The organism is Actinotalea fermentans (assembly GCF_007991475.1).
Taxonomy (GTDB): domain Bacteria; phylum Actinomycetota; class Actinomycetes; order Actinomycetales; family Cellulomonadaceae; genus Actinotalea; species Actinotalea fermentans.
The window spans coordinates 452,649-561,755 of sequence record NZ_BJYK01000009.1; the positions used below are offsets into that span (position 1 = coordinate 452,649).

The window sequence follows — 109,107 nt, forward strand, 5'->3', positions numbered from 1 at the left end:
CCTGTCCCGGGCGGCGACCGAGCTCGGCGCCCAGGCAGCGTCGATCACGGCGAACGCCTTCCGCCTCGCCGCGGACCAGGTGACCTCCGCGGCCGCCGACTACGTCCGCGTCGACCTGGAGGAGCACGAGGCGATGTCCACGCTGGGGCGTCGGCTCGGGGTCGCCACCCAGCCGTGGCGGGACCCACGGGCGTCGGTACCGCCCCTCGGCGGACCGGTCGAGCAGGCGCCCGGCGACTACGGCGACGTCGACTCGTGGCTCTGGGACAAGGCGTCCGGAACGGGCGCGGCCGTCGGCGACCTCATCACCGGCGGGAAGGACACGATCGGCCGGGTGTCCGGCTGGTCGGGCGACGCGACGGTCGTCGAGGCCGTGGACCCGCGGTCGTACCTCGTGCCACCGGCGGCGACCGAGAACTGGGTCCAGGACGTGCGCTGGAACGCCGGCGTGCTCCTCGGGTCCATCGACTGGGTCGCCGAGCAGTTCATCGGCTTCTCGATCCTCGAACGCTGCGTGTTCTCCCCGCTCGGCGGCGACTGGCGCGCGATCAGCCGGGCGTCCGAGGCCTGGCACCACGGCGCGAGCGCGGCGATCGGCATCGGCCGCAACTGCGCGGCCCTGAGCGCGGGCACCGTCGACGGGTGGCAGGGCGCGGGAGGCGACGCGTTCCGCGCACTGGTCGCTGCGATGAGCGGTGGCCTCGTGGCGCTCGCCGCCGGCTACGACAAGGTCTCGGGCCTCGTCTCGACCGTGGCGACCGTCTCGAAGCTCGCGTGCGCCGGGATCGGGATGGCCATCAAGCAGATCGCCAACATCCTCATCAAGATCGCCGCCGAGGCGGCCGTGCCCGTCGTCGGCTGGGCCGTCGGCGCGGCCACCATCTGGTGGGACGTCGAGAAGGTCGTCGGCCTGGTGCGGCTGGTCTACAACCTCATCGAGACGGTGATGAGCGCCATCGAGCAGTTCGCGGAGAGCCAGGTGGCGCTGCTGGACTCCGTCCGCCTGCTCGAGGACCTCGTCGAGTCCGTCGCACGCAGGACCGGGGCCGTCCGGTGATGGGCGTCCCGGGCGACGACGCCCTCCCGCCCGGCGCCCTCACCAGGCTCAGCGCGCGCATCGCAGCGCTGACGAGCGAGGTCGAACGCATCGGCCGCGAGGTGGAGGAGAAGCACGCCGACGGCGACCGGGCGCGCGCCGAGGCCGCCCGCCGTGGTGAGCTGGGGCCGCACTGGCGTGCGGTGCAGCACCGGATCGACCGCGGTGAGACGTCGCTCGACGCGGTGTTCGAGGGCACCGACGACTCCGCGGAGGCCCAGGCGCTGCGCGAGGCGTCGCGGCACCGGCTGGCGCAGCTGGCCGAGGTCCCCGGCGACGAGGCGGAGGCCGCCCTGGCCGAGCTGGCCGCGCTGCGGGCCGAGACGTCCGGTCCGGAAGGAGAGCAGGAACGATGAGCGAGCACGTCCCGGCACCATGGCCGGTCTCCGTCCCCCGGCCGACCGTCGCGCTTGCGGTCGCCGGACCCGCGGAGGCTGCGCTCGGCGCCCTGCGCCACGCGGTCGAGGCCGAGGGCTACCGCATCACGTCGTCGGCCGGACCGGCGGGGTTCGAGGCGAGCCGGACGAGCTGGAAGGACCTGCTGGGCGGTTCGCTCCCCCAGCGCGGGCTCGTCGTTGCCGGAGTGACGCCCGGACCCGACAGGACGGTGCTGCGGGTGGGTTTCCCCACCGGCGGCAACGACTGGGGCGCACGGCAGCGGGCCGTGCGGGTGCTGAGCGCGACCGTGGGCGCGCTGCGGTCCGCCGGCATCGCGGTCGACGTCGGGGAGTGGGAGTCCGGCCTGCCGGCTCGGTAGCCGCGCCCGGTCCGCGCAGGCGTCGTTCCCGCGCCCGCGCGGATCACCCGCCGACACGCCCGCACGACGCCCGCCCGGTGCGGCAGGATGCGGCGGTGACCTTCCCGCCGCCGCCGCCCGGTCCCCCGAACCAGCCGCCCCAGCCCGGCCAGTGGCAGCCCGCAGCCCAGCCGCCGATGCCGCCGCAGCCGCCGTACGGCCAGCCGCCGATGCCGCCGCAGCCGCCGTATCCGCAGCAGCAGGCGTACGGCCAGCCGCCGATGCCGCCGATGCCGCCCGCCGCACCCGCCCCGGGTTGGCAGCCGGCCGTGCCCTTCGAGCCGACGCCCGCGCCGGGCCGCGGCTGGGTGGTGCCCGCCGTCGTCGTGGGCTCGCTCGTGGTGATCGGTGGCGTGTTCGCCCTGTCGGCGGCCGGGGACGTCGGCGCCGGCAGCGGCGCGGCCGACCGGGCGCGGGACGCCGTCGTGCGCCTGACGACGGCCATGCACGAGGGCGACTGCGAGGGCGTGCAGGAGTCGACCACGGGCGGCTACTTCCGCGCCATGAACCTCACCTGCGCCGACATCGCCGACAACGGCGCCTGGATGGACGAGGTAGGCATGTCGTTCGTCGTCGGCGACGCGGAGCTGGACGGTGCCAGCGCGAAGGTGCCCGTCGAGCTCGTCGCGCCCGGCGACCCCAGCCAGGGTGGCACCGGCACCTTCACCGTGGTGCGGACCGGCGACACCTGGCGCGTGAGCAACGACCAGATGGACTGACTCAGTCCGCGCGCACCACCGTCTCCCGCAGCACCGACCGCAGCAGCGGGCGGCTCGACTCCGTCGCGGCGAGCATCAGCGCCACCCCGCCGGCGAGGAACCCGAGCACGAGCGCCAGCCCGGACACGTTCGTCACCCCGGACGTGCCGATGACGAGCACCACGAGCAGCAACGCCACCCCGCTGGAGGTCCCGGTCACCAGGAGCAGCGGCGCGAGCACCTCGCGCCTGCGCGCGGCGTCGAACAGCTCGACCGGCGCACCCGCGAGCCGCTGGAGCGCGTACTCCCGCTTGCGGTCCAGCACGCTGGACGCCTGCATGATGCCCGCGGACACGGCCGCCACGGCGAACGCGATCGCCAGGGTGAGCACGCCGCCGGTGACGATGTCGCGCGTGATGACGTCAGCCGCCGGGTCCTCCCCCGTCGTCTCGAACATCGGCAGCACCGACAGGCACCCGGCCACGAACGCCGCCATCCCCAGGCCGCCGACGACGCGCCAGGCCGCCCGCGGGTCGTCGGTGAGGCGGCGCGCGGCCAGCAGCGTGGCCGGCGTGCGGGCAGCGGCCGCCATGACCCGCCCGACCACGCCCACGATCCACGGCCCGACCAGGTTGAGCGTCGCGAACACCGTGCCGAGCAGGCCGACGAGCAGCGCGACCGCGATCATCTGCGGCATGCCGCCGGCGGCCCCGACCACCAGGCCGAACGCGCCGACGGCAGCGAGCAGCCCGAGCGTCCGCAGCCAGCTGAGCGCGGGCGGGGTCTGCCGCCGCGCGACGCCGAGCGGCGAGACGACCACGCGGCGCAGCGAGACCAGCGCGCTGGCGGCCGCCACGAGCGGCACGACGACGAGCGCGCCCCCGATCCCGGCGAACCCGACCCAGAGCTCGCCCGCGTCGAACGGGCGACCCTGGAACGAGATGCGCGTCCACACCGGCATGAGCAGGCCGTAGCCCGCGATCCCCAGCACCGCGCCGGCCAGGCCCTGCGCGGCCGTCTCGACGGCCGTCACCACGCGCACCTCGCGCGCGGTGACGCCGAGCAGCCGCAACGTGGCCAGCCGCGCGTCGCGCCGCGCGACGCCCATCCGCGCCGCCGCCCCCGCCAACGACACCAGCGGCACCACGAGGAGCACGACGGCGATCGTCGCGAGGATGACGTAGAGCTCCGCGTTCTCGTGCGCGGACACCCCGTGGCTGTCCAGGCCCTCCGGGACGCGGTCCGCGCGGTCGATGAACCCGAGCAGGCCGCCGAGCACGGACAGGCCCATCGCCGTGGTGACCGCGAAGGCGACCACGGCGAGCGCCGTCGTCAGGCTGCCGCCCGAGCGCTGCAGGCGCGGGGCGAGCGCGAGGACGGCCTTCATCGCGCACCCGCCAGCGGCCCGCGGACCTCCCGGCCGTCGACGATGACGAGGCGCCGCGAGCACCACGCCGCGACGGACTCGTCGTGGGTCACCACCACCAGCGAGGCGCCCGCGGCACGGGTGGCCTCCGTGAGCACGCGCATGACGTCCGCGCCGGTCGCCTGGTCGAGGGCACCGGTGGGCTCGTCCGCGAAGACGACGTCGGGCCCGGTGATGAGCGCGCGCGCGACGGCGACCCGCTGCGCCTGCCCGCCCGAGAGCTCGCCGGGCCGCCGGCCTTCCATACCGGCCAGGCCGAGGGACGCCAGCCACTGCCGGGCCCGCTCGGTCGCCTCGCGGCGCGACGTGCCGAGCAGCATCGCCGGCAGGGCGACGTTCTCGACGGCGGGCAGCTCGCTGAGCAGCTGGCCGAACTGGAACACGAAGCCGTAGTGGCGCCGCCGCAGCAGGGACCGCTCGCGGTCGCTGCCCGAGGAGACGTCCCGGCCCCGCAGCGCGACGCCGCCCTGGTCCGGCGCGAGGATGCCCGCGAGGCAGTGCAGCAGCGTGGACTTGCCGGACCCGGACGGGCCCATGACGGCCAACGACTCGCCGTCGGCCAGGTCGAGGTCGACGCCGTCGAGCGCGACCGTCGCGCCGAAGCGCTTCACCAGGCCGCGGGCGGCCAGCCGCACCTGCGGCGCCGGGTGGGCGACGGTCGTCGGGACGGGCGGGCGGAACGGGTCGGCGGTCGCGAGGCTCATGCGTCGAGCCTCCTGGGCGACCGGGAGCCCCGGCGTCCACGCACGGGACCGTCGTCGGGCGGCGACCGTCCCCCCAGGGCACGACGCGCGGTCCGACCGGGAGGGGACCCGGGCGAGCAGCGCACCGGCCCACCGCACACGGCATGCAGCGACCCCCCGCACACCCGTCAGAGCCCGCCTGCCCTTGCTGCCTTCCGGCCCTGGGGGGGTTCAGCGAGATGACGCCGTACGAGGGGTCACCCCAAGCCTAACGCAGGCCGGGGGTGGCCGGTCGTGTCGCTGCCCGCCATCGCCCGCGCGGTCAGCGGCGCAGCGCCTTGCGCGCGAGGACGTTGCCCGCGAGCTGCACCACCTGCACGAGCACGACGATGAGGCCCACCGTCACCCAGGCGACCTCCCAGTTGAAGCGCTGGTAGCCGTGCCGGATGGCGAAGTCACCGAGCCCGCCCGCCCCGACGATGCCCACGACGGCCGACATGTCGATGACCGCGACCACGAGGAACGTGAACGCGAGGATCAGCGGCCCGAGCGCCTCGGGGATGAGCACCGACCACACGATGCGCCACCGGGAGGCGCCCATCGCGCGCGCGGCCTCGACGACGCCCGGGTCGAGCGCGACGAGCGTCTGCTCCACCAGGCGCGCGAACGCGACCGACGCCATGACGCCCATCGGCAGGATCGCGGCCTCGCGGCCGATCCGGGAGCCGCCCAGGGCGATCGTCACGGGCGCGATCGCCGTCACGAAGATGACGAATGGGATCGGCCGGACCAGGTTGATCAGCGCGTTCTCGGTGGTGAAGACCACCCGGTTGCCGCGCAGGCCGCCGCGCCGGGTCACGTAGAGGCCCACGCCGAGCGCGAGCCCGACGACGGCCGCCACGGCCAGCGCCGTGCCGACCATGACGGCGGTGTCGGTCAGCGCCTCCCACAGCAGCGGGAGGAGGTAGTCCCAGTCGGTGCCCTCGCTCATCGGGCGCCTCCCGTCGCGCGCGGCCCGACGGCGTCGGGGTCGGTGAGCGGGGCGGCTGCCGTGCCCAGGTCGAGCACCGTGGTGCTGCGGGCGAGGTCGGCGAGGAACGCCTCGATCGCGTCGTCGGCGCCCGCGAGCTCGAGGGTGAGCGAGCCGTAGGGGCGCTCGGCGATCTCGGTGATGCCGCCGTAGACGATCGTGCCGTCCACGGGGTGCTCGCGGAGCGCGCGCGTCAGGTCGGTCGACGACGCGCCGTCCTCGCGGACCGCGACCGTGACGATCCGTCCGGGGTGCCGGTGCCGCAGCCGCTCGAGCGCGGACGGGCTGGGGCGGTCGCGCAGCGACGTGCCGACGAACCGCCGGGTGGCCGGGTGCTGCGGCCGGGCGAACACCGAGTACACGTCCCCGTGCTCGACGACCTTGCCGTGCTCCATCACCGCGACCCGGTCGCACAGGTACTTCACGACCTCCATCTCGTGCGTGATCACGACCACGGTCACGCCCAGCTCGCGGTTGACCCGGCGGAGCAGGTCCAGCACGTCCTGCGTGGTCTCCGGGTCGAGCGCGGACGTCGCCTCGTCGGCGAGCAGGATGCGCGGGCGGGCCGCGAGCGCGCGGGCGATGCCGACGCGCTGCTTCTGCCCGCCGGACAGCTGCGACGGGTAGGCGCGCGCCTTGTCGGCGAGCCCGACGAAGTCGAGCAGCTCGGCCACCCGCGCGCGCCGGTCGTCGCGCGACCACTTCGCGACGGCGAGCGGGTAGGCGACGTTCCCCGCCACCGTGCGCGAGGACAGCAGGTTGAACTGCTGGAAGATCATGCCGATGCCGGCCCGCACGCGCCGCAGCTCGGTCTCGCGCAGCCCCGTGATCTCGCGGCCGTGCACGCGGACGCTGCCGCTGGTGGCGGGCTCGAGCGCGTTGACCAGCCGCACCAGCGTGGACTTCCCCGCGCCCGAGTAGCCGATGACGCCGAACACCTCCCCCGGCGCGATGTCGAGGGTGACGTCGTCGACGGCGCGCACCGCGCCGCCCGGCGTCGGGAAGTCCTTGGTGACGCCCGCGAAGCTGATGGCGGGGGCGTCCGGCGCGGCGTCGTCGCGCGCGGTGGGCGTGGTGGTCGCGGTGCTCATGGGGGTCCTTGTCCGGGCGACCGGCCCGGGGTCCGCGCGTCGGGAGCACGACGCGCGGACCGCCGGGGCGGCGTCGCTGGTCAGCGGTTGCGGGCGTCCTCTTCGACCTCGGCGAGGATCTCCTGGAGCTCGGCGGGCGTCTGGTTCGCGAGGACGGCCGTACCGCCGGAGGCCTGCTGCAGCGCCGCCTGGACCTCCTCGTCCTCGTAGATCTCGACGAGCTGGGCGAACAGCGGGTTGTCGGCGTCCTCGGCCCGGGCCGCCCAGATGTTGATGTACGGACGGGCCGCGTCGGAGCCGGCATCGTCGGAGTAGAGCGCGGACTCGGGGTCGATGCCGGCGTCGGCGAGGAAGTCGTTGTTGATGATCGACGCCGCGACCGAGTCGAGCGCGAGCGCCGTCTGCTGCGCGTCCACCGGGGTCACGGTCACGCGCGACTCGTCGGCCAGGACGTCCGCCTCGGTGGAGAACGCCGAGCCGCCGTCGCGGAGGGCGACCAGACCGGCGTCCTGCAGCACGAGCAGGGCGCGGGCGAGGTTGGTCGGGTCGTTCGGGATGGCGATCTCGGCACCCTCGGGGATGTCGTCCACCGACTCGTACTGGCGGGAGTACAGGCCGAGCGGGTAGACGGCCGTCGCGCCGACCGGCACGAGGTCCTCCCCCGCCTCCACGTTGTACTGGGCCAGGTAGAGGATGTGCTGGAACTGGTTGAGGTCCAGCTCGCCCTCCGTGAGCGCGGGGTTGGGCAGCGAGTACTCGGTGAAGTCGACGATCTCGACCGGGATGCCGGCCTCGGTGGCCTTCTCCTCGAAGATCCGCCAGTGGTCCTCGCTGGCGCCGACGACGCCGATGACGACCGGCTCGGTCTGCTCGGTCGCGTCGTCGGTGGCGCCGGGGGTCTCACCGGAGTCGTCGGCGTCTGCCGAGCAGGCGGTCAGGGCCAGCGCGAGGCCGGCGACGACGGCGCCGGCGCGCAGGGTGCGGGTGATGCGGGTGGTGCGGGTGGTGCGGGTCGTGCGGGTGGTGCGGGTCGTGCTGCTCATGGCTCGGTCCTTCGGTCGTCGCCGGCCCGGTGTCGGGCGCGGCGCGGCGGGATGGGAGGAGCGCGGGTCAGCGGCGCGCGGCACGCTCTGGGTGAGCGCCGACGTCGTCCGTGGGGAGGCGACGGCGCGGAAGCACCAGCGTGCAACGGAAGTGGCGGGTCTGCCCGGCGGCTGACGGCCGGGCGGCCGAGGTCGGAGCGGCGGTGCTCAGATGCTCTCGGCGGCCCGCCACAGCATTCGGCAGCACATCATCGCGTCGGCGCAGGCGGCCGTGGCGACGGTGTGGCGGATGCTCGGGCGGGTCATGGCGCCCATGGTGGGCCCGGGGAGGGGCGCGCGCCGAATCGTTCCGCGCGTCGTCTCACGATGCGGACGCCTGCGGAGGGCTCCCAAACCGGTCGTCGGAACCGGCACGTGGCGCGCCGCGAGTCTCTACGGTGGACCCCGTGCTCATCGCCGAGGACCTGCTGCTCCTGCTCACCGACGACGCGACCGGCAAGCCGGTCGTCGCGCCCCAGTCCCTGACGTACGCCCTCGCGGGCGCCGTCCTCGTGGAGCTGGCCCTCGCGGGCCGCGTCGCCGTCACCGACGACGGCCGCTGGGGCAGCGGGACGCGCGTCGCGGTCACCGACCCGACGCCGCTCGGCGAGCCGGTGCTCGACGAGGCGCTCGGCCGGGTCGTGGAGAAGGGCCAGCCGCACGGCGCGCAGGCCCTGCTCGCGACGCTCGGCAAGGGCCTCGCGGACACGCTGCGCCACCGCCTCGCGCAGCGCGGCATCCTGCACGCGGAGGAGGGCCGGGTCTTCGGCATCTTCCCGACGCGCGTGTGGCCCGCCGCCGACGCGCGGCACGAGGCCCAGGTGCGGTCGGCGCTGTGGGACGTCGTCGTGGTCGGGCGCCGGCCCACGGACCGCGAGGTGACCCTCGTCTCACTGCTGCACGCCGTCGACCAGGTGCCCAAGCAGTTCGCCGCCGACGGGATGAGCGCGCGCCAGCTGCGCGAGCGGGCGAAGGCGCTGTCGGCCGGCAACCTCGGCGGCGACACGGTCCGTCGCGCCATCGACGCGACGAACGCCGCGGTCATGGCAGCCGTGACGGCGTCGATGGTCGCGACGAGCGCGTCGATCAGCTGACGGCCGCCCCCGGTCCAGCAGCCGCCCCGGGACGCCGGCCGCCCCCCGCCGGCGTCGCACCGCCCGGGACGTCGGACGCCCCCGCCGGCAACCGTGCCGACGGGGGCGTCCGTGCGCGTCAGCGCGTCAGCGCGTCAGCGCGTCAGCGCGTCACATCGTGCGCGAGTCGCCGTACTCCACGCCGCCGGCGATCTCCCAGCCACCGTCGATGACGAAGCACTGACCGGAGACGAACGAGCCCTCGCGGATGAGGAACGCGATGCCCGCGGCGAGCTCCGGCGGCTGGCCCCAGCGGCCGATGGTCGTCGTCGCGCGGCTGGCGGCACCGGCCACGGGGTCCGCGAGCGTCGCCGCGTTGATCGTGGTCTCGATGGTGCCCGGCGCGACCGAGTTCACCAGGATGCCCTTGCGCCCGTACTCGACGGCCGCCTGGCGGGTGAGCGCCTCGACGGCGCCCTTGGCCGCGGTGTACGAGGCGAGGCCCTGCAGGCCGCGGTGCGCCGCGAGCGAGGAGACGTTGACGATGCGGCCGCCACCGCGGGCGATCATGCTCGGGATCACGGCCTGCATGCCCAGCCAGACGCCCTTGGCGTCCACGCCGAGGACCTTGTCCCAGGCCTCCTCGGTCAGGTCGACGACCGTGTCGGCGCTCCACCGGTTCACGACGCCGGCCACCGAGGCGAGCGCGTCCACGCCGCCGAACCGCTCGGTCACGCGGGCCATGAGGGCGGCCCACTCGGCCGGCTTGCTCACGTCGAGACGCTCGCTGACGGCGGTGCCGCCGTCGGCCGTGATCGTCGCGACGGTGTCGTCCGCGCCCTGGATGTCCGCAGCGACGACGGCGTAGCCGTCAGCCGCGAGCCGGATGGCGGTGGCCTGACCGATGCCGCCGTAGGCGCCGGTGACGATGGCGACCTTCTTCTCCGTGGTCACGAGGTACCTCCTCCTGGCACGGCGGTGCGGCGAGCTGCCCCTGCTCACGGCCCGATCCGCGCCGGGTCGATGTACCGGCCGGATCTCGGCCGGTCATCCACGGTAGGCAGGATGATCATGGCGCTGACCAGGACCTTCGTATGCCGGGGCGGCGGTACGATGTGACGCCCTCGCCCGGGGGGACCTCTCGGGAGGAACCCGGCGAACGCCCGTCAGCCGTCCGCGCGGGCGGCGGCCTCGGCGGCGTACACCTTCGCGCGCGTCACGTAGCGGGCGGAGTTGCCGTGCAGGGCGGCGACCTCGTCGTCGGTCAGCTCGCGGCGCACCTTGCCGGGCACACCCGCGACCAGCGAGCGCGGCGGGATGACCGCGCCCTCGAGCACGACGGCGCCCCCCGCGACCAGCGAGTCCCGGCCAACGACGGCGCCCGTGAGCACCGTGGCGTTCATGCCGATGAGGCAGCCGTCCTCGATGGTGCAGCCGTGCACGATCGCGCCGTGCCCGACACTGACGTTCGCGCCGACGATCGCGGGCGAGCCGAGCTCGGTGTGCACCACGACGTTGTCCTGCAGGTTCGAGCCCGGGCCCAGCACGATCTCGTCGATGTCGCCGCGCAGGACCGCGCCGAACCAGACGCTCGCGTCGGCCTGGACGCGGACCTTGCCGATGAGCGCGGCGTTGGGCGCGAGCCAGGCGGTCTCGTGGACCTCGGGGGCGCGGCCCTCGAAGGGCAGGATCGTCGTCACGGGCGTCAGGCTACCGACGACCGCCGGGGACCTCCCCTCGACGCCCGGAGCAGCACGACCCCGCCGAGCGCCAGGATCAGCGCGGTCAGCGCGAGCGGGCCCGCCGCTCCGGCACCGGTGTCCGCGACCGCCGTCGCGGCGGCGGGGAGCGTCACGGGCAGGCGCATCGCGTACGGCGCACCCGAGGGGTCCGTCCCGAGCGCGACGAAGGTGTGCTCGCCGGGCGCGAGGTCGGTCGGCACCGTGACGGTCAGCGAGAACGCGCCGTCCTCGTCGGTGAGCGCCGTGCCGAGCACCCGCGGCTCCGAGTAGACGACCACGACGGCCGTCGAGAAGGGCACGAACCCGGTGCCGAGCACCGTGATCGTCTGCCCTGAGACCACCGAGGAGAGGGGCCCATCCGTCGTCGTGAGCGTCGCGGGCGCCGCGGTGGGCGGGGCCGGCGGAACGGGGGGTGCGCTCGGCACCACGGGCACCGACGACGCCGACGGCGCCGAGTCGCCCCAGCGGCTGTGGGTGACCACCTGGAACGTCACCGCCTCGCCCGCGACCGCGCCCACCAGGCAGGTGGTGGTGCCCGCGGGGACCTCGCAGACGACCCGACCGTCCGACGTCACCGTGTACCCGGAGACGTCGCGCTCGGTCGACGCGTCCCAGGTGAGGGTCACCGAGGAGACGCCGGCGATGCCCGTCGGCGCCGCGACGGGCATCGGCGGGGGCGCGACGGGCGTCACGGTGGCCGTCCCGCTGGCCGGGCTCGGACCGGCGGCGTTCACCGCCCGCACCGCGACGTCGACCGTGTCGCCGTTGACCAGCCCGAACACCGTGCCGGTCGCGGTCGCGCCGTCCCTCGTCGTCGTCAGCGCCTGCCAGGGGCCGTCGCCGACCCGCACCTGGTAGCCGGTGACGGGCGCACCGCCGTCGCTCGCGGGCACCTGGAAGGTGAGGGCTGCCTCGCCATCGCCCGACGTCGCGAGGAGGCCAGTCGGGGCGGTGGGCCGGATCGGCGCGACGGCGCCCGTGAGGGTCGTCGACCGCGCGCCGTGGGCGTTGCTCGCGGTGATCGTCACCGAGTAGGCGTCCGCCGACGTCGGGGTCCCGGTGATCGCACCGGTCACGGGGTCGAGGTCGAGCCCCGCGGGCAGTGCGCCGGCGGTCACGGCGAACGTCGGGGCCGGGTAGCCGGTCGCGCTGACGAGCGCGGTCACGGGGGTGCCCCAGACCAGGCCGGACAGGGCGCCCGAGACGGCCGACGGCGGGTCGCCGACGTGGCCGCCGATGGTGCGGTCCACCGAGCCGCGGTCGTTCGTCGCGGTGATGGTCGCTGACCACGGGCCGACGGCGGAGGGCGTCCCGCTGAGCACCCCGGCGGACGAGAGGGTCATGCCCGAGGGCAGGGCGCCCGCCGTGACGGCGAACGTGGGCGGGGGGTAGCCGTCGACCGTGTAGGTGACGGACGCCGGGACGCCGGCGAGGAGCTGCGGCGTCGTGCCGGCGATCAGCTCGGGCGGCGAGGAGACCCAGCCGGTGAGGGTGGTGGCGATCGCGCCGTACGCGTTGGTCGCCCGCACCGTGACCGAGTAGGGGCCCACCGCCGTCGGGGTGCCCGTGATCGCGCCGTCGGCGGCGGCGAGGGCGAGGCCCTCCGGGAGCGCGCCGGCCGTGACCGACCAGGTGGGCACGGGGTAGCCGTCGGCGTCGAGCTCGAGCGAGGCGGCTGTGCCCAGCGGCAGGGTGCCGATCGAGCCGGTGATCGCCGTCGGCGCCTGGCCGACGTGACCCGACACGGGCGAGGCCGTCGAACCCTCCGTGTTGGTCGCGGTGATCTGCGCGGACCAGGGCCCCGGCGTCGTCGGGGTGCCCGAGATGGTGCCGTCCGCGGCCAGGACGAGGCCCGCCGGCAGGGCACCGGCCGTCACGGCGAACGTCGGGGCGGGGAAGCCCGTCGCGGTCACCTGCTCGGTGAACGGCTGCCCCACCATCGGCTGGCCCCACGGGCCGTAGGGGTAGCTCGGCGGGTACGGGATCGGCTCCACCGTCACGGCGGCGCTCGGCGCGGAGGCCGCTCCGGCGCCGACGGCGTTGGTCGCCGTCACGGTGAACGTGTAGGACGTCCAGGCGGTCAGACCGGTGACGGCGCAGGGGCTGGACGCGCACGTGGTCGACGCGCCGCCAGGCGACGCGGTGACGGTGTAGGAGGTGACGGCGGCGCCGCCGTCGGACGCGGGCGCGGTGAACGAGACCGTGGCCTGCTCGGGGCCCGTGGTGGCGGAGACGCCCGTCGGGCTGCCCGGGAGGCCGGCGATCGCGATCGTCGACGACGCGGTGGCGATGCCGACGAACGGCTCGGCGTCGCCGTACTCCACGACGTAGCCGGTGATGTCAGTGGTGTTCGACGCGGCCAGGTCGTTCCAGAGGCCGTCGAAGCTGTTCCAGTTCGTCACGGCGACCCACTCGCCCCCGCTCGCGTCGTCCTGGTTGTTCGGCTCGCCCGACGCCCAGTTCCCGTAGGACCCGCCGGGCGCGAAGTCGCACACGCCGAGCAGCTGGGTGCACCGCGCGATCACGGTCCCGGCCTCTGGACCCGTGTCCCAGCGCCACTCGCGCGCGTAGCCGCCGACCGGACCGGTCGCCTTGGCGCCGATCCACACGTTCTTGGCCTGCGGGATGCGGCTGGTGACGATGGCGTTCTCGGCGCTGCTCGTGATCGTCACGAGGTAGCCCGGCCTCTCGAGGAAGTCCCGGCCCGCCGCGGCGGTCCTCGCGGTGTCCCAGCCGATCTTCGCGGCAGGGACGAACTCGTAGAAGTGGCCCGTGGCGGGACCGAACACGATGCCGGCCTGCTGCTGGTAGGCGGTCACCGTGACCGTCGCGGACTGGCCCTGCGAACCGGCGGGCGCGGTCAGCGTCGTCGTGGCGAGCGCGGCGTTGACCTGCGCGGGCTTGCCCGTGAAGCTCACGGAGGCGCCCGAGGCCAGGTTGTTGTAGGCGAGCGCGACGCCGGTCGAGACGGTGTCGACCTGCACGGTCCCGCGGCTCGTCGCGACCGTGACCGCGAGCGTGTCCTCGGCGGCCGCGCCGGTCACGCCCATCCCCGTCAGCGCGGTCGTCGTGCCCTGCACGACGAGCGCGGTGGTCGGCGCGGTGGCCACGAGGCCGGCGCCGGCCGTGGCCGGCAGCACGCCCGCGAGGGCCAGGACCGTGGCGGCTGCGACTAACCCGGTCACCTTGCGGGTCACCTTGCGTACTGCCGTCGGTCGCACCACTGCTCGCCGCATCGTCGCGCCTCCTCGTCCCGGGCGCGCGTGGGGGTGAGCGCGCCCCCGCCGATCATGGAATCGGAAGCGATCTGGGCGCTGTGAGGAAAACCGGGCGCAGATGTCCGGCGGATTCGGGCGAGGGGAGGCAACCCTCCCCGGCGGGCCCCCGACGCTCGGACCGGGCCGCTCGGGTCGCCCTACCGGGCCGCTCGGGTCGCTCTGCGGAGGATCGTTCGCGAAAACCGCGACGGATCCTCCGCAGAGCTCGCAGACCGTCGGCCCGAGAGCCCGACCCGCACCCGGTGCTGCCGAGCAGCTCGAGTCGGCTACCATCGTGCGGCCGGGAGGATTCGCCTAGTGGCCTATGGCGCACGCTTGGAAAGCGTGTTGGGGTAACACCCTCGGGGGTTCGAATCCCCCATCCTCCGCCGGAAGAAGGGCCCGTGACCTGCGGTGACGTGGGTGGCGGGCCCTTCGTCGTCGGCCGGGTTCTAGGAGACCTGCTCCACCCAGGCGTCGAGCTCCGCCCGGTGGGCGTCGACGTACTCCTGCTGGAGCCGGTCGCGCGCGGCGCCCCAGGCGGCGTCGTAGTCGGTGTCGGCGCGGCAGTCCCAGTCCGCGGTCGCCAGCGACGCCTCGCGGGTCGCCAGGTCGCCCTCGCCGGCGATCCCGCCGTCGGGGCCCACCTCGCCGAGCGTCGGGTCCGCGGCGATGCCGTCGTTGAAGGCGAGCCACGCGGCCCAGGCCGCCTGCTCGGCGTCGGGCGGCGAGGCGTAGCCGGGGTGTCCGGCGTCGGCCATGCACTCCGACCACTCCGCGGCCGCCGCCATCACGGCTGGGTCCGTCGGCGCGACCTCGGCGTCGATCCGCGCGATCTCGTCCTCGAGGCCGGCGCGCACGTGATCGGTCTCGCGGTCGCCGAAGACCTCGTTCCGCGCGGCGCGGAAGCAGCCCCCGAGCTCCGCGTCCCCGTCGGACGCCCCCTCACCGGCGTCGTCGCCCCACAGCGCCCGGACGTAGGAGTCGAGCGCCTCGGGGCTCATGGCGGCCATGATCGCGTCGTTGGGACTGCGGCCCGGCGACTCGGAGCGCATGCCCTCGGGGGCGGCGGCGAACCCGTAGCCGAACTGCTCGGCGAACGCCCTGCTGCCGGGCGGCGGGTCGATCGCCGCCTCGTCGATCATGACGTAGCCCTCGACGTACGGGACGTAGTCGAAGCCCTGCTCCGACATGCAGGCGGCGACGAGCTCCTCCATCTGCATGGTCAGCTCGGGCGCGTCGTCCGACGAGTACCCCGTCCCGGCCTCGAGGTACACCTCGGCCGGCCCCGGCTCGACGGCCGTCGGCGGCGGCTCCGGCTCCTGGCCGCCACACCCCGTCACCAGCGCGAGGAGCGCAACACCGACCGCGCCGCCGGCCCCACCAGCCCTGCGCGCCACGTGGCCCCCTCCGCTGCCGCCGTCCTGAGTCCCCCCATCGTGCACGAGGTCCGTGGCGCGCGCGGGCCCTTTCCTTGTGCGGATGCTGTGAGCCGCTCAGGCTTTCCGGGACGCCGGCGTTCCCCTGAACCCCATATCTGCATACTCGCGCAGACATGCAAGAATTACCTGGTGCTGAGCGCCCTCGCCGACCGGACGTACCGTCGGCTGTTCACCGCCCAGGCGATCTCGCTGGCCGGCACGGGCCTCGCGACCGTCGCGCTCGGCCTGCTGGCCTACGACCTCGCCGGCGACGACGCCGCCCTCGTCCTCGGCACGGTCTTCGCGATCAAGATGGTCGCCTACGTCGCGGTCGCGCCGGTGGCGGCCGCCGTCGTGCACGCCGCGCCGCCCCGGGTGGTGCTGGTGACCGCGGACCTCGTGCGCGTCGTCGTCATGCTCGGGCTGCCCTTCGTGACGGCCACCTGGCAGATCTACGTGCTGGTCCTGGTGCTGCAGGCAGCCTCCGCCGTCCACACGCCCACCTACCAGGGCGTGCTGCCGCGCGTCCTGCCCGACGAGCGCCCCTACACCCAGGCACTCTCGCTCTCGCGACTGGCCGAGGACCTGGAGATGCTCCTGTCGCCGCTGCTCGCGGCGCTGCTGCTGCTCGCGGTCCCGAGCTCCGGCCTGTTCGTGGGCACCGCGGCGGGCTTCGCGATCTCCGCCGCCCTGGTCGTGCGCACGACGCTCGGCCGGGCACCCGTGGAGGTCGACGGCGAGGCCCAACCGTTCCGGGTCCGCGTCCGGCGCGGCGTCGACCTCATGGTGCACACCCCCGCGCTGCGGCCCGTCCTCGCGCTCAACCTCGCCCTCGCGGCCGGCGGCGCCTACGTGCTGGTCCAGTACGTCGTCGTCGCGCGCACGGTGTTCGACGGCGGCGACGGCACCGCCGCGCTCCTGCTGGCCGCGCTCGGCGCCGGGTCGATCACCGTGGCCGTCCTGCTCCCGCGCGCGCTCGAGGCGCTCCCTGAGCGGCCGCTGATGCTCGGCGGTGCCGCGCTCCTGACCCTGGCCACGGGCGCGGTCGCGGCCGCCCTGGCCGTGCCCGGCGTCGGCGGGCTGGTGCTGGTGGGGGCGCTGTTCGCGCTGGTCGGCGCCGGGTGGGCCGCGGCCGAGACGCCCGTCGGGCGGATCATCACCCGCTCCACCGCGGAGGCCGACCGGCCCGCCGTCTTCGCCGCGCAGTTCTCGCTGTCGCACGCGTGCTGGCTCGTCACGTACCCGCTGGCCGGGTGGCTGGGGTGGCTGGGGCTACCCGGAGCAGCCCTGGCGCTCGCGGTCCTCGCCGCGCTCGCCGTCGCCGCGACCGCGGCCTTGTGGCCCCGCACCGCCACGCCTCCCCGGACACCCAGCGGCGTGACAGGGTGAGGCCCGTGGCCCTCGAGACGCCCGACCGCGCGCCCGACCCGGGCACCGACCTGGACACGGCGGTCGAGATCCTGCGCCTGCTCGCCGACCCGACGCGGCTCTCGATCCTCCGCCTCCTCCACGACCGGGAGCTGTCCGTCGGCATGATCGCCGACGAGCTCGGCCGGCCCGGCCCCGCGGTGTCGCAGCACCTGGCGAAGCTCCGGACGGGCCGCCTGGTCCAGACGCGGCGCGACGGCGTCACCGTCTACTACCGGCACGCGAACGGCCACGTCTCGGCCATGGTCCGCAACGTCCTCGAGCAGGCCGAGCACGTCACCTACGAGCACCCGCCGCACCACGCCTGACGCGCGCCCGGGCAGCCCGCCGCGCCCGCGCCGCGTCATCGTGAAGCGTTGCTTCCGCGGGACGGAAGAAACGCTTCACGATCCGGGCGACCCGCGGGGCGCCGCGCTACATCTCCTCGTGGGTGTTCGGGTCGCCGCCGAAGAGACGCCCGTCGGGCCGGCCGAGCGCGGTGATCGCCGCGACCTCCTCGGCCGTCAGCGCGAACCCCGCCAGGTCGAGGTTCTCGCGCTGGCGCCCCGGGTCGGCGGACTTCGGGATGGGCACCGCACCGAGCTGCAGGTGCCAGCGCAGCACCACCTGCGCGGGCGTCACGCCGTGCGCCCGGGCCGCCGCGACGACGGGCGCCGTCTCGCGCACCGGCGCGCGCTTGCCGAGCGGGCTCCACGACTCGGTGACGATCCCGTGCTCGGCGTGGAACGCGCGCAGCTCGACCTGCGGGAAGAACGGGTGCAGCTCCACCTGGTTCACGGCGGGTACGACGCCGGTCGCGTCGGCCACGCGCGTCAGGTGCTCGGCGGTGAAGTTGGAGACCCCGACGGACCGCACCCGGCCCTCGGTCTGCAGCCGCACCATCGCGCGGTAGGCGTCGACGTACTTCCCGACGCTCGGGTTCGGCCAGTGGATGAGGTAGAGGTCGACGACGTCGAGGCCGAGCGCCGCGACCGACCGGTCGAACGACGCCAGCGTCTCGTCGAAGCCGTGGTCACGGCCCGGCAGCTTCGTCGTCACGACGACGTCCTCGCGCGGCACCGGCGACTGGGCGATCGCCCGGCCGACGGTGTCCTCGTTGCCGTAGTTCACGGCCGTGTCGATGAGCCGGTAGCCGAGGTCGAGGGCGCTCAGCACGGCCGCGGTCCCCTCCGCCCCGCGCAGCGGGTAGGTGCCGAAGCCGACGTCGGGCAGGGTCGTTCCGTCGTTCAGGGTGGGCATGGCCCGACGGTAACCCGTCGGTCGTGGCGGCGCCGTCGGGCATAGGGTCCCCCCGAGGAGCGAGCGGAACGGGGAGCGAGATGTCGGCGCAGATCATCCACGTGGTGCTGGTGCGCTGGGCGGCCACCGCGGCGCCCGACGTCGTGGCGCGGTTCGACGCCGCCGCCCGCGTGGTGCGCGAGACCATCCCCGGCGTGCTGGAGGTGGCGCACGGGCCCAGCGTCAGCGTCGAGAACCTCGAGCAGGGCTACGACTACGCGCTCCACGTGCGCTTCGCCGACGCGGCGGCCCGCGACGCGTACCTGCCGCACCCCTCCCACGTCCCGCTCGCCGAGCTCATCGTGGCCAACGCGGAGACGTTCGTCGTCTTCGACCTCGCCGTCGGCGACGCCTCGTAGGCGGTCGAACTCACCCTGCGTCGCCCGGTCCTCGATCACTAGGCTGGTGGTCGGGGCAGCCTCTCGTGGAGGGACCGACATGGCGACGAAGCCGCGCATCCTGATCATGGCCGCGCTGGTCCTCCTCGGCGGGCTCACCGGCTGCTCCAAGGAGCAGCAGACGGAGCCGAGCGCCCCCGCGACCCCCGAGCCGACCTCCACCAAGGACGCTCCCCCGACGCCGGACGCGACGCCCACCGAGACCCCCGAGGTCGAACCCACCGTCGACGCCCTCCCGCCCGGCTTCCCGGACCCGGCGACGCTCATCGGCCAGGTGGTGCACGACGAGCAGGCCGCCGACGGCAGCTGGCACACCGTCGTGGGCGGCGCCCCGCTCGAGCTGACGACCACGCTGGGCGCGTGCTTCGACGGCGGGTCGGGGGACGTCTGCGGCTACTCCGTCTCGGCCTCGGTGCCGCCGGGGCCCACGCCCCAGCCCGCCACCGCCGCCCTGGTGCTCCTGCTGCGCACCGCGGGTCCGCTCGCCGACGGCACCCCCACCTGGACCGTGCTCGACGCCGTCGCGACCACCGCACCGGGCGGCGCACCCGCCTACGTCGAGTCGTGCGACGGGACGGACGGCGTCGTCGTCTGGGCCGATCCCGCCGGCTCCACCGGGGACACGGTCCCGGTCCTCGCGGCCGTCGGGCCGGACGCGTCGGTGAGCTCGCTGGTCGAGGTCGACCCGGCGTCGCTCAGCTGCCCCTGGATGGGTGGCTGAGCGGACCGCGCGACTGAGCCGCGCCGTCAGCCGACCGACGCGCGGTCCAGCGCCGCGCGCAGGGCGGCACGCTCGCGGGGCTCGAGGCGCTCGACGAGCCCCGCGAGCGCCGCGGCGCGGTCCTCGGCCGCGAGCAGCGACTGGACCATGCAGCCCGCGACGTACTCGGTCCGCGACATCGTCGGCCGGTAGGACCACGAGCGAGCCCCCGGGACCCGGTCGACCATGCCCTTGCGGGCGAGGTTCGTCAGCACCGTGGCGACGGTGGTGTAGGCGAGCTCGCGCTCGGCGAGCCGCTCGAGGACCCGGCGGGCGCACAGCTCGTCGGGGCAGTCCCACAGGGCGTCCATGACCTGGTGCTCGAGGGTGCCGAGCCGGGGGAAGGCGTCAGGCACGGCGCGCTACCGGCGTCGGGCAGAACACCTGGCCGCGGAGCCGGAAGACCAGCGCGCCCGCCGTCATGAGCAGCGCGACCGCGGCGAGGTAGGGCTGCATCGGCGCGAACCAGGTCAGGGCGCCGGAGTAGCCGAGCGCCAGGAGCGCGATCTTGTTGCAGACCGGGCAGCCGACCGCGAACCACGCGAGCACGCCGCCCGCGACGGCCAGGCGGCTCGGCGCGTCGACGGGCGCCTCGGCGTCGGCGTCGGCCGGCTCGGCCGGCGCCGCCTGGCGCGCACGCACGTAGGTCGCCGCGAGCATGCCCGCGAGCACGGACGTCGCGATCCAGACCGGGTAGTTCCACGCGACGACCGGGATCTCGCGCCCGAAGACCGGGTTCGGGATGAGCACCGTGGGCACGCCGATGAGCACGGCGAACGCGACGGAGAAGAGGGCTGCCGCGACCACCTGCCGGCGGGTCCACGAGCGCAGCGCGGTGCGGACCGCGTCGAGCGTCCGCCGCGGCTCGGTGACCGCGGGCACGAGCGGGGTCATCAGCTCCACGCCAGCTCCTCTCGCCAGGCCGGTTTCGGCCGACTACTACGGTGCATAGTAGCCGCGGGTCGTAGGCTCGACCGACGTGGCGACCTTCTCCTCAGTGACCCGGCAGCACGTCCTCGCGGCCCTCGCGGAGCACGACGCCCGCGGCGCCGAGGAATTCCTCGACCTGTACGGCTTCGAGCCCGGGGTCGGCACGCTCACGCACGAGGGCCGCACCTACGACGCGCGGGCGGTCCTCGGCGTCGCACACAAGTTCGCGACCGGCCGGCTCGCCCGGCAGGACGAGTTCCACGGCGACCTGCAGGCCACGGGCCTGCTCAGCAAGCGCGGCTTCGAGGTGACCGAGCCGGCGTCGGCCCGACGCGCGGTCGCGGCCCCTTCCGCGACGCGCGCCCCCCGCGCACCCCGGGCGCCCCGCGCGTCGGCCGCCAAGACGACGACGCGCACCCCCTCCCGCGAAGAACGCCCGCCGGCCATCTGCCCGACGTGCTTCACCGTCCTCCCGGCGACGGGCGTCTGCGACGCCTGCGGCTGACCCGCGCGGCCTGCGCCACGCTCGCGAGCGCGGCGCGGGCGGCCGTCCGACCCACGGGTGCCACCAGGTGGCGGCGGTACCGTGCACCGTCGGGCCGAGCGAGAGGGGAACCATGGCCGGGGCGAACGAGCTGCCCGCGCGGGGCACCCGCCGGCCGCGCGAGCGCGCGACGACCACGAGCGGCCAGCGCAAGCGCGAGCGGATCCTCGACGCGGCGGTGCGGGTCTTCGGCACGGGCGGCGCCGACGGCGTCACGCACCGCGCGGTCGCGCGCGCGGCCGACGTGCCCCTGGGCTCGACGACGTACTACTTCACCGACCGGGACGACCTGCTGCTGCAGACGATGGCGCACGCGCGGGCGGCGGAGTCGGACCGGCTCGCGGCCATCGTGGACGCCGTCGAGGGGCCGATCGACCTCGACCGGTCGGTCGCGCTGCTCACGGAGATGTTCTTCGACAAGACGACCGCAGACCCGCTGTACGACCTGGCGCTCTTCGAGATGTTCATGGAGGCGACGCGCAACGACGCGCTGCGCCCGGTGACCCGCGCGTGGTCGGAGATGATCGGCTCGCTGGTGGACCGGGTGCTGCCGCCGAGCGACGGCGCCCTGCCGCGGGACCAGGTGGTGCAGATCGTGGCGTGCCTGGTGGACGGGCTCATGCTCGAGGCGGTGTCGAACGGCGAGCTCGAGGTGCGGGACCTCACGTCGCGGCTGCGCGTCGTCGTCGAGCGGCTGTGCCCGCCGGGGGCCGCGCCGGCCTGAGGGGCGCCGGCGCCGGGGTGACGGAGGTCACCCGCCCCGCGAGGGCGCCGGGGACGTAGGTCCCTTGGACACCTGAGGCCCACTTGTACGTTTGTACATACGAAGTTGTACGTTCGTACAAACGAGATGCGGGCGGCATCCCGACGGGCGCAACGCTTCGCGCACGATCCCCCACCAGCGGCTCACGCAAAGGAGCACCGATGGCCGCTCAGACCGATACCCCTGCGGTCGAACCCGCCCCCGGCGGCACGACCGCCCGCCCCGCCTTCCGCATGTTCGACATGGTGCTGTTCTCCGTGGCGGCCATGCTGCTGCTGTCCCAGCTCACGGTCACCGCATCCGTCGGGCCGACGGCGATCTTCTGGACCCTGCTGATCATCGTCGCGTTCTTCGTGCCCTACGGCCTGGTCACCGCCGAGCTCGGCTCCGCCTACCCGGACGCCGGCGGCATCTACGCCTGGGTGGTCCGTGCGTTCGGCAACCGCTGGGGCACGCGCGTGTCGTGGTGGTACTGGATCAACGTCGGCCTCTGGGTGCCGAGCGTGTACCTGATGTTCTCGGGCGCGATCTCGTCGATGTTCTTCGACGGCGAGCTCAACTTCTGGGTGCAGATCGCCATCACCGTGGTGCTCATCTGGGTGAACTACTGGGTCAACGTGCGCAGCCTCGAGACCGGCACGTGGGTGTCGAACCTCGGCGCCGGCATCACGCTCGCCGTCATCGCGGCCCTCGCCGTCGCGGGCGGCATGTACGCCGCGGGCAACGGCTCCGCGACCGACTGGAGCATCGGCGAGCTCATCCCGACCGACACCATGCCGGCCCTGGCCGCCGCGCTGCCGATCATCATCTACAACTTCCTCGGCTTCGAGCTCATGTCCTCGGCCTCCACGCAGATGGAGAACCCGAAGCGCGACGTCCCGCGCACCATCCTCATCGCGGGCGCGCTCATCGGTGGCTTCTACCTCATCGCCACCGTCGGCATGCAGCTCATCTTCCCGGCCGACGAGATCTCCGAGACGACCGGCCTCATCGACGCCCTCCAGCTCGGCTTCGGCGACTCCACGGCCGCGAACGTCCTGGTCACGGTCCTCGGCGTCGGCGCGCTGTTCTGCTTCTTCGCCTGCCTGGTCCCGTGGACGATCGGCGCCAACCTGGCCGCCGCGGAGTCCGCGCAGCAGGGCGACCTGCCCAAGGTGTTCGCCCGCCGGCACCCCCGCCGTGGCACCCCGACCGGCGCCGCGATGCTCACCTCGGTCGTCGGCACCGTCTTCACCGTCGGCTACGCGGCCCTGTTCTCCCTGACCGACGGTGCGATCGACGACGTCTTCTGGAACCTGTTCGCGTTCTCGTCGGTGATCTTCCTGCTGCCGTACATCGTGATGATGCTGGCGTTCCGCAAGCTCCGCGGCATCGACCCCGACCGCGCACGCCCCTACCGCGTGCCCGGCGGCAAGGCCTGGACCGTTGTCATCACCTGGGTCCCGACCATCCTGCTCGCGGCCGCCGCGGTCTTCTTCGTGGTCAACCCCTACGACTTCTCGTGGTCGGTCACGGGCTCGATCCTGATCGGCCTCGCGATCGCCGTGGTCATCCAGGAGTGGTTCTGCTTCAAAGCCCCGCAGTGGACGCGCGAGCGCGCCCTCGAGCGCGGCGAGGACCCGGAGACCGCCCAGCAGTTCGCCGACTGACGGCACCACGCCCCTGCCCGACGCGCGGACCCGGCACCTGCGGCCCGACGCGTACCCCACACGAAAGGTGGTCTCACCATGGTCCACACGATCGACTCGACCCCCGCGGCCGACGGCTACCGCATGCCGGCCGAGTGGGCGCACCACACCGGCTGCTGGCTGGTCTGGCCCGAGCGCCCCGACAACTGGCGGCTCGGCGCCAAGCCGGCGCAGGCCGCGTTCACCGACGTCGCGACGGCGATCGCCGAGACCGAGCAGGTCACGGTCGCCGTCTCGGCGCGGCAGTTCGACAACGCCCGGTCCCAGCTCCCCGACCACGTCCGCGTGGTCGAGATGTCCAACGACGACTCGTGGATGCGCGACATCGGCCCCACGTTCGTCGTGAACGACGCCGGCGACGTGCGCGGCGTGGACTGGGACTTCAACGCCTGGGGCGGCCTGGTCGACGGCCTCTACTTCCCGTGGGCGGCCGACGACGCCGTCGCGCGGAAGGTGTGCGAGATCGAGGGCGTGGCGCGCTACAAGGCGCCGCTCGTCCTCGAGGGCGGCTCGATCGACGTCGACGGCGAGGGCACGGTGCTCGTCACCGAGGAGTGCCTGCTCTCGGAGGGCCGCAACCCGGACCTCAGCAAGGACGAGATCACCCAGCACCTGCGCGACTACCTCGGGGCCGAGGTCGTCGTCTGGCTGCCGTACGGCGTGTACCTCGACGAGACCAACGGGCACGTCGACAACTTCTGCCGGTTCGTGCGCCCCGGCGTCGTCATGCTCACCTGGACCGACGACGCGGCCGACCCGCAGTACGAGCGGTCGCTCGCCGCCCTGAAGGTGCTCGAGGCGACGCGCGACGCCAAGGGCCGCGCGTTCGAGGTCGTGAAGATCCACCAGCCCGGGCCGATCTTCATCACCGCCGAGGAGGCGGCCGGCGTCGACAGCATCGAGGGGACCCTGCCCCGCGAGGAGGGCGACCGGCTCGCCGGCTCGTACGTGAACTCCTACATCGGCAACGACGTCGTGGTGCTGCCGGTGTTCGACGACGCGCACGACGACGCCGCGGTCGCCGCCTACACCGAGCTGTTCGCGCCGCGCCGCATCGTCACGCTGCCCGGCCGGGAGATCCTCCTGGGCGGCGGCAACATCCACTGCATCACCCAGCAGCAGCCCTCCGGCCGCTGAACCGCGTCAGCGCCCGGCTGAGCCGGCCCTGAGCCGGGGCCCCCGCCCGCCAGTCACCCCCTGAGCGGCGGGCGGGGGTCCCTCCCACACCAGCACACCCCCATCCACGAAGCAGTCGCACCGCGATCCGCGGTCCGGCGACTGCGTCATGCCCATCGACTGCACTGCCCATCCGGCTGCGCGCAGCCCCGACACCCAGGAGCCCACCATGGCCGTCCGCCACTTCATCGACACCCAGGACTTCACCAAGGCCGAGCTGCTCGACATCGTCCACCTCGGCATCACGCTCAAGAAGTGCGTGCAGGTCGGCTACGTCCCGCCGCTGCTCGCCGGCCGGACGCTCGGCATGATCTTCGAGCAGTCCTCCACTCGTACCCGCGTCTCCTTCGAGACGGCGATGACGCAGCTCGGCGGGCACGCGCAGTACCTCGCCCCGGGCCAGATCCAGCTCGGCGGCCACGAGACGATGGAGGACACCGCCCGGGTGCTCTCGAAGCTCGTCGACATCGTCATGGCCCGCGTCGCCCGGCACCACACGGTGGCCGGCTTCGCCGAGCACGCCACGATCCCCGTCATCAACGGCATGTCGGACTACAACCACCCGACGCAGGAGATCGGCGACCTCATCACGATGGTCGAGAACCTGCCCGCCGGGAAGCGCCTGGAGGACTGCAAGGTCGTCTTCGTCGGCGACGCCACGCAGGTGTGCGCCTCGCTCATGATGATCACCACCAAGATGGGCATGGACTTCGTCCAGTACGGCCCCGCCGGCTTCCAGCTCAAGCCCGAGATGCAGGAGATCGGCCGGGCGAACTGCGCCGTCTCCGGCGGCAGCATCACCGTCACCGACGACCGCTCCGCGATCGAGGGCGCCGACTTCGTCTACACCGACGTCTGGTACGGCGACTACGAGGCCGAGCTGGGCGAGGCCGAGCGGCTCGCCGTCTTCATGCCCACCTACCAGGTGAACGCCGAGCTGATGGCCGCCGCCGGCCCGGGCGCGCAGTTCCTGCACTGCCTGCCCGCGACGCGCGGCGAGGAGGTCACCGACGAGGTGCTCGACTCCGACTCCTCGCTGGCGTTCGAGGAGGCCGGCAACCGCCTGACCGCCCAGCGCGCGCTGCTCGTCTACTTCCTGCGGCCCGAGCCGGCGAACCCGCACAAGGTCGCGGCGGCGAAGGCCGAGCTCGACGCGCTGCTCGCCGGGATCCTCTGAGCGATGTCGCGCATCGTCATCGCCCTCGGGGGCAACGCCCTCGGGGACACCGCCGCCGAGCAGCGGGCGCGCATCGACGCGGCCGCGCCCGCGCTCGTCGGCCTCATCGCCCAGGGGCACGAGATCATCGTGTCCCACGGGAACGGTCCGCAGGTCGGGGCCATCAGCCTCGCCTTCGCCACCGCCGCCGAGCACACCGACCGGGTCCGGCCCATGGACCTGCCCGAGTGCACGGCCATGAGCCAGGGCTACATCGGCTACCACCTGCAGCAGGGCATCGCCCGCGAGCTGCGCCGGGTGGGCATGCCGTGGCACGTCGCGTCCGTGGTCACGCAGGTGGAGGTCGACCCGGACGACCCGGCGTTCGCGCACCCGACCAAGCCGATCGGCGGCTTCTACGACGAGGCCACCGCTCGGTCGATGATGGCCGCGGACCCCGAGCTGCGGATGGTCGAGGACTCCGGTCGCGGGTGGCGGCAGGTCGTCGCCTCACCGCGACCGGTGCGGATCGTCGAGAAGGACTCGATCCTCAACCTGCTGGACCACGAGTTCATCGTGGTCGCGTGCGGCGGCGGCGGGATCCCGGTGGTGCGCACCGAGGGCGGCGACCACCGCGGGGTCGCGGCGGTCATCGACAAGGACTTCGCGTCCGCGGCGCTGGCCGAGGCGGTGGGGGCGGACTACCTGTTCATCCTCACCGCGGTGGACCGGGTGGCCGTCGACTTCGGCACCCCCGCCCAGCGGGACCTCGAGCACCTCGACCTGGCCGAGGCGCAGCGGCTCGTCGACGAGGGGCAGCTGGGCGCCGGCTCGATGCTGCCGAAGGTCCAGGCGGCGATGGCCTTCGCGGCGAGCGGGCCCGGGCGTCGGGCCGTCATCTGCTCCCTGGAGAAGGCGCCGCTCGCGATGCGCGGCGAGAGCGGCACGACCATCCACGCGTAACCCACTCCCACCCGGCCCCCCGTCAAGTGGAGCACGGTGGCGGCCGATCGCCCCACGTGGAGCACGGTGGCGCCGCCGTGCTCCACGTGGGGGTGGCGGGACGGGGGCGCGCTGCCTCGCCCGGGCGGCCCGGCGACGTCGGACGCCTCAGTCAGGCGGTGCCCCAGCGGATCCCCCGGGCCCGGAAGAACGTCGCGAGCGCCGCCGCCCCTTCCGCCCCGACCCCGGGGATCCGTGCGGCCTCCGCGGCACTCATGCGCCGCGCCATCTGCATGTTCGGGATGCCGGCCGCGCGCAGACCGTCGACGGCGGAGGGCGGCAGGTGCCCCTCGAAGACGTCGAGCGGGGTGAGGGTCGCGGGCTCCTTGGGCGGGAACTCGGCGAGGTCGAACGCCTCTGCGTCGGCGGCGTCCACACTGAACACCGGATCCTCGTGGACCTCGCCGCGGACGCCGTCGAGCCCGCCGGGGACGAGCGCGAGCGCCATCAGCCCGTCGAACGTCGCGCCCCCCGGCGCGGTGATGCCCACGTCGGCGGCACGCACGAAGCCGAAGCGCGGGTAGTAGTCCGGGTGCCCGTAGACGACGACGGCGCGGTGCCCGAGCCGGGCCGCCTCGGCGAGCGTGTGCCGCATGAGCGCCGAGCCGACGCCGGACGCCTGGCAGGCGGGCAGCACGCTGAGCGGCCCGAACGTCAGCACGTCGCGGGTGACCTCGCCGTCGGGCGTCTGCTCGACCACGCTCGCGCGCGACCACATGACGTTCCCGACGACCTCGCCGTCCACCTCCGCGACGTAGTCCAGCTCGGGGATGAACGACGCCGCCCCGCGCAGCCGTCGCACCAGCAGGTGCTCCATGCACCGGGGCATCTCCGTGCCCCAGAAGGCCTCCCGGGTGAGGAGCTCGACGGCGCGGTGGTCGGACGGCCGCTCAGGGCGCAGGGTGATGGTCACGAGTCCCCAGCATGATCACCCCTGCCGCCCCGGGGCCATGCATTTGCGGGAATCGCGGCGGCGCCCACGGTCGTTCCCCAGGAGCACACCATGGTCGAAGGAGTCCCGATGACCGCACGCACCCTCGGCCGCCTCGCCCTGGGCACGTTCCTCGCCGGCGCGGGCGCCGGCCACCTGACCTTCGCGCGCGCGGAGTTCCAGGCGCAGGTCCCGGACTGGGTCCCGGTGGACAAGGACCTCGTGGTCATCGGCTCCGGCGTCGTCGAGGTGCTGCTCGGGCTCGCCCTGCTGCTCACGCCGCGCCGGCACCGGCCGCTGGTGGGGTGGGTGGCCGCGGCGTTCTTCGTCGCGATCTTCCCCGGGAACATCTCCCAGTACGTCACCGGGACGGACGCGTTCGGCCTGACCTCCGACACCGCCCGCGCTGTGCGCCTGCTCTTTCAGCCGGTCCTGGTGGTCTGGGCGCTCTGGTCGACGGGCGCCTGGCGCGCCGTCCGCGCGTCGGGCCGCGACGGTCGCGCCTGACACGGCTCTGCGGAGGATTCCTCGCACTTTCCGCGACGGCTCCTCCGCGGAACGCCCTGGTCAGGCAGCAGCCCGGCCGGGCTTGGCGAGCTGGGCGCCGCGCGTCGTCGCACGGTTGACGAGATCCTTGATGCGGCGCTGGTTCTCGGGCTTCTCCAGCTGACGCTTGACGATCTGGAACGCCTTCGCCACGACCGCCGACTTCACCATGCCTCGGATGAGCCTCGCCATGCTCGCCTCCATTCCACGCAGGGGCCTTCGACGCTACGTGCGCCCCCGCGCGTCGGCCACCGGAGCCCGGCCGCAACGCCCGCTGTGCGGAAGGTTCGCCGCGCATTCCGCGGGAACCTTCCGCACAGCGTCAGCGTCAGGCCGCGGCCGACTCGCGGGGCGCCGCGGCGGTCGTGGCCAGCCAGCCCGCCAGGCGGTCCGGGCGGTTGGTGATGACCGCGTCGACGGTCGCCTCCCGGGCTGCCGCCCAGTCCGCCTCCTCGTCGAGCGTCCACACCATGACCTGCAGGCCCGCGGCGTGCAGCGCCGGGACCAGGTCCGGCTGCCGGGCCAGGAGCGGCCCGTACGGGTTGCACGTCACGACGCCGAGCTCGCGGCACAGGTCCACGAGCGCGGCCGTGGTCGGCGCCTCCGGCAGCAGGGCACGCAGGTCCGCGGGGACGTCCGCGAGCGCCGCAGCCGTCTCCAGGACCAGGAGCCCTCGCCGGAGCTCGGGCGCCACCTCCCCCAGCGCCGCCACCGTCCCGGGCCAGAAGCTCTGCCCGATGACGCGGTCCGTCAGGCCCGCGGCGGCGAGCGGCTCGGTGACCAGGCGGACGTCGTCGGCGGACCAGGAGCCCTTCAGCTCGAGCAGCAGCTCGATGCCGGCCCGCTCGCCGAGGAAGGCGAGCACCTCCGCGAAGGTGGGCACCCGCTGACCGGCGAACCCGGTCCCGAACCACGCGCCGGCGTCCAGGGCCCGGACGTCGGCGAGCGCGAGCTCGCCGACGGCGCCGGACCCGTCGGTGGTGGCGTCCACGGTGTCGTCGTGGATCACGACGACCTCACGGTCGGCGGTCAGGTGCACATCCAGCTCGATGCTGTCCGCGCCCGCCCGCCACGCCGCCTCGAACGCCGCGAGGGTGTTCTCCGGGGCGACCCAGGAGTTCCCGCGATGGGCGATCACCTTCACAGGTAGGGCTCCACGTTCTCGCGGTAGGCGACCTCGATGGCGGACGTCGCCTGCTCGAACGCGGTCGCCGGGTCCATGTCCTCGAGCGCGATCTGCTCGATCGCGGTCGTGAGGATCTGGTCGGCGCCCGGCACGAACACGCGCACGTAGTCCTGCGAGCGCGCCTTCTCGCCGAGCTGGTCGACGGCGGTGCGGAACTGCGGCGTCGCGGCGTACACGGCCTTCATCGCGTCCGACTCGACGGCCGAGGTGCGCACCGGCATGTAGCCGGTGTTCTGCGAGAAGTACGCCGTGTTCTCGGTGTCGGTGATGAAGGCGAGGAACATCGCCGCCGCGAGCTGCTGCTCGGGGCTGCGCGACGACGGGATCGCCAGGCCGGTGCCGCCGGTCGGCACGCCGCCACCCGCCGGGCCGTCGGGCAGGTACGCGGTGCCGACCTCGAACGTCGCGGCGTCGAGGATGCCCTTGAGCGAGCCCGTCGAGCCGATCGTCGAGCCGATGACGCCGGCCGCGAAGTCCGCCGCGCTGTCCGTGGACACCGTCGCGAGGCCCGAGGTGTGGAACAGGTCGGAGACGAACTCGCCCGCGGCGAGCGCCTCGTCCGTGCCGAGCGTCATGTCGAAGCCGTCGGAGTACTGACCGCCCTGGCCCCAGATCATGTTCTCGAACCACCAGGCCGACCACGACGTGCCGAGGCTCAGGCCGAACGGGGCGCCGTCGGCGGGCAGCTGCGTGCGCAGCGCGTCCGTCCACTGCGCGAACTCGGCCCACGTCTCCGGGCCGCGGTCGGGCAGGCCGGCGGCCGCCCACATGTCCTTGTTGTAGTAGAAGAGCGGCGTCGACCGGGCGTAGGGGGCGGCCCAGTGCTGGCCGTCGTACTCGTAGTCGCCGTAGAGCGCGGGGACGTAGTCCTCGGTGTCGACGCCCAGGTGCTCGAACACGTCGTCCACGGGCATGATCTGGTCGTTCAGGTGGTAACGGAACCACCAGACGTCGCTCGAGATGACGAGGTCGGGCAGGTCGCCGGACTGCGAGGCGGCCTGGAAGCGCTGGGCGATCTCGTCGTAGTTGGCACCCGCGGTGACGAGGTTGACCGAGATCCCCGGGTTCGCCTCCTCGAAGCGGCGGATCAGCTCCTCCTCGACCTCCTTGGAGGCGCCCGGGTGGTTGCTCCACCAGGTGATCTCCGAGGCGGGCTCGACCTGCGACCAGTCGACGCCGCCGTCGGCCGCGTCGGTGCCGGTGGTCGCGCCGACGGTGTCCGTCTCGGGGGCGACGCTCGGCCCGCTGCACGCGGCGAGCGCCAGGGTGCCGAGCGCGACGAGCGCGGCCGGCCCGGCGAGGGCGCGGCGGGTGGTGCGGTGGTGGGTCACGTGTCTCTCTTCTCCTTGGTTGGTGACCGGGCAGGCAGGGTCGGACGACGCCGGGCGGCGCCGTCGGGCAGGGGGTCTGGCCGGGTCAGCCGGTGACGGCGCCCGCGGTGAGGCCGGCGACGAGCCGGCGCTGGAGGACGAGGAAGACCAGCAGGATCGGCAGGGTCACGACGACCGTCGCGGCGAGCAGCACGCCCCAGTTGTTCATCCCGTCGATGTTCTGCAGCAGCGTCAGGCCGACCGGGAGCGTCATCTTGTCCGGGTCCTCGGTCACCAGGAACGGCCACAGGTAGTCGTTCCACTCGGTCACCACGGCGACGAGCGCGACGGCGGAGATGGTCGGCCCGGACAGCGGCACGACGAACCGCCACAGCCGCCGCCAGTGGCCGGCGCCGTCGAGCGCGGCGGCCTCGAGGATCGACGCCGGCAGGGTGCGGAAGTGCTGGCGGAACAGGAACGTGCCGAACGCGCTGGCCAGGCCCGGCACGAGGATCCCCTGGTAGGTGTTCAGCCAGCCCAGGTCGGCGACCAGCACGTAGTTGGGGATGATCGTGATCTGCGACGGGATCATCAGCGCCGCGACCACCACCACGAACGCCGCGCGCCGGAACCGCACCTCGATGAACACGAGCGCGTACGCGCAGGCCAGGCCGAGCAGCACCTTCAACCCCGCACCCGCCAGGGTCAGGCCGACGCTGTTGGCCAGCAGGCGCCCGAGCGGGATGGTGCCGGCGGCCTCCGCGTAGCTGCCGAGGTCGGGGCTGGCGGGCAGCCACTGCAGCGGGAGCAGGTACAGCTCGGAGTGGTCCTTCAGGCTCGCCAGGACCATCCACAGCAGCGGTGCGCCGATGACGACGGTCGCGCCGATCATCGTCACCCACGCGGCGACGTCGAGGCCCAGGGCGCCGGCGCGGCGCGGCCGGCGCGGACCGGGGCGCCGCCGGCGCTCCCCGCGACGGGCGGGCGCGTCCCCGGACCGGCCCCCGCGCGGGGCGGGCTCGGGCGAGGTACCGCGCCCGACGGCGTCGGGCGACCCGGGCGCGCCGGGGACGGTGCCGGCAGCGGGCGGCACGACGACGCCGTCGGGCACGGGGCGGGGGGCGGCCTGGATGCTCACGAGTAGTGGACCTTCCGCTCGATGACGCGCAGCTGGATCGCCGTGACGGCCAGCAGGATGAGGAAGAGGACCGTGGCCCCGGCCGACGCGTACCCGGCCCGGCCGTCGACGAACCCGTCGGTGTAGACCTGGTACATCAGCGTCGTGGTGCTGCCGAGGGGGCCGCCCTTGGTCATCGCCTTGATGAGGTCGAACGACTGCATCGAGGCCAGCAGCATCGTCACGAGCAGGAAGAACGTCGTCGGGCCGAGGAGCGGCAGGACGACCGAGCGGAACGTCCGGGCGGGCGTCGCGCCGTCGAGTGCGGCGGCGTCGCGCAGGTCCTGCGGGACGGCCTGCAGGCCGGCCAGGTAGATGAGCGCGACGTAGCCGACGTTCTTCCAGACGTAGACCACGACCAGCATGACCAGCGGCCACGGCTGGGCGGTGTACCACTGCGGCGAGGCGACGTCGAAGAACCCGAGCAGCGCCGACATCAGGCCGTAGCGCGGGTCGAAGATGAACAGCCACAGGATGCCGACGGCGAAGCCCGACAGCACGTACGGCGCGAACGTCACCGTGCGGGCGAGCGAGCGCCCGGGCAGCCGCCGGTTCAGCACCAGCGCCAGGCCGAGGCCACCCGCGAGCGACAGGCCCACGGTGGTGACGGTGAAGACGCCCGTCGTCGTGAAGACCTGGGCGGCGTCCGGGGCGGTGAACAGCTCGCGGTAGTTCTCGAGCCCGACGAGCCGCGCGACGGGGGAACCGAGGTTCCACTGGAGCGTGGACAGGTACAGGCTCTCGGCGAGCGGCCGGTAGACGAAGACGAGCAGCAGCGCGATGTTCGGCCCGGCGAGGGCCAGGAACGTCAGGGCGTCGCGCCGACGACGGCGGCGCTGGCCCGGGCGCAGGGCCGGGCGGGCCGCGCGTCGTGCGCGGGAGGGTGCTGCGGTCGCCGGGGCACCCAGGGCGGGCGCGGCGGCGGCGAGGGCTGGCGTGGACATCGCTCGCTCTCGGTCGGGGGAAGCGGACGACGGCCAACGTAGGGGCTCTCTCGGGACGAATGGCCTGGTCAGAGGTGGTTTTCGGCAACCGTTCGGCGAGTGTTCACCTCGGTCACCGCGCGTCCGACCACCGGTCACGGACCCGCTGCCCCGGCGCCACCTCAGCCTGCGCCCGCGCAGGCTCTGCGGAGGACGCGTCGCGGTTCTCGCGACGCATCCTCCGCAGAGACCCGGGTCAGGCCGTCCGGGCGAAGAAGACCCGCAGGTCGTCCACGAGGAGCTCGGGGACCTCGAGCGCCGCGAAGTGGCCGCCCCGGTCGAACTCCGACCAGTGCACGATGTTCGTGTTGTCCCGCTCAGCCAGGGGCCGGATGGTCTGGAAGTCGTCGGCGAAGACGGCCACACCGGTCCGGCCGTGGCTGACCTGGGGCTCGGCGCCCGAGTGCTGCTCGGCGTAGTGTTACCGAGCAGCGGTCGCCATCGTGTTCGTCAGCCAGTACAGCGACACCTGAGTCAGCACCTGCCCCGGCGAGACGAGGCTCGTCCCGTTCCCGAAGTTCTCGAGGAGCTCGCTGTAGGCGAGCTGGCCGACGGGCGAGTCGGCCAGAGCCGCCGCGATGGTCTGGGGCCGCGTGCCGTTCATCGCGTTGTAGCCACCCACCGACTGGAACCAGCCGAGGAACTCCAGGGCCGCGTACTCCTTCGGCCCGAAACCCTCGAACTCGGTCGGGTCGCCGGACGGGAACGAGAACAGCTGCAGCACGTGGGCGCCGAGGAAGCCCTCGGGGTTCGCCACGGCGAGCTCGCGGGAGACCATCGCGCCCCCGTCGCTCCCGTGCGTGCCGTACGACGCGTACCCGAGCCTGCGCATGAGGGCGTCGTAGGCCCTGGCGACGCGCGCCATCGTCCAGCCGGCATCGGTGACCGGCGTCGAGAAGCCGAAGCCGGGCATCGACGGGACGACGACGTGGAAGGCGTCCTCGGCCCGGCCGCCGTGCGCCTCGGGATCGGTGAGCGGGCCGATCATGTCGAGGAACTCCGCGAACGAGCCGGGGTAGGTGTGCAGGAGCAGCAGAGGCGTCGCGTCCTCGTGCCGCGAGCGGACGTGGACGAAGTGGACGGCCTGGCCGTCGATCTCCGTCAGGAAGTTCGGCACGGCGTTCATCCGGGCCTCCTGGGCGCGCCAGTCGAACGCCTTCCAGCGCTCGACCATGTCGCGCAGGTAGGCGGTCGGCGTGCCGTACTCCCAGCCGTCCCCGGGTGCCGCCTGGGGGAGGCGCGTGTGGTCGAGCCGGCGGCGGAGGTCCTCGAGCGCCTCCTCGGGAACGGCATCGAGGAGACGAGCGCGCGCGCACTGGCGAAACTCGAGCACGTCCTCCCGCCGTCCCTGCGCCGACGCGTCAACGCCCTGCGCGACGCCGTGACGGCGGGCCCCGAGAACACCGGGTCGAACGTCGAGGACCCCGCCGTCGACCCGGAGCTGATCTCCGAGGTCGCCGCTGCGATCCGCGACCGGGTGGAGCTGCGCTTCGACTACCGGGACGACGTCCGGCAGGTCGAGCCGTACCGCCTCGTGAGCTGGCAGCGCCGCTGGTACGTCGTCGCCCGTGACGCCCGTGACGGGTCCTGGGCGCCCTACCGGCTGGACTGGATGCGGCCACGGACCCCGGGCGGCCGGCGGTTCGCGCCGCAGCCGCTGCCCGACGGCGACTACGCGGCGTTCGTCCTGCGGGAGGTCGCGTTCTCCGGCTGGAGCGTCCACGCGCGCATTCCCGTGGACGCCTCCGCGGAGGAGGTGCTGGCGCGCATCAACCCCGCCGTCGGCGTGGTCGAGCCGGTGGACGACGAGCACTGCGTCCTGGTCACCGGCGGCGACAGCGTCGAGATCGTCGCGGTGTACATCGGGATGCTCGGGCTCGAGTTCCACGTCACCGAGCCCCCGGAGCTCGTCGAGCAGGTGGCGCTGCTGGGCGAGCGCTACCGACGCGCGGTGGCCGGGAGTGAGGGCAATTTGCAACGGCTGAAAACGTCGAATAACGCGGGCGTTCAGACGAGATAGGAAAGGCTCACCTCAGGCAACTGGAAGGGCCCCGCCTTTCCACCCATGAATTGCCTCTGACGTGGGCCGGAAGTCCGGATTCCGCGATCCGCGCGCAACTTACCGTGGTGATCAGCCGGCCTCGGTGCCCAGGCTTCCTCGACGTCGTGGGAGCTGGCGGACGTCCGCCCACCAGCCGTGCTCGCATGCCCGACAACGGAGGAACTTCAAGGTGCGCGCACTGGACGAGAACGACCGGATCCCCGTCACGGTCAACAACCGCGAGATCCAGGTCTTCGGCGACCTGACGATCCTCAAGTCGCTGGTCATGGAGGGCATCGAGATCCCCTCGCTGTGCCACGACGTCCGGCTCAAGCGGTCCAACGGCAACTGCGGCCTGTGCGTCGTCGAGGTCAGCAAGGACGGCGAGAACCCCCGCGACGTCAAGGCGTGCACGACGCCGATCACGCCCGGCATGGTCATCACCACCCACAGCCCGCGCCTCGAGGACTACCGCAAGGTCCGGCTCGAGCAGCTGCTGTGCGACCACAACGCCGACTGCGTCGCCCCCTGCGTGCAGACCTGTCCGGCGAACATCGACATCCAGACGTACCTCAAGCACGTCGCCGACGGGAACTACGCCGCAGCGTTGCGCGTGATCAAGGACCGCAACCCCTTCCCGTCGGCCTGCGGCCGCGTGTGCCCCCACCCCTGCGAGGCCGAGTGCCGCCGCAACCTCGTGGAGGACCCGGTCAACATCAACCACGTCAAGCGCTTCGTGGCGGACTGGGACCGCGCGCAGGAGACGCCGTGGATGCCGCACCTGGCCGAGTCCACGGGCAAGCGGATCGCCATCGTCGGCGCCGGCCCGTCCGGCCTGTCGGCCGCGTACTACGCCGCGATCAACGGCCACCAGGTCACGGTCTTCGAGAAGCAGGACCACGCCGGCGGCATGATGCGCTACGGCATCCCCGAGTACCGCCTGCCGAAGGCGACCCTCGACGAGGAGATCGCCTTCATCCAGGCGCTCGGCGTCCAGATCGTCACCGGCATCAGCCTCGGCACGCAGCTGCACCTCGAGGACCTGCGCCGCGACTTCGACGCCGTCTACCTGGCCATCGGCTCGTGGCGCGCCTCGCCCATGCGGATCGACGGCGAGCACCTCGAGGGCGTCGAGCTCGGCATCGACTACCTCCGCCACGTCACCAAGGGCGCCAAGGTCAACCTCGGCGAGACCGTCGTCGTCGTCGGTGGTGGCAACACCGCCATCGACTGCGCGCGGACCGCGCTGCGGATGGGCGCCAAGAACGTCAAGCTCGTCTACCGCCGCACCCAGGCCGAGATGCCGGCCGAGCCGATCGAGATCGAGGAGGCGCTGCACGAGAACATCGAGATGGTGTTCCTCACCGCGCCCACGAAGATCACCGCCGGCGAGAACGGCCGCAAGCAGGTCCACTGCGTGCGCATGGAGCTGGGCGAGCCCGACCGGTCCGGCCGTCGCCGTCCGGTCGTCGTCGAGGGCAGCGACTTCGCGATCGAGGCCGACTACGTCATCGGCGCCATCGGCCAGACGACCGACACCACGTTCCTCTACAACGACCTGCCGGTGCGCCTGAACAAGTGGGGCGACATCGACATCGACGGCACGACGATGCAGACGTCGGAGCTGAACATCTTCGCCGGTGGTGACTGTGCGACCGGTCCGGCCACGGTCATCCAGGCCATCGCGGCCGGCCGCCGGGCGGCGAAGGCGCTCGACGACTTCGTGATGCGCGGCTACGTGCGCCCGTCGCACGAGGACTACAGCTGCAGCCGGGGCACCAACGAGGAGCTCCCGCGGGCCGAGTTCGACGACATCCCGCGCCTGGCCCGCGCCGTCATGCCGGCCCTGCCCCCGGGCGACCGCATCGACAGCTTCATCGAGGTCGAGCTCGGCCTCACCGAGGAGCAGGCCCGGGCCGAGGCGGCCCGCTGCCTCGAGTGCGGCTGCTCCAAGCAGAACCACTGCGCCCTGCGCAACGAGGCCACCGACCACGGCGTGCAGTTCGCACCGACGCTGCACGTGCGGCCCTACACGCCGATCATCGAGGACCACCCGTTCATCGTCCGCGACAACAACAAGTGCATCTCCTGCGGGCGCTGCGTCGCGGCGTGCGCGGAGATCGAGGGCGTCGGGGTCCTGGCGTACCAGTTCAGCGAGGGGCGCCTCACCGTCGGCACCCACAACGGGCTGCCGCTCGACCAGACCGACTGCGTCTCCTGCGGCCAGTGCGTCCGCGCCTGCCCGTGCGGCGCGCTCGACTACAAGCGCGAGCGCGGCGACGTCTTCACGGCGATGAACGACCCGAAGAAGGTCGTCGTCGGCTTCGTCGCCCCGGCCGTCCGCACGGTCATCGCGAGCGAGTACGACCTGTCGGTCGAGGAGGCCTCGGGCTTCATCGCGGGCCTCATGCGCAAGGTCGGCTTCGACAAGGTCTTCGACTTCTCGTTCGCCGCGGACCTGACGATCATGGAGGAGACCACCGAGTTCCTCGGCCGCGTCACGAACGGCGGCACGATGCCGCAGTTCACCTCGTGCTGCCCGGGCTGGGTCAACCTCGTCGAGCGTCGCTACCCCGAGCTCATCCCGCACCTGTCGAGCTGCAAGTCCCCGCAGCAGATGATGGGCGCGACGGTGAAGAACCACTTCGCGCAGCAGGCGGGCATCAGCCTCGACGACCTGTACGTCGTCTCGATCGTGCCGTGCCTCGCCAAGAAGTACGAGGCCGCGCGGCCGGAGTTCGCCCCGGAGGAGATCCGCGACGTCGACGCCGTCCTGACGACCACCGAGTTCCTCGAGATGGTGCAGATGCTCCGCCTCGAGCCGAAGGACGTGGAGCCGGGCGCGTTCGACGAGCCGTACAAGCGCGTCACCGGTGCGGGCGTCCTGTTCGGCGCCTCCGGCGGCGTCGCCGAGGCCGCGCTGCGGATGGCCGTCGAGAAGCTCACCGGCACCCCGCTGGTGGACGACCTCGACTTCGAGGAGGTCCGCGGCTTCGAGGGCCTCAAGGAGGCGACGATCGTCGCCGGCGAGACGACGGTGAAGGTCGCCGTCATCTCCGGCCTGAACAACGTCGCCCCCATCGCGGAGCGGATGAAGAACGGCGAGCACCCCGGCTACGACCTCATCGAGGTCATGGCCTGCCCCGGCGGCTGCATCAACGGTGCCGGCCACCCGGTGCCCGACCGCGTCGGCGAGATGGCCGCCCGCCAGCGGGTGCTCGTCGAGATCGACAAGCTCTCCAAGTACCGCAAGTCGCAGGAGAACCCGGACATCCTCCGGCTCTACGACGAGTACTACGGCGAGCCGAACAGCCACGTGGCGCACGACCTGCTGCACACCACATACGCGCCCTTCCGCGGCTGACACGCTTCCCGCCTGCGAGCGAGCAGGCGTGGAGTCAGAGCCGGGCCGGTCCATGTCGGGTGGACCGGCCCGGCTCTTCCTTTCCCACGGGACCGAAGTCCGAGGTCAGGGGCTCGCGGCGGCCCTAGGGTCGATTCCAGCGGTCCGGGGCGGGGTTATCCATGATCACGGGCCCGCAAGCCCGGACATCGCCGCCCGCGCGGGACGTCCGCGCGGGCGGCCCTCGAGGAGGTCCCCGTGACGCGCACCACCCGCGTGCTGGCCACTGCCGCCGTCGTCGCCCTCGCCGCACTCCTGCCAGGCTGCAGCGACTCGGCCGAACCCGCGGCCACGCCGTCGGCCTCGGCCACCGTCGAGGACACCGCCACCGCGGCCCCCGCCGAGGAGCCCACCACGGTCCGCGTCGCCTCCCTCAAGGGCCCGACGACGATGGGCCTGGTCGACCTCATGCGCGACGCCGCCGCGGGCGAGACCGAGCAGGACTACGAGGTGAACGTCTACGGCACGCCCGACGAGGTGGTGCCGCTGGTCAGCCAGGGCGCGGTCGACGTCGCCCTGATCCCGGCGAACCTCGCCGCCGTCCTCTACAACCGCACGCTCACCGACGACGGCGCCCAGGTGCAGGTCGCCGCGATCAACACCCTGGGCGTGCTCGGCATCCTCGAGAACGGCGAGACCGTCGACAGCATCGACGACCTGGCCGGGAAGACGATCTACGCCTCGGGCAAGGGCGCGTCGCCGGAGTACGTCCTGAACTTCCTCCTCGAGGCGAACGGCCTGACGCCGGGCGCCGACGTGACCATCGAGTGGCGCAGCGAGCACACCGAGGTCGCCGCGGTCCTCGCCTCGACCCCCGGCGCCGTCGCGATGCTGCCGCAGCCGTTCGCCACCGTCGTCACCACCCAGAACCCCGCCGTGCACCCGGCCCTGGACCTCACGCAGGAGTGGGACGCCGTCGTCGACGACGGGTCGCAGCTCGTGACCGGCGTCGTCGTGGTGCGGACCGCGTTCGCCGAGGAGCACCCGCAGGCGCTGGCCGCGTTCCTCGCGGACTACGAGGCGTCCACGGAGTTCACGAACGCGAACCCGGAGGAGGCCGCGCAGCTGATCGTCGACGCCGGCATCGTGCCCGCGGCGCCGATCGCGCAGGCCGCGATCCCCGGCTCGCACATCACCTTCATCGACGGCGCCGAGCTGCGCTCGACGTTCTCCGGCTACCTCCAGGTCCTGTTCGACGCCGATCCGGCGTCCGTCGGTGGGACCATGCCGGGCGATGACTTCTACTACGAGCAGTAGGCCGGCTCCGGTCCGGCGGCCGGGCGAGCGTGTCCGACGCGTCGCCCGGCCCCTGCTCGTCCTCGCCTTCTGGCTGGGGGTCTGGCAGCTCGGCGCGAGCACCGTCGGGCACGACTTCCTGCTGGCCTCGCCCGCGTCCACCGGCAGCCGGCTGACCGAGCTGGTGGTGACCGGCGAGTTCTGGTCCACCGTGGGCTACTCGCTCGCGCGGATCACCGTCGGCTTCCTCGCCGCCGTCGCGGTCGGCGCGCTGACCGCCGCTGCGGCCGCCGCCTGGCGGGTGGTCGACGCCGTGCTCTCGCCCGCGATGACGGCGGTGCGGGCCGCGCCCGTCGTGAGCTTCATCCTGCTCGCGCTGATCTGGGCCGGGAGCAGCTGGCTCGCCGCCGTGACGAGCTTCCTCATGGTGCTGCCGATCGTGCACGGCACGGTCCTCGGCGGCATCCGGCAGCGCGACCGGGCGCTGCTGGAGATGGCCGAGGTGTTCCGCGTCCCGCTGTGGCGCCGGTTCGTCGCGATCGACGTCCCGTCGGTGCTGCCGTACTTCGCGACGGCGTGCCACGTCGGCGTCGGGCTCGCGTGGAAGGCGGGCGTCGCTGCGGAGGTCATCGGGCTGCCGGAGGGCAGCATCGGCGAGCGCATGTACCAGGGGAAGCTCCTGCTGAGCAGCGCGGACGTGCTCGCGTGGACCGTGGTGGTCATCGCGGTGAGCTTCGCGAGCGAGCGCCTCGTCGCCGCCCTCCTCGCGCGCGGCCAGGCGCGCCTCGCGATCGGCCGACCGGCCGGCGGGGACGGCCCGGCCGGGTCACCGCGCCCCGCCGCCGACGACGCGCGGGGGGCCGCCGCATGACCGGCATCGCGCTGCGCGGCGTCCGCAAGGCCTACGGCGACCAGGTGGTGCTGGACGGCCTCGACCTCGACCTGCCCGACGGCTCGGTGACCGCGCTCATGGGCCCCAACGGCTCCGGCAAGACGACGATCGGCCGCCTCGTGCTGGGCCTGGAGCACCCCGACGCCGGCGCGGTGACCGGGCTCGCGGGGCGCCGGGTCGCGGCGACCTTCCAGGAGGACCGGCTCTGCGAGCAGCTCACGGCCGAGCGCAACGTCCGCCTCGTGCTCGACCGCGCGCGCGCCGCCGACGCCGTCGCCGCGCTCCGTGCCGCCGGCCTCGACGACGACGCCCTGGCCAAGCCCGTGCGCGACCTGTCGGGCGGGCAGCGGCGCCGCGTCGCCATCGTGCGCGCGCTGGTGGCGCCGGCGGACGTCGTGGTGCTCGACGAGCCGTTCAAGGGCCTGGACACGGCGGCCCGCGAGCGCCTGCTCGCCCTCGTCCGCGAGCGCTGCGCCGGCCGCACGCTCCTTCTGGTGACGCACGACGCCGCCGAGGCCGCCGCGCTGAACGCGACGGTCGTCACCCTGCCCTGACCCGCCCGCGCCGGCGAGGTCGAGCCTTTCGCCCGAGGTCGAAGGTCGTGACGCTCGACCTCGGGCGCAACCTTCGACCTCGACGGATGACGGGTGAACCGAAGTGGCTCAGTAGTGGATGCGGTCCTCGCGGGCCAGCCACGCGTCCATGGGGGCGGCCGCACCCGGGACGGGGTGCCGGTAGACCGGCGTCGGCCAGGTCGCGGGGTCCGTGCCCAGCAGCGCGTGGAAGCGGCGGTCGTCGAACCCGGCCCGCTCGGCGTCGTACCGGTCGGCGGCGTAGACCAGGCGGTCCGCGCGCGCCCACAGCGTCGCCGCGAGGCACAGCGGGCACGGCTCGCACGAGCTGTACACCGTGCAGCCGGCCAGCGAGAAGGTGCCGAGCGCGCGGCACGCGGCCCGGATGGCCATGACCTCGGCGTGCGCGGTCGGGTCGTCGTCGCGCGTCACGCGGTTCTGCCCGACGGCGATCTCCACGCCGCCCCGGACGACCACCGCGCCGAACGGTCCGCCGCCGTCGGCCACGTTCGCCGAGGCGAACTCGACCGCGCGGCGGAGCCACCGCTCGTCGTCCGCTGCTGGGCCGATCGCGGACGCGACCATGTCTCCAGCGTCCTCCGGCGGCGGGCGTCCGGCAACGGGTGGGCGGCCGGTCCCGGCAGGGGCGCTCCGGCGGGCCCGGCCGGGCGCGAGAGGATGGGTCCATGACGACCCCCGCCGACCTGCTCGCCGCCGCCCAGGCGATCGCCCCCGACCTCGCCGCGCTGCGCCACGAGCTGCACCGGACCCCCGAGATCGGCCTGGACCTGCCCGCGACGCAGGCGATCGTCCTGCGCGAGCTCGCCGCCCTGGGCCTGGCGGCCACGCCGGGCCGTGAGCTCGGCTCGGTGACCGCGGTCGTGCGCGGCGCCCGCCCGGGGCCGGCCGTGCTGCTGCGCGGGGACATGGACGCCCTCCCGGTCACCGAGGACACGGGCGAGCCCTTCACGAGCGAGCGCGACGGCGTCATGCACGCGTGCGGGCACGACCTGCACGTGGCCGGGCTGCTCGGCGCGGCCCGGCTGCTGGTGGAGCGGCGCGCGGACTGGGCGGGCGCCGTCGTCCTGATGTTCCAGCCGGGCGAGGAGGGCGAACACGGCGCGCGCCTGATGATCGACGAGGGCGTGCTCGACGCCGCGGGCGAGCGCGTCGTGGGCGCGTACGGCCTGCACGTGGTCTCCGCGGAGCTCCCGGTCGGCGTGGTCACCGCGCGCCCGGGCACGTACTACGCGGCCGCCGACCAGCTGTTCGTCACCGTGCAGGGGCGCGGCGGGCACGGCTCGATGCCGCACCTGGCCGCGGACCCCGTGCCGGTGGCCGCCGAGATCACGCTCGCGCTGCAGACGGTCGTCACGCGGCAGTGGGACGCGATGGACCCGGTGGTCGTCACGGTCGGGCGGATCAGCGCGGGCACGATCGACAACGTCATCCCGGCGACGGCGGAGCTCGCCGCGACCGTGCGGACGTTCTCGCGCGAGGCGCACGCGGCGATCCCCGGGCTGCTGACCCGGGCGGTCGAGCACATCGCGGCGGCGCACGGCATGACGGCGCAGATCGACTACGTGCGCGGCTACCCGACCCTGGTGAACGACGCCGACGAGGTCGCCCGCGCCGAGCGCGTCACCCGCGAGCTGGGCCTGGAGTACGTGACCGCGGCCGTGCCGGTGACCGGCGCCGAGGACTTCTCGTACGTGCTGGAGCAGGTGCCCGGTGCCTACGTGACGCTCGGGGCGACGCTCGTCGGGGTGGAGCCCGCGGGCGCGCCCTACAACCACTCGGGCCAGGCCCGGTTCGCCGACGAGGCCCTCCCCCAGGGCGCGGCGCTCCTGGCGGCGCTGGCCCTGGACCGCCTGCGCGAGTCCTGACGACGACCGGCCGCTCGTCGCGGTCGGGTCGGGGACACTGGGTGTTCACCGACCGTCGCTGCGACAAGGAGTCAGCCGTGCCCGAGGGAACCGTCCGTTGGTTCGACGCCGACCGGGGGTTCGGCTTCATCGCCCTCGGGCCGGAGGCGGAGGACCTGTTCGTGCACGCGTCCGAGGTCGTCAGCGACGGCGGGTCGACGCTGCTCCGGGAGGGTCAGGCGGTCGAGTTCGAGATCGGCGAGGGGGACCGCGGCCCGCAGGCCCGCCGGGTCCGGGTCACGGGTGACCGGGCCGCGGACGCGCCGATGGGCGTGCTCGGCACCGTCGCCTGGTACGAGCCCGCCAAGGGGTACGGCTTCGTCACGCCCGACGACGGCGGCGCCGAGATCTTCGTGCACAGCTCCGCCATCGTGGGAGGCGGCGTGGTGTCGGAGGGGCAGCGGGTGGCATTCCTCGTCGTCGCCGGCGAGAAGGGCCCCCAGGCGGACCACCTGTTGCCCTTGGGGACCCAGGCCCAGCCGGCGGCGGCCAGCAGCGCCGATGGCGCGGACGGCACCGTGTCCTGGTACGACGATGCCAAGGGCTTCGGGTTCATCACGCCCGAGTCGGGCGGCCCCGACGTCTTCGTCCACGCCCGCGAGCTGGCCGGCGGGCTCGCCGAGCTGCGCGAGGGGGACCGGGTCACGTACGACGTCGTCGCGGGTGAGAAGGGCCCGCAGGCTCGCGACGTACGCCTCGCGCGCGGCTCGGCACCGCGGGGCGCAGCGTCGACGCCCCGCGGACGGTCGGGGCACCGGGAGGCCTCCGGCATCCCGGCGCGCGGCGGCGAGGGCGTGGTCGCGCGCTACGACGCCGACCGGGGCTTCGGCTTCATCACCCCGGACGCGGGCGGCGCGGACCTGTTCGTGCACGTGTCGGTCGTCCGAGGCGCGCAGGCGCTGAACGAGGGGGACCGGGTCCGCTTCCAGGTGCGGCAGAGCGATCGAGGGCCGCAGGCCGACCGGGTCGAACGGGTGTGAGGCACGGTGACGAGTAGCGGGGGCACGGCCGCGGCCCTCGCCGTGGGCGCGGTCCTCGTGCTCGGCGGGTGCGCCGGCGCGGGCGGTCCGGCGACGTCCGCCGAGATCGCCCACTGGTCGGCGCCGGCCGGAGTCGCCGCGGACCTCGTCTACGTCACCGACGTCGACGGGTTCGACCTCATGACGCAGGCGGTGGGCGTCTGGGGTGACGAGGGCTTCTCCGCCGTGTACGTCGACGGGGAGGGGCCGGCGAGCCTGATGATCGGCACGTCCCGCGAGCCGATCCCGGGCGCCGTTCCGTGCGCCGAGCTGCCCGATGCGGAGCTGCCCGACGCCGAGCCGACGCTCGCGTGCGCGGTGCAGGTCGGCGACGTGCACGTCCAGGTCTCGGGCGAGAACGTGGACGCGGCGACGCTGCGTGTCGCGGCGGACGCCGTCCGGGTGCCCCGCGAGGACGAGCTGGAGCACCTGTTCGCCGACACGGCGATGCGGCCACCCGTGGAGCGCGGCGACCTGCCGCCCGAGGGCGACGGCGCCCCGATCGACGAGGTCGGCCCCGGCGGCTGACGGGTCAGTCGCGCGGGGGCGGCGTCATGCGGCCGTCGGGGTCGAGGCGGGTGAGGATCGCGCCGGCGATCTCGCCCAGCTCGCGCACCTGGCGGCGCGTCAGCGCGTCGAGGACCACGCCCCGAACGGTCTCCACGTGCCCGGGCGCCGCACCCACGACGGCGTCCCACCCGGCGTCGGTCAGACGCGCGTTGGTGGCGCGACCGTCCTGCGGGCAGGGCGAGCGCTCGACGAGCCCGCGCGCCTCGAGGCGGCTGACGACGTGCGACAGTCGCGCGAGGGTCGCGTTCGTGCGCGCGGCGAGCGCCGTCATCCGCAGCACCCGGTCGTCGGCCTCCGAGAGCATCGCGAGCACGAGGTACTCGAAGTGCGACAGCTCGGAGTCGCGGCGCAGCTGGGTGTCGAGCACGCCCGGCAGCAGCTCCACGACCGCGATGAGCCGGATCCAGGCGTCCAGCTCCTCGTCGTCCAGCCAGCGCGTGTCCATGCCGCCCAGGGTAGCGCATTAGTTGACACGACAACTAAACCCGCCTAGCGTCTTGGTTGTCGCTTCAACTTTCAACCGGCGCCCGGCGCCGCACCCACCCGGAGGCACCGCATGACCACCGTCAGCATCATCGGCAAGGGCACCATGGGCAACGCCATCGCGAAGGTCGTCGCCGACGGCGGCAACACCGCCGAGCTGCTCGGCCGCGAGGACGCCGGCAAGCCGCTCGCGGGCGACGTCGTCGTGCTCGCCGTCCCCTACCCGGCCGTCGCCGACGTCATCGCCGCGCACCGCGAGCACCTCGCGGGCAAGGTCGTCGTCGACATCACCAACCCGCTGAACTTCGAGACGTTCGACTCGCTCACGGTGCCCGCGGACTCGTCCGCGGCGGCCCAGATCGCCGCCGAGCTGCCCGACGCGCGGGTGCTCAAGGCCTTCAACACGACCTTCGGCGCCACGCTCGCCGCCGGCACGGTCGGCCCGCTCACCACGGCCGTCCTCATCGCGGGCGACGACGAGGACGCCAAGGCGACCCTCGCGGGCGTCGTCGAGGCCGGCGGCCTGCGCACGGTCGACGCCGGCTCGCTGCGCCGCGCCCGGGAGCTCGAGGCCCTCGGCTTCCTGCAGATCACCCTCGCGGCGCGCGAGCAGGTCAGCTGGACGGGCGGCTTCGGGGTGGTCGCGTGACCGACCTGCGCGCTGCGACGGCCGTCGGAGCCGCCGCCGCCGGTCCCGCGGCGGGCGCACGCCGCGGGACCGACCTCCTCCCGGACGACACCCGCATGGACGCCGTCACGCTGCACGCCGGCGACCTCGGGGCGCTCGCGGCCTACTACCGGGACGCCGTCGGGCTGGTCACGCTCGCGGAGGGCGACGGGATCGAGGTCCTCGGCCGCGGCCGGACGCCCGTCCTCGTGCTCCGGCACACCCCCGGCCTGCCCACCCCGGCCCGCAACCAGGCCGGCCTGTTCCACACGGCGATCCTGTTCGACGACGAGGCGTCGCTGGCCGCGGCGGTCCTGTCCACCGCGCGCCACCCGCAGTCGCAGTTCGTCGGCAGCGCGGACCACCTGGTCAGCGAGGCGTTCTACTTCACCGACCCCGAGGGCAACGGCATCGAGCTCTACGTGGACCGGCCGCGCGAGCAGTGGCAGGTCGTCGGGGGCCAGGTGCAGATGGACACGCTGTTCCTCGACCCGCAGTGGTACCTGGAGACCCACCTCACCGAGGCGGCGGCCGCAGGCCTGCGCGACGCCGGGGCGTCCGTCGGGCACGTTCACCTGCAGGTCGGCGACATCCCGATGGCGCGCGAGTTCTACGCCGACGCGCTCGGCTTCGCGGTGACCATGCAGATGTCCGGCGCGCTGTTCGTCAGCGCCGGCGGTTACCACCACCACCTCGCCGTGAACGTGTGGAACAGCCGCGGCGCCGGGCCCCGCGCGTCGACCCTTGGCCTGGGTGCGGTGACGATCGCCGTGCCCGCCCGCGACGAGCTCGACGCCGCGGCCGCCCGCCTGCGGGCCCGCGGCATCACGGTCGTGGACGACGGCCGCGCCGTCACCGCCGAGGACCCGTGGCGGAACCGCGTCACCCTGCAGGTGGCCGACGCCTAGCGTGGAGGGGTGGAGCGCTGGCGGACCGCCCTGGGCGCGGACGCCGTGCCGTGGCTCCTCGAGGCCGAGGATCCCGCGGTGCAGGCCGCGACGCTCCGGCACCTGCTCGACACCCCCGACGACGACCCCGCGCTGACCTCCGCGCGCGTCGCGATGGCGAGCGACGGCGTCGTCGGGCGGATCCTCGCGACGCAGGGGCCGGGTGGGCACTGGGGCGAGCGCGACGCCTTCTACCGCGACAAGTACCGCGGCACGGTGTGGCAGCTCGTGACGCTCGCGGCCCTCGGGGCCGACGGCGCCGACCCCCGGGTCCGGGCAGGCTGCGAGGCGGTCCTCGAGGACGCCCAGGACCGCGAGTCGGGCGGGTTCGCGGTCGACCGGGCTCGCTCCACGTCCGGCGGGCGGCACTCCGAGGTGATCCCGTGCCTGACGGGGAACCTCGTCTGGGCGCTCGTCACCTTCGGGATGCTCGACGACGCCCGGGTGCGGCGCGGGGCACGGGCCCGCTGCCGGCCGGCTCGCACGACACGTTCACCTTCTCCGCGACCGCCCCGCCGGCGGGCGCCACCTCCGCGAGCTCGGCCGTGACGATCGTCGGCAACGAGGCCGACCCGGTCCCCGGCGGCGCGACGCTCACCGTCACGCCCCTGCCCACGCACCTGACCTCGACGGGCGTCGGCACGACCCCGCAGAACGTCACGGTCACCGTCCCGTCGGGCGGCTCCGTCACGCTGCTCGACGCCGCCGGCGACCCCGCGACCACCGTCACCGTCCCCGGCCAGGGCACCTACGTGCTGAACACGACCACGGGCGTCATCACGTTCACGCCCGTGCTCGGCTTCACCGGCGCGGCCACTCCCGTGGCCTTCGAGGTCGACGGCCCGGCCGGCGGCACCAGCGGCGACCACACGCCCACGGTCACGCCCCCGGCGGCCCCCGTGGCCGTCGACCTGACGACGTCGGGCGTCTCGCCCGCGCCGCAGACGACGACCACGCCCACGCTCCCGACGGGCGGCTCCGTCACCCTGCTCGACGCCGACGGCGACCCCGCCACGAGCGTGACCGTCACCGGGCAGGGCACCTACACGCTGGCGTCGGGCGTCATCACCTTCACCCCCGAGCCGCACTACGCCGGCACGGCCACCGCCGTGACCTACCGCGTCACCGACGCCTACGGGCAGTCCGACACGGCGACGTACACCCCGACGGTCCTCGCGCCCGCCGGCCCGGTCGCGACCCCGCTGACCTCGACGGGCACCGCGCCCGCCGCGCAGTCGCCGGCCACCCCGATCACGATCCCGAGCGACGGCTCCGTCACCCTGCTCGACGCCGACGACGACCCCGCGACGACCGTGACCGTCCCCGGTGAGGGCACGTACACGCTGGACCCGGCGACGGGCGAGATCTCCTTCGAGCCCGAGCTCGGGTTCCAGGGGGGCACCACCGTGCCGGTCCGGGTGACCGACGCCTACGGCCAGTCCACCGACGGTCGGTACACGCCCACGGTGCTGGCCCCGCCGGCGCCGACGGCGCCGCCGCTGTCGTCGGGCGGCTCCGCCGGCACGCCGCAGTCGCCGCAGACCACCGTCACGGTCCCCACGGGCGGCTCGGTCCGACTGGTCGGCGGCGACGGGAACCCGGCGGTCTCGGTCGCGGTGCCCGGACAGGGCACGTACACCGTCGACCCGGCCACCGGCACCCTGACGTTCACCCCGCTGCCGGGCTTCTCCGGACCGGCGACGCCGGTGACCTACCGCGTGACCGACGCCTACGGGCAGGTGACCGACAGCACGTACACGGCCACCGTCGCCGCGGCCCCGGCTCCGCTGGCCGCCACGGGCGGGACGCCCGTCGGGCTCGCGCTGCTCGCGGCCGGGCTGCTGCTCGGCGGCGCCGCGCTCGTGCTCGGCGTCCGGCGGCGCACGGCGACGCACGGCGACGCACGGCCTTGCGTAGTCCTCGGCCGTGCGGGTGGCCCTCGGGTCACCCGCACGGCCCGCGGGCCGCGGCCGGGCGCCGTGCCACGATGGCGCGATGACGCTCTCCACGAGGCCCCTCGTCCTCGCGAACGCGGGCGAGGTCCTCACGCTCCAGCGCGCCGCGTACGTGCCCGAGGCCCGCCGGTACCGCGACCTCGAGCTGGCGCCGCTCGTGCAGACCCTGGACGAGGTGCGCGCCGAGCTCGGCCGCGCGGACGTCATCGGGCTCGGCGTGTGGGACGGCGGTCGCCTCGTCGCGGCGGTGCGGCTGCGGGTCGACGGCGCGGTCGCGCACCTGGGCCGGCTGGTCGTCGCGCCGGACCGGCAGGGCGAGGGCATCGGCTCGGACCTGCTGGCCGCGTGCGAGCGCGTGCTCCCGCCGGCGGTCGGCGAGATCCGCCTGTTCACGGGCGCGGACAGCGACGCGACCCTGCGGCTCTACGAGCGCCACGGCTACGTGCGCCAGTTCGCGAGCCCGGCGGGCACGTACGAGCTCGTGCACCTGACCAAGCGCCTCGCGGTGTAGTCAGGCCGACGAATCGCCGGGCCGGTGCCCGTCCGCGCGTCGGGCACGGTGATACTGGGCGCACGACCGCGAGGAGGCCGCCGTGACCGACATGACCCGCCACGAGATCGCCGACGCCATCGCCGCGATCGAGGCGGAGATGGACGAGCTCCAGCTCGAGCGCTTCACCAACGACGACGCCCACCGGCTCGGGCTCCTGCTGCTGACCTGGGCGAAGGAGCGCGACCTCGCGATCACCGTCGACGTCACGCGCGGGACCCAGACCGTGTTCCACGCGGCGATGGAGGGCACGAGCGCGGACAACGACGACTGGATCCGCCGCAAGACCCGCGCGGTCCAGCGGTTCGGCATCCCGAGCCTGCTCATCGGCCTGCGTCCGCAGCTGAACGGCAAGCGCATCGAGGACGACCCGTGGTTCGACGAGCGCCGCTACGCCGCGCACGGCGGCTGCTTCCCGGTGCTGGTCCGCGGCGTCGGCATGGTGGCGACGGCGACGGTGTCCGGGCTCGCCCAGGAGGACGACCACGCGCTCGTCGTCGAGGCGCTGCGCGCGCTGGCGGCGGGCGAGGCCTGAGCCGGGGGCGGCGCAGCGCCGCCCGCCGACCCCGCGCCGCCCGCCGGCCCCGCGCCGCGTCAGCGGGCGGTGAGGTCCCCCGGGTCGCGCTCGGGGAGGTCGACGAACACGGTCGGGACGACGTCGTCCTCGGGGCCCAGCCGCTCCGGGTCGATCTGCGGGCGCCCGAGCATGATGCCCTGGTACGTCTCGCCGGCCCCACCGACGGGCGCGAGGGCGTCCGCGAGCCCGCTGCGGCGGCGGCGCACGAGCCGCACCACCAGCGCGACGCCGAGCAGGAGCCAGACGGCGTAGACCGCCCAGCCGGCCCAGTCGTTCCCCGCCGCGACCAGGATCGCGACGGCCGCCGGGGGTGCGATGAACGCCAGCGCCACCCACCACTGCCTGCGCATGACGTCCCCCTCCACGTCGGCACCGTCGACCCTCTAGAGCATATGCTCTAGAGCATGGCGGAGGAGGGCGTTCGGACCGCGGACAAGCGCCGCGGCCGCACCGGCGCGCGCATCCTCGACGCGGCCCTCGAGCTGTTCAACCGCGACGGCACCGGACGCGTGACCACCAACCACATCGCCGCCCACCTGCGCATCAGCCCCGGCAACCTCTACTACTGGTACCCGGACAAGCAGGCGATCGTGCGTGCGCTGTGGGCGCGCTACGCCGCACAGCAGGCCGCGCTGTGGGAGGGGGCCGGCGACGACCTGCCCACCCCGCGCGAGATGGTCGGCCGCCTCGGCGCGCTCACGGACCTGACCCACGAGTACCTGTTCGTCGCGCGCGACGGGCTCGCCCTGGCCCACGAGGATCCGCAGCTGCGCGCCCTGGTCGTCGCCTCCCGCGAGCGCACGCTCGGCATCGTCGGCGCGCTCGCCCGCACCTGGCGCGCGGACGGCCTCCTGCGCCCGGTCGACGACGCGCGGCTCGACGCGCTCGTGGCGGCGCTCTGGACGCTCACCGAGACGTGGCTGGCCTACGCCGTCCTGCACGACGGCGCCACCGACCCGGCGCACGGCGAGGCCCTCGTCCTCGCGGTGCTCGAGCCCTACCTGGCGGCCTGAGCACCGCCGTCGGGCTCCCGCAGCAGGCCCTCGTCGGCGAGGCCGGCCCAGACCGGGCCGTAGCCGAGCCGCGCCTGCTCGAACGCCACGACCTCGCGCACCAGGTCCGCCTCGGAGACGTCCACGGCGTCCGGCGCGACGTCGGCCAGCGCGGAGTCGGCGACGTAGTCCTCGAACTCGGCCGCCTTGCGCTCCAGCAGCGCGACGAGGCGCTCGTCGACGTCGTCCTCGCCGAGCAGGCGGTGCGCGACGACGGTGCGCACCTGGCCCATCCGGTGCACCCGCGCGATCGCCTGGGCCTCCCAGGTCGGCGTCACCTGCGGCTCGCACAGGACCACCACGCTCGCGGCCTGGATGTTCAGGCCCACGCCGCCCGCCTTCACCTGCGCCACGAGGACGGCGCCCGGCGTCGCCGCCGAGAACGCGTCGACCAGCCTCTGCCGCTCGTCCGGCGCGGTGTCCCCCGTGAGGGGCCCGAACGGCTCACCCAGGGCGCTGCGCCCGACGGCGGCCGCGACGACGTCGAGCACGTCGCGGAAGTAGGAGAAGACGACCACGCGGTGGCCGTTCTCGGCGGCGTCCTCGACGATCTCCAGCAGCCGGCCGAGCTTGGCGGAGTCCGCGGGGTCGGGCGTCGCGTACGCCGCGCGCCGCATCCGCATGAGGCTCCCGCTCACGACGGCGTCCCGGTAGGTGCGCTCGCCGTCGGGCGTCGGGGGCAGCCAGTGGTCGACGCGGACAAGGTCGGGCAGCTCGACGAGCACGTCCTCCTGGTTCCGCCGCAGGTAGACCGGCGAGACGGTGTGCCGGAACGCGTCGGGGCCGACCAGGCGCACGTGCCGCGGCACGAGCCCGGCGACCCGCGCGTCGAGCAGGCGCACCAGCTCGAGGAACTCGTCGAGGTGGTTCTCCATCGGGGTGCCGGACATCAGCAGCACGCGCAGCGTCGCCGCCGACCACCGGGCCACCAGCTGCGAGCGCTGCGCGTCGGGGTTCTTCACGTAGTGCGCCTCGTCGACCACCAGCAGCCCCAGGCCCGACGATGGCGGCGGGCCCGCGGGGCCGCCGGCCACCGGAGGCGCGGGCGGCGCAGCCGGGAACGGGACGTGCTCGAGCCCCTCGAACGTCGTGACGCCGACGCCACCCTCGGCCAGCCAGCGCTCGATCGCCTCCTCGCGGCCCGGACCGTGCAGGCGGTGGGCCACCAGGTCGGTGCGCGCCCCGATCTCCCGCAGCCAGCCGACGAGCACGCCGGCCGGGCACACGACGAGGAACCGCTCCTCCCCCTGCCCGGCCAGGTGCGCCATCGCCGCCAGGGCCTGGATCGTCTTGCCGAGGCCCATCTCGTCGCCGAGCAGCACCCGCCCCTGGTTGAGCGCGAAGCGCGCGCCGAACGCCTGGTACCCGCGCAGGGAGACGCGCAGCCGCGCGACGTCGAGCGGGTGGGCGGCGACGCGCTCGGCGAGGTCGGCGGCGATCCGCCCGTACGTCGCGGCCGACTGCCCGGCGCGCGGCGCGAGCTCCTCGAGCGTCGTGTAGTACTCGGCGCTGCGCGCCACGAAGTCCCCGACGACCAGGTGGGTCGCCGGGTCCGGCTCCGCGCAGGCCCGGGCCAGCCGGTCGACGACGCCGGCCAGGTCCCGCGCGGCCAGCCAGGGCTCCCAGCGGGCCAGGCGCGCGAGCGCTTCGCGTGCGGCCCGCCGGGCCGACGGCGTCGCGAACGCCAGGGCGAGGCGGCCACCCGCGCGTCGGGCGGCGGGCAGGTCCCGCGCGGCCGCACCCACGTAGCCCGCCAGGTCGTCGCGGTGCGGGGCGACGAGCGGCACCAGGCGGCGGTAGCGGTGCAGCAGGACGAGCAGCTCGGCGGTGGCGGCGTCGGCCGTCCGGGAGGCGGCGTCGACCTCGAGGCGCACCGCCTTGTCCGCGCCGAGCAGCCCGCCGAGCGCGCGGGCCGCGGCCACGACCCCGCGCGCCGTCGCGGGTCCCACGCCGGGCACGGCGTCGAGGTCGCGCACGCGCGCGTCGAGGACGTGGCCCACCGTCGTGAAGCCCGCCTCCGCGAGCACCCCCAGGCGGAGGTTCCGGTCGGTCACCTCGGCGAGGCGCTCGAGCGGGATCTGCGCGAGCTCCGCGCGCACCTGGTCCGCGCGGTCGGCCGCGACGAGGTCCACGACCCGCCCGCGCAGCCCGTCGACGTGCGCCAGCACATCCGACGCCGCGGCGACGAGCGCGGCATGCCGCGCGACGAACGCCCTGGCCTCGGGCCCGGGCGCCGGGTCGCTCATGCCGCGTCGGCCCGCGGGGGGACGTCCACGGCGATCTCGGCGCCGAGGCGCGCGTCGCGCAGCAGCTCGAGGTCCCCGCCGCTCCAGAAGTCGCCGGGGTCGAAGCCGCTCGCCCGGCGGTCGCCGGGCAGCAGGCCCATCGCCTCGAACGTCAGCGCCACGATCTCCGCGCAGTAGGCGCGCTCCAGGCGGACCTCCGCCTCCGTGCGCGCGTCCGCGTCGCGGAAGAGGTCGCGCACCGCCTGGACGGCGTGCACGCCCGGTACGCGCTCGAGGCGGTCCGACGTCGGAGCGTGGCCCCACAGCCACCGCGCGGCCAGCCGGACCGTGCGCGGGAAGGGCGTCCCGTCGATCTGCGCGACGGTCCGCAGGACGGCGTCCTCCATCTCCTGGTGCTCCGCCGGGGTCGCGGGGACGTGGAGCTGGCGGAACCACGGCTGCTGCCCGTACTTGTGCACCCAGGTGGTGACGGCGGCGCGCAGGTCGTGCAGCTGGGCGCCGCGCTGGTGCTCGCCGGTCCAGGCGTCGGGGATCGAGCGCCCGAGCTCGGCGTGCCACATCAGCGGCGGCAGGTCGTCGATGACCACCGCCATGCCCACGTGGTTCACGGGGCTGTTCGTGGCGAGCTGGATCGCGCGGTCCGCGAGCGAGCGGCCCCGGAAGAGCCACAGGTCACCCGTGCGCGTGAGATCGATGGCGCGGTCGAGCGGGACGGCGTCGGGCACGTGGGTAGCGTAGGCGCGTGGCATGGGCCAGGACGGTGTGGAAGGTCCTCGGGATCGCGGCGTTCGCGGGTGTCGCCGCGGGCGGGGTGCTCGTCGCGCGCGACGAGCGGCGCCGCGCGTCGTACACCCCGGACGAGGTGCGGGACCGCCTCCAGGCGAGGCTCGCGGAGGCCCAGGCCCGCGCGTCGGGCACCCCCACGGGCACCCCCACGGGCACCCCCACCTCCGGAGTGGAACGAAGCTGACCTGATCCGGCTCCGAGTGGAACGTTCCGCTCGCGTTTCGTTCCACTCGGGTGAGCGCGAGCGGGACGACGCCCCGAGAGTCACGGCCGCGGCGGGGGCGGCGGCGGGCCCGCCAGGCGGTGCAGCGCGGCGGTGAGGGCCTCGTGCGCCTCGGCCGGGGCGACGCCGAGCTGGCGCGCGACCAGGGCGAGCGCGGCCGCGGCGTCGGCGAGGTCGTCGCGCGTGGCGGTGGTCTCGTGCGGCTCGAGGACGACGGTGCCGTGCCGGCCGTTGGTGCGCACGAGCCCCTCGCGGGCGAGCGCGTCGTAGACCTTGTTGACGGTGCCGCGGGCGAGGCCGAGGTCGGTGGCGAGCTGGCGGATGGGCGGCAGCGTCGCGCCCGGGCGGAGCGCGCCGGACACGATGAGCCGCTGGATCTGCGCCCGGAGCTGCTCGAAGACCGGGACCGGCGACGCGGGGTCGACGCTGACGATCATGCGGTGCCCTGCGGGAGTGCGGTGGCGCCCCAGGTCGACGGCGGGCGCGGGGCCGCGCGGCGCAGGTACCGGATCGCGACGACGAGCCCGCCGAGGGACACCACGCCGGCCACGAACCCGACGAGCGTGCCGGTCAGGTCCCGGATCGCCCAGAGCGACCACAGGAGCGTCATCGCACCCATGGAGACCTGGAGCCGTGCCACCGAGGCGGACGCGAACCCGCGCATCCGCCCGTCGAGCTCGAGGGCGCGCTCCGAGAGCACGGGGCGGCGGCGGTGGGCGATCGCGCTGCGGGTGGCAGCACCGAGCGCGAGCACGACGACGCCGAGGCCGGTCGCCTGGAGGCCCGTCAGGTCGCCGCCCGTCACGGCGCGGACGACCCCGACGGCGCCGCTCACGGCGACGAGCAGCCACGCGGCGACGACCTCGCGGCGCAGGGGCAGCGCCGGGCGCGGGGCGAGCGACGCCGTCGCCGGGGCGGAGCGGGGCAGCCGCAGCCGGTACGTCTCAGCCGACAGCGCCCCCACGACGACGCCGGCCACGCCGCCGAAGAGCGGGTCGGCGAGCGGCGCGCCGCCGAGGACGAGCCCGGGGCCGCCCCAGCGCAGGCTCACGACCAGGGCGAACGCCACGCCGGCGAGCCCGCCGACGACGCGGTGGGTCCGGTGGCGGCGCAGGTAGCGCGCGCAGACGTCGGCCTCCTGGTCCGTGACCGGACGTCCGGCCAGCCAGAGGATGTCGCGCCCGTACACCCGGGTGCCGGAGACGAGCACGCCACCGACCCCGAGGAGCGTCACGGCTGCCGCAGCAGCCAGCAGGAGCGTCCCGGGCACGTCCCTCACCTCTTCCGTCTGGCCTATTGGCATAGTACATTGGGCCAATGGTCGCCGCAACGCCCGGTCCCTTCTCCGGTCCCGTCTCCGGTCCCCCATCCGGCCCCCCGCTCGATCCCACGCTCGAGACGCTCGTCCCGCAGCCGTCGACCCGGCGGAACGTCGTGCTCGGCGCGCTCGCGGTGGTCCTGCTCGCGGGCACGTGGTTCCTGGCCCCGCTCCTGCGGCCGGCGCTGGTTGTCACCGGCGGCGGTCTGCGCAGCACGGCCGACCCGATGCCGCTCAGCCTCGCCCGCGTGACGGCGACCGGACCCATCACCGTCGAGGCCGTCGGGGACGCCCGGGCCGCGGTCGTCGTCGGTGCGTGGCTCGTGCCGGAGGCCGACGGGAGGGCAGACCTCACCGACCTCTTCGCCGCAGTGGCGTCACCGGAGGACCTTCTCCGCGCGTCGGGCATCGACCCCGCCGGCGCCGCGCTGCCCCAGGCCCTCGCCGACGGCGAGACCGCCTGGCTGATGGTCGCCTGGCGCCTCACGGACTGCACCGCCACCGGAGACGTCGAATGGGGCCCCGTCACCGTGCGCAGCCCGCTCGGCGTCCGGCGCGACCTGGACATCGTGGGCGCCGGGCAGGCGATCATGATCGACGACGCCCTGCGCGCCGCCTGCCGCTGAGCGCCGGCAGAACCCGCCCCGGGCGCCCTGCGTGCGGGCCATGATCGACGCATGCTCCCCGACTCACATCGGGACCTCCTCGAGCGCCCGCTCCCCGCGATCCTCACCAACCACCTCGGCACCGGGCGGCTCCAGGTCTCCGTGGTCTGGGTGACTCCCGACGGCGACGACGTCGTGCTCAGCACGATGGCGGAGTTCGCCAAGGCCCGGCACCTGCGCGAGCGCCCGCGCGCGACCCTGCTGCTGCGCGACGACGACGGCCGCTGGCTCGAGCTGCGCACGGACGTCACCCACGACCCCGCCGAGCGGCCCGAGGACGCCGTCGCGGTGCTCGACGCGATCGCCCGGCGCTACACCAGCCGGGCCCCGCACTTCGGCGCCGTGGTGCCCGCCGAGCTCGCCGAGGTCGAGCACCCGGTGACGTTCCGGCTCCACCCGGTGCAGGTGGCGACGGGCACCGCGGACGTCCGCACGGGCGCGGCGCCCGTCCCCGCACCCGTCCCGACACCCCCGCCCGGCACCCCGGCCGCGCCCCTGCCGCCCGACGCCGTCCCGCTGCCGGCCACGCACCGGGACCTGCTCGACGGCCGGACACCCGCGGTCCTGGCCACGGTCCGGCCCGACGGCCGCGCCCGCACCCGGCCGACCGCCTGCGCCACCGACGGCGCCGCGTTGCTCGTGGCCGCCGACGACGAGGCGCTCACCGACCTCGCCACCGACCCCCGCGCGACCGCCCTGGTCGTCGACCCGGCGGACTCCGCCCGCTGGCTGCAGGTGCGCGCCGACGCCGAGGTGACCCTGCCTCCCGGGGCGAGCCGGCATGCCGGGGCGACCACCGCCGTCGTGCGCCTGGTGCCGCGCCGCGTGGTGTGCGACGCGATCCACTGAGCGCACGCGGGCGCGCGGCCCGCGTCACATGATCGGCATCCGGCCGACCCCGTGCCGGTGATCTGATCTTCTTACCGTTCCTCACCCGCGCCGCCGGACCCCGGAGGCGCCGAACGGAATGAGGACGCACCGATGACCGACCGCGAGCTCGTGGCCCCCGACGAGATGAAGCACCTCGTCGAGCGCTTCAACTACTCCCCCGCCGTCAAGGTGGGGAACCTGCTCTTCGCCGCGGGGCAGCTGGGGCGCGACGCGAACATGAAGGTCATCGACTCGAGCCTCGAGGACCACATCGTCGCGGCCTGGGAGAACGTGGGGAAGGTGCTCGCCGCGGCGGGCGCGACCTACGAGGACATCGTCGAGATGACCACCTTCCACGTGGACCTGCAGGAGCAGCTGCCCCTGTTCCTGGAGATCAAGGACCGCTACATCCCGCGGACGGCCGTCCCGCCGGCCTGGACCGCGATCGGCATCACCGAGCTGACGTTCCCCGGCCAGCTGGTGGAGATCAAGGTCGTCGCGCTGATCCCCTGATCGCGACGGCCCCCCGGGCCGGGCGTGATGCGCGGCGACGCGTCACGTCCGGCTCGCGGCGGGCTACACCCGACCGAGGCTCAGCCCCCAGCCGGGCTCGGGCAGGGGGAACTCGTTGAGCCGCGGCACCGCGGGCGCCCCGCCGACGGCGCGGGCCCAGTCGCGTACGAGCGCCATGTCGCGCCAGTCGCCGTGCGGCACCCACGTCTCGAGCTCGGCCGCGACCCTGGGCTCCAGCCGGCCCGCGAAGACCGCGTGCCCCCGCACGTCGACGCCGCGCAGCGTGCCGTCGAGGCAGTCGGGCAGGTCGCGGTCGAGGCCCGTCGTCTCGGCGACGACCGCGTCCGCCTCGGGCGTCCCGCCGAGCGGACCCGAGGAGAACAGCCACACGGCCGGGCCGCCGCGCAGGTCGCCGCGCACCCGCCGGATCAGCCGCCGGGCGTCCCACAGCCACTGCTCGTGGTAGATCGCCGAGCCGATGAGGACCACGTCCGCGTCCCGCGCGTCCTGCACCACGGGCGCCGGCAGGATCCGCACGCGGTGCCCGCACGAGTGCAGCATCGAGCCTGCGGCCTGCGCGATGCCCTTCGTGGCACCGTGCTTGGTCGCATAGGTGATGAGCACCTTCGCGGCCATGGAGCCTCCGGTTGCGACACCGGGGCGTCGTTGCCCCGGGCGACCTCACTTCGAGGCTGACCGACCGCGGCCCGACCGATGAAGGGACCTAAGTCCTATACACGGGTGCCGCGGGCGATCGATGCGGCGGCCTCCTCGAGCCACAGCGCACGCCGCGGGCACGCCCGCACGGCCCGACGCGCGGCAGCCGCGGCCCGACGCGCGGCAGCCGCGGCCCGACGCGCGGACCGGTCGTCGTCGGTACCCGCGTCCTCGCGGACCACCGGGTAGCCCCACCGGTCCAGCTCCACCAGCCCGGGCGCCACCAGCGCACACTGCCCGATGCCGTCGCAGGCCACCATGTCGACGCGCAGGGTCATCGCACCCACCCCACTCCTGTCCCGGCCCCGCGTGCCGCGGGGCAGCCGCCGTGCCGGACGTGCGCAGCCACGTGCGCACCGAAGACCGCCGCCATCGAGCGGACGAGGCCGACCGCCCCGTCCGGGTGGTGGCAGGCGCCCCGCCCGGCCACCGCGTCGAGGTCCGCCGCGAGGCGGGGCAGCTCGGCGCGCGCGGGACGCCCGTCGGCCAGCCGGCGCACCGACGCCGCGATCGCGGGCAGGCCGAAGATGCACGGGCCGCACTGCCCCGCGCTCATGCCGGCGAGGTACTCGGCGATCGACGCCGTCAGCTCGACCGGGCACGCACCCGGCGCGAGCGGCGCCACGATGCCGGCGCCGAGGAGCCGGCCCACCGGGTCGTCCGCGTCGATGCGCGCCCGCGCGGCGTCGGCCCAGGCCACCCACGTGCCGCCGTAGCCGCCGAGGAGCACGCCCTCGGGGTGCCCCGGCCCCGCCGACCACCCCGCCTCGAGCAGCGCGTCGAGCAGCGGCGACCCCGCCGCGACCTCCGTGACCAGGCGGCCCGCCGGACCGACCACGGTGAGGAGCCGCGTCGTCGTCGCCGGCAGGCCGCGGGCGGCGAGCGCGACGCGCGCGAGCGTCTCGACGTTGTGCACGAGCGTCCGGGGCCCGCCCGCCGGCCGGGGCCGACGCGCGGTCGGCAGCGCCGGGCCGCCGGCGACGGCCTGCACGATGGCGCTGGACTCCCCGGACAGGTAGTGCTCCGGGCCCACCAGCACCTCCACGGCCGGGCCGCGGCGCTCGACCGCGGCCCGCTCCTGCAGCGCCCGGGCGAGGGCGCGCGCCGCGGCGGGCTCCGCGTCGTCGTGCAGCCAGACCACCGCGCGCGCCGCGCCCAGGGCCTCGGCGACGAGCGCCAGGCCGTCGAGCACGAGGTGCGGGTGCTGGCGCAGCAGCACGGCGTCCTTGGCGGACCAGGGCTCGCTCTCCGCGCCGTTCGCCACGACCGTGAGCGGGCCGCGGCCCGCGAGGGTGCGGCGCCACTTGGCGGCCACGGGGACGTGCCCGCCGCCGTGCCCGGTGAGCCCCGCCTCCTCGACGAGCCCGAGCAGGTGCGGGCTCCCCGACGGGCGCGCGCCGAACCGCGCGGTGTGCTCCGCCAGGGTCTCGGCCGGCGCCGGGAGCACCCACGAGCCGGTGGCAGGCAGCGCGACCTCGGCCGTGAGCAGGTCGACCCGCGCGCGGGTCGTCCGCGGCGTCGGGAGGGGTCGGGTCGGGGCGATCGCCTGGGCGCTCATGACACCCGCCCCGCGGCGGCGAGCTCCGGTCGCCGCGCGCCGTAGCGGCTCACCGCGAGGCCCAGGACGGCGGCGCCCGTCGCGACGTAGAAGCCGCGGAGGGCGGGCGTGTCCGACCCGGCGAGCACGCCGTGGGCCCAGACCAGCGCGAACACCGTCAGGGCCACCCGGTGCACGGGCAGCCACACGCGGCCGATCCGTCCCGCCCAGCGCGCGGTCACGCCGGTGATCAGCCCGGCCCACACGGCCAGGACGCCGAGGGTGACGGGCACCGGGCGGTACACGGACGCCATCGGGAGCAGGACGCCGCGCCAGCCCACCTGCGCCCACGGGTCCGTGGCGAGGACCACGACGTGCAGCACGGTGAACGCGAGCGTGAACGTGGCGAGCGAGGCGTGCAGGACCATCCGTGTGGCCGGCGTCGGGCGCTGCAGGTGGCGCGCCCACGGGTGCGCCAGCACGAGCCCGGTGGTGACCAGGGCGAGCAGCAGCACGTAGGAAGTCACGCCCGACGCGCGGGCCAGCACCCACGGCACGGCGTCGACGCCGCTCACGGTGTCCAGCACCACGCGGGCCGCGAGGCCGGCCGAGGCGCCCGCCGCGACGACCGCGAGCACGGCGCCCAGCGGTCCCAGCCGGCCGCGCCCGACGCGCGGGTCGGCGCGCAGCGCGAGGGTCTCACTCATCGTTCCTCCAGGTCACGTGCTCGGCGAAGCTCTCCGTCATGCCCACCGCGCCGTCGCGGTGCACCCACGCGGCGGCGAGCCGCGCGTCGTCCGCCGCCTGCCGCACGCGGTCGGCGCCGGCCAGGAAGAGGGACTTGGTCCACACCTCGGCCCACGCGGGGTCCGGGCCGAGCACGGTCACCGCAGCGAGCCCGTCGCCGCCGGGCCCGCCGGTCCGCGGGTCGACCAGGTGGTGCACCGGCCGCCCCTGCGCGAGCCACGAGTGCCGGTGCACCGACGACGTCGCGCAGGCCGTGTCGCGCAGGCCGAGGACGAGCAGCGGGGTCTCCGCGCCGGACGGGTCCTCCACGCCGATGCGCCAGTCCCCGGTGGGGCCGTCGCCGACGACGACGAGGTCGCCGCCCGCGTCGACCAGGGCGCCGCGACCGGCGTCGCGCAGGGCGGCGGCCGCCGCGCGCACCGCCAGGCCCTTGGCGATGCCGCCGAGGTCGATCGGCTGCCCGGCCAGGTGCAGGTGCCAGCCGTCGGCGTCCTGACGGACGCCGGGCTGCCACGGCCGGTCGCCGGGGGCGAGCGGGACGCCGCTCGCCCGCAGGGTGGTGGGCCACTGGGGCGCGGGCACGGCCGCGGGACCGCCGGCGAGCGCCTCGTCGTGCCCCCAGGACAGCAGCACGTCGAGCACGCGGGGGTCGAAGGCACCGCCGGTGGCCTCGTACGCGCGGCGCGCCTCGAGGACGGCCGTCGCGAGCGTCGCCGGCACCCGGTGCCAGACGCCGGGGTCCGCGTTCGCCGCGGTGAGCGGGCTGGGCCGGAAGCGCGTGCAGGCGGCCTCGACCTGCTCGACGGCGGCGCGCGCGGCCGCGAGCGCGTCCTGGGCGCCCGGGCCGGGGTCGACGACCGTGAGCCGCACGTCGCCGCCCATCGCGGCGAAGACCTCGGTCCGGCTCGCGGCCGGGCCGGCGCCGGGCACGGCCGGCGTCTCGGGGGTGCGGGCGTCCGCCCGCGGCACGGCGCTCATCCCGACGCCCGCGTGGTCGTGTCCACCGGCGGCGCGGGGCGCGGCGCGGGTGCGCGGCGCTGCGCGCTCGCCGCGGCGCCCGAGCTGCTCGACGACGTCCGCGCGGCGGCCTGCGCTGCGCTCGCCGCCTGCGCCTGGCGCGCGGTGAGGTCCGTCTGGAGCTGGGCGAGCCGGGTCCGCAGCTCCTCGAGCTGGGCGGCGACCGCGGCGTCCCGGGGGTCGAGCGCCGCCGCCGCGTCGACGGCGGCCTGGGCCTCCGCGGCGACGACGGCGAGGGACCCGGGCTCCGCGGCGACCTGCGACGGGTCCGCCGCGGTGGTCTGACCGGGGCGGTCGGCGGCCCAGGCGACCGTGCCCGCGAACGCGCCGGCGGTCACCGGCACGAGCGCGAGCGCGGCCAGCACGCGGCGGGGGTCAGTCGTCATCGCCCTCGACCTCGCCGTGGTCGTCGGAGCCGTGGTCGCCGTCGTGGTCGTCGTAGCCGTCGTCGTCGCCGTGGTCGTCGTCGCCGTCGTCGTCGGACGTGCCCTCGTCGCGGTCGCCTCCGTGGTCGTCGTAGGCGGCGGGGGCCGGCGCCGCGGGAGCGCCGTCGGCCGCGCCGCCGGCCGCGGGGGCGGGCGTCGGGGCGGCCAGCGCGGCCTCGAGCGCGTCCACCTGGCCCATGAGGTCGTCCACGGAACGCCGCAGCTCGGCCGAGCGCCCGTCCGTCGAGACCTCGGGGAGCGTGGCGGGGGCGGTCGGGGCCTCGGCCGTGGCCGGGGCGGCCCCGGTCGCGGCGAGGGCCGCGACGCCGGTGCCGGCCACGACCGCGGCCGCACCGGCGGCCATGACGGATCGGCTGCGCCAGGTCAGTCGGGACATGAGCTGTCTCCTTCTCGTTCGGTCGGTACACGAGAAGGTTCGCCGGGCCCGCGTGAGGGCCGCGGCAAGCGGGTGTCAAGGCTCCGTTAAGGCCCGCCGGCCCCGTGTGGAGCGAACCTGACGCGACACGCTGGCGTGTCGGTCTGCACGGCTCCACTCGCGGCGCGAACGCTCCACTCGCGGCGCGAACGCTCCACTCGCGACAGTCAGGCCGCCGGCAGCACGAGGGCGATGCGGGCCCCGCCGCCGGCGCTGCGGCCGACGTCGAGCCGGCCACCCGCGTCCTCGGCCGTGCGGCGTGCGACGTCGAGCCCCAGCCCCGTCGACCCCGCGCCGGAGTGGCCCCGCGCGACGACGGGCGCGGCGGGCAGGCCCGGGCCGTCGTCCTCCACGGCGACCTCGACGCCGTCGGGCACCGCGCGCACGACGAGCGCGAAGCCCGTCCCGTCGGGCGTGTGCGAGAAGACGTTGTCCACGAGCACGTCGACCGCGGCCCCCAGGTCGGTCGCGGACACCGGGACGGCGAGCGGCGCGGGCGCGACGTCCACCCGCAGCGGCCGGCCGCGGTCGGTCGCCAGCACGCCCCAGAACCGCCCCCGGTCGCCGACGACGGCCGACGCGTCGCAGCGGGCCGCGGGCGCGCCGGACGTGGGGTGCCGGGCCGCCCACACGACTGCGTCCACCGCCTTGACCAGCTCGTCGACGTGCGCGGCCATCCGCTCGCGCTCGGCCGGGTCGTCGAGCAGGTCGACGTCCAGGCGCAGGGCCGTGATGGGCGTGCGCAGGCGGTGCGAGAGGTCGGCGACCAGCTCGCGCTCGGCCGCGAGCAGGGCGGACACCCGCGCGCCGAGCCCGTTGAGCACCCGGCCCACGGAGGCGACCTCCGGCGGGCCCGACGGCGTCACGCGCGCCGCGAGGTCGCCCGAGCCGAGGCGCTCGGCGACCGCCGACAGGTCCTGCGCGGAGCGCGCCAGGCGGCCGGCGATCCGGTCGCCCACGAACGCGGTCGCCGCCAGCAGCAGCACGCCCGCGCCGCCGAGCAGCGCCCAGGTGCGGCCGACGCCGGCGCTGAGCTCGGCGTCGGGCACGAACGTCCGGACCACCGCCAGGCCCCCGGCCGTCTCGACCGGCACGAGCATCTCGATGCCGCCGTCGGTCCGCGCGGTCACCGCACGGCCGAGGAGCGCGAGCTCGACGGCGTCGGACCGCGGGGTGGGCTCCGGGATCTCGCTGCCGTCGGGCAGGAAGACCGTCGTCAGGCGGGCGCCCTCGTCGGCGGCGAGCACCTCGGCCTCCAGCCGCGGCGCGTCGAGCGTGGCGCCGCCGGCGAGCGCCGCGATGCGCTGGGCGTCCTCGCGCGCGGCGTCGAGCGCCCGGTCGTGCGCCTGCGTGCGGGCGAGCAGGGCGAGCGGCAGCAGGAACGCGACGAGCACCGCCGAGGCCATCCCGACGCCGTAGCGGAGCAGGATCCGGCGCACGCCTCAGCTCCCGTCGGCCGGGGCGCCGGTCGCGGCGTCGGGGGCGGCGAGCCGGACGCCCACGCCGCGCACGCGGTGCAGGTAGCGGGGGGCCTCGGCGGTCTCGCCGAGCTTGCGCCGCAGCCAGTGCAGGTGGACGTCGACGCTGCGGTCGGCGCCGCCGTAGGGCAGGTGCCACACCTCGCTGAGCAGCTGCCGCTTGCTCACCACCTCGCCCGCGCGCTCGGCGAGGTGGTGCAGCAGGTCGAACTCGCGCGGGCTGAGGTCGATCGGCTCGGCGTCGAGCGTCACGGTGCGGGCCCGCGCGTCGATCACCAGCCCCCCGACGACGAGCGGCCCGGTGGCGGGCGTCGTCGTCGTGCGCCGGAGCACCGCGCGGATGCGCGCCTCGAGCTGGTCGATGGCGAACGGCTTGACCAGGTGGTCGTCCGCGCCGGCGTCGAGCAGCGAGACGATCTCCGCGCCGTCGTCGCGCGCGGTCACCACGATGACGGGCACGTCGCTGACCGCCCGGATCATCGCCAGCAGCGCGGAGCCGTCGAGGTCGGGCAGGCCGAGGTCGAGCAGGACGACGTCGGGCCGGTGCGCCACCAGGCTCTGCAGCCCGTCCATCGCCGTGGGCGAGGTCATGGCGGAGTGCCCGCGGGCGGTCAGGGCGCGGACGAGGGCGGTCCGGATCGTCGCGTCGTCCTCGATGATGAGCACGTCGGCCACACCACGGACGGTAGGCCATCGCGGCCCCTGCGGAGCGGCTGACCGGGCGGTTCGTGGTCCACCTGAGCGCACCTTGCCCACGTCTTAACGTCACCTTGAGGTCCGCGCGCGGGCCGTGCGCCACCATGGTCGCGTGCGAGGCCTTCGACGCGCGGCCGGTCCGGCCGCCTGGGTGGTGAGCACCGCCGTCGCGGCGGGCGTCGCCTGGTGGGCGGTGAGCGCCGCCGGCGCGCCCGGCGAGGCGCCCGACGTGCTCTCCGAGGCGCAGGTCGCCGGGGCCCTGGCCGCCGAGCGCGACGCCCTCGCGGCCGCGGCGGACACGGCGACACCCGGCCCGACGACGTCGGCCGGCCCCACCGCGTCGCCCGAGCCCACCGGACCGACGACCGCCCCCGACGCGGCCCCGGTGGTGCGCACCTGGTCGACGGACGGCGGCACGGTGAGCGCGGCGTGCACCGGGGACGCCGTGTCGATCGAGTACGCGACGCCCGCGAGCGGGTGGCGCGTCGACGTCAAGGAGCGCGGGCCGGGGGCGCGCGTGCTGGTGGAGCTCGAGCGCGACGGCACGGAGACCTACGTCCAGGCCGTCTGCGTGGACGGCACGCCCGAGTTCTCGCTCGTCGCCGGCGACTCCGGCGAGGACCACCGCGGCGGCGGGAGCGAGCCGGAGGGCGAGGACGACTGACGCCGCGGCGTCATGATCGACTCGTGTCGGAGGGCGGTCCTAGGGTGGCCGGAGCCGACGGGGTCACGCGGCCACAGGGGGTGCCGACCCGCCGGGGCGAGGAGGCGGTCGTGCGGTACGGCATCGAGGTGGTCCCGTTCGGTCCCTACGCGGAGCCCGGGCCGGTGGTGGAGCTGGCGAAGGCCGCGGAGTCGGCCGGCTGGGACGGCCTGTGCATCTGGGACCACTGCCACTTCTGGGGCGGCGTGACCGACCCGTGGGTGACCCTCGCGGCGGTGGCCTGCGCGACCGAGCGGCTGCGGATCCTCACCGACGTCTCCCCCGTCCCGCGGTACCGGCCGCACCTGCTCGCGCGGTCCGTGCACGCCCTCGACGCGCTCAGCGGCGGGCGGTTCACGCTGGGCGCAGGTCTCGGCGTGCAGGAGGACCTGGCGCCGCTCGGCGACAACCACGACGACCGCACGCGGGCCGCGATGGCCGACGAGGCGCTCGACCTGATCGTCCGGTGGTGCTCGGGCGAGACGATCGACCACGACGGCGAGCACTACGTGTCGGCGGGCGCGCAGATCGCGAACCGGCCGACGCAGCAGCCGCGCGTCCCGGTGTGGATCGGCGGGTGGAGCCGGCCCGCCCTGCGGCGCGCGGCGCGGTGGGACGGGTGGATCACGTCGGCGATCGACGAGACCCAGAAGGTCGTCTGCTCGCCCGAGGACCTCGCCGGCTCGGTCGCCTACCTGCGCGAGCAGGGCGCGGGCGCCGGGTTCGACGTCGCGGTGAACGGCACGACGGCGTCCGGCGAGCGCGGGCTGGTGCCCGCGTACGCCGAGGCCGGGGCGACGTGGTGGTTCGAGTCGATCTTCGGCCTGCGGGGCACGCACGAGGAGATGCTCGCGAGGATCGAGGCGGGGCCGCCGCGCTGACGCGCCCCGCGCGGGGTCGCCGGGCGCCGTCGTCGGGCGCAGGCTGGGACGGGAATACCGGAACGCCCTGTGTGTTGATACCCCCGGGGGTATCCTGACGAGCAGTCCCCCGTAGGCAGATCCCGACCCGAGGAGCAGCATGTCCACCGTCAACCTGACCGCCGAGACCTTCGAGTCCACGATCACCGACAACGGGATCGTGTTCGTCGACTGGTGGGCCGCCTGGTGCGGTCCGTGCCGCATGTTCGCGCCCGTGTACGAGAAGGCGTCCGAGGAGAACCCCGACATCGTGTTCGGCAAGGTCGACACGGAGGCCGAGCCGGAGCTCTCCGGCCAGGCGGGCATCACCTCCATCCCGACACTGATGATCTTCCGCGACGGCATCCAGCTGTTCGGCCAGCCCGGCGCGCTGCCGGCCCCGGCGCTCGAGGACCTCATCCGCCAGGTGAAGGCGCTCGACATGGACGAGGTGCGCCGCGAGATCGCCGAGCACGACCACGCCCACGGCGACCACGACCACGACCACGCGCACTGAGACCCGACCCCGGCCCTGACCGACCCCACGACCGAGGGAGACGACCATGACCGAGCCCACCACGGCCGGGCCCACCGCGCCCGGGCCCACCACGCCCGCGTACGGCACCACCACGGTGCTCGACCAGCCCTTCGACGCGGCCCTCGCCGCGACGCGGGCCGCGCTCGCGGCCCAGGGCTTCGGCATCCTCACCGAGATCGACATGGCCGCGACGCTCAAGGCGAAGCTCGACGCCGACGTCCCGCGCCAGGTCATCCTCGGGGCATGCAACCCGCCGCTCGCCCACCGAGCACTGCAGGCGGAGCCGTCCATCGGCCTCCTGCTGCCCTGCAACGTCGTGGTCCGCTCGCTCGACGACGGCCAGACCGCCGTGCAGTCGCTCGACCCGCAGGTGATGGTGGGCCTCACGGCCAACCCCGCCGTCGCGGAGATCGCCGACGACGCCGCCGGCCGACTGCGCGCCGCGCACGCGGCGCTCGCCGGCACGGGCCTGACGGCCTGACGGCCTGACAGTCCGATACCCCCCGGGGTATACTCGACCCGAGCCCTGACCCCAGACCTCAAGGAGAAAGCCCCATGTGCAGCCCCGCCCGATGCTCGTCCTGCGGCAAGATCACCTGGACCGGCTGCGGCAACCACGTCGACGCCGTCTTCGCCGGCGTCCCGCCGCAGCAGCGTTGCACCTGCCGCTGAGCAGCACCGCCGCGACCCCGCGAAGGGTGTGCGTCACCACGTGACGCACACCCTTCGCTGCTGTCCGGCGAGCTCGCGCCACCCGCCCGCACGGAGCGTCAGCCCAGCACGAAGAGCAGTCCCGCGATGGCGAACCCCATGAGTCCGATGAGCGTCTCCATGACCGTCCAGGTCTTGAACGTCGTGCGGACGTCCATGTCGAAGAACCGGCCGACCAGCCAGAACCCCGAGTCGTTGACGTGGGACGTCATCACGGACCCCGCCGCGACCGCGAGCACGACCGACGCCGCAGCCACCGCGCCGAGGTCGGCGGCGGCCACCGCCGGCTCGATCAGCCCGGCGGTCGTGATGAGCGCCACCGTCGCCGAGCCCTGCGCGATCCGCAGCAGCGTGGAGATGACGAACCCGGCGACGACGACCGGCAGCCCGACGTCCTCGAGCACCTCCGCCAGCGCGTCCCCGATGCCCGACGCGCGGAGCACGGCCCCGAACATGCCTCCCGCCCCCGTGATGAGGATGACCGAGGCGACCGGGCCGAGCGCGGAGTCGAGCAGCCGCTCGATCACCGTGCCCTCGCGGCCCCGCCGGCGACCCAGCACCCACGCCGCCACGAGCACGGCGACGAGCAGCGCCACCGGCGTCGAGCCGAGCGCGCGCCCGACGGCGTAGGGCGTCGACCCCTCGTCGACCACGCCCTGCGCGCGGAGCAGGTCCAGGCCCGTGTTCACGAAGATCAGCACGAGCGGCAGCAGCAGGATCGCCACGACCGTGCGCAGCGACGGCCGGTTCTCGGGGTACTCGGCCTCGGGGTCGCCGAGGATCGGCGGCACGGGCAGCACCCATCGGCGCCCCGCCCACGTGCCGAACAGGTAGCCGCACACGTACCAGGTGGGCAGCGCGACGACGAGGCCGAGCAGGATCACCATGCCGGTGTCCGCACCGAGCAGCTCCGACGCCGCCACCGGCCCGGGGTGTGGCGGCACGAACACGTGCATCACCGAGAACGCACCTGCCACGGGCAGCCCGTACGTGAGCACCGATCCGCCGAGCCGCGCGGCGACGGCGAACACGATCGGCAGCATCACCACCAGTCCGGCGTCGAAGAAGATCGGGAACCCGAACAGCAGGGAGGCCACCCCGAGTGCGAACGGCGCGCGCCGCTCGCCGAAGCGCGCGACGAGCGAGTCGGCCATGACCCGCGCCCCGCCGGAGCTCTCCACCATCCGGCCGAGCATCGCGCCCAGCCCGACGAGCAGGGCCACCGAGCCGAGCGTCGTGCCGAAGCCCGACTGCAGCACGCCCACGACCGCCTCGGGCGGCACGCCCGCCGCGAACGCGGTCAGCAGGCTGACGAGGATCAGCGCCAGGAAGGCGTGCAGGCGGAGCTTGATGATGAGCAGCAGGAGCAGCGCGATCGCGGCCGCCGCGATGGCGAGAAGTGGTCCTGCGTCGAGCGTCTGCGTCCAGTCCTCCGGTGGCATGGCGTCCCCCTTCCATGTCCGCGGCGCCCGACGCCGGACGCCGGACGACTACCCCCTCGCGCCGCCCTCCGCCGCGTCCGGCGTCGGGCCGGAGGCGATGCCGAGGGCGGCGAGCGCGCGGTCCGCCACCTCCTCGGGCGGCACGTCGACGACGACCACCGCGCCGTCCTCGCCGTCGGCGAGCGGCTCGAGCGTCGCGAACTGGGACGGCAGGAGCGACGGCGGCATGAAGTGCCCCGCGCGGTGGTCCAGGCGCGGGGCGATGACGTCCGGCGCCGCGGTCAGGTGCACGAACCGCACGCGGCCCTCCGCCTCGCGCAGCACGTCGCGGTAGGTCCGCCGCAGCGCGGAGCAGGTGACGATGGTGCTCCGGCCTGCGCGCGCCTGCTCCGTCAGCCAGTCCCGCATCGCCGCGAGCCACGGCCAGCGGTCCTCGTCGGTGAGCGGCGTGCCCGCGGTCATCTTGTCGATGTTGGCCTGCGGGTGGAACTCGTCCGCCTCGGCGTACGGCCAGCCGAGCCGCGTCTGGAGGATCCGCGCGAGCGTCGTCTTGCCCGATCCCGAGACGCCCATGATCACCAGGTGGACGGGCTCGGGTCGGACGTCGGCGGCCGGCGAGGTCATGGCGCCACTCTCCCGCGCCCACCCACGTCGTGCCACCGCACCGAACGGGGCGCGGGCAGACGCGGTGACCGGGGTGACCGAGGGTGGAGACCGCCGGCCCGAGGTCCGACCCCAGACGGACCGGGGTCCCGCGCTCCGGCCAGTAGACTCCAGGCGTGATCTTCAAGGGGGTCGGCGACGGTCGTCCATATCCAGACCACGGGCTGACGACCGCCAAGCAGTGGGCTGAGGTGCCGCCGCGCCAGGTGCGGCTGGACGAGCTCGTCACCACCAAGCGCACGCTGAGCCTCGACGCGCTCCTCGCCGACGACTCCACGTTCTACGGCGACCTCTTCGCGCACGTCGTGCAGTACAAGGGCGTGATGTACCTCGAGGACGGCCTGCACCGGGCCGTCCGCGCGGCGCTCCAGCAGCGACCGATCCTGCACGCGCGGGTCCTGGTGCTCGACTCATGAGCCAGACCCGACCCGACCCGGGCCGCGCCCTGCGCCGCCGCCGCAAGCACGAGCGGCAGGCCGTCGTCTTCGGCTCGCTCATCGCCGCGCTGGCCCTGGCCGGGCTGGGCGCGACGGCCGTCTACACGGGCGCGATGGAGATGTCGTTCCTCGACCGCGACTTCACGACGCCGCCGCCCGACCCCGACTCGATCGTCGTCGCACCGCCGTGCCTGCCCGCGGACACGCTGCCCGTCGACCCCGCGACCACCCAGATCCGGGTGCTCAACGGCACGACGCGCGCGGGGCTGGCCGGTGGCATGCAGACCGAGCTCCAGGCCCGCGGGTTCGTCGTCATCGAGACGGGCAACTACCAGCCCGTGGGCGTGACCGGGACCGCGCGCATCCGCTTCGGCGAGGCGGGCATCGCGACGGCGTACACGCTCGCCGCCCACGTCCCGAAGCCGCTGCTCGTCCTCGACCGACGCGCCGATGCGACGGTCGACCTCATCCTCGGCAACGACTTCGAGACGATCGTCCCGCTCGAGGAGATCACGCTCGTCCCGACCGAGCCGCTGCCGAACCCGACCGGCTGCGTGCCGATGGCCGAGGCGCTCCAGAGCGCCGGGCCCGCGCCGTCGCCGTCCGCGTCGCCGTCGGCCCCGGCCGAAGGCGAGACGCCTCCCGACGGCGAGGCGCCGCCGGAGGAGGCTCCGGCCGAGGGCGACGTCGCCCCGGAGGGCTGACCCGCCCGGCCGCACCCGGTTGTGCGGAGGATCCGTCGCGGATAGCGCGACACATCCTCCGCACACGGCTGCATCCTGCGCGCACGGCTGCTCAGTGGGACGGGACGGGAGCCGGTGCGCGATCCGGCCCGGACGCACCCGTGCCCCCGCAGTGCGTCGGCGGGCGCTCACGCCGTCGCACCACGGGGGCACGGAACCTGGGTCTCGGGGCGGACGGCGTCACCGTCGCCCGCCCCGAGCGAGGCGGGTCAGGCCTTGACGGGGTCCTCAGCGGTCGGCTCGTCCGTCGGCTCGTCCGTCGGCTCGTCGGCGGGCTCGTCGGCGGGCTCGACGACCGGAGCGGGGCCCGTCGTGAACAGGACGCGGTCGGCCTGCTGCTCGAGCTCGACGCCGCCCGGGACGGACGCCGGGGTGGCGGCCTCCCAGCGCGTGCCGCGCCACGTCGCGATGGCCCGCATGCCGTGGTACATCGCCAGGACGGCGGCGGTGCCGATGGCGATGCCCTCGAACGTCATGCCGCCGTCGGTGGTGAAGGTGAAGTTCGCGGCCGCGATGATGAGGCCGACGCCGGCCGTCGTGAGGTTCACCGGGTCGGCGAAGCTCACGCGGTTCTGGACCCAGATCCGGGCGCCGAGGATGCAGATCATCCCGTAGAGGACGGTGCCGGCGCCGCCGAGGACACCCGCGGGGACGGTGCCCACCAGGGCCCCGAACTTCGGCGACAGGGAGAGCACCAGCGCGGTCGCGGCGGCCACCCAGTAGGCGGCGGTCGAGTACACCTTGGTCGCCGCCATGACACCGATGTTCTCGGCGTACGTCGTGGTACCCGAGCCGCCACCGATGCCGGCGAAGGTCGTCGCGATGCCGTCCGACAGGAGCGCGCGGCCCATCAGCTCGTCGTAGTCCTTGCCGGTCATCGCGGCGACGGACTTCACGTGACCGACGTTCTCGGCGATGAGGACGAACACCACGGGCAGGAAGAGGCCGAGCACGCTCGCGTCGAACTCCGGGGTGGTGAACTCGGGGAAGCCGATCAGGTCGGCCTGCCGGACCGCGTCGAAGACCACCTGGTCCTGCAGGACGGCCGCGACGTAGCCGACGACGACGCCCATGAGGATCGCCAGGCGACCGAGCATCCCGCGGAAGAAGACGGTGATGAACGCGATCGCGGCGATCGTGATGATCGCCGTCCACGGGGCCGCCTTCACACTCCCCCACGCCGCCGGCGCGAGGTTGATGCCGATGAGGGCGACGATGGTGCCGGTGACGATCGGGGGCATGACGGCGTCGATCCAGCGCGCGCCCCACAGGTGCACCACGGTGCCGATCGCCGCGAGCAGGAGGCCCGCCGCGAGGATGCCGCCGAGCGCGACGGACATGCCGCCGTCGGCCATCGCGGCACCGACCGGCGCGATGAACGCGAAGGACGAGCCGAGGTAGCTCGGCAGGCGGTTGCCCGTGACGAGCAGGAAGGTCACCGTGCCGATGGCGGAGAAGAACAACGTCGTCGAGGCCGGGAAGCCCGTGATCGCCGGCACGAGGATCGTGGCGCCGAACATGGCGACCACGTGCTGCATGCCGATGCCGATGGTGCGCGGCCAGCTGAGCCGCTCGTCGGGCGCGACGACCGCACCCGGCATCACCCGACGCCCGTCGCCGTGGACGCGCCAACCGATACTGCTCATGCCGTGACTCCCTCGGTCCGGGGCCGCCGTCCGAATGACGCTGGAGGAGGCGTCGCCGCGCGACCCGGACGAACACTAGCGATCCGCTCGGCACGCGGAAGTGCGTATGGAATGCTGATTCGCGCGTGTCGGGGAGCCGTCTCCGGCAGCACGGAGGAGCCACAGTGAGCGAGCAGGACGGGGCGCAGCCCGCATCGTCGACGCCGGGGCCCGCCGGGCCTCCCGCGGAGGCGCCCGTGACCTACCCGGTGGACACCCAGCCCGGCTACCCGCAGCCCGGCTACGGCCAGCCCGCGTACGCCCAGCCGGGCTACCCGCAGCCCGGCTACCCGCAGCCCGGCTACCCGCAGCCCGCGTACGCCCAGCCCGCGTACGCCCAGCCCGGGTACTACGCACCGGCCACCTACGCCGCCGGCGGCTACTCCCCCGGCCCGTACGGCTACCCCGCGCCGACGACCACGAACGGCCTCGCCGTCGCGTCCCTCGTCCTGGGGCTCGTCGGGCTGTTCCTCATCCCGATCCTGGCCTCGATCGCTGCCGTCATCACGGGCCACATCGCCCGCAAGCAGGTCCGCGAGCGCGGCGAGGGCGGGGACGGTCTCGCCGTCGGCGGCCTGGTCACCGGGTACCTCGGCGCGGTGATCTGGATCGGCATCCTCGCGTTCGCGGTCTTCCTCCCGCTCATCCTCGTCGCCTCGAGCAGCGCCGCGTCCGTCGGCTGAGCAGGTGCGGCCGGTGCCCGGGCGGTCGCGGATCGCCCTCTGGACCGCCTTCGCGGGCGTCCACGCCTGGCTGACCTGGCTGGGCGTCGTCGTCGCGCCCGCGGCCGCGTTCGCCGACCTGGACCTGTACCGCTGGTGGATGCACCTGGGGCTGGACTGGTCGACGTGGCCCGTGCTGGACGGCCCGTGGGTGTACCCGGCGGGCGCCCTCGCCCCGATGCTGCTCCCCGCCCTGGCGAGCACGACGTCGACGACCGCGTACGCGGTCGCCTGGTGCCTGCTCGTCGCAGCCCTCGACGCCGCGGCCACGGCCGCCCTGCTCCGGCGCGCGCCCGGGACGCGGACGTCGTCGGCCGGGGCGTGGTGGTGGCTCGGCTACCTGGTGCTCCTGGGGCCGGTCGCGATCGGCCGGCTCGACGGCGTCGTGACGCCGCTCATGGTCCTGGCCCTCCTCGCCGGGGTGCGCCGGCCCGCGGTCGCGAGCGTCCTGGTGACCGTCGGCGCCTGGATCAAGGCGGCGCCGGCGGCGCTCGTCCTGCCCCTGCTGTTCGCCGCGCGGCGGCCGGTGCGCGACGTCGTGATGCCCGCCGCGGCCACGTGCCTGGTCGTCGTGGGGCTGGTGACCGCGGGCGGCGGGCTGGGGCACATCGCGTCGTTCGCGGGCGCGCAGGGGACGCGCGACCTCCAGGTCGAGTCCGTCGGCGCCACGCCGTGGGTGCTGTCCCGGCTCTGGCGGGGCGACGTCGTCGTCGAGCTCGACCCGGAGCTCATCACCTGGGAGGTGCACGGGCCGGGGACCGTCGCCGCGGCCCGCGTGCTCGACGTCCTCATGGTGCTCGCGGTCGCGGCGCTCCTCGGGGCGTTGCTGTTCGCCCGGCTCGAGGGGCGCGCGGGCGAGGCGCTCCTGCCCGGCGCGTTCGCGCTCGTCGTCGTGCTCGTGGTGACGAACAAGGTGGGCTCGCCGCAGTTCCTGGCCTGGCTCGCGGCCCCCGTCGCGGTGCTCATGGCCAGGCCAGGGGCGTCACCGCGGCGATGGCGCCGGGCCGTGGCAGGGACGGCGCTCGTCGCGGCGGCGCTGACGCAGGCCGTCTTCCCGTGGCGCTACGGCCCGTTCATCTCGGGCGAGGCGCTGGCGCTCGCCACGATGGCGGCCCGGAACCTGGCGCTGGTCGTGCTCCTGGGTCTGGCGGTCGCCGGCCTCGCCGAGGTCGTGGCCGACGACGGCCGTCGGGCCGGCCCCGGGGAGGCCGCGCGTGAGCCGAGCGAGCCTCCCCGGGCCGACCTGCCGGCCGACGCGCCTCAGGAGACCTGAGGCGCTACCTCCGCCGCGACGAGCTCGAGGTGGTCGAGGTCGGCCAGGTCGAGCGTCTGCAGGTAGACGCGCTCGACGCCCACCTCGCGCAGCGCGCCGAGCCGGTCGACCGCCTCGGCCACGGTGCCCGCGACCCCGTGCTCGCGCAGCTCGGCGGGCTCCCGCCCGATGGCGGCGGCACGCCGGGCGAGCTCGGCCTCGTCCGCGCCGACGCACAGGACGAGCGCGACCGAGTAGACCAGGTCGTCCGCGGGCCGCTCGATCGCCTCGCACGCGGCACGCACGCGCGCGAACATCGCCGGGATGTCGGCGATCTCGGGGAAGGCCGCGTTGTACTCGGCGGCGAACCGCGCCGCGAGGGCGGGGGTGCGGGCGGGCCCGTTGCCGCCCACGATGATCGGGACGGCCGTCGCGCCGGACAGCCGGACGCCGTCGCGCACCGCGGCGGTCTGGACGGGCTTGGGCAGCGCCGGGGAGTCCGTGAGGGTGTAGTGCTCGCCCGCGTGGGAGAACGTCTCGCCGACGGGCGTCCGCCACAGCCCGGTGACGACCTCGAGCTGCTCGGTGAGCATGCCGAAGCGCTTCGGCGGGAACGGGATGCCGTACGCCTCGTGCTCGCGGGCGAACCAGCCCGCGCCGATGCCGAGCTCGACCCGACCGCCCGACATCTGGTCGACGCCGGCGACCTGGACGGCGAGGACCCCGGGGTGCCGGAACGTCACCGACGTCACCAGCGTGCCGAGCCGGATGCGCGAGGTCTCGCGGGCGAGACCGGCCAGCGTGGTCCAGGCGTCCGTCGGGCCCGGCAGGCCGGGCCGGCTCATCGACAGGTAGTGGTCGGAACGGAAGAAGGCGTCGAAGCCGAGCCGCTCGGTGGCCTGCGCCACGGCGAGGAGGTCGTCGTAGGTGGCGCCCTGCTGGGGCTCGGTGAAGATCCGGAGGTCCATGCCGACACTGTGCCAAAGATCCGGACCGGTCAGCCGACGGCGCCTGCCGGCAGCGCGCCGCCCGCCGGCGCGCCGGGGACCGTCAGGACGACGCAGCACCGGCCCGGGCCCGGGTCCAGCCGCGCCGCGCACCCGAACGCCTCTCCGAAGCCGGAGAGCAGCGCGAGGTTCATGCCGCAGACCAGGGCCGTGTGCTCGCGCATGAGCGCGTGGAACGGGCAGTTGGCCAGCGTGACCTCGCCCCCGGAGGCGCGCGGCTCGTACCCCTCGGCGGCGAGCGCCGCGAGCACCGCGGGCAGGTCCGGGGCGGGCGGTTCGTCCTCCCCCGCCGCCGCCGACGCGCGGACCGCGAGTGCCCGCCCGTGCGCGGTCGCGGACGCGCGCAGCGCCTCGTCCACCGGCACGCCCGACGACGTCGCCGCGTCGATCGCCTCGGCCATGAGGTGGCCGGCGAGGTCGTAGCGCCGCTCGGGCAGGCTCACGACGACCTCACGCGCGCTGCGCCGGTAGAGCTTGGCGGGCCGCCCCGCGCCCGGGCCGGAGCGGCCGGTCAGGCGCCGGTACTCGACCTCGAGGAGCCCGTCGGCGACGAGCCGGTCCAGGTGGAAGCGCACCTGGTGCGCCGGGAGCCCGAGGGCCGTGGCGGCCTGCTCGCGGCTGACGGCGTCGTCGGCCGCGACGACCAGGCGGTAGAGCTCCAGGCGTGCGGGATCGGCGAGCGCGCCGACGCCGCGCACGCGCCGGGCGAGGTCGTCGACCGCGCCGTCGCGAACCCTGCCGCCCACCGGATCACCGCCCTTCTCGACGCCTTGACGGTACCGCGCTCCGCGTCTAACGTCGAGATTCTTCACCGTTAGAAGGAGCCCGATGACCTCCCTCTCCGTCACCCCGCCGCAGACCCCGCCCTCCGCGCCGCTGCGTGTCGTGCCGGACGCTGCCGAGCCCGACCTCGAGGCGGCCACGGTGGCCGCCGGGGCCTTCCTCGCGGCCCTCGGCGTCCCCCTCGACTCGCCGAGCATGGCGGCGAGCCCGCGGCGGATGGCGGCGGCCTGGTCGGAGATGCTCACGCCGCGCGCCTTCGACCTCACGACGTTCCCCAACGACGGCGGCTACCGCGAGATGGTCCTCGCGCGAGACCTGCCCGTGCACTCGATCTGCGAGCACCACCTGCTGCCCTTCGTCGGGGTGGCGCACGTCGCCTACCTGCCCGGCGAGCGCCTCCTCGGGCTGTCGAAGCTGGCCCGGCTCGTCGAGCTGCACGCACGCCGGCCCCAGGTCCAGGAGCGCCTGACCCAGCAGATCGCCGACTGGCTGGACCGCGAGCTGGCACCGCGCGGTGTCGGCGTCGTCGTCGAGGCGCATCATCAGTGCATGAGCCTGCGCGGCGTGCGCACGCCGGAGTCGAGCACCGTCACGGCCGCCTTCCACGGCGCCCTCGGCCAGCGCGACGCGCGGGCGGAGCTGCTGTCGCTGGCGGGCGCCCGCCGCGCCCTGGACGAGGAGGCGACCGCGTGAGCGGCGTCGTCGTCGTGGGTGGCGGGCTGACCGGGGCGACCGTCGCGACCACGTTGCGCGAGGAGGGCTACGACGGGCCGGTGACGGTCGTCGGGGCGGAGCCGCACGCACCCTACGAGCGGCCGCTGCTGTCCAAGGGCTACCTCCTGGGCACCCAGCAGCGCGACGAGGCGTTCGTGCACCCGCCCCCGTGGTACCCCGAGCACGACGTCGAGCTGCGCACCGGCGTCGCCGTCACCGCCGTCGACCGCGCCGCCGGGCAGGTGCTGCTCGACGACGGCACGCGCCTGCCGTACGACCACGTCGTCCTCGCCACCGGCGCCCGTCCCCGCCGCCTGGACGTGCCGGGCGCCGACCTGCCGGGCGTGCGGTACCTGCGGCGCCTCGAGGACGCCGATCGGCTCCTCGCGGCGTTCGGCGAGCGCCCGCGGGTCGTCGTCGTGGGCGGCGGCTGGATCGGCCTGGAGACGGCCGTGGCCGCGCGCGAGGCGGGCCTGGAGGTGACGGTGCTCGAGTCCGGGCCGGTGCCGCTCGGCCGCGTCCTCGGACCCGAGATGGCGCAGGTGTTCGCCGACCTGCACCGCGCGCACGGCGTGGACCTGCGCACCGGGGTGAGCGTCGCCGCGATCGAGGCGGACCGGCACGGTCGCGTCGGCGGCGTCCGGCTCGGCGACGGGAGCCTGGTGCCGGCGGGCCTCGTCGTCGTCGGCGTGGGCGCCGAGCCGGAGGTGGCGCTCGCCGAGGCCGCCTGCCTGGAGGTGGCCGACGGCGTCGTCGTGGACGAGCACCTGCGGACCGCCGACCCGCGCGTGCTCGCCGCGGGCGACGTGGCGCGCGCGTGGCGGCCCGCGCTCGGGAGGCACCTGCGCGTCGAGCACTGGGCCAACGCCGGGCGGCAGGGCGCGCTGGCGGCCCGGACGATCCTCGGCACGGGCGCCACCGACGACCGGCTGCCGTACTTCTACACCGACCAGTACGACCTGGGGATGGAGTACGTCGGGTTCACGGAGACCTCCGGCGAGGGGCGGTACGACGACGTCGTGGTCCGCGGCGACCTGGCCGGCCGCCAGTTCATCGCGTTCTGGGTGCGCGGCGGGCGCGTGCTGGCCGGCATGAACGTGAACGTCTGGGACGTCAGCGAGGACATCGAGGCGCTCGTCCGCGCGGGCGGCGGCGTCGACGACCGGGAGTGGTCGGTGCCCTGACGGCGACCGGCGCGCGGGCGGGTCAGGCCCGGCCGGCCTCCGCGGCCAGGGCCCGGATCCGGTCGACGGCGGCGTGCGCGTTCTGCGCCTCGTACGACGGCAGCGGCAGCACGGCCGTGTGGACGAGCGCGCCCGAGCGCACCGTCACCTCCAGCCACCCCGACCACTTCGTCTCCTTGCAGAGCAGGAAGAGCAGGCCGAGCGGGAAGAAGACGATCGCCAGGATGATCGCCCAGACGGGGATCTGCTGGGACCAGGCGCCGCGGTCGGCGATCCACCACTCGGACCCCGCCAGGGGCGCCGGGCCGCGGGGGGTCATCACCCAGTGCCGGGTCACACCGATGTCCCCGATGGACGCCACGTACGGCTCCACGCCGACGAGCTGGCCGGGCTGGACGGACATGGCGGTCTCCGTTCGGCCCGCGTCGGGCCGCTGGGGTGCCCGCCGGGGCCGACGGGCAGGTCCATCATCTCGCGCGGCGGGGACGCGCGACCGGCCCTTCGTCGCTCAATCGATGTCCTCGCCGGCGAGCGCCATCGCGCCCAGGCGCTCCTCCTCGGCGGCCTCCCAGACCTCCTTCGCGGCGGTCAGCCCCAGCAGCAGGATCCCGATGCCGAGCACGACGTCCGGCCACCCGCTACCGGTCCAGGCCGTCAGCCCGCCGACGGCGATGATCGCCACGTTGACCAGCACGTCGTTGCGGGCGGCGAGCCACGCCGCCGTCGTCATCGAGCCGGCGTGGTGCCGGATGCGGACGAGCAGCAGCGCGCAGGTCGCGTTGACGACGACGGCCCCGAGGGCCGCGAGCGTCAGCGGGAGCGCCGCCGGCGCGACCGGGTCCCCGATCTTGTCGGCCACCTGCCACGCCGCGGCGGCCGCGGGCACGAGGATGATCAGCGCCATCACCTTGCCCGCGCGCGAGCGCGCGTGCAGCGACCAGCCGAGCGCCAGGACGATGAGCAGGTTGACCGCCGTGTCCTCGAGGAAGTCGACGCTGTCCGCGAGGAGCGAGACGGACCCGATGGCCAGCGCGACGGCGACCTCGACGAAGAAGTAGCCCAGGTTCAGGCCGGCCACCGTCAGGACCGTGCGCCGCACGGTCCTGATGTGCTGCTCGGTGGGCTCGGGGCTGTCGGTCACCGCACCATTGTCCCCGCCCCAGGAGCGGGCGCGGTCAGCCGAGGAACGTGTGCAGGACGCCGCCGAGGAACGCCACCACGACGACGCCCACCCCCGCGGCCACCGCGATGACGGCGAGGAACGCGAGCACGACGATGCCCGTGAGGACCCCCTTGGCCACCGCCGCCATACCCGGGACGGTAGCCGCGGGACCGCGACCGCGCGAGGGCCGTGCCGGTCCGCGTCGGGGCCTGGGTGAGCGGCTCGCCGGCTCAGCCCTGCGCGTCCGCCGTCTCGTCGCTGATGCCCGCCTCGGCCTTGACCTGGCTGACCGCCGCCTCGACGGCCGCCATGAAGCCCTCGCTGTCGTCGGGCTCGCCGCCGTAGGGCAGGTCGAGGATGAACAGCGTCGACGTGGTGACCGGCCCGATCGCCGGGTACACGGCCACCTCGGCCGCGCGCTGGGTGGCGTCCTCGACCCACGGCCGGAAGCGCTCGTCGGCGATGCAGCTCGCGACGGCCTCGTCGTCGACGCCGCCCTCGACGAGCGCGTCCGCCAGCACGCCCGGCAGCTCCTCGGCGCCGGCCGCGACGATGCGGTCCTGGGCGGCGAGCAGGGCGCCGTGCGCGACGAGCCCGGAGTCGGGAGCCTTGTCCGCGACGCAGCCGAACGCGGCCGCCGCGGCGATCGACGTCGCGTCGTCACCGATCGGGTGGATCTCCAGGCTGACGTCGCCGTTGATCATCCGCTCGCTCAGGGCTTCGCCGCTCGCGGCCCAGAACTCGGCCGGCTGGGGGTCGGTGTAGTCGACGAACAGGCGCACGTCGGCGACGCCGAGGAACCGCGTCGAGCCGGTCGCCACGGGGTCCGTGCCCGGCCCGTTCGCGTCCGTGACGAGGCCGACGATCGACTCGGTGTCGCCGTACATGACCAGGCCGTCGGACATCATGTTGTGCGGCCCGCGCAGCCGGTCACGCGCCTGGGCCGCCTGCACCTGCGTCACCGTGACGACCGCGGCGATGACGAGCACGAGCCCCGCGCCGCCCCACGTCAGCAGCGCGCGCCGACGGCGTCGGGCGGCCGCCTCGCGGCGTGCCTGCTCCTCGGCCGCGCGTCGGGCCGCCTGGGCCTGGCTGCTCTGGACCTTGCCTCGCTTGGATGCGGCGTAGCTCATGACGGCGTCGTCTCCGTGGCGCGGCCGGCGAACCGGCCCGCGATCGGTAGGGGCAGTGATCGGGACGGATGCTAGTCCCGCGGGATGCCGCCCGGCTGGGACCAGGCTGTGCGTGAGCGGCCCGCGTCAGGCCGGGACGACCACGTCGAGCGTCCACGCGCGGCCCGGGCGCGGCGGCGGGGTCAGCTCCACGGGCCAGCGCAGGGCCAGCACCTCCGCGAGCTCGGCCGGCGTGCGCGGGTCCGCACCCGACTCGAGCAGCTCCCGCGCGACCAGGCCCCGCGTGTGCTTCGCGGCGTGGCTCACCACGCTGCGCCGGCCGGCCTCGTCGCGCAGCACGCGCACGACGGCGGTCCGGTCGCCCAGACCCGCCGGCATCCCGGCCGCCTGGTACGCACCCGAGCGGCAGTCGACGACGACGCCGCGCGACCTCGCGGCGGCCGCTAGGGTCCCGGGCAGCAGCTCGCGCCACAGCGGCTCGAGCGCGGGCGTCCCGAGCAGGCGGGAGCAGATGTTCAGCCGGTAGGGCGGGATGCGGTCGGTCGGCCGCAGCGCCCCCCACAGTCCGGACACGACGACGAGGCGGGACGCCGCGCGTCGGCGGGCGGCGGTGCTGAGCGTCGCGGCGTCGAGCGCGTCGTAGAGGACGCCGGTGTAGACCCCCAGGGCCGGCCGCGCCGGGAGCTCGCGCACGCGGACGTTGCGCGCGACGTCGTCGGCCAGCGACGGGCCCACGAAGAGGCGGCGCAGCGCGTCGGGGGCGGCGCTCGTGGCGACGAGCGCGTCGAGCAGGCGCTCGCGGGTGGGCGCGAGCTCCGGGAAGGAGAGCGCGCCGACGTCGACCGGCCGCCCGCGCCGGGCGGGTGCGGCCTTGGACTCCGACGGCGGCAGCAGGATCAGCACGAGCGCACGCTAACCCCTCGGCGGGTGGGCGCCGGTCAGCGCTCGGGCGCACCCGCCAGGAGCGCGTCGCGAGCGAGCTCGAGCTGGCCGTGATGCTGCGCGAGGTCCTCGACGGCGTGCATGAGCGCCGCTCCGCGCGTCGCGATCAGGTCGAGCGACGGGTGCCCGCGCTCGATGTTCGCGGGCGCGGTGAGGTCGGCGTCGGCGAGGTCGTGGGCCAGGCGGACGTGCGCGTCGTAGACGCGGGCGACCAGCGGGGCGACCAGGCCCTGCGCGCCGAGCTCCGCCTCGCGGTCCCGCTCGATCGTCCGGCCGGCCACGCCCTGGCCGACCCAGTACTCGAGCACCCCGAGGCAGTGCGTCACGATCTGCACGGGCGTGCTCGCGTGGTGCAGCGGGGGCCGCGTGTTCGCCAGCTCGTCCCCGAGCTCCGTCAGGATCCGGGCCATCCCGTCGAGCGCCCGGTAGCACACGTGCAGGACGTCGTCCTCGGCGATCTCCATGGGATGAGGCTGCCACGGCCCGGCGGGTGCGCGAAGCCCGGTCGGGGACCCGCACGACGAGGGGCCCCGGACGCGTGGTCCGGGGCCCCTCGTGCAGGTGCGGTAGCGGTGAGATTCGAACTCACGGTGGGCTTCCACCCACACACGCTTTCGAGGCGTGCTCCTTAGGCCGCTCGGACACGCTACCCAGCGGAGCGAGGATACCCGCACAGTGCCCGCGCGTCCGAATCTCCGGATCCCGACCGGGCCGGCCGTCAGGTCAGCGGCAGCTCGTCGGGCAGGCCGAAGAGCCGGAAGAGGCTCGTGTCGAAGAACGCCGTGACGGCGGCGACCCCACCCTCGGTGACCGTGACGTGCTGGAGCTGGAAGGCGCGGTGCACGCCGTCGGGCCCGAGCATGTACATGCCGAACGCCGGAAAGCCGTTCGCGCGGGTCGCCACCATCCGCATCGACTCCGGCCCGCTGGCCGGGCACTGCGTGCGGATGAGCCGGCCGATGTCCTCCGCGCCGACGTACCAGTCGGTGTAGGGCGGCATGTCCCAGGTCGCGTCAGCGGTCAGCAGCGACACGATCCGGTCGACGTCGTAGTGCTCGAACGCCTCCACGTAGGACTCGAGCAGCTCGCCGACGCGCGGGTCGTCCGCGGGCAGCGGCGCGGGCGTCGCGCCTGCCTGCTGCACGCGCTGCAGGTGCGCGCGGGCCCGCTGCAGGGTCGAGGTCACCGCGCCCACCGAGAGCCCGAGCGCCTCGGCCACCTCGTCGGCGTGCCAGGCGAGCACGTCGCGCAGCACCAGCACGGCGCGCTGCTGGCCGGTCAGGTGCTGCAGCGCGGCGACGAACGCGAGCCGGACGCTCTCCCGGTCGACCACCGTGGCCTCCGGGTCGTCGGGCGCACGGCCCCACAGCACCTCGTCGGGGACCGGCTCCAGCCACGGCACCTCGGGGTGGGAGTGCAGGTCGCCCTCGGGGTCCGACGGCGGCGCCCCCAGCCCGGTCGGCAGCGGCCGGCGGGCGCGGCCCTCGAGCGCCGTCAGGCAGGTGTTCGTGGCGATGCGGTACATCCAGGTCCGCACCGACGAGCGGCTCTCGAACCCGTGGAACGCCCGCCACGCCCGCAGGTAGGTCTCCTGCACGAGGTCCTCGGCCTCGTGCACCGAACCGACCATGCGGTAGCAGTGCGCGAGCAGCTCCCGCCGCAGCGGCTGCACCATCGCCAGGAACGTGTCCTCGGAGATCGTCTGGGTCACAGGACGACGCTAGGCCGGGCCTCCGACATTGACCAGAGTCCGGCCGTGACTATTCCAGCCCGCGACCCCTGGGGCGCTCACCCGATCACTCCCCGGCCCGCCGCCGGTCCCTACTCGTGTCGCCCGGGGAAGGAGCGCGCACGTGCGCCGCATGGTGATCGTCAACCTGCCCGTGCGCGACCTCCTGGCCTCGGCGGGCTTCTACCGCGCCCTCGGCTTCGCTGTCGACGAGGAGTTCTGCGAGGTCGAGGCCGTCAGCGTGCGCGTCTCCGGGTCGGTCCTGGTCATGCTCCTGTCCTTCGAGCGCTACGCGGGCTTCCTCGGCGCGCCCGACGACGGCTCCCCCACACGCCCGGACGACGTCCACCCCCAGTCGCTCACGTCGATCTCCACCGCGACCGCCGCGGAGGTCGACGACATCTACGCCCGGGCGCTGGCGGCCGGTGGCAGCCCGCGCGCGTTCGTCGCCCAGGGCCCGGTGCACGGCCGCTCGTTCGCGGACCCGGACGGTCACGTCTGGGAGCTCGTCCACCTGGACCTGGAGGTCGCCGTCGGCCCGGGCGACCTGCGCGCCAGCTCCTGACCCCTGCGCGGAGCCACCCGCCGGCGCCACGTACCGTGGTCCGGTGACGCAGACCCGCACCGAGCCGACCGCCGACGCCACGGCCGAGGCCCTCGCGTACGCCGCGGCGCTGCTCACCGGCCGCCGCCTCGCCGTCCTCACCGGCGCGGGCATCTCGACCGACTCCGGCATCCCCGACTACCGCGGCCCCGACTCCCCGCCCCGGCGCCCGATGACGTACCAGCAGTTCGTCGGCGACCCCGCCTTCCGCCGCACCTACTGGGCGCGGAACCACGTCGGCTGGCGGCACGTGCACCGCACCCTGCCCAACCCCGGGCACGAGGCGCTGGCGCGGCTGGAGGCGCGGGGCGTGGTCGTCGGCGTGGTGACGCAGAACGTGGACCGGCTGCACCAGGCCGCGGGCAGCCGGCGGGTGGTCGACCTGCACGGCACGTACGCCGAGGTGGTCTGCCTGTCCTGCGGACGGCGGACCACGCGCGACGAGCTCGCGGCGCGCCTGGAGGAGCTCAACCCCGGCTTCGCCGAGACCGTCGGCGAGGTCGACGACGTCGAGATCGCGCCCGACGCCGACGCCGTCGTCGAGGCCACCGAGGGCTTCCGCGTCGCCGACTGCACGTGGTGCGGCGGGATCCTCAAGCCCGACATCACCTACTTCGGCGAGCAGGTGCCGCGCGAGCGCGTCGCGGCCGCGTTCACCCTGGTCGACGACGCGGACGCACTCCTGGTCGCCGGCTCGTCGCTCACCGTCCTGTCGGGGCGGCGCTACGTGACGCACGCGGCGCGCGCGGGCCGGCCGGTCGTCGTCGTGAACCGCGGCCAGACGCGCGGCGACGCGCTCGCGGCCGTGAAGATCGAGGCCGGCACCACGCCCACGCTCCTCGCGCTGGAGCGCCTGCTGTAGCCGACGGCGCCCCGCTCAGGACGCGCGCCGCTGCTCGACCGCGCGGGCACCGCAGGTGCACTCGGGCTCGGCCGGCGGTGCCGGGTCCAGGTGGGTGTCGCGGACCGCGCGGGCATAGGCGAGCGCGTACAGGCGGACGCCGGGGCAGTGCGCGGCGTGCCCGGCGTCGACGTGCCGGAGGACCGCCTCCGCCCGGACCATGGCGTGCCGGGCGTGCACGTGCTGGGCGCCGTCGGCGGACGCGGCACCCGCCGAGGCGGCGATCGCCTCGGCCGCGACCACCACGAACGTGGCGTCGTCCAGGATCGGCAGCAGCTCGGCGAACGCGGCCAGCTCGGCCGCGTGCTCCGGGCCCGCGACCGCCACCTCGTTGCGCGCGAGCGCCCCGTACCGCGCCTCCACCAGCCGTGCGACGTCACTCATGCGTCCCGTCTGCCCCATGTGCGGGTCATCGTCGGCGAGGGCGCACGGGATACGGGTCGGCGCGGATCATCACCGCCGGGTCCGTCACCGCCGGGCCGCGAAGAACTCCCGCAGCAGGGCGCCGCACTCGTCCTCGAGGACGCCGCCCACCACCTCGACGCGGTGGTTCAGCCGGCGGTCGCGGACCAGGTCGTGCGCCGACCCGCACGCGCCGGCCTTCGGGTCCCACGCGCCGAGCACCAGGCGCGGCACCCGGGCGAGCACCAGGGCGCCCGCGCACATCGCGCACGGCTCGAGCGTCACGACGAGCACGCAGTCGTCCAGCCGCCACCGGCCCAGGCTCGCCGCCGCCTCGCGCAGCGCGAGCACCTCGGCGTGCGCGGTCGGGTCGCCGGTGGCCTCGCGCGCGTTCCGCCCGCGTCCCACCACCGTCCCGTCCGGCCCGACGACGACGGCGCCCACCGGCACGTCGCCCGTCGCCAGGGCGCGGCGCGCCTCCGCGAGCGCCTCCCGCATCGGGCGGGCGTCGTCGTCGTGCACGTGACCCTCCCTCTCCCGACGGCGGAGCCGGCCGGCTCTCCTGACCGGTCACGCTAGCGGCACGTGGCGCGGCCCGGCGGCCCCCAGGACCCGGTACCGTGCAGTCATGCGCCTGCACGTCGCCGACCACCCCCTGATCTCCCACAAGCTGTCGGTCCTGCGGGACAAGGACACCCCCCAGGCGACGTTCCGCGAGCTGGTGGACGAGCTGGTCACGCTGCTCGCCTACGAGGCGACGCGCGACGTCCGCACCGAGCCGCGCGAGGTCATCACCCCCGTCGCGGCGACCATCGGGACGCACATGGCGGACCCGAAGCCGATCGTGGTGCCGGTGCTGCGGGCCGGCCTGGGCATGCTCGGCGGCATGATGAAGCTGCTCCCGACGGCGGAGGTCGGCTTCCTGGGCCTCAAGCGCGACGAGGAGACGCTCCAGGCGATCACCTACGCGAACCGCCTGCCCGACGACCTCTCCGGCCGCCAGTGCTTCGTCCTGGACCCGATGCTGGCGACCGGCGGCACCCTCGCCGCGACGATCGACTACCTGTTCGAGCGGGGCGCGCACGACGTGACCTGCATCTGCTTGATCGCGGCCCCGGAGGGCATCGAGCTCGTCGAGAAGCACGTCGGCGACCGGGCCGACGTCACGGTGGTCGTGGCCGCCGTCGACGAGCGCCTGAACGAGAAGGCGTACATCGTGCCCGGCCTGGGCGACGCGGGCGACCGCCTGTACGGCCTGACCTGACCGACGCCGTCGGGTCGACGCACGCCGTGACTGTCACGGTGGCGGTCACCGGTGACTGTCATGGGTGACCGTCATGGGTGCCGGCCTTGACCGGTCGCGTTATCCGTCCGTGACCGGGGTCACACCACCACGGCGGTAGCACACCGCTGCCCGCGGCAGGCCGCGGCATGCCGTCTGACCAGCGAAAACACCCGTGCGATGTGTCCTAGTTGGTCCGTGCTGCGCCCGATCTGCCGGGTGATTAATGTCCACATCTTGAGACTGGCCCCCCTGGGCCTTGGGGGTTCGCGCACCCGCCAGTCACACTCGAGTCATGACTGCAGTCTCAGTGGCTATGACAGGCGCACCGGCGCCCGTCCTGAGCGCGCAGTCGACCGCGTTCGAACCGGGCCTCGCCCTCTACGTGGGGATGACCGGCACCGAGGGTCCCGCCGGCCGCGCCCTCCTCGTCGAGGTCGCGCAGGCGGTCGCCGCGGTCATCGACGAGCTCGCACCCGACGCCACCACCTACAGCGCGATGACGCTCGGTGGCCGCGGCCCGCACGGCGACCTGGTCGCCCGCGTCCGTGACGAGCTCGCACCGACCGCCGCGCGGTCGCACGGCTCGAGCGGTCTGCGCGCCGTGCCGGCCCACCGGGAGGTGATCGTCGACGCCGTCGCGCGCGAGGTCACCATCGCCGGTCGCTCGGTCCCGTTCACGTACAAGGAGTTCGCGCTGCTGGAGTACCTGCTCCGCGCGCCGCACCGTGCCGTGACGCGCGAGGAGCTGCTCGCGCACGTCTGGCACAAGCGCGCGTGGAAGGACGGCACGCGCACCGTCGACGTTCACGTCCGACGACTGCGGGAGAAGCTGGGGGGCTGCCCGCGGATCGTCACCGTCAGGGGTGTGGGTTATCGCTGTGACCCCACCCCCGAGGTTGTCATCGTCGGCTCGGGGGATGCTGACTGAGGACCCTGCGCTGCCGGGTCGTGAAGACCAGGGGGCTTCGTCCCACGGCCCGGCAGCGCAACCTCCCGGTGGGAGGCACCGAACGTGCAGGGGGCTGCACGGCAGCACGACTGCAGGGGGCTGCAGGGGGTAGAGCAGGGGGTACGGCCCGGGACGTCGCGAGACGTCCCGGGCCGCTCTGCTGTTCGGGCCGCCGGCTGGTCAGTGCCGGCGGTCAGGCGCAGGCGCCCTCGGAGCGCCAGAACTCCGCGAAGCGCCCGGGCTCGTAGATCGCCTGGAAGTTGATCAGGCGCGTGTAGTTCCACGACTCGTACGACACGCGGTCGCCGATCCGGTAGAACGTGCCCTTCTCCCAGGGCGCGGCGCAGGCCGGCAGGCTGCCGATGACGACCGTCGTCTGCGCGGTGGGCGCCGCACCGCCGGCCCACGTCAGGCCGACCGCGACGACCCGGCCCTGCATCGTGCCGTTCGCCCGGATCGCGCCCGCGAGCTCGATCGTCGCGCCCGGGGCGAGCGACGGCGTCGTGCAGGTCACCGTGGGACCGGCGCCGCCCGACGACGTGCAGGTCCAGTCCGAGCCCGCCGCCGTGCGCTCCCAAAAGGTCTCCGCGGGGAGCTGGAGCGTCGCGGTCAGACCGGTCGCCGTCGTCGTGCCCGCGTTGGTGACGGTCGCGACGAGGTCGCGCGGCACGCCCTGGACGAACGTGGTCTGCGACTCGAGCGCGACGCGCACGACCGGCGCGTCGGCGACCACGCGGACCGGCGTCAGGAACGGCGGGGAGACCTCGTCCTCACCGGAGCCCTGGGCGTCCCAGAGGGCGACGAAGGTGACGTCTCTGCCGTGCGCCCCCTGGCCCTGGGCCACGACCCGGAAGGTCACGGTCGTGGAGCTGCCTGCGGCGAGCGTGCCGACCTGGCAGTCCAGCGCCTGGTTCGAGCCGTTGCGTCCGGCGCAGCCGCTCCCGGCGACCCACGTGACGCCGGCCGGCAGGTCGACCTGCACCACGACGCCCGTGGCGGTCGAGCCGCCGGCGTTGCTGACGGCGGCCGAGAGCGTCGCGGGCACGTCCGGCACCAGGACGAGCTCCGCCGGCCCGCTCACGCCGACGACGGCCGGAGCCGGCGCACCGACGGCGATGTCCCGGGTGACCGGAGCCGTCGGCTCGGCCTCGGCGTCGAGGACGGACACGACCAGCGGGTAGCTGCCCGACGCCGCGGCGAACGCGATGTGCGCACGCTCCGACGCGCCCGGCGCGAGGGCGGCGATCGTCCGGCAGAGGTCGCCCTCGTCGCCGGCGCACCGGGTCCACTTGGCGTCGCTCGAGGTCAGGCCCGCGGGCAGGTCGAGCGCGACGACGACCTGCCGGCCCGTCGTGCGACCCGTGTTGGTCACCGTGACGTGGGTGTCGAGCGTCGAGCCGGCCGCCGTCGTCAGCTGCTCGACGTCGAGCGCGTACCGGGCCGGGGCGGCCGCGGTCCGCAGCGAGAACGTCGTGCCGGTGCCCGGCTGGGTGGTCACGGTCACGAATCCCGTGCGGTCGACGTCGACCAGCGGCGTCGTGTCCGCGAGCGTGAGGACGAGGTCCGCGTGCTGCCCACGCGGGACGCGCGGCCCGGTGCACTCGTAGCCCAGGCCCCAGGCGCAGGACCAGCCGTCGCTCGGCGTCACCGCAACGTCACCCGGGATGCCCGCCAGCCGCACGGACGCGGGGGCGCCGGTGCCGGTGTTGGTCACGCGGATCGGGACCGTCACGGTCGCCGGGGCGCTCGGCGTCGCGTCGTTGGAGCCGGCGAGCGTCACGGGCACGATCGACTCGACGGAGAACGCCGTCGGCGGGGAGGAGACCTGCATCTGGACGGGCGACGTCGCCGGGGCCGCGCCCAGCGCGGGCGCCCAGGTGCGCACGCCGACCGTCATCAGGCGCGTGCCGTCGAGGCCGTCGTCCGCGACGGTCACGTTCGCGTAGAGCGTCGACCTGTCGCCCGCGCCGAGGCCGGGCAGGGTGCAGGTGGCGAGCGAGCCCACCGCGGAGCAGGACCAGCCGTTCGACGCCGTGCGGACGCTCGTCCCGCCACCGTCCGGCGGGTCCGCCGCCTCGATCGTGACGGCGGTGCCCTCGGGGAACACCAGCTGCGTGACGACCTCGTCGGCCGCGCCGCCCGTGTTGTCGACCGGTACCTGGAGCATGGCCGGCTGGCCGGCGACGAACCCGGACGCACCCATCGTCGGCGGCTGCGCGACGAGCACGGGCGGCGGTGGCGGATCGGTGGGCGGCGGGCTCGTCGGCGGCGGCGACGTGGGCGGGGGAGTCGTCGGCGGGGTGGTGGCCCCGGGGTCCGGGCTGGTCGACGGCGCGGGCGTCGCGTCGTCGTCGGGCTCGGCGACAGCGGGCACGTTGGCCGGGTTCGTCGGGTCGGTGGAGGGCTCGGACGTCGGCTCGTCGGTGGGCTCGTCCGCCGGCGTCGTCGGCCCGTCGCCGGGCGGGGTCGGGGTCATGTCGTCGATGTCCGGCTCGACGGCGACGACGTCCGGGTCGTCGTCGTCGGCCGAGAAGACGCCCATCGCGCCCGCGACGCCCACGGCGCCCGCGACGATGACGCCCGCGGCCGCCAGACCGATGGCCGTGACCGGCACGCTCGCGACGAGGGCCGCGAGGCCACCGGTCGCCGCGGCACCGCCGACCGCGCCCGCGCCGGCACCCGCGGCACCGGCCGCGCCGGCACCCGCACCCGTCGCACCCGCGCCGGTGCCACCGGCCGCGGCACCGCCGGTGGTCGTCGAGGCGGCGGCCGGCTGGGTCTCGAGCGCCGCCGTCAGGGTCGCTGCGCCGCCCGCCGCCACGGCCACCGACGCCGCGGCACCGAGCCCGGCACCCGTCGCCGCACCCGCACCCGCGCCCGCGCCCGCGCCGACCAGCGTCCCGGCACCGGTACCGGCCGCGCCGGCGCCAGCCGCGCCCGCACCGGCCAGGCCCGATCCGGCTGCGCCGCCGGCACCAGTGCCCGCACCCGCGCCGACGCTCACGCCACCGCCGGCACCCGCACCACCCGCACCCGCACCGCCCGCACCGGCACCGGCACCCGCACCGCCGGCGGTCCCGGCCCCGGCACCGGCACCTGCGGCCGCGGCACCGACGGCGCCCGCGGCACCGCCGAAGCCCAGGCCCTGCAGGACAGTGAGCGCGATGCCGCCGAGCACGAGCGGCGCGATGATCGCGCGCATGCCGTGGTTGACGTCGCCCAGCTCGAGGACGAGCGCGCGGCAGTCGCCGCACTCGTCCAGGTGGGACTCCACCAGCGCGGTCTCGCGCTTCGCCAGGCCGCCACGCACGTAGGCGCCGAGCTTCCCGTTGACGATCGTGCAGGCCTCGCTCGTGGGGGAGGCCAGGTGCTGCTGGAGGTACGCCTGCCGCAGGCCCTCCCGGGCGCGGTAGGCGAGCGCGGCCACGCCGTTCGCCGTCAGGCCGAGGACCGGGGCGATCTCCGCGGGCGACAGCCGCTCGACCTCCGTGTACCAGAGGACGGCCTGCCACCGCTCGGGCAGCGACTTGTACGCGCGCGAGACGACGCCGCGCTCGAAGCCCGCGAACGTCGGGTCCTCCGTGGCCTCGCCCGGCCCGAACGCGGCCTCGAACGTCTCGAGGTCGTCCGTGGCCTGCACGCGCCGGCCGCTCTGCACCCTCCCCATCGCCACGCGGCGCACCACGGTGAAGAGGTAGGCGCGGAAGGCGACGTCGGGGCCGGAGCCCCCCTGGATGGTGCTGAAGACGCGCTGGAAGGCGTCCGCGACGGCGTCGTCGGCGTCGGCCGTGGAGTTGGAGTACTGGTGCGCGACGGCGCGGGCCGCGCCGGCGTGCCGCTCGTAGAGCACGCCGAAGGCGGCCGTCTCGCCGCTGCGGACGGCCGTGATGAGCTCTGCATCGCTGGCAAGGCCCCAGCTGCTGCTGATGCTCAACGGCTCACCTCCTACCGTCCGGCGCGCCCGGGACGGAGATGGGTACACCAATCCATCGGAAAGGTTCTCATGTCGCATGAGCCCTGGACAGCGACCAAACGGGCTCAGTTGTCACCCGTTCGGGGGCCCAAGTCCGCCCATGGTGGCCACAACGGTCCCAACGTTCGCGTAGGTCCGCGAATCCGCCCGCGATTCCCGCGTCATAGCGGGCACCCCCGCCGCTCTCATCCGGCGTGACCGCCACCGAGCAGATCCGCGACGCGTGGGCCGCTGTGCTCCGCGAGCAGTGGCGCCTGGAGACCGTCGAGACGGTGTGGCTGCGTCCTGGTGACTGGTACCACCCCGCCGTCGACGCCCTGACCGAGGCGCTGGCCGCCGGCTCGTCTCCTGCCGCTGCCGCCTACCGCCTCGGTCAGGTCCGTGGCGCCGCGGGCGTGGGCGTCGCCGAGACCCTCGACGACGTCGGCGTGCTGTACCGCCTCGTCGGCCGCGACCCGAGCCTCGAGGTCGTCCGGTCCCTGTGCGAGGGCTGGGCGAGCTCGCTCGAGGCCTCCCCGGTCCAGGCGTCCTGCATCGACCCCGAGTCGGGCCTGCCGACGCTCGAGTACCTCTCCGTCCGCCTCGGCGAGACGTACGGCGCCGCGCGCAAGCACGCGCACCACGCGTTCGTCACCCACTGCCTCGTCCTCGTGGACGTGGCCGCCGGCGAGATCGCCCCGTGGCGCCGGATGGCGCGCTCGGCCGCGATGGGCCGGGCCCTCACCGCGGCGCTCGCCCCCGGCCACCCGATGGCGGCCCTCGGCGGCGGCGCGTTCGCCGTCCTCGTGGCGCGCGACTACGACCTGGGCGAGACCGTCCGCCGCATGCGCGACCAGGTGAACGAGCACGCCGAGGCGCTGCACATCACCGACCTCGTGCGCACCCCGCCGCGGATCTGGATCGAGCCTCTGCCCGAGACGCACGACGCCGCCGTGGACCTGCTCCACCACCTGCGCCGGTAGGCGCCCCCACCGACTTCAGCATCCCCCCCGCCACCAGGAGCGCGGCCCTCTCGAGGGCCGCGCTCCTGGCTTTTCCGGCGCCCGCGTGGGAGGGGTCCGACGGGTGCCCGACGGCGGCGCTCAGGCCGGCCGGGCGTCGTCGGCGCGAAGGGCCCGGACGAAGGTGACGACGTTCGCGAGCACGCCGATCGCGGTGCCGACGAGCGCCACGACGAGCGCGACCCGGACGAGCTGGTCCCAGGGCACGCCGTCGTCGTCGAAGGAGAACGGGAAGACGCTGAGGATCCGGGCGACCGCGGCCAGGCCCACGGCCGCGGTGACCGCCTCGCCCAGGGCGCGCAGCCAGCGCGGGTCGGCGACGAGCCAGACGGCGTTCGCGGCGATCGTGACCGCGATCTGGGCGTCCACCCAGGGCAGGACGTCGGTGGTCTCGGCGGTGAGGAAGGACGCCTCCTGCCAGCCCGGCCACACGTGGAGCACCACCCAGAAGGCCACGTTGACGAGGGCGGCCAGCGCGTAGCCGAACCGGCGGGCGGCCGGCGAGGGCCGGGCGCTGCGGCGCTTCGACGGCGCGGGCGACGCGGCGGCCGGCGGGGTCGCGGGTGCGGGCGGGGCGGCGGTCATGGCGGACCTTTCGACCCGCTCACGCTAGCGCCGCGCCGCCCCGCGCACGGGCGGTTCGGTGCACCGCCCTGGGCGGGTCAGGGGCGCGGGGGGCGCCAGATGACGAGGGCGCCCGAGCCCGTCACGCGCGCCGGGCGATGCCCGCGCGGCACGGCGACGACGTCGCCCTGCGGGCCGGCCGCGAACACCCGGTGCCCGGGGTCGGCCGCCGCGCGCAGCGCCTCGACCTGGGTCTCCAGGCGGCGCACGCGGTCCTCGAGGGCGAGGATCCGCTTGATGCCCGCGAGGTTGATGCCCTCCTCCTGGGAGAGCCGCTGGACCTCGCGCAGGGTCGCGATGTCGCGCAGCGAGTACCGCCGTCCGCGCCCGGGGGCCCGGCCGGGGGAGACCAGTCCCAGGCGGTCGTACTGCCGGAGCGTCTGCGGGTGCATCCCGGCGAGCTCCGCGGCCACGGAGATGACGTAGACCGGGGTGTCCGGCGTCAGGTGCCCCGGCAGGTACCCGCTCATCGGTGCCCGCTCACTGCGCGGCCCTCGCCCGCAGGTCGGCCCGCACGTCGCCGTCGCTCGTGGCCTCGTCGAACGCGCGCACGGCCTCGCGCGCCTTGGCGGACAGCCGCTGCGGGACCGCGACCTGCACGGTGACCAGGAGGTCCCCGTCGGCCTGCTCGCCGCCGGCGCTCGCGCCCGTCGCCTTCACGCCGCGCCCGCGCACGCGCAGGGTGCGGCCCGACGGCGTCCCCGCCGGCACCTTCACGCGCACGGTCCCGCCGTCGAGCGTGGGCACGTCGACGTCCGCGCCGAGCGCCGCCTCCGCGAAGGTGACCGGGACGGTGATCCGCAGGTCGCGGCCGTCGAGCGAGAAGACCGGGTGCGGCTCCACGTGCACGGCGATGACGAGGTCGCCCGCGGGGCCGCCGTTCTCACCGGGCCGGCCCTTGCCGCGCAGGCGGATGCGCTGGCCGTCCCGCACGCCCGCGGGGATGCGGGCGGTGACCCGCCGGCCCTCGACGGACAGCGTCACGGTGGACCCGTCGACGGCGTGCCGGAAGGGCAGCGTCGTCGACGCCTCGACGTCGTGGCCGCGCTGGGGCCCGCGCGGGGCGCGGAACCCGCCCCCGCCGAAGAGGCCGCCGAGGATGTCCTCGAAGCCCCCGCCACCGCCGCCCGTGCTCTGGTACCGCACGCGCGGGCCGGCGCCCCCGGGCGCACCGCCGCCGAAGAGACCCCCGAGGATGTCCTCGAACCCGGCGCCGCCCGGGCCGCCGGGGCCGGCGGAGAAGCGGGCTCCGCCGCCGGCCATCGCCCGGATCGCGTCGTACTGCTGGCGCTGCTCGGGGTCGGACAGGACGGCGTACGCCTCCCCGACCTCCTTGAACCGGTCCTCCGCCGCGGCGTCGGGGTTCGTGTCGGGGTGCAGCTCGCGCGCGAGCTTGCGGTACGCCTTCTTGATCGCCGCCGCGTCGGCGTTCTTGGGCACGCCGAGGGTGGCGTAGAAGTCCTTCTCGAACCAGTCCTGGCCGGTCATCCCGCCACCTCCCTTCCGTTCAGCCCAGGGGAGCGGTGACCGCGACGCGGGCCGCGCGGACGATCCGCTCGCCCACCCGGTGGCCCGGCTGGAGCACCTGGGTCACGGTCGGCTCGTCGACCTCGGCGGACTCGGCGTGCATGAGCGCCTCGTGGACCGTCGGGTCGAACGCCTCGCCGGCCGCGCCGTAGCGCTCCCAGCCGAACCGGCCGAGCGTCGTCTCGAGCTTCTCGGCGATCGACGCGAACGGGCCGTCGGCCAGCTCGCCGTGCTGGCGCGCGAGCTCGATCTCGTCGAGCACGGGCATGAGCGCCTCGATCATGCCGAGCACCGCGAGCTCGCCCGCGACCGCGCGGTCGCGGTCGACGCGGCGGCGGTAGTTGACGTACTCGGCCTGGAGCCGCTGGAGGTCGTCGAGCCGCTCGGCCGCCAGCGCCTCGGCGGCCGCCAGCGCCTCGCCGCCCGCGCCGGCGTCCGTGCCCGGCGTGCCCGGCGCCCCGGTGAGGGGGTCGCCCTGGGGCGGCGCCACGTCGTCGGGCGCGGGCTGGCGGACGGCGCCCGTGGTGGGGTCGATCCGCCGCTTGTCGGTGAACCGCACGGCGGTGGGGTCGTCCTCGCGGGCAGCCCCACCCCCGGCGTGGTGCTGGTCGGTCACTTGGTCTCGTCCTCGTCCACGATCTCCGCGTCGACCACGTCGTCGTCGTCCGCGGTGGTGCTGCCCGCTGCGTCGGCGGCGGGCGCACCGGCGGCACCGGCGGCGGCGTCGGCGGCGTAGATCGCCTCGCCGATCTTCTGGGCGACCGCGGACAGCGCGGCCTGCTTGGCCTTCACGGCCTCGATGTCCTCGCCCTCGAGCGCGGTGCGCAGCTCGCCGACGGCGGCCGTGACCTCGGTCTTGACGTCCTCGGGCACCTTGTCGCCGTTGTCGCGCAGCACCTTCTCGGTCGAGTAGACGAGCGCCTCGGCCTGGTTGCGGGTCTCGGCCTCCTCGCGGCGCTTCTTGTCCTCGGCGGCGTGCGCCTCGGCCTCCTTGATCATGCGCTCGATGTCGTCCTTCGGCAGCGCGGAGCCGCCGGTGATCGTCATCGACTGCTCCTTGCCCGTGCCGCGGTCCTTCGCGGACACGTGCACGATGCCGTTCGCGTCGATGTCGAAGGTGACCTCGATCTGCGGGATGCCGCGCGGGGCCGGCGCGATGCCGGTGAGCTCGAACGTGCCCAGCGGCTTGTTGTCGCGCGCGAACTCGCGCTCGCCCTGGAACACCTGGATGAGCACCGACGGCTGGTTGTCCTCGGCCGTGGAGAAGATCTCCGAGCGCTTGGTCGGGATGGCCGTGTTGCGCTCGATGAGCTTGGTCATCACGCCGCCCTTGGTCTCGATGCCGAGGCTCAGCGGGGTGACGTCGATGAGCAGCACGTCCTTGCGCTCGCCCTTGATGACGCCCGCCTGCAGCGCGGCGCCGACGGCGACGACCTCGTCCGGGTTCACGCCCTTGTTGGGCTCCTTGCCGCCGGTCAGCTCGGTGACGACGTCGGACACCGCGGGCATGCGGGTCGAGCCGCCGACGAGGACCACGTGGTCGATGTCGCTCAGCTTGATGCCGGCGTCGCGGATGACGGCGTGGAACGGCGCCTTGGTGCGGTCGAGCAGGTCGGAGGTCATCTCCTCGAACTGCGCCCGGGTGAGCTTGGTGTCGAGGTGGATCGGGCCGTTCTCGCTCATCGACAGGTACTGCATGGAGATGGTCGTCGAGGTGGCCGACGACAGCTCCTTCTTCGCCTGCTCGGCGGCCTCGCGGAGGCGCTGGAGGGCGATCTTGTCCTTGGACAGGTCGACGCCGGAGGAGTTCTTGACCTCCTTGATGAGGTGCTCGACGATCCGCTGGTCCCAGTCGTCGCCACCGAGGTGGTTGTCGCCGGAGGTGGCGCGGACCTGGATGGTCGAGAAGCCGTCCTCGTCCTTGCCGACCTCGAGGAGGGACACGTCGAACGTGCCGCCGCCGAGGTCGAAGACGAGGATGAGCTCGTCCTCCTTGCCCTTGTCGAGGCCGTAGGCGAGCGCGGCCGCCGTCGGCTCGTTGATGATGCGCAGCACGTTGAGGCCGGCGATCTGGCCGGCGTCCTTCGTGGCCTGGCGCTGGGCGTCGTTGAAGTACGCGGGGACGGTGATGACGGCGTCGGTCACGGGCTCGCCGAGGTACTGCTCGGCGTCGCGCTTGAGCTTGCCGAGGACGCGCGCGGAGATCTCCTGCGCGGTGTAGTCCTTGTCGTCGATCTTGACGTCCCAGTCGGTGCCCATGTGGCGCTTGACCGAGGTGATGGTGCGGTCGACGTTCGTGACCGCCTGGCGCTTGGCGATCTCGCCGACGAGCACCTCGCCGCCCTTGCTGAACGCGACGACCGACGGCGTCGTGCGGGCGCCCTCGGCGTTGGCGATGACGGTGGGCTCCCCGCCCTCGAGGACGGAGACGCAGGAGTTGGTGGTGCCGAGGTCGATGCCGACGGCGCGTGCCATGGGTGGTGCCTTTCGTTCGGTGGCGCCCGGGTGCGGGCTGGTCTTGAGCCTTCTGCGCTCAAGTCTGCGCCCTCGCTCGCCGGGCCGCAAGTCGAGTTGAGTCGCCTGGGCTCAAGGTTCGGTTGCGGTGGCGGCGCGGGCGCGGGCGCGGTTGCCGGCGCGGTCGCCGGCGACCCGGTCGCGGCCGGGTCGCAACTATCGGGGCGGCGCGTCGATCTTTCGCCCCAGGGACGCGTGATGGTCGCCTAAACGTTTCGGGCGAATCGGACACTTCTCGACCCCGGCGGCCCGCGCGCAGACTCCTGTCGTATGCCTGGCACGGCCGCCCGCGCGGCCCTGTCCAGCCGGAAGACCGGCTCGGCCGCCGCCTCGCACGTCGCGCGCGCGACGCCGTCGGTCACGCACAGAGAGGTGCCGCATGTCCGATACTTTCGCGCTCCGCAGGAGCGCTCGACCACGACGCCGGCTCGCCAGCCTGCTCGCCGCCGGGGCCATGGCCGCAGCGGTGACGCTGACGGCCGTCTCGCCCGCCGGGGCCGCCACGGTCACGAGCAACCAGACGGGCACCCACGACGGGTACTTCTACTCGTTCTGGACCGACTCGAACGGCACGGTCTCGATGGAGACCGGCTCGGGCGGGAACTACTCGACGCAGTGGCGCAACACCGGGAACTTCGTCGCCGGCAAGGGCTGGGCGACCGGCGGCCGGCGCACCGTCCAGTACACGGCCCAGTTCAACCCGTCCGGCAACGCCTACCTGACGCTGTACGGCTGGACCCGCGGACCGCTGGTCGAGTACTACATCGTCGAGTCCTGGGGCACCTACCGGCCCACCGGCACGTTCATGGGCACGGTCACCAGCGACGGCGGCACCTACGACATCTACCGGACGCAGCGCGTCAACCAGCCCTCGATCGAGGGCACGTCGACCTTCTACCAGTACTGGTCCGTGCGGCAGCAGAAGCGCACGTCCGGCACCATCACGGTCGGCAACCACTTCGACGCCTGGGCCCGCGCGGGCATGAACCTCGGCAGCCACGACTACCAGATCATGGCGACCGAGGGGTACCAGAGCTCCGGCTCGTCGAACGTGACGATCGGCACCACCACCGGTGGCGACACCGGCGGCAACACGGGCGGGAACACCGGCGGCGGCACGAGCAACGGCTGCACCGCGACCGTCACGAAGACCAACGACTGGTCCGACCGCTTCAACGTCGACGTCGCCGTCTCCGGCAGCAACGACTGGACCGTCAGCGTCGGCCTCGGCAGCGGCCAGAGCCTGCAGAACAGCTGGAACGCGTCGGTGTCCGGCACCACCGGGACCCTCACGGCCAAGCCGAACGGCGCCGGCAACACGTTCGGCCTGACGCTCTACAAGAACGGCAACGGCAACCTGCCGACCGTGAGCTGCACCGCGGCCGGGTCCACCGGCGGCAACACGGGCGGCAACACCGGCGGCAACACGGGCGGGAACACGGGTGGCAACACCGGCACCAGCTGCTCGGCCGGCTACGTGGCCCTGACGTTCGACGACGGCCCCAACTCGGGCACCACCAACCAGATCCTGTCGGCGCTGCGCGACGCGGGCGCCACGGCCACGGTGTTCCCGACCGGCTCCAACGCGACGAACAACGCCTCGCTCATGCAGGCGTACCGGAACGCGGGGGTGCAGATCGGGAACCACAGCTGGGACCACCCGCACGTCGGGAGCCTCAGCTACAACGACCTGCAGTCCCAGCTCCAGCGGACCCAGCAGGCCGTCCAGCAGACCGCGGGCGTGACGCCGCAGATCTTCCGTCCGCCGTACGGCGAGACGGGCGGCTCGGTGAGCCAGGTCGCCTCGCAGCTCGGCCTGCGCGTGGTCACCTGGGACGTCGACTCGGCCGACTGGAACAACGCCAGCGCGTCGGCGATCCGGCAAGCGGCCGGCCAGCTGCGTGACGGCCAGATCATCCTGATGCACGACTGGCCGGCCAACACCGTCCAGGCCCTGCCCGGGATCCTCAGCGACCTCAAGTCACGCAACCTGTGCACGGGTCACATCTCGCCGAGCACCGGCCGCGCCGTGGCGCCGTCGTCCACCGGCGGCAACACCGGCGGGAACACCGGCGGCACCGGAAGCTGCACCGTCTCGGTGACCAAGGCCAACGACTGGAGCGACCGCTTCAACGTGAACCTCGCGGTGTCCGGCTCGAACAGCTGGACCGTGAAGATCAACCTCGGCAACGGCCAGTCGCTGCAGAACGCGTGGAACGCGAGCGTCTCGGGCACCTCCGGCACGCTGACCGCCACACCCAACGGTGCCGGGAACTCCTTCGGCATCACCCTCTGGAAGAACGGCAACTCGGCCGTTCCCACCGCCACCTGCACCGCAGGCTGACGGCCCCCACCGGGCCCCGGACGCCGTCAGCGCCGGGGCCCGGTGGGCTGTCCGACGGCGGCAGTGGGGCGCCCGGGCGCGGCCGTGACGTCCACGAAGCGGTAGCCCGAGCGCTCGACGACCTCGCCGAACGCGAGGTCCAGGGGGCGCGGCAGCACCGGGCCGGCGGCGACCACCGTGTGGTACTCGCCGAGCTCGCCCGACGGGTCCACGCCCGCAGCAGCCAGGGCGTCCACGAGGGCCGCGTCGAGCTCACGCCCGAGGACGTCGACCCCCAGCACCTCCGGACCCGCCGCGTCCGCGGCCACCGCCACGACGTACGCCCGGAACCCCTCGCGCCACAGCTCGTCGAGCAGCGCGCGCCGCGGCCGGCCCCACAGCGGCTCGTGCACCGTGACACCCACCGGCCCGCAGACGCCCTCCACCCAGGCGCGGTTCCGGTCGACGTCGATGTCGCCGAAGACGCCGTCCGTCACGCCGTCGGCCCGCAGCGCCGTGACCGCGGCCACGAACCGGTCCTCGTACTCGGCCCAGCTCGTCGGCACGAACGTGATGGGCAGCCCCATGGCGTCCGCCTGCGCACGCAGCACCTCGGCACGCAGGCCGTGGGAGCGGCTGCGCGTGCCGTCCTCGATCATCATCGTGAGCAGCCGCTCGACGACGACGCCGTCCGCGTGCGCCCGGTGCAGCGCGAGCGCCGAGTCCTTGCCGCCGCTCCACGAGCAGAACCCGCGCACGCCGACCGCCTCCCTCGCGGCACGGTCCGCGCGCCTCGAGGCCCCAGGATGCCCGACGGCGTCCGGACTGTGGAGCCCTCCGCGTCCCGGGCGCGTCCCGCGACGTACGGTGCCTCATGAGCGCCCCCGGTCCCGACGCCGAGCCGACCACCGTCCGCGAGGCCCAGCAGATGTTCCGCAACTTCGCGGACGGGTTCTCCGAGCTGCGCCTCTACCGCACCCTCGCCCTGGGCATCGCCGCGGACGACGACGTCGCGCGCCTCCTCCTCGCCGCCCGCCCCGGGCAGGCGCGGCCGATCCTCCTGCTCGCCGCCCTGCACGACCTCGTCCTGGCGCACCCCGAGCTGCCCGCCGCGCGCTGGTACCCGAGCGTCACGGGCGGCCCCGTGCCCGACGGCGACCCGTGGCCGGACGTCCGCGACGCCGCCCTCACGCACGCGGACCGCCTCCGGCGCGTCATCGCCACCCGAGGCACGCAGACCAACGAGGCGAACCGCGCCGTGCACATGGGTGCCCTCGTCGCCGAGGCGTCGACGGACGTGCCCGACGCCCCCGTCGTGCTCCTCGAGATGGGCGCGAGCGCGGGACTCCTGCTCGAGCTGGACGCGTACCGCATCGAGATCGGCGCGCCCGGGACCCCCGGCGCGGCGGTCCTGGGCGACCCGGCGTCGGACCTCGTGACCCAGGGCGAGCTGCGCGAAGGGTCGGTCGCGGGACTGCGGCTGCCGCGCGTCGTCGGCCGGGTGGGGCTGGACCTGGCGCCCGTCCGGCCGGACGACGACGCGGAGCTGCGCTGGCTCGAGGCCTGCCTGTGGCCCGACCAGCCCGAGCGTCTCGAGCGGTTCCGCGCCGCCGTGCGGCACGTGCGCGCGCGCCCGCCGCACCTCGTCCGCGGCGACATGGTCGCGGACCTCGGCGCCGTCGCCCGCCGCGCGGTCCAGGACGCCGACGACGCCGCGGGCGAGCGGGCGCACCTGGTGGTCCTCAGCTCGTGGGCGCTGACGTACGTGCGGCCGGAGCGCCGGGCCGACGTCGCCGCGACCCTCGCCACGCTCGCCGACGACGGCCGTCCGGTGTCCTGGGTGACCGCCGAGCCGCTCGGCTGCGTGCCCGGGCTGCCGGAGCTCGGCCCGGGTGCGTGGGCCGGCGAGGCCGACCCCGAGACGGTCCTCGGCGCGCACCTGTGGCGCGACGGCACCGCGCTGCCGCCCGCCCTCTGGGGCGTCTCCCACCCCCACGGCGCCTGGCTCCACTGGCACGGCCGCTGACGCCCGCCACCCCACGCGCGCCTCCGGCGCCGGCGCCTCGCCCGCGCCTCGCCCGCGTCTCGCCCGCGCCTCGCCCGCGCCTCGCCCGCGTCTCGCCCGCGTCCCGCGCCCGCGAGGTCGAGCTTTGCGCTCGAGGTCGAAGGTCACGACGCTCGACCTCGAGCGCAAGGCTCGACCTCGGCGGCGGACGCCAGACACTGTGGCCGGGCAGCGCGCACAGCCGCATGAGGGTGGGGCCGCGTCCACAGGCGCAGGGGGTCTGGCGCGCCGGCGTCGGGCGTCGGGCGGAACCCTCGAGCGTGCCTCGACGCCCTGGCGTTCTCGCCACCCTCCGGCCCGCGCCGGTCCCGCCCGTCCATCTCGCACGCGACCATCCGCCTGCGGTCGTCCGCGGGCACGTACGTGCGGGGTCCTGGACCCCGGTGCGGCCGGGCGCCTACACCGACACGCCCGTCACCGCCGACCCGTACGAGGCCGCCCGGCACACGGCTGTCGCACGCGTGGCCGCCGCGGTGCTCCAGCTCGAGACGCCCGTGGTGGTCAGCCATGGGTCCGCTGCGCTCCTGTGGGGACTGCCCGCGCCGACGACGGCCCCGGTCCACCTCACGCAGACGACCAAGCCGTGTCGCAACGCCCGCGGCCTGCTGCGGCACTCCCACCGGCTCTCCGACGGGGACAGCACGACACTGTCGGGTATCCGGGTGACGACCCCTGCACGCACGGTGCTCGACTGCGCCGCCACGTTGCCGCCCAGCCTCGCGCTCGCGGTCGTCGACGCTGCGCTCCACGCCGGGGTCGACCGCGGCGTCTGCCTCGAGCTCCTGGCGGGGACACCACGGCGCAGGGGCGCGATCCAGGCTCGTGCCGTGCTGGACCTCGCTGACGACGGCGCCGAGTCGCCGGGCGAGTCCCGTGCCCGCTTCGCCCTGCTCGCGGCGGGGCTTCCCCGACCCGAGACGCAGATCGCCATCGAGACCCACCTGGGGACCTTCTGGTCGGACCTCGGCTGGCCTGCGTGGCGGCTCCTCGCGGAGTACGACGGTCGCGGCAAGTACACGGCCGCGGGCAGCACGACGGAGGCGGTCCTGGCGGAGAAACGCCGCCAGGACGCCATCGAGGAGGCGGGCTACCGCGTGCTGCGCATCACCAGCGAGGACCTGCGCTCGCCCGCACGCCTGGTCGACAGAGTGATCCGCAGCGCGCCACCCACTGCGATCCCGCAGCCCCTGCGGCCGCGGGGTGCGCTCGCCGAACCCCCACGCGTGAGACCTCCCTGGCGCTGAGGTCGAGCTTTGCGCTCGAGGTCGAGGGTCACGACCCTCGACCTCGGGCGTAAGGCTCGACCTCATTCATGGGCCGGTGCTCGTGAGGGCGGGCCGGGCATCTCCGCGGGCCGGGCATCGCCGCGGGCCGGGCATCTCCGGGGCGGCGCGTGTCGGGGGTGGGGTGAGAGTGGGCCGGTGGGCGACGCGTGTCGGGGGCGCGGGTGAGGATGGGGCATGGCCGACGCAGCCGCGCCCGCACCGGAGCCCGCACCCGAGCCCACGGACCTGCCCGTGCTCCACCTGCCCGACGCCGCGGCCTGGCGCGTGTGGCTCGAGGAGAACCACGCGACGTCGAACGGCGTGTGGCTCGTGCAGCGCAAGAAGTCCGGTCGCATCCCCGCACCGAGCTACGACGAGGCGCTGGACGAGGCGCTCTGCTTCGGCTGGATCGACGGCCAGGGCCGCCGCCGTGACGACGACGCCTCCTACCAGCGCTGGACCCCGCGCCGGTCGCGGTCCATCTGGTCGGCCCGGAACGTCGGCCACGTCGCACGGCTGGAGAGCGAGGGCCGGATGACCGACGCCGGCCGCGCCGAGGTGGAGCGCGCCAAGGCCGACGGCCGCTGGGACGCCGCGTACGGCAGCCAGGCCACGGCCGAGATCCCCGAGGACATGGCCGCCGCCATCGCCGCGAACCCCGCCGCGCAGGCGTGGTTCGACGTGCTCACCGGCACGAACCGGTTCGCCCTGTACTTCCGGGTCACGCAGGCCAAGCGGCCGGAGACGCGGGCGCGGCGCATCACGGACCTCGTCGACAAGCTGTCCCGCGGCGAGACGCCCTTCCCGCAGAAGGCGCGCCCCGAGGGCCTCTGAGCCGCCTCGGCGCCGCGACCGCCCGCCGGGCCGCCGACGGCGCGGGGCGACCCACCGGGAAAACCGTTCGCCCGGCGTCGGGCGCGGGCCGCACAGTGGTGCCCATGCCTTCCTGGACCATCCTCACGGCACCGGTGCCGGAGACCCTCGACGCGCCCGACGCGTGGGCGCTGCACGGCGTCGGCCGGGTGAGCCACGAGCACGAGCAGCGCATGTGGGGCTACGCCGACCTGATGTACCCGTCGTGGTACCTCCTGGCCGACCTGCGGCCGCAGCTGTACGCGATCCGGCGCGTGTTCGTGGCCGTCCCCGACGGCGTCACCGAGCCGACGGCCGACGACGTCGTCGGGTTCGCCAAGCTCACGCTGCCCCTGCAGGACAACACGCACCTGGCCGACGTCGAGCTCTACGTGCATCCCGACCACGTCGACGACGGCGCCGACGCGGCGCTCCTCGAGGCCGCCGAGACGCTGGCCGCCGAGCACGGGCGCACGTCCCTGGTGACGTGGAGCGAGCAGGTCGGCGAGCCGGACCCCGGACCGGGCGTACTCGAGCCGCCCACGGGATCGGGCCGGGTGGACGGGAACGCGCGCGGCGCGCGCTTCCTCGCCGACCACGGCTACGTCCTCGAGCAGGCCGAGCGCTACAGCCTGCTGCGCCTGCCGCTGCCCGACGGGCTGCGCGAGCGTCACCAGGCCGAGGCGGCCGCGCGCGCCGGGGCGGACTACCGGCTCGTCACCTGGACCGACCGAGCGCCCGACGAGTGGGTGGACCAGGTCGCCGTCCTGGAGATGCGGATGAGCACCGACGTGCCCAAGGGCGACCTCGACTTCGAGGAGTCGCGCTGGGACGCGGCCCGCGTCCGCGACTGGGAGCGGCGGGTCGCGGAGTCCCAGCACGGGATGCTGGTGACCGCCGCCGTGCACGTGCCCACGCAGACCCTCGGCGCGTTCACCGTGCTGCGGTACCCGATCGCGTACGAGGAGATCGTCTTCCAGGACGACACCCTCGTGCTGAGCGAGCACCGCGGCCGGCGCCTCGGCATGCTCGTGAAGGCGGAGAACCTGCGGCGCCTCGCCGAGCTCCGCCCGGGCGCCGCCCGCGTGCACACGTGGAACGCCGAGGAGAACTCGTTCATGCTCGCGATCAACGTGGCGCTGGGGTTCCGGCCGACGGGCGTCGCGGGCATGTGGCAGAAGCGCGCCGTCGCGGGGGAGGCGGCCGACGCCGTGGAAGCCGCCGACGACGAGGGGGCCGCCCTCCGCGCGTCGGGCAGCGCGACGGTGGGCGACCGGGCCGAGGACGGCTCGGCCGCCCCGGCGCGCGCCGCCGCCCAGGCCTGAGGCCGGCCGCCGTGGGCGCACCGGAGGGCTTCGCGTTCACGGCGCACGGCGACGAGGTGCGCATCACCCACCGCGGCCGGCCCGCGACCACGTTGCGCGGCCGAGCGGCCGCGGACTTCCTCGACGACGTGACGCGCGTCGACGCCCAACGGCTGATGGCGCGCGTCACGGGCAACTACCGCCGCGGCAACGAGCGCACGGCCCGCGCGCACCCCCGGAACGCGGGCCCGACGCGCGGCTGACCTCGCCGGGCAGCAGCGCTTCGGCGAGTTGGGACCGCCATGCGGGCGGAAGTCTCCGGGGCGGGGCAGATGGCAGGAGCGAGTGAACCCGACGTCCAGCATGCCCGCACAGAAGATGTGTTTGAATGAACACGTGGAGAGTTCCGAAAGGGCCGAGGTGATCCTCGGCGAGCTCGCCCTCAGCGGGCGCGTCGCCGTCGCCGATCTCGCGGAGCGGCTCGGCGCATCCGAGATGACGATCCGCCGCGACCTCGAGGCGCTCGAGGCCCAGGACTGCCTGCGCCGGGTGCGCGGCGGAGCCGTCGCCGTCGCCGGCCGAGGTGCGGCCCTGCCGTTCGCGACGCGTCGCCGGCTGGGCTGGGAGACCAAGCAGCGGCTCGCCGCGCGCGTCGCCGCCCTGGTCGGGGACCGGGAGACGCTCGTCCTCGACAACGGCACCACGTGCCTGGCCGTCGCGGAACGCCTCGCGGGCCGGCCCCTCACGGTCGTCCCGCTGTCGCTGCACGCGGCCACCGTGCTCGGCGAGCGGACCGGTGTCCGGCTGATCCTGCCGGGCGGCGAGGTGGAGCCCGTCGAGCTCGCGTTCCGCGGCAGCCGCGCGGTGGAGTCGGTCCGGGCGCTGCACGTCGACGTCGCCGTGATCAGCGGGTGCGCCGCCGACCCCGCCCACGGCATCACCTCCACCACGCTCGACGACGCCGACCTCAAGCGCGCCGCCATCGCCGCCGCCGGCCGCACCGTGCTGGTCGTCGAGGGCGACAAGCTCGCCCGCACAGCCACGTTCCCCGTCGCGCCCGTCACGGACGTCGACACGCTCGTCACCACCCACGACGCCGACCCGGCCGCCCTGGCCGCCTACCGGGAAGGGGGCGTCGATGTCGTCCTCGTCTGAGCCCACCCCGACGACTGAGCCCACCCCGACGACGCCGGGCCGCGCCCTCGGCGAGCCCGGCAGCGTGCGCCGCGCCGTCGTCGGCGTGCTCGCCGCCTTCGCGCTCAACGGCGCCTACGTGGGCGCGTACGGCGCGTCGATGCCCGGGCTGCGCGACCGCTTCGACACCGACGCGCGGGGGCTGGCGATCCTGCTGGTCGCGGCCGGGCTGGCGGCGGTCACCACCATGCAGCTCGGCGGGCGCTGGGCCGACCGCGTGGGTGCCCGCGTGCCGACCGTCGCCGGCGCGCCCGTGATGGCGGTCGGGCTCGCCGTGCTCGCGTTCGCGCCGAGCATCCCGGTCGCCGTCGTGGGCGCGATCGTCTTCGGGCTCGGCAACGGGTGCATGGACGTGTCGATGAACACGCTCGCGGTGCACGTCGAGCGGCGCCGCGGGCGGCCCGTGATGAGCCGGTTCCACGCCTTCTTCTCGATCGGGTCGGCGCTCGGCGCGGGCCTGTCGTGGCTGGTCGGGCGGTTGTCGGTCGACGCCGACGCCCACCTGCAGATCACCCTGGTCGCCGTCGCCGCCCTCGGCCTCGTCGGCCTTGCCGTGATGTGGCCGAGCGTGCCGCAGAGCGAGCCGACGCCGCACCACGCCGACGCCCCGCGCGCCCCGCTGCCGCGCGCCACCTGGCTGCTCGGCGCGATGGCGGTGTGCTTCGGCCTGACGGAGGGCACGGGCTTCGACTGGTCGTCGGTGCACGTGACCGACGTCGCCGAGGTCACGCCGTCCACCGGCTCGCTGGGCCTGGTGTTCGTGAGCGTGTTCATGGTCGCGATCCGCCTGGTCGGCGACCACGCGGTCGAGCGCTTCGGGCACAAGGCCGTGGTCTCCACGGGCGCCGCGACGGCCGTCGTCGGCTACGTGGTGACGATCGTCGGCACGTCGCTGCCGGTGCTGCTGGCGGGCTGGGCGCTGGTGGGCCTCGGCGTCGGGATGATCGCGCCGCAGATCTACGGGACCGCCGGGAACCTCGGCGGCGGACGCGTGATGGGCGTCGTCGTCGGGTTCGGGTACGCGGCCTTCCTGACCGGGCCGGCGCTCATCGGCGCCGTCGCCGACGAGGTGGGCATCGCGCGCGCGATGGTCGTGCCGCTCGCGACCGGGCTCTGTCTGGTGGTGATGGCGCGCTGGATGCCGCGGGCGCACCCCCGAACGCCGGACATGGCACCCCCGCCGGAAGCATGATCGTCATGTGCCCGACCTCGACTTCGACCAGCTCCAGCGGACCTTCAAGCGCCTGAACCCGCAGGTGCTGCGCCTGTGGCGCTGGCACCTCGGCTGGACGATGAGCGTCGTCCCGCCGCTGACCGGCAAGACCATGGTGCTGGGGAACGTCGGGCGGAAGTCCGGGCAGCGGCGGCACACGCCGCTGAACTACGCGGTGCTCGAGGGCGACGTCTGGTGCACGACGCACGAGCGCGCGCAGTGGCTGCGCAACATCGCGGCCGACCCGGACGTGACCGTGTGGCTGCCGCTGCGCCGCCCCCGCCGCGGCCGGGCTGAGATCCTCCCCGCCGACGAGGCCCACGTCGACCGCCTCCGGGCCGTGCTCCTCGCGAGCGGGTTCGCGGCGGGGCGGTTCGCGGGGCTGCACCCGCGGCGGGACAGCGACGCGGACCTGCTCGCGCAGTGCCGCGGGTACCGACTCGTGCGGATCGTCCGGGCCGGTCCCGTTCCGCGCTCCGAGCGCGGCGTTTGACCTGGCGGTTTCCGGACATGATCAAGGACGAAGGTCGCGTCGATCGCCGCCGAGCCGCGGGTTAGCGTCGCAGTCATGTGTGCTCTGAACGCCCTCTTCCTCGAGTCGGCGGCCCCCCGCCAGGCCGACACCACCCCGCAGACCACCGCCGCCGAGACGCGCGTGTGCGCCGCCGTCCTCGCCGCCCGCGCTTCCCTCCGCGACGGTCGCCGCAGCGCCTGACCCCGCCCGCCCCGAGCCCCCGAGCCCGCCGAGGGACCCGCGCTCAGCCGCGGACGACGGCGATCGCGGCCGCGTCGACCGCGAGCCGCACCCGCGCGCCGGGCACCGGCAGCGCCTGGGATGCCGCCGCGTAGCCCCCGCTCGGCTCGACGACCGTGACCTGCCCGACGCCGTCGACCGCCGCGACCGTCTCCACCAGCCCCCTGCGGAAGCCGGCGCTCGTCACCTCACCCTCGAGGGCGCCGTCGGGCGCGGTGACCAGCGATCCCGGCCCGAGCGCGAGGACCAGGTCCTCCGCGCCGTCGACACCCGCGCCGTCGGCACCGGCTCCGTCGATACCCGCGCCGTCGACACCCGCGGCCCGCGCCACGCCCACCGCGCGTGCCAGCGCCTCGGGCGCCCGGGCGAGCGGCACGAACGCCTCGTAGCCGAGGAACTCCGCGACCCGGCGCGATGCCGGCCGGTGCCACAGCTCAGCCGGCTCGGCGACCTGCAGCAGCCGGCCGAGGTCCATCACGGCGATCCGGTCGGCCACCGCGAACGCCTCGTCGTGGTCGTGGGTGACGAAGAGCGCCGTCGTGCCCGTCGCGACGAGCGCCGCCCGCACGTCGCCCGCGAGCCGCTCACGCAGGGCGCGGTCCAGCGCCGACAGCGGCTCGTCGAGCAGGAGCAGCCGCGGGCGCGGCGCGAGCGAACGGGCCAGGGCGACCCGCTGCCGCTCGCCGCCGGACAGGCTCGCGACGTCGCGCCGCTCGAACCCGCCGAGCCCCATCAGCTCGAGCAGCTCCGTCACGCGGGCGCGGTGCGCGGCGCGGTCGCGCCGGCCGGGACCCGTCATCGCGAGCCCGAAGCCGACGTTCCCGGCCACGTCCCGGTGCGGGAACAGCTGGCCGTCCTGGAACACGAGCCCGAACCCGCGGCGGTGCGTCGGCACGCCCGCCAGGTCGGCGCCGTCCCAGCGCACCTGCCCGGCCGACAGCGGCTCGAGACCGGCGATCGCCCGCAGCAGCGTCGACTTGCCCGAGCCCGACGGGCCCAGCAGCGCGAGGACCTCACCGGGCGCGATGTCCAGGCTGACGCCGTCGACGGCGGTCGCGACCGTCCCGTCGTCGTCGCGGTAGTGCACGACGACGTCCCGCACCGCGAGCCCGCCCATCAGATCTCCCCGTACCCGGCGCCCGAGCGCAGCCGCTCGGCCACCGCCATCACCGACGCCGTGAGCAGCCCGAGCAGCACGCACGCCGCGAACGCCATGCCGAGGTTCTCCGCGCCGGGCCGGCCGATGAGCCGGAAGATCACCACGGGCAGCGTCGGGCGGTCGGGTCGCGCGAGGAACGACGTCGCGCCGAACTCGCCGAGGCTCACCGCGAACGCCAGCCCCACGGCCAGGCCGAGCGACCGCGCGGCCACCGGCCAGTCCACGAACGCGAGCACGCGCCACGGCCCGGCGCCGAGCACGGCCGCGGCGTCGTGCAGGCGGGAGTCGATCGCACGGAGCACGGGCAGCACGGTACGCACCACCAGGGGGGTCGCGACGACGGCCTGCGCGACCGGGATGAGCAGCGGAGACGAGCGGAGGTCCGGTCCGAGGCCGCCGTCGAGCGCCACGAGGAACCCGAAGCCCACGGTGACGGCGGAGACGCCGAGCGGCAGCATGAACGCCGCGTCGAAGGCGCGCACCGCGCGTCGGGCGCCGCGGCCGCGCGGCCGGCGCGACACGACGAGCGCGACCA

At 74.9% G+C, this 109,107-nt stretch carries 118 protein-coding genes, 2 tRNA genes, 1 other RNA gene and 1 pseudogene (2 of these 122 running past the window's edge); 61 read left to right on the forward strand and 61 right to left on the reverse strand.

Annotated features, from left to right (window positions below; translation table 11 throughout):
- The 4 genes from AFE02nite_RS14075 to AFE02nite_RS14090 all read left to right on the forward strand — a co-directional run.
- Positions 1–1,057: the 3' portion of a hypothetical protein gene (locus AFE02nite_RS14075; RefSeq protein ID WP_034248948.1), read on the forward strand. It extends 152 nt beyond the left edge of the window; the window shows 1,057 of its 1,209 coding nt (coding positions 153–1,209); the start codon falls outside the window, past its left edge; the stop codon is at positions 1,055–1,057.
- Positions 1,057–1,452 (forward strand): hypothetical protein, encoded by a 396-nt coding sequence (locus tag AFE02nite_RS17480; protein WP_052114046.1) that lies wholly within the window; start codon positions 1,057–1,059, stop codon positions 1,450–1,452. The genes AFE02nite_RS14075 and AFE02nite_RS17480 overlap by 1 nt, the downstream gene beginning before the upstream one ends.
- Complete coding sequence (locus tag AFE02nite_RS14085; RefSeq protein ID WP_034248947.1) at positions 1,449–1,853, forward strand: hypothetical protein; 405 nt, start codon at positions 1,449–1,451, stop codon at positions 1,851–1,853. Before AFE02nite_RS17480 ends, AFE02nite_RS14085 begins: the two co-directional genes overlap by 4 nt.
- A gap of 95 nt (positions 1,854–1,948) precedes the next feature.
- Positions 1,949–2,611 carry an Rv0361 family membrane protein gene (locus AFE02nite_RS14090; protein ID WP_146819855.1) on the forward strand — a complete coding sequence of 221 codons (663 nt, stop codon included), beginning with the start codon at positions 1,949–1,951 and terminating at the stop codon, positions 2,609–2,611.
- Between the two features lies 1 nt (position 2,612).
- Here the strand turns inward: AFE02nite_RS14090 and AFE02nite_RS14095 are convergent, their stop codons facing one another.
- The 6 genes from AFE02nite_RS14095 to AFE02nite_RS14120 all read right to left on the reverse strand — a co-directional run bounded on the left by AFE02nite_RS14095 (position 2,613) and on the right by AFE02nite_RS14120 (position 7,863).
- Entirely contained in the window at positions 2,613–3,977 is a 1,365-nt protein-coding gene (locus AFE02nite_RS14095; RefSeq protein WP_034245133.1) for an FtsX-like permease family protein, read from the reverse strand.
- Complete coding sequence (locus tag AFE02nite_RS14100) at positions 3,974–4,720, reverse strand: ABC transporter ATP-binding protein (RefSeq protein ID WP_146819856.1); 747 nt, start codon at positions 4,718–4,720, stop codon at positions 3,974–3,976. Before AFE02nite_RS14100 ends, AFE02nite_RS14095 begins: the two co-directional genes overlap by 4 nt.
- A gap of 144 nt (positions 4,721–4,864) precedes the next feature.
- An RNA gene (ffs, locus tag AFE02nite_RS14105) (signal recognition particle sRNA small type) lies at positions 4,865–4,961 on the reverse strand.
- A 60-nt stretch (positions 4,962–5,021) separates the two neighbouring features.
- Positions 5,022–5,690: a methionine ABC transporter permease gene (locus AFE02nite_RS14110; protein ID WP_034245135.1), complete on the reverse strand. Its 669-nt coding sequence runs from the start codon at positions 5,688–5,690 to the stop codon at positions 5,022–5,024.
- Positions 5,687–6,820, reverse strand: coding sequence for a methionine ABC transporter ATP-binding protein (locus AFE02nite_RS14115; protein ID WP_052113584.1), 1,134 nt, complete (start codon positions 6,818–6,820; stop codon positions 5,687–5,689). Before AFE02nite_RS14115 ends, AFE02nite_RS14110 begins: the two co-directional genes overlap by 4 nt.
- A gap of 80 nt (positions 6,821–6,900) precedes the next feature.
- Positions 6,901–7,863: a MetQ/NlpA family ABC transporter substrate-binding protein gene (locus AFE02nite_RS14120; RefSeq protein WP_052113585.1), complete on the reverse strand. Its 963-nt coding sequence runs from the start codon at positions 7,861–7,863 to the stop codon at positions 6,901–6,903.
- Between the two features lie 446 nt (positions 7,864–8,309).
- On the opposite strand from AFE02nite_RS14120, the gene AFE02nite_RS14125 reads away from it, so the two are divergent.
- Complete coding sequence (locus AFE02nite_RS14125; RefSeq protein WP_034245140.1) at positions 8,310–8,996, forward strand: GOLPH3/VPS74 family protein; 687 nt, start codon at positions 8,310–8,312, stop codon at positions 8,994–8,996.
- 150 nt (positions 8,997–9,146) lie between these two features.
- Here AFE02nite_RS14125 and AFE02nite_RS14130 read toward each other — a convergent pair whose 3' ends face one another.
- The 3 genes from AFE02nite_RS14130 to AFE02nite_RS14140 form a co-directional block, all read right to left on the reverse strand.
- On the reverse strand, positions 9,147–9,929 hold the full coding sequence (locus tag AFE02nite_RS14130) for an SDR family NAD(P)-dependent oxidoreductase (RefSeq protein WP_034245143.1): 783 nt from the start codon (positions 9,927–9,929) through the stop codon (positions 9,147–9,149).
- Between the two features lie 212 nt (positions 9,930–10,141).
- Positions 10,142–10,675, reverse strand: coding sequence for a gamma carbonic anhydrase family protein (locus AFE02nite_RS14135; RefSeq protein WP_034245146.1), 534 nt, complete (start codon positions 10,673–10,675; stop codon positions 10,142–10,144).
- Between the two features lie 5 nt (positions 10,676–10,680).
- Complete coding sequence (locus AFE02nite_RS14140) at positions 10,681–13,902, reverse strand: putative Ig domain-containing protein (protein ID WP_146819858.1); 3,222 nt, start codon at positions 13,900–13,902, stop codon at positions 10,681–10,683.
- A 376-nt stretch (positions 13,903–14,278) separates the two neighbouring features.
- Between AFE02nite_RS14140 and AFE02nite_RS14145 the strand changes: the two genes are divergently transcribed.
- Positions 14,279–14,363, forward strand: a tRNA-Ser gene (locus AFE02nite_RS14145).
- A gap of 63 nt (positions 14,364–14,426) precedes the next feature.
- Here the strand turns inward: AFE02nite_RS14145 and AFE02nite_RS14150 are convergent.
- Positions 14,427–15,374, reverse strand: a complete 948-nt coding sequence (locus AFE02nite_RS14150) for a hypothetical protein (RefSeq protein WP_034245151.1) — start codon at positions 15,372–15,374, stop codon at positions 14,427–14,429.
- A gap of 171 nt (positions 15,375–15,545) precedes the next feature.
- Between AFE02nite_RS14150 and AFE02nite_RS14155 the strand changes: the two genes are divergently transcribed.
- Positions 15,546–16,784 (forward strand): MFS transporter, encoded by a 1,239-nt coding sequence (locus AFE02nite_RS14155; protein WP_052113586.1) that lies wholly within the window; start codon positions 15,546–15,548, stop codon positions 16,782–16,784.
- Positions 16,785–16,789: 5 nt separating this feature from the next.
- Entirely contained in the window at positions 16,790–17,131 is a 342-nt protein-coding gene (locus AFE02nite_RS14160) for an ArsR/SmtB family transcription factor (protein WP_034245153.1), read from the forward strand.
- A 106-nt stretch (positions 17,132–17,237) separates the two neighbouring features.
- On the opposite strand, the gene AFE02nite_RS14165 is transcribed toward AFE02nite_RS14160, so the two are convergent.
- Positions 17,238–18,062 (reverse strand): aldo/keto reductase, encoded by an 825-nt coding sequence (locus AFE02nite_RS14165; protein WP_034245155.1) that lies wholly within the window; start codon positions 18,060–18,062, stop codon positions 17,238–17,240.
- An 80-nt stretch (positions 18,063–18,142) separates the two neighbouring features.
- Between AFE02nite_RS14165 and AFE02nite_RS14170 the strand changes: the two genes are divergently transcribed.
- Both AFE02nite_RS14170 and AFE02nite_RS14175 read left to right on the forward strand, forming a co-directional pair.
- Positions 18,143–18,460 carry a Dabb family protein gene (locus AFE02nite_RS14170; protein ID WP_034245158.1) on the forward strand — a complete coding sequence of 106 codons (318 nt, stop codon included), beginning with the start codon at positions 18,143–18,145 and terminating at the stop codon, positions 18,458–18,460.
- Between the two features lie 79 nt (positions 18,461–18,539).
- Entirely contained in the window at positions 18,540–19,220 is a 681-nt protein-coding gene (locus tag AFE02nite_RS14175) for a hypothetical protein (RefSeq protein ID WP_034245161.1), read from the forward strand.
- A gap of 26 nt (positions 19,221–19,246) precedes the next feature.
- On the opposite strand, the gene AFE02nite_RS14180 is transcribed toward AFE02nite_RS14175, so the two are convergent.
- Together AFE02nite_RS14180 and AFE02nite_RS14185 are read right to left on the reverse strand one after the other, a co-directional pair.
- Positions 19,247–19,615, reverse strand: a complete 369-nt coding sequence (locus AFE02nite_RS14180) for a BlaI/MecI/CopY family transcriptional regulator (protein WP_261765630.1) — start codon at positions 19,613–19,615, stop codon at positions 19,247–19,249.
- Positions 19,608–20,153, reverse strand: a complete 546-nt coding sequence (locus tag AFE02nite_RS14185) for a hypothetical protein (protein WP_034245178.1) — start codon at positions 20,151–20,153, stop codon at positions 19,608–19,610. Before AFE02nite_RS14185 ends, AFE02nite_RS14180 begins: the two co-directional genes overlap by 8 nt.
- A gap of 103 nt (positions 20,154–20,256) precedes the next feature.
- Between AFE02nite_RS14185 and AFE02nite_RS14190 the strand changes: the two genes are divergently transcribed.
- The 6 genes from AFE02nite_RS14190 (at position 20,257) to arcC (ending at position 26,479) form a co-directional block, all read left to right on the forward strand.
- The gene (locus tag AFE02nite_RS14190) at positions 20,257–20,694 is read left to right on the forward strand and encodes a hypothetical protein (RefSeq protein WP_261765632.1); all 438 of its coding nucleotides are present in this window, start codon (positions 20,257–20,259) and stop codon (positions 20,692–20,694) included.
- 112 nt (positions 20,695–20,806) lie between these two features.
- Positions 20,807–21,457 (forward strand): TetR/AcrR family transcriptional regulator, encoded by a 651-nt coding sequence (locus AFE02nite_RS14195; RefSeq protein WP_146819860.1) that lies wholly within the window; start codon positions 20,807–20,809, stop codon positions 21,455–21,457.
- A 200-nt stretch (positions 21,458–21,657) separates the two neighbouring features.
- Positions 21,658–23,145: an APC family permease gene (locus AFE02nite_RS14200; RefSeq protein WP_052113779.1), complete on the forward strand. Its 1,488-nt coding sequence runs from the start codon at positions 21,658–21,660 to the stop codon at positions 23,143–23,145.
- A 78-nt stretch (positions 23,146–23,223) separates the two neighbouring features.
- Positions 23,224–24,321, forward strand: coding sequence for an agmatine deiminase (aguA, locus tag AFE02nite_RS14205; RefSeq protein ID WP_034247129.1), 1,098 nt, complete (start codon positions 23,224–23,226; stop codon positions 24,319–24,321).
- Between the two features lie 208 nt (positions 24,322–24,529).
- Positions 24,530–25,537 (forward strand): putrescine carbamoyltransferase, encoded by a 1,008-nt coding sequence (gene ptcA, locus AFE02nite_RS14210; RefSeq protein ID WP_034247131.1) that lies wholly within the window; start codon positions 24,530–24,532, stop codon positions 25,535–25,537.
- Positions 25,538–25,540: 3 nt separating this feature from the next.
- Positions 25,541–26,479: a carbamate kinase gene (gene arcC / locus AFE02nite_RS14215; RefSeq protein ID WP_034247133.1), complete on the forward strand. Its 939-nt coding sequence runs from the start codon at positions 25,541–25,543 to the stop codon at positions 26,477–26,479.
- A gap of 151 nt (positions 26,480–26,630) precedes the next feature.
- On the opposite strand, the gene AFE02nite_RS14220 is transcribed toward arcC, so the two are convergent.
- Positions 26,631–27,431, reverse strand: a complete 801-nt coding sequence (locus AFE02nite_RS14220; RefSeq protein WP_052113780.1) for a GNAT family N-acetyltransferase — start codon at positions 27,429–27,431, stop codon at positions 26,631–26,633.
- 108 nt (positions 27,432–27,539) lie between these two features.
- Here AFE02nite_RS14220 and AFE02nite_RS14225 point away from each other — a divergent pair, with 108 nt between their 5' ends.
- The gene (locus AFE02nite_RS14225) at positions 27,540–27,956 is read left to right on the forward strand and encodes a DoxX family protein (protein ID WP_222594400.1); all 417 of its coding nucleotides are present in this window, start codon (positions 27,540–27,542) and stop codon (positions 27,954–27,956) included.
- Between the two features lie 60 nt (positions 27,957–28,016).
- On the opposite strand, the gene AFE02nite_RS17485 is transcribed toward AFE02nite_RS14225, so the two are convergent.
- The 7 genes from AFE02nite_RS17485 to AFE02nite_RS14250 form a co-directional block, all read right to left on the reverse strand.
- Complete coding sequence (locus AFE02nite_RS17485; protein WP_186814566.1) at positions 28,017–28,187, reverse strand: hypothetical protein; 171 nt, start codon at positions 28,185–28,187, stop codon at positions 28,017–28,019.
- 136 nt (positions 28,188–28,323) lie between these two features.
- Positions 28,324–29,139 (reverse strand): glycerophosphodiester phosphodiesterase, encoded by an 816-nt coding sequence (locus AFE02nite_RS14230; RefSeq protein ID WP_034247137.1) that lies wholly within the window; start codon positions 29,137–29,139, stop codon positions 28,324–28,326.
- Entirely contained in the window at positions 29,136–30,512 is a 1,377-nt protein-coding gene (locus AFE02nite_RS14235; RefSeq protein ID WP_034247140.1) for an ABC transporter substrate-binding protein, read from the reverse strand. The genes AFE02nite_RS14230 and AFE02nite_RS14235 overlap by 4 nt, the downstream gene beginning before the upstream one ends.
- An 85-nt stretch (positions 30,513–30,597) precedes the next feature.
- The gene (locus tag AFE02nite_RS14240; RefSeq protein WP_307726053.1) at positions 30,598–31,629 is read right to left on the reverse strand and encodes a carbohydrate ABC transporter permease; all 1,032 of its coding nucleotides are present in this window, start codon (positions 31,627–31,629) and stop codon (positions 30,598–30,600) included.
- Positions 31,626–32,612, reverse strand: coding sequence for a carbohydrate ABC transporter permease (locus AFE02nite_RS14245; RefSeq protein ID WP_034247646.1), 987 nt, complete (start codon positions 32,610–32,612; stop codon positions 31,626–31,628). Before AFE02nite_RS14245 ends, AFE02nite_RS14240 begins: the two co-directional genes overlap by 4 nt.
- A gap of 235 nt (positions 32,613–32,847) precedes the next feature.
- On the reverse strand, positions 32,848–33,015 hold the full coding sequence (locus tag AFE02nite_RS17940) for a hypothetical protein (protein ID WP_307726054.1): 168 nt from the start codon (positions 33,013–33,015) through the stop codon (positions 32,848–32,850).
- 57 nt (positions 33,016–33,072) lie between these two features.
- Complete coding sequence (locus AFE02nite_RS14250; RefSeq protein ID WP_307726055.1) at positions 33,073–33,984, reverse strand: epoxide hydrolase family protein; 912 nt, start codon at positions 33,982–33,984, stop codon at positions 33,073–33,075.
- On the opposite strand from AFE02nite_RS14250, the gene AFE02nite_RS14255 reads away from it, so the two are divergent.
- The 5 genes from AFE02nite_RS14255 to AFE02nite_RS14275 all read left to right on the forward strand — a co-directional run bounded on the left by AFE02nite_RS14255 (position 33,895) and on the right by AFE02nite_RS14275 (position 40,777).
- Positions 33,895–34,671: a helix-turn-helix transcriptional regulator gene (locus AFE02nite_RS14255; protein ID WP_261765633.1), complete on the forward strand. Its 777-nt coding sequence runs from the start codon at positions 33,895–33,897 to the stop codon at positions 34,669–34,671. The two genes, AFE02nite_RS14250 and AFE02nite_RS14255, sit on opposite strands and share 90 nt — an antisense overlap.
- Before the next feature lie 211 nt (positions 34,672–34,882).
- Positions 34,883–38,056: an NAD(P)-binding protein gene (locus AFE02nite_RS17945; RefSeq protein WP_034247648.1), complete on the forward strand. Its 3,174-nt coding sequence runs from the start codon at positions 34,883–34,885 to the stop codon at positions 38,054–38,056.
- 237 nt (positions 38,057–38,293) lie between these two features.
- Complete coding sequence (locus AFE02nite_RS14265; protein WP_034247650.1) at positions 38,294–39,352, forward strand: ABC transporter substrate-binding protein; 1,059 nt, start codon at positions 38,294–38,296, stop codon at positions 39,350–39,352.
- Positions 39,330–40,202 carry an ABC transporter permease gene (locus tag AFE02nite_RS14270; RefSeq protein ID WP_146819861.1) on the forward strand — a complete coding sequence of 291 codons (873 nt, stop codon included), beginning with the start codon at positions 39,330–39,332 and terminating at the stop codon, positions 40,200–40,202. Before AFE02nite_RS14265 ends, AFE02nite_RS14270 begins: the two co-directional genes overlap by 23 nt.
- Positions 40,199–40,777: an ATP-binding cassette domain-containing protein gene (locus tag AFE02nite_RS14275; RefSeq protein ID WP_034247730.1), complete on the forward strand. Its 579-nt coding sequence runs from the start codon at positions 40,199–40,201 to the stop codon at positions 40,775–40,777. The genes AFE02nite_RS14270 and AFE02nite_RS14275 overlap by 4 nt, the downstream gene beginning before the upstream one ends.
- A 108-nt stretch (positions 40,778–40,885) precedes the next feature.
- Here AFE02nite_RS14275 and AFE02nite_RS14280 read toward each other — a convergent pair whose 3' ends face one another.
- Positions 40,886–41,380: a nucleoside deaminase gene (locus AFE02nite_RS14280; protein WP_034247731.1), complete on the reverse strand. Its 495-nt coding sequence runs from the start codon at positions 41,378–41,380 to the stop codon at positions 40,886–40,888.
- A 101-nt stretch (positions 41,381–41,481) separates the two neighbouring features.
- On the opposite strand from AFE02nite_RS14280, the gene AFE02nite_RS14285 reads away from it, so the two are divergent.
- From AFE02nite_RS14285 to AFE02nite_RS14295, 3 genes are all read left to right on the forward strand, one after another.
- Complete coding sequence (locus AFE02nite_RS14285) at positions 41,482–42,681, forward strand: M20 metallopeptidase family protein (RefSeq protein WP_052113889.1); 1,200 nt, start codon at positions 41,482–41,484, stop codon at positions 42,679–42,681.
- Between the two features lie 77 nt (positions 42,682–42,758).
- Entirely contained in the window at positions 42,759–43,700 is a 942-nt protein-coding gene (locus tag AFE02nite_RS17950) for a cold-shock protein (protein ID WP_034247739.1), read from the forward strand.
- 6 nt (positions 43,701–43,706) lie between these two features.
- The gene (locus AFE02nite_RS14295; protein WP_034247733.1) at positions 43,707–44,267 is read left to right on the forward strand and encodes a hypothetical protein; all 561 of its coding nucleotides are present in this window, start codon (positions 43,707–43,709) and stop codon (positions 44,265–44,267) included.
- 4 nt (positions 44,268–44,271) lie between these two features.
- Here AFE02nite_RS14295 and AFE02nite_RS14300 read toward each other — a convergent pair whose 3' ends face one another.
- Positions 44,272–44,754 (reverse strand): MarR family winged helix-turn-helix transcriptional regulator, encoded by a 483-nt coding sequence (locus tag AFE02nite_RS14300; RefSeq protein ID WP_034247734.1) that lies wholly within the window; start codon positions 44,752–44,754, stop codon positions 44,272–44,274.
- Between the two features lie 111 nt (positions 44,755–44,865).
- On the opposite strand from AFE02nite_RS14300, the gene AFE02nite_RS14305 reads away from it, so the two are divergent.
- From AFE02nite_RS14305 to AFE02nite_RS14340, 6 genes and pseudogenes are all read left to right on the forward strand, one after another.
- Complete coding sequence (locus AFE02nite_RS14305; protein WP_034247735.1) at positions 44,866–45,441, forward strand: NADPH-dependent F420 reductase; 576 nt, start codon at positions 44,866–44,868, stop codon at positions 45,439–45,441.
- Complete coding sequence (locus AFE02nite_RS14310) at positions 45,438–46,367, forward strand: VOC family protein (RefSeq protein ID WP_307726056.1); 930 nt, start codon at positions 45,438–45,440, stop codon at positions 46,365–46,367. The genes AFE02nite_RS14305 and AFE02nite_RS14310 overlap by 4 nt, the downstream gene beginning before the upstream one ends.
- Before the next feature lie 9 nt (positions 46,368–46,376).
- Positions 46,377–46,955: a hypothetical protein gene (locus tag AFE02nite_RS17630; RefSeq protein WP_052113893.1), complete on the forward strand. Its 579-nt coding sequence runs from the start codon at positions 46,377–46,379 to the stop codon at positions 46,953–46,955.
- A pseudogene (locus AFE02nite_RS18015) lies at positions 46,952–48,115 on the forward strand (Ig-like domain-containing protein); the annotation flags it as partial. The gene AFE02nite_RS17630 and the pseudogene AFE02nite_RS18015, both read left to right, overlap by 4 nt.
- Positions 48,116–48,401: 286 nt before the next feature.
- Positions 48,402–48,872: a GNAT family N-acetyltransferase gene (locus AFE02nite_RS14335; RefSeq protein ID WP_146819863.1), complete on the forward strand. Its 471-nt coding sequence runs from the start codon at positions 48,402–48,404 to the stop codon at positions 48,870–48,872.
- Positions 48,873–48,963: 91 nt separating this feature from the next.
- On the forward strand, positions 48,964–49,446 hold the full coding sequence (locus AFE02nite_RS14340; RefSeq protein ID WP_034250159.1) for a heme-degrading domain-containing protein: 483 nt from the start codon (positions 48,964–48,966) through the stop codon (positions 49,444–49,446).
- 59 nt (positions 49,447–49,505) lie between these two features.
- Here the strand turns inward: AFE02nite_RS14340 and AFE02nite_RS14345 are convergent, their stop codons facing one another.
- Positions 49,506–49,853: a hypothetical protein gene (locus tag AFE02nite_RS14345; protein ID WP_034249373.1), complete on the reverse strand. Its 348-nt coding sequence runs from the start codon at positions 49,851–49,853 to the stop codon at positions 49,506–49,508.
- 39 nt (positions 49,854–49,892) lie between these two features.
- Between AFE02nite_RS14345 and AFE02nite_RS14350 the strand changes: the two genes are divergently transcribed.
- Entirely contained in the window at positions 49,893–50,501 is a 609-nt protein-coding gene (locus AFE02nite_RS14350; RefSeq protein ID WP_052114109.1) for a TetR/AcrR family transcriptional regulator, read from the forward strand.
- On the opposite strand, the gene AFE02nite_RS14355 is transcribed toward AFE02nite_RS14350, so the two are convergent.
- Both AFE02nite_RS14355 and AFE02nite_RS14360 read right to left on the reverse strand, forming a co-directional pair.
- On the reverse strand, positions 50,486–52,786 hold the full coding sequence (locus AFE02nite_RS14355) for a DEAD/DEAH box helicase (RefSeq protein ID WP_146819864.1): 2,301 nt from the start codon (positions 52,784–52,786) through the stop codon (positions 50,486–50,488). The two genes, AFE02nite_RS14350 and AFE02nite_RS14355, sit on opposite strands and share 16 nt — an antisense overlap.
- Positions 52,783–53,511, reverse strand: coding sequence for a C40 family peptidase (locus tag AFE02nite_RS14360; RefSeq protein WP_034249635.1), 729 nt, complete (start codon positions 53,509–53,511; stop codon positions 52,783–52,785). Before AFE02nite_RS14360 ends, AFE02nite_RS14355 begins: the two co-directional genes overlap by 4 nt.
- A 17-nt stretch (positions 53,512–53,528) precedes the next feature.
- On the opposite strand from AFE02nite_RS14360, the gene AFE02nite_RS14365 reads away from it, so the two are divergent.
- Positions 53,529–53,756, forward strand: a complete 228-nt coding sequence (locus AFE02nite_RS14365) for a hypothetical protein (RefSeq protein WP_034249630.1) — start codon at positions 53,529–53,531, stop codon at positions 53,754–53,756.
- A gap of 80 nt (positions 53,757–53,836) precedes the next feature.
- Here the strand turns inward: AFE02nite_RS14365 and AFE02nite_RS14370 are convergent, their stop codons facing one another.
- Together AFE02nite_RS14370 and AFE02nite_RS14375 are read right to left on the reverse strand one after the other, a co-directional pair.
- Positions 53,837–54,232: a GntR family transcriptional regulator gene (locus AFE02nite_RS14370; RefSeq protein WP_034249632.1), complete on the reverse strand. Its 396-nt coding sequence runs from the start codon at positions 54,230–54,232 to the stop codon at positions 53,837–53,839.
- The gene (locus AFE02nite_RS14375) at positions 54,229–55,065 is read right to left on the reverse strand and encodes a hypothetical protein (RefSeq protein WP_146819865.1); all 837 of its coding nucleotides are present in this window, start codon (positions 55,063–55,065) and stop codon (positions 54,229–54,231) included. The genes AFE02nite_RS14370 and AFE02nite_RS14375 overlap by 4 nt, the downstream gene beginning before the upstream one ends.
- 47 nt (positions 55,066–55,112) lie before the next feature.
- On the opposite strand from AFE02nite_RS14375, the gene AFE02nite_RS14380 reads away from it, so the two are divergent.
- The 3 genes from AFE02nite_RS14380 to AFE02nite_RS14390 all read left to right on the forward strand — a co-directional run bounded on the left by AFE02nite_RS14380 (position 55,113) and on the right by AFE02nite_RS14390 (position 57,161).
- Positions 55,113–55,739 carry a hypothetical protein gene (locus AFE02nite_RS14380; protein ID WP_034249963.1) on the forward strand — a complete coding sequence of 209 codons (627 nt, stop codon included), beginning with the start codon at positions 55,113–55,115 and terminating at the stop codon, positions 55,737–55,739.
- 51 nt (positions 55,740–55,790) lie between these two features.
- Positions 55,791–56,627: a pyridoxamine 5'-phosphate oxidase family protein gene (locus tag AFE02nite_RS14385; protein ID WP_146819866.1), complete on the forward strand. Its 837-nt coding sequence runs from the start codon at positions 55,791–55,793 to the stop codon at positions 56,625–56,627.
- A gap of 132 nt (positions 56,628–56,759) precedes the next feature.
- Positions 56,760–57,161, forward strand: a complete 402-nt coding sequence (locus AFE02nite_RS14390; protein WP_146819867.1) for a RidA family protein — start codon at positions 56,760–56,762, stop codon at positions 57,159–57,161.
- Positions 57,162–57,224: 63 nt separating this feature from the next.
- Here AFE02nite_RS14390 and AFE02nite_RS14395 read toward each other — a convergent pair whose 3' ends face one another.
- From AFE02nite_RS14395 to AFE02nite_RS14430, 9 genes are all read right to left on the reverse strand, one after another.
- Positions 57,225–57,797 (reverse strand): flavodoxin domain-containing protein, encoded by a 573-nt coding sequence (locus AFE02nite_RS14395; protein WP_052114141.1) that lies wholly within the window; start codon positions 57,795–57,797, stop codon positions 57,225–57,227.
- A 95-nt stretch (positions 57,798–57,892) separates the two neighbouring features.
- Complete coding sequence (locus tag AFE02nite_RS14400) at positions 57,893–58,156, reverse strand: ferredoxin (RefSeq protein ID WP_146819868.1); 264 nt, start codon at positions 58,154–58,156, stop codon at positions 57,893–57,895.
- Entirely contained in the window at positions 58,153–59,436 is a 1,284-nt protein-coding gene (locus tag AFE02nite_RS14405; RefSeq protein ID WP_146819869.1) for an NADH-ubiquinone oxidoreductase-F iron-sulfur binding region domain-containing protein, read from the reverse strand. The genes AFE02nite_RS14400 and AFE02nite_RS14405 overlap by 4 nt, the downstream gene beginning before the upstream one ends.
- A complete protein-coding gene (locus tag AFE02nite_RS14410; protein WP_146819870.1) occupies positions 59,433–60,122 on the reverse strand; it encodes a hypothetical protein in 690 nt (229 codons plus the stop codon). The genes AFE02nite_RS14405 and AFE02nite_RS14410 overlap by 4 nt, the downstream gene beginning before the upstream one ends.
- Positions 60,115–61,140 carry an FAD:protein FMN transferase gene (locus AFE02nite_RS14415; RefSeq protein WP_146819871.1) on the reverse strand — a complete coding sequence of 342 codons (1,026 nt, stop codon included), beginning with the start codon at positions 61,138–61,140 and terminating at the stop codon, positions 60,115–60,117. Before AFE02nite_RS14415 ends, AFE02nite_RS14410 begins: the two co-directional genes overlap by 8 nt.
- A complete protein-coding gene (locus AFE02nite_RS17495; RefSeq protein ID WP_186814568.1) occupies positions 61,137–61,565 on the reverse strand; it encodes a hypothetical protein in 429 nt (142 codons plus the stop codon). The genes AFE02nite_RS14415 and AFE02nite_RS17495 overlap by 4 nt, the downstream gene beginning before the upstream one ends.
- Positions 61,555–62,001, reverse strand: coding sequence for a hypothetical protein (locus tag AFE02nite_RS17500; RefSeq protein ID WP_186814569.1), 447 nt, complete (start codon positions 61,999–62,001; stop codon positions 61,555–61,557). The genes AFE02nite_RS17495 and AFE02nite_RS17500 overlap by 11 nt, the downstream gene beginning before the upstream one ends.
- A gap of 206 nt (positions 62,002–62,207) precedes the next feature.
- Positions 62,208–63,479, reverse strand: a complete 1,272-nt coding sequence (locus tag AFE02nite_RS14425) for a sensor histidine kinase (RefSeq protein ID WP_222594401.1) — start codon at positions 63,477–63,479, stop codon at positions 62,208–62,210.
- A gap of 3 nt (positions 63,480–63,482) precedes the next feature.
- The gene (locus AFE02nite_RS14430) at positions 63,483–64,193 is read right to left on the reverse strand and encodes a response regulator transcription factor (RefSeq protein WP_034250273.1); all 711 of its coding nucleotides are present in this window, start codon (positions 64,191–64,193) and stop codon (positions 63,483–63,485) included.
- A 133-nt stretch (positions 64,194–64,326) separates the two neighbouring features.
- Here AFE02nite_RS14430 and AFE02nite_RS17505 point away from each other — a divergent pair, with 133 nt between their 5' ends.
- From AFE02nite_RS17505 to AFE02nite_RS14445, 4 genes are all read left to right on the forward strand, one after another.
- Entirely contained in the window at positions 64,327–64,878 is a 552-nt protein-coding gene (locus tag AFE02nite_RS17505; protein ID WP_186814570.1) for a hypothetical protein, read from the forward strand.
- A 110-nt stretch (positions 64,879–64,988) separates the two neighbouring features.
- Positions 64,989–65,798, forward strand: coding sequence for an LLM class flavin-dependent oxidoreductase (locus AFE02nite_RS14435; RefSeq protein ID WP_034246643.1), 810 nt, complete (start codon positions 64,989–64,991; stop codon positions 65,796–65,798).
- A 139-nt stretch (positions 65,799–65,937) separates the two neighbouring features.
- Positions 65,938–66,333, forward strand: coding sequence for a thioredoxin (gene trxA, locus AFE02nite_RS14440; RefSeq protein ID WP_034246619.1), 396 nt, complete (start codon positions 65,938–65,940; stop codon positions 66,331–66,333).
- A 46-nt stretch (positions 66,334–66,379) separates the two neighbouring features.
- On the forward strand, positions 66,380–66,835 hold the full coding sequence (locus AFE02nite_RS14445) for a DUF302 domain-containing protein (protein ID WP_052113721.1): 456 nt from the start codon (positions 66,380–66,382) through the stop codon (positions 66,833–66,835).
- A 289-nt stretch (positions 66,836–67,124) separates the two neighbouring features.
- Here the strand turns inward: AFE02nite_RS14445 and AFE02nite_RS14450 are convergent, their stop codons facing one another.
- Positions 67,125–68,507, reverse strand: a complete 1,383-nt coding sequence (locus AFE02nite_RS14450; RefSeq protein WP_034246617.1) for a GntP family permease — start codon at positions 68,505–68,507, stop codon at positions 67,125–67,127.
- A gap of 48 nt (positions 68,508–68,555) precedes the next feature.
- Entirely contained in the window at positions 68,556–69,131 is a 576-nt protein-coding gene (locus AFE02nite_RS14455) for a gluconokinase (RefSeq protein ID WP_052113720.1), read from the reverse strand.
- A gap of 155 nt (positions 69,132–69,286) precedes the next feature.
- On the opposite strand from AFE02nite_RS14455, the gene AFE02nite_RS14460 reads away from it, so the two are divergent.
- Together AFE02nite_RS14460 and AFE02nite_RS14465 are read left to right on the forward strand one after the other, a co-directional pair.
- On the forward strand, positions 69,287–69,586 hold the full coding sequence (locus tag AFE02nite_RS14460) for a type II toxin-antitoxin system VapB family antitoxin (RefSeq protein ID WP_034246615.1): 300 nt from the start codon (positions 69,287–69,289) through the stop codon (positions 69,584–69,586).
- Positions 69,583–70,311: a LytR C-terminal domain-containing protein gene (locus tag AFE02nite_RS14465; RefSeq protein WP_034246612.1), complete on the forward strand. Its 729-nt coding sequence runs from the start codon at positions 69,583–69,585 to the stop codon at positions 70,309–70,311. The genes AFE02nite_RS14460 and AFE02nite_RS14465 overlap by 4 nt, the downstream gene beginning before the upstream one ends.
- Positions 70,312–70,559: 248 nt before the next feature.
- Here the strand turns inward: AFE02nite_RS14465 and AFE02nite_RS14470 are convergent, their stop codons facing one another.
- Positions 70,560–71,996 carry a solute carrier family 23 protein gene (locus tag AFE02nite_RS14470; protein ID WP_146819873.1) on the reverse strand — a complete coding sequence of 479 codons (1,437 nt, stop codon included), beginning with the start codon at positions 71,994–71,996 and terminating at the stop codon, positions 70,560–70,562.
- A 164-nt stretch (positions 71,997–72,160) separates the two neighbouring features.
- Between AFE02nite_RS14470 and AFE02nite_RS14475 the strand changes: the two genes are divergently transcribed.
- Together AFE02nite_RS14475 and AFE02nite_RS14480 are read left to right on the forward strand one after the other, a co-directional pair.
- On the forward strand, positions 72,161–72,718 hold the full coding sequence (locus AFE02nite_RS14475) for a DUF4190 domain-containing protein (RefSeq protein ID WP_052113719.1): 558 nt from the start codon (positions 72,161–72,163) through the stop codon (positions 72,716–72,718).
- 13 nt (positions 72,719–72,731) lie between these two features.
- The gene (locus AFE02nite_RS14480; protein ID WP_052113718.1) at positions 72,732–74,030 is read left to right on the forward strand and encodes a glycosyltransferase 87 family protein; all 1,299 of its coding nucleotides are present in this window, start codon (positions 72,732–72,734) and stop codon (positions 74,028–74,030) included.
- Here the strand turns inward: AFE02nite_RS14480 and AFE02nite_RS14485 are convergent.
- Both AFE02nite_RS14485 and AFE02nite_RS14490 read right to left on the reverse strand, forming a co-directional pair.
- The gene (locus tag AFE02nite_RS14485) at positions 74,018–74,977 is read right to left on the reverse strand and encodes an LLM class F420-dependent oxidoreductase (protein ID WP_034246610.1); all 960 of its coding nucleotides are present in this window, start codon (positions 74,975–74,977) and stop codon (positions 74,018–74,020) included. The two genes, AFE02nite_RS14480 and AFE02nite_RS14485, sit on opposite strands and share 13 nt — an antisense overlap.
- Positions 74,978–75,006: 29 nt before the next feature.
- Positions 75,007–75,762, reverse strand: coding sequence for a helix-turn-helix transcriptional regulator (locus AFE02nite_RS14490; protein WP_052113717.1), 756 nt, complete (start codon positions 75,760–75,762; stop codon positions 75,007–75,009).
- Between the two features lie 82 nt (positions 75,763–75,844).
- Here AFE02nite_RS14490 and folE point away from each other — a divergent pair, with 82 nt between their 5' ends.
- Together folE and AFE02nite_RS14500 are read left to right on the forward strand one after the other, a co-directional pair.
- Entirely contained in the window at positions 75,845–76,492 is a 648-nt protein-coding gene (gene folE / locus AFE02nite_RS14495; RefSeq protein WP_052113716.1) for a GTP cyclohydrolase I, read from the forward strand.
- The gene (locus AFE02nite_RS14500; protein WP_146819875.1) at positions 76,489–77,697 is read left to right on the forward strand and encodes an NAD(P)/FAD-dependent oxidoreductase; all 1,209 of its coding nucleotides are present in this window, start codon (positions 76,489–76,491) and stop codon (positions 77,695–77,697) included. The genes folE and AFE02nite_RS14500 overlap by 4 nt, the downstream gene beginning before the upstream one ends.
- 22 nt (positions 77,698–77,719) lie before the next feature.
- Here AFE02nite_RS14500 and AFE02nite_RS14505 read toward each other — a convergent pair whose 3' ends face one another.
- The 8 genes from AFE02nite_RS14505 to AFE02nite_RS14535 form a co-directional block, all read right to left on the reverse strand.
- Positions 77,720–78,100, reverse strand: a complete 381-nt coding sequence (locus tag AFE02nite_RS14505) for a hypothetical protein (RefSeq protein WP_052113734.1) — start codon at positions 78,098–78,100, stop codon at positions 77,720–77,722.
- Positions 78,101–78,205: 105 nt separating this feature from the next.
- Positions 78,206–78,838 (reverse strand): cation transporter, encoded by a 633-nt coding sequence (locus AFE02nite_RS14510; RefSeq protein WP_034246731.1) that lies wholly within the window; start codon positions 78,836–78,838, stop codon positions 78,206–78,208.
- Between the two features lie 34 nt (positions 78,839–78,872).
- Entirely contained in the window at positions 78,873–79,007 is a 135-nt protein-coding gene (locus AFE02nite_RS17845; protein WP_261765636.1) for a hypothetical protein, read from the reverse strand.
- 82 nt (positions 79,008–79,089) lie between these two features.
- Positions 79,090–79,992: a thioredoxin domain-containing protein gene (locus AFE02nite_RS14515; protein WP_034246732.1), complete on the reverse strand. Its 903-nt coding sequence runs from the start codon at positions 79,990–79,992 to the stop codon at positions 79,090–79,092.
- A 126-nt stretch (positions 79,993–80,118) separates the two neighbouring features.
- Positions 80,119–80,895, reverse strand: a complete 777-nt coding sequence (locus AFE02nite_RS14520; protein ID WP_034246733.1) for a YaaA family protein — start codon at positions 80,893–80,895, stop codon at positions 80,119–80,121.
- Positions 80,896–80,930: 35 nt separating this feature from the next.
- Positions 80,931–81,398: a mycothiol transferase gene (locus AFE02nite_RS14525; protein ID WP_034246735.1), complete on the reverse strand. Its 468-nt coding sequence runs from the start codon at positions 81,396–81,398 to the stop codon at positions 80,931–80,933.
- Positions 81,399–81,498: 100 nt separating this feature from the next.
- Positions 81,499–81,585 (reverse strand) — tRNA-Ser (locus AFE02nite_RS14530).
- Between the two features lie 67 nt (positions 81,586–81,652).
- On the reverse strand, positions 81,653–82,645 hold the full coding sequence (locus AFE02nite_RS14535) for a sigma-70 family RNA polymerase sigma factor (RefSeq protein ID WP_034246737.1): 993 nt from the start codon (positions 82,643–82,645) through the stop codon (positions 81,653–81,655).
- Positions 82,646–82,796: 151 nt separating this feature from the next.
- Between AFE02nite_RS14535 and AFE02nite_RS14540 the strand changes: the two genes are divergently transcribed.
- Positions 82,797–83,228: a VOC family protein gene (locus AFE02nite_RS14540; protein ID WP_034246739.1), complete on the forward strand. Its 432-nt coding sequence runs from the start codon at positions 82,797–82,799 to the stop codon at positions 83,226–83,228.
- 43 nt (positions 83,229–83,271) lie between these two features.
- Complete coding sequence (locus tag AFE02nite_RS14545; protein ID WP_034246741.1) at positions 83,272–84,129, forward strand: NAD-dependent protein deacetylase; 858 nt, start codon at positions 83,272–83,274, stop codon at positions 84,127–84,129.
- A gap of 15 nt (positions 84,130–84,144) precedes the next feature.
- On the opposite strand, the gene AFE02nite_RS14550 is transcribed toward AFE02nite_RS14545, so the two are convergent.
- Together AFE02nite_RS14550 and tadA are read right to left on the reverse strand one after the other, a co-directional pair.
- Positions 84,145–84,552 carry a hypothetical protein gene (locus AFE02nite_RS14550; protein WP_146819877.1) on the reverse strand — a complete coding sequence of 136 codons (408 nt, stop codon included), beginning with the start codon at positions 84,550–84,552 and terminating at the stop codon, positions 84,145–84,147.
- A gap of 84 nt (positions 84,553–84,636) precedes the next feature.
- Entirely contained in the window at positions 84,637–85,092 is a 456-nt protein-coding gene (gene tadA / locus AFE02nite_RS14555; RefSeq protein ID WP_261765637.1) for a tRNA adenosine(34) deaminase TadA, read from the reverse strand.
- A 106-nt stretch (positions 85,093–85,198) separates the two neighbouring features.
- Between tadA and upp the strand changes: the two genes are divergently transcribed.
- Positions 85,199–85,834, forward strand: coding sequence for a uracil phosphoribosyltransferase (gene upp / locus AFE02nite_RS14560; protein ID WP_034246745.1), 636 nt, complete (start codon positions 85,199–85,201; stop codon positions 85,832–85,834).
- Positions 85,835–86,147: 313 nt separating this feature from the next.
- Positions 86,148–86,783 carry a winged helix-turn-helix domain-containing protein gene (locus tag AFE02nite_RS14565; RefSeq protein ID WP_146819878.1) on the forward strand — a complete coding sequence of 212 codons (636 nt, stop codon included), beginning with the start codon at positions 86,148–86,150 and terminating at the stop codon, positions 86,781–86,783.
- Positions 86,784–86,997: 214 nt separating this feature from the next.
- On the opposite strand, the gene AFE02nite_RS14570 is transcribed toward AFE02nite_RS14565, so the two are convergent.
- Positions 86,998–90,738, reverse strand: coding sequence for a sigma-70 family RNA polymerase sigma factor (locus tag AFE02nite_RS14570; protein ID WP_186814571.1), 3,741 nt, complete (start codon positions 90,736–90,738; stop codon positions 86,998–87,000).
- A 233-nt stretch (positions 90,739–90,971) separates the two neighbouring features.
- Here AFE02nite_RS14570 and AFE02nite_RS14575 point away from each other — a divergent pair, with 233 nt between their 5' ends.
- Positions 90,972–91,739, forward strand: coding sequence for a hypothetical protein (locus tag AFE02nite_RS14575; RefSeq protein WP_052114117.1), 768 nt, complete (start codon positions 90,972–90,974; stop codon positions 91,737–91,739).
- A 120-nt stretch (positions 91,740–91,859) separates the two neighbouring features.
- On the opposite strand, the gene AFE02nite_RS14580 is transcribed toward AFE02nite_RS14575, so the two are convergent.
- The 5 genes from AFE02nite_RS14580 to dnaK form a co-directional block, all read right to left on the reverse strand.
- Positions 91,860–92,363 carry a hypothetical protein gene (locus AFE02nite_RS14580; RefSeq protein WP_146819880.1) on the reverse strand — a complete coding sequence of 168 codons (504 nt, stop codon included), beginning with the start codon at positions 92,361–92,363 and terminating at the stop codon, positions 91,860–91,862.
- 77 nt (positions 92,364–92,440) lie between these two features.
- The gene (locus tag AFE02nite_RS14585) at positions 92,441–92,872 is read right to left on the reverse strand and encodes a heat shock protein transcriptional repressor HspR (RefSeq protein WP_146819881.1); all 432 of its coding nucleotides are present in this window, start codon (positions 92,870–92,872) and stop codon (positions 92,441–92,443) included.
- Between the two features lie 10 nt (positions 92,873–92,882).
- Positions 92,883–93,890: a DnaJ C-terminal domain-containing protein gene (locus tag AFE02nite_RS14590; RefSeq protein WP_146819882.1), complete on the reverse strand. Its 1,008-nt coding sequence runs from the start codon at positions 93,888–93,890 to the stop codon at positions 92,883–92,885.
- Between the two features lie 19 nt (positions 93,891–93,909).
- Positions 93,910–94,545, reverse strand: coding sequence for a nucleotide exchange factor GrpE (grpE, locus tag AFE02nite_RS14595; RefSeq protein WP_222594402.1), 636 nt, complete (start codon positions 94,543–94,545; stop codon positions 93,910–93,912).
- Positions 94,542–96,404, reverse strand: coding sequence for a molecular chaperone DnaK (gene dnaK / locus AFE02nite_RS14600; protein ID WP_034249160.1), 1,863 nt, complete (start codon positions 96,402–96,404; stop codon positions 94,542–94,544). The genes grpE and dnaK overlap by 4 nt, the downstream gene beginning before the upstream one ends.
- A gap of 418 nt (positions 96,405–96,822) precedes the next feature.
- On the opposite strand from dnaK, the gene AFE02nite_RS17955 reads away from it, so the two are divergent.
- The gene (locus AFE02nite_RS17955; RefSeq protein WP_146819883.1) at positions 96,823–98,787 is read left to right on the forward strand and encodes a glycoside hydrolase family 11 protein; all 1,965 of its coding nucleotides are present in this window, start codon (positions 96,823–96,825) and stop codon (positions 98,785–98,787) included.
- A 26-nt stretch (positions 98,788–98,813) separates the two neighbouring features.
- Here AFE02nite_RS17955 and AFE02nite_RS14610 read toward each other — a convergent pair whose 3' ends face one another.
- Positions 98,814–99,524: a Dph6-related ATP pyrophosphatase gene (locus AFE02nite_RS14610; protein WP_052114116.1), complete on the reverse strand. Its 711-nt coding sequence runs from the start codon at positions 99,522–99,524 to the stop codon at positions 98,814–98,816.
- A 116-nt stretch (positions 99,525–99,640) separates the two neighbouring features.
- On the opposite strand from AFE02nite_RS14610, the gene AFE02nite_RS14615 reads away from it, so the two are divergent.
- The 9 genes from AFE02nite_RS14615 to AFE02nite_RS17510 all read left to right on the forward strand — a co-directional run bounded on the left by AFE02nite_RS14615 (position 99,641) and on the right by AFE02nite_RS17510 (position 107,374).
- Positions 99,641–100,792 (forward strand): DUF2332 domain-containing protein, encoded by a 1,152-nt coding sequence (locus tag AFE02nite_RS14615; protein ID WP_146819884.1) that lies wholly within the window; start codon positions 99,641–99,643, stop codon positions 100,790–100,792.
- A gap of 422 nt (positions 100,793–101,214) precedes the next feature.
- Entirely contained in the window at positions 101,215–102,075 is an 861-nt protein-coding gene (locus tag AFE02nite_RS14620; protein WP_052114075.1) for a hypothetical protein, read from the forward strand.
- Positions 102,076–102,291: 216 nt separating this feature from the next.
- A complete protein-coding gene (locus tag AFE02nite_RS14625) occupies positions 102,292–102,930 on the forward strand; it encodes a YdeI/OmpD-associated family protein (protein ID WP_052114074.1) in 639 nt (212 codons plus the stop codon).
- 104 nt (positions 102,931–103,034) lie between these two features.
- Positions 103,035–104,273, forward strand: coding sequence for a GNAT family N-acetyltransferase (locus tag AFE02nite_RS14630; RefSeq protein ID WP_146819885.1), 1,239 nt, complete (start codon positions 103,035–103,037; stop codon positions 104,271–104,273).
- An 11-nt stretch (positions 104,274–104,284) separates the two neighbouring features.
- Complete coding sequence (locus tag AFE02nite_RS14635; protein ID WP_034249200.1) at positions 104,285–104,515, forward strand: hypothetical protein; 231 nt, start codon at positions 104,285–104,287, stop codon at positions 104,513–104,515.
- 133 nt (positions 104,516–104,648) lie between these two features.
- Positions 104,649–105,407 carry a DeoR/GlpR family DNA-binding transcription regulator gene (locus AFE02nite_RS14640; protein ID WP_052114088.1) on the forward strand — a complete coding sequence of 253 codons (759 nt, stop codon included), beginning with the start codon at positions 104,649–104,651 and terminating at the stop codon, positions 105,405–105,407.
- Positions 105,391–106,638 (forward strand): MFS transporter, encoded by a 1,248-nt coding sequence (locus AFE02nite_RS14645; protein WP_146819886.1) that lies wholly within the window; start codon positions 105,391–105,393, stop codon positions 106,636–106,638. Before AFE02nite_RS14640 ends, AFE02nite_RS14645 begins: the two co-directional genes overlap by 17 nt.
- Before the next feature lie 7 nt (positions 106,639–106,645).
- Positions 106,646–107,152 carry a nitroreductase/quinone reductase family protein gene (locus AFE02nite_RS14650; protein ID WP_052114086.1) on the forward strand — a complete coding sequence of 169 codons (507 nt, stop codon included), beginning with the start codon at positions 106,646–106,648 and terminating at the stop codon, positions 107,150–107,152.
- Between the two features lie 75 nt (positions 107,153–107,227).
- Positions 107,228–107,374, forward strand: a complete 147-nt coding sequence (locus AFE02nite_RS17510) for a hypothetical protein (protein ID WP_186814572.1) — start codon at positions 107,228–107,230, stop codon at positions 107,372–107,374.
- A gap of 43 nt (positions 107,375–107,417) precedes the next feature.
- Here the strand turns inward: AFE02nite_RS17510 and AFE02nite_RS14655 are convergent, their stop codons facing one another.
- The gene (locus AFE02nite_RS14655) at positions 107,418–108,530 is read right to left on the reverse strand and encodes an ABC transporter ATP-binding protein (protein ID WP_146819887.1); all 1,113 of its coding nucleotides are present in this window, start codon (positions 108,528–108,530) and stop codon (positions 107,418–107,420) included.
- Positions 108,530–109,107, reverse strand: the end of a protein-coding gene (locus AFE02nite_RS14660) for an ABC transporter permease (protein WP_146819888.1). 1,189 nt of this gene lie beyond the right edge of the window; 578 of the gene's 1,767 nt are visible here — the last part of the coding sequence; the start codon falls outside the window, past its right edge — the gene reads right to left on this strand; it ends in the stop codon at positions 108,530–108,532. Before AFE02nite_RS14660 ends, AFE02nite_RS14655 begins: the two co-directional genes overlap by 1 nt.

Excerpts from the sequence above, each read along its gene's own strand:
- AFE02nite_RS14280 (WP_034247731.1), bottom strand. The coding sequence starts at position 41,380 with ATGGTCGCGTCCGCGATCGGCCCAGCAGCGGACGACGAGCGGTGGCTC.
- arcC (WP_034247133.1), top strand. The coding sequence starts at position 25,541 with ATGTCGCGCATCGTCATCGCCCTCGGGGGCAACGCCCTCGGGGACACC.
- AFE02nite_RS14585 (WP_146819881.1), bottom strand. The coding sequence starts at position 92,872 with ATGAGCGGGTACCTGCCGGGGCACCTGACGCCGGACACCCCGGTCTAC.
- AFE02nite_RS14340 (WP_034250159.1), top strand. The coding sequence starts at position 48,964 with ATGACCCGCCACGAGATCGCCGACGCCATCGCCGCGATCGAGGCGGAG.
- AFE02nite_RS17500 (WP_186814569.1), bottom strand. The coding sequence starts at position 62,001 with ATGTCCCGACTGACCTGGCGCAGCCGATCCGTCATGGCCGCCGGTGCG.
- AFE02nite_RS14565 (WP_146819878.1), top strand. The coding sequence starts at position 86,148 with ATGACTGCAGTCTCAGTGGCTATGACAGGCGCACCGGCGCCCGTCCTG.
- AFE02nite_RS14200 (WP_052113779.1), top strand. The coding sequence starts at position 21,658 with ATGGCCGCTCAGACCGATACCCCTGCGGTCGAACCCGCCCCCGGCGGC.
- AFE02nite_RS14085 (WP_034248947.1), top strand. The coding sequence starts at position 1,449 with ATGAGCGAGCACGTCCCGGCACCATGGCCGGTCTCCGTCCCCCGGCCG.
- AFE02nite_RS14580 (WP_146819880.1), bottom strand. The coding sequence starts at position 92,363 with ATGACCGCCGCCCCGCCCGCACCCGCGACCCCGCCGGCCGCCGCGTCG.
- AFE02nite_RS14655 (WP_146819887.1), bottom strand. The coding sequence starts at position 108,530 with ATGGGCGGGCTCGCGGTGCGGGACGTCGTCGTGCACTACCGCGACGAC.
- AFE02nite_RS14525 (WP_034246735.1), bottom strand. The coding sequence starts at position 81,398 with ATGGAGATCGCCGAGGACGACGTCCTGCACGTGTGCTACCGGGCGCTC.
- AFE02nite_RS14385 (WP_146819866.1), top strand. The coding sequence starts at position 55,791 with ATGCTCCCCGACTCACATCGGGACCTCCTCGAGCGCCCGCTCCCCGCG.
- AFE02nite_RS14380 (WP_034249963.1), top strand. The coding sequence starts at position 55,113 with ATGGTCGCCGCAACGCCCGGTCCCTTCTCCGGTCCCGTCTCCGGTCCC.
- AFE02nite_RS14405 (WP_146819869.1), bottom strand. The coding sequence starts at position 59,436 with ATGAGCGCCCAGGCGATCGCCCCGACCCGACCCCTCCCGACGCCGCGG.
- AFE02nite_RS14285 (WP_052113889.1), top strand. The coding sequence starts at position 41,482 with ATGACGACCCCCGCCGACCTGCTCGCCGCCGCCCAGGCGATCGCCCCC.
- aguA (WP_034247129.1), top strand. The coding sequence starts at position 23,224 with ATGGTCCACACGATCGACTCGACCCCCGCGGCCGACGGCTACCGCATG.
- AFE02nite_RS14645 (WP_146819886.1), top strand. The coding sequence starts at position 105,391 with ATGTCGTCCTCGTCTGAGCCCACCCCGACGACTGAGCCCACCCCGACG.
- AFE02nite_RS14410 (WP_146819870.1), bottom strand. The coding sequence starts at position 60,122 with ATGAGTGAGACCCTCGCGCTGCGCGCCGACCCGCGCGTCGGGCGCGGC.
- AFE02nite_RS14450 (WP_034246617.1), bottom strand. The coding sequence starts at position 68,507 with ATGCCACCGGAGGACTGGACGCAGACGCTCGACGCAGGACCACTTCTC.
- AFE02nite_RS17955 (WP_146819883.1), top strand. The coding sequence starts at position 96,823 with ATGTCCGATACTTTCGCGCTCCGCAGGAGCGCTCGACCACGACGCCGG.
- AFE02nite_RS14505 (WP_052113734.1), bottom strand. The coding sequence starts at position 78,100 with ATGTCCGTCCAGCCCGGCCAGCTCGTCGGCGTGGAGCCGTACGTGGCG.
- AFE02nite_RS14170 (WP_034245158.1), top strand. The coding sequence starts at position 18,143 with ATGTCGGCGCAGATCATCCACGTGGTGCTGGTGCGCTGGGCGGCCACC.
- dnaK (WP_034249160.1), bottom strand. The coding sequence starts at position 96,404 with ATGGCACGCGCCGTCGGCATCGACCTCGGCACCACCAACTCCTGCGTC.
- AFE02nite_RS14275 (WP_034247730.1), top strand. The coding sequence starts at position 40,199 with ATGACCGGCATCGCGCTGCGCGGCGTCCGCAAGGCCTACGGCGACCAG.
- AFE02nite_RS14175 (WP_034245161.1), top strand. The coding sequence starts at position 18,540 with ATGGCGACGAAGCCGCGCATCCTGATCATGGCCGCGCTGGTCCTCCTC.
- AFE02nite_RS14390 (WP_146819867.1), top strand. The coding sequence starts at position 56,760 with ATGACCGACCGCGAGCTCGTGGCCCCCGACGAGATGAAGCACCTCGTC.
- AFE02nite_RS14300 (WP_034247734.1), bottom strand. The coding sequence starts at position 44,754 with ATGGACACGCGCTGGCTGGACGACGAGGAGCTGGACGCCTGGATCCGG.
- AFE02nite_RS14395 (WP_052114141.1), bottom strand. The coding sequence starts at position 57,797 with ATGGCCGCGAAGGTGCTCATCACCTATGCGACCAAGCACGGTGCCACG.
- AFE02nite_RS14485 (WP_034246610.1), bottom strand. The coding sequence starts at position 74,977 with ATGGACCTCCGGATCTTCACCGAGCCCCAGCAGGGCGCCACCTACGAC.
- AFE02nite_RS14415 (WP_146819871.1), bottom strand. The coding sequence starts at position 61,140 with ATGAGCGCCGTGCCGCGGGCGGACGCCCGCACCCCCGAGACGCCGGCC.
- AFE02nite_RS14245 (WP_034247646.1), bottom strand. The coding sequence starts at position 32,612 with ATGTCCACGCCAGCCCTCGCCGCCGCCGCGCCCGCCCTGGGTGCCCCG.
- AFE02nite_RS14270 (WP_146819861.1), top strand. The coding sequence starts at position 39,330 with ATGACTTCTACTACGAGCAGTAGGCCGGCTCCGGTCCGGCGGCCGGGC.
- AFE02nite_RS14355 (WP_146819864.1), bottom strand. The coding sequence starts at position 52,786 with ATGAGCGACCCGGCGCCCGGGCCCGAGGCCAGGGCGTTCGTCGCGCGG.
- AFE02nite_RS14120 (WP_052113585.1), bottom strand. The coding sequence starts at position 7,863 with ATGAGCAGCACGACCCGCACCACCCGCACGACCCGCACCACCCGCACC.
- AFE02nite_RS14195 (WP_146819860.1), top strand. The coding sequence starts at position 20,807 with ATGGCCGGGGCGAACGAGCTGCCCGCGCGGGGCACCCGCCGGCCGCGC.
- upp (WP_034246745.1), top strand. The coding sequence starts at position 85,199 with ATGCGCCTGCACGTCGCCGACCACCCCCTGATCTCCCACAAGCTGTCG.
- AFE02nite_RS14455 (WP_052113720.1), bottom strand. The coding sequence starts at position 69,131 with ATGACCTCGCCGGCCGCCGACGTCCGACCCGAGCCCGTCCACCTGGTG.
- AFE02nite_RS17510 (WP_186814572.1), top strand. The coding sequence starts at position 107,228 with ATGTGTGCTCTGAACGCCCTCTTCCTCGAGTCGGCGGCCCCCCGCCAG.
- AFE02nite_RS14225 (WP_222594400.1), top strand. The coding sequence starts at position 27,540 with ATGACCGCACGCACCCTCGGCCGCCTCGCCCTGGGCACGTTCCTCGCC.
- AFE02nite_RS14335 (WP_146819863.1), top strand. The coding sequence starts at position 48,402 with ATGACGCTCTCCACGAGGCCCCTCGTCCTCGCGAACGCGGGCGAGGTC.
- AFE02nite_RS17480 (WP_052114046.1), top strand. The coding sequence starts at position 1,057 with ATGGGCGTCCCGGGCGACGACGCCCTCCCGCCCGGCGCCCTCACCAGG.
- AFE02nite_RS14590 (WP_146819882.1), bottom strand. The coding sequence starts at position 93,890 with ATGACCGGCCAGGACTGGTTCGAGAAGGACTTCTACGCCACCCTCGGC.
- AFE02nite_RS14540 (WP_034246739.1), top strand. The coding sequence starts at position 82,797 with ATGGTGATCGTCAACCTGCCCGTGCGCGACCTCCTGGCCTCGGCGGGC.
- AFE02nite_RS14350 (WP_052114109.1), top strand. The coding sequence starts at position 49,893 with ATGGCGGAGGAGGGCGTTCGGACCGCGGACAAGCGCCGCGGCCGCACC.
- folE (WP_052113716.1), top strand. The coding sequence starts at position 75,845 with ATGACCTCCCTCTCCGTCACCCCGCCGCAGACCCCGCCCTCCGCGCCG.
- AFE02nite_RS14115 (WP_052113584.1), bottom strand. The coding sequence starts at position 6,820 with ATGAGCACCGCGACCACCACGCCCACCGCGCGCGACGACGCCGCGCCG.
- AFE02nite_RS14100 (WP_146819856.1), bottom strand. The coding sequence starts at position 4,720 with ATGAGCCTCGCGACCGCCGACCCGTTCCGCCCGCCCGTCCCGACGACC.
- AFE02nite_RS14465 (WP_034246612.1), top strand. The coding sequence starts at position 69,583 with ATGAGCCAGACCCGACCCGACCCGGGCCGCGCCCTGCGCCGCCGCCGC.
- AFE02nite_RS14550 (WP_146819877.1), bottom strand. The coding sequence starts at position 84,552 with ATGAGTGACGTCGCACGGCTGGTGGAGGCGCGGTACGGGGCGCTCGCG.
- ptcA (WP_034247131.1), top strand. The coding sequence starts at position 24,530 with ATGGCCGTCCGCCACTTCATCGACACCCAGGACTTCACCAAGGCCGAG.
- AFE02nite_RS14630 (WP_146819885.1), top strand. The coding sequence starts at position 103,035 with ATGCCTTCCTGGACCATCCTCACGGCACCGGTGCCGGAGACCCTCGAC.
- AFE02nite_RS14185 (WP_034245178.1), bottom strand. The coding sequence starts at position 20,153 with ATGACCCCGCTCGTGCCCGCGGTCACCGAGCCGCGGCGGACGCTCGAC.
- AFE02nite_RS14625 (WP_052114074.1), top strand. The coding sequence starts at position 102,292 with ATGGCCGACGCAGCCGCGCCCGCACCGGAGCCCGCACCCGAGCCCACG.
- AFE02nite_RS17485 (WP_186814566.1), bottom strand. The coding sequence starts at position 28,187 with ATGGCGAGGCTCATCCGAGGCATGGTGAAGTCGGCGGTCGTGGCGAAG.
- AFE02nite_RS17495 (WP_186814568.1), bottom strand. The coding sequence starts at position 61,565 with ATGACGACTGACCCCCGCCGCGTGCTGGCCGCGCTCGCGCTCGTGCCG.
- AFE02nite_RS14165 (WP_034245155.1), bottom strand. The coding sequence starts at position 18,062 with ATGCCCACCCTGAACGACGGAACGACCCTGCCCGACGTCGGCTTCGGC.
- AFE02nite_RS14400 (WP_146819868.1), bottom strand. The coding sequence starts at position 58,156 with ATGACCCTGCGCGTCGACATGGTGGCCTGCGACGGCATCGGGCAGTGT.
- AFE02nite_RS14445 (WP_052113721.1), top strand. The coding sequence starts at position 66,380 with ATGACCGAGCCCACCACGGCCGGGCCCACCGCGCCCGGGCCCACCACG.
- AFE02nite_RS14615 (WP_146819884.1), top strand. The coding sequence starts at position 99,641 with ATGAGCGCCCCCGGTCCCGACGCCGAGCCGACCACCGTCCGCGAGGCC.
- AFE02nite_RS14305 (WP_034247735.1), top strand. The coding sequence starts at position 44,866 with ATGACCACCGTCAGCATCATCGGCAAGGGCACCATGGGCAACGCCATC.
- AFE02nite_RS14515 (WP_034246732.1), bottom strand. The coding sequence starts at position 79,992 with ATGAGCTACGCCGCATCCAAGCGAGGCAAGGTCCAGAGCAGCCAGGCC.
- AFE02nite_RS14095 (WP_034245133.1), bottom strand. The coding sequence starts at position 3,977 with ATGAAGGCCGTCCTCGCGCTCGCCCCGCGCCTGCAGCGCTCGGGCGGC.
- AFE02nite_RS14370 (WP_034249632.1), bottom strand. The coding sequence starts at position 54,232 with ATGATCGTCAGCGTCGACCCCGCGTCGCCGGTCCCGGTCTTCGAGCAG.
- AFE02nite_RS17845 (WP_261765636.1), bottom strand. The coding sequence starts at position 79,007 with ATGGCGGCGGTGGCCAAGGGGGTCCTCACGGGCATCGTCGTGCTCGCG.
- trxA (WP_034246619.1), top strand. The coding sequence starts at position 65,938 with ATGTCCACCGTCAACCTGACCGCCGAGACCTTCGAGTCCACGATCACC.
- AFE02nite_RS14470 (WP_146819873.1), bottom strand. The coding sequence starts at position 71,996 with ATGAGCAGTATCGGTTGGCGCGTCCACGGCGACGGGCGTCGGGTGATG.
- AFE02nite_RS14110 (WP_034245135.1), bottom strand. The coding sequence starts at position 5,690 with ATGAGCGAGGGCACCGACTGGGACTACCTCCTCCCGCTGCTGTGGGAG.